Origin of the sequence: Pseudomonas sp. MF6394 (assembly GCF_002018845.1) — a bacterium.
Taxonomy (GTDB): domain Bacteria; phylum Pseudomonadota; class Gammaproteobacteria; order Pseudomonadales; family Pseudomonadaceae; genus Aquipseudomonas; species Aquipseudomonas lactis.
On sequence record NZ_MVOJ01000016.1, the window covers coordinates 1 to 115,343 of the forward strand.

97 protein-coding genes and 1 tRNA gene (1 of these 98 running past the window's edge) are annotated in these 115,343 nt (G+C 60.0%); 37 read left to right on the forward strand and 61 right to left on the reverse strand.

Features of this window, described 5'->3' with window-relative positions; translation table 11 throughout:
* Window positions 1–292 precede the first annotated feature (292 nt).
* A complete protein-coding gene (locus tag MF6394_RS17430) occupies window positions 293–1,606 on the reverse strand; it encodes an ATP-binding protein (protein WP_003187671.1) in 1,314 nt (437 codons plus the stop codon).
* Between the two features lie 117 nt (window positions 1,607–1,723).
* A complete protein-coding gene (gene ompR, locus MF6394_RS17435; protein WP_003187669.1) occupies window positions 1,724–2,464 on the reverse strand; it encodes an osmolarity response regulator transcription factor OmpR in 741 nt (246 codons plus the stop codon).
* A 356-nt stretch (window positions 2,465–2,820) separates the two neighbouring features.
* On the opposite strand from ompR, the gene MF6394_RS17440 reads away from it, so the two are divergent.
* From MF6394_RS17440 to tauD, 7 genes are all read left to right on the forward strand, one after another.
* Window positions 2,821–5,145, forward strand: coding sequence for a Tex family protein (locus MF6394_RS17440; protein ID WP_014716472.1), 2,325 nt, complete (start codon window positions 2,821–2,823; stop codon window positions 5,143–5,145).
* Entirely contained in the window at window positions 5,145–5,528 is a 384-nt protein-coding gene (locus tag MF6394_RS17445) for a PaaI family thioesterase (RefSeq protein ID WP_044270474.1), read from the forward strand. The genes MF6394_RS17440 and MF6394_RS17445 overlap by 1 nt, the downstream gene beginning before the upstream one ends.
* Before the next feature lie 214 nt (window positions 5,529–5,742).
* Window positions 5,743–7,326, forward strand: a complete 1,584-nt coding sequence (gene gshA, locus MF6394_RS17450) for a glutamate--cysteine ligase (RefSeq protein ID WP_044270472.1) — start codon at window positions 5,743–5,745, stop codon at window positions 7,324–7,326.
* 258 nt (window positions 7,327–7,584) lie between these two features.
* Window positions 7,585–8,562 (forward strand): taurine ABC transporter substrate-binding protein, encoded by a 978-nt coding sequence (tauA, locus tag MF6394_RS17455; RefSeq protein ID WP_078467143.1) that lies wholly within the window; start codon window positions 7,585–7,587, stop codon window positions 8,560–8,562.
* An 18-nt stretch (window positions 8,563–8,580) separates the two neighbouring features.
* Entirely contained in the window at window positions 8,581–9,360 is a 780-nt protein-coding gene (gene tauB / locus MF6394_RS17460) for a taurine ABC transporter ATP-binding subunit (RefSeq protein WP_003187659.1), read from the forward strand.
* A complete protein-coding gene (gene tauC / locus MF6394_RS17465; protein WP_078467144.1) occupies window positions 9,357–10,193 on the forward strand; it encodes a taurine ABC transporter permease TauC in 837 nt (278 codons plus the stop codon). The genes tauB and tauC overlap by 4 nt, the downstream gene beginning before the upstream one ends.
* A gap of 14 nt (window positions 10,194–10,207) precedes the next feature.
* Window positions 10,208–11,044, forward strand: coding sequence for a taurine dioxygenase (tauD, locus tag MF6394_RS17470; RefSeq protein ID WP_056782608.1), 837 nt, complete (start codon window positions 10,208–10,210; stop codon window positions 11,042–11,044).
* Window positions 11,045–11,190: 146 nt separating this feature from the next.
* Here the strand turns inward: tauD and mgrA are convergent, their stop codons facing one another.
* The 3 genes from mgrA to epsC all read right to left on the reverse strand — a co-directional run bounded on the left by mgrA (window position 11,191) and on the right by epsC (window position 15,642).
* Complete coding sequence (gene mgrA / locus MF6394_RS17475; protein WP_044270464.1) at window positions 11,191–12,228, reverse strand: L-glyceraldehyde 3-phosphate reductase; 1,038 nt, start codon at window positions 12,226–12,228, stop codon at window positions 11,191–11,193.
* Between the two features lie 127 nt (window positions 12,229–12,355).
* Window positions 12,356–14,317 carry a choline transporter BetT gene (gene betT, locus MF6394_RS17480; RefSeq protein ID WP_169856569.1) on the reverse strand — a complete coding sequence of 654 codons (1,962 nt, stop codon included), beginning with the start codon at window positions 14,315–14,317 and terminating at the stop codon, window positions 12,356–12,358.
* Between the two features lie 398 nt (window positions 14,318–14,715).
* Window positions 14,716–15,642, reverse strand: coding sequence for a serine O-acetyltransferase EpsC (epsC, locus tag MF6394_RS17485; RefSeq protein ID WP_014716464.1), 927 nt, complete (start codon window positions 15,640–15,642; stop codon window positions 14,716–14,718).
* 166 nt (window positions 15,643–15,808) lie between these two features.
* Between epsC and MF6394_RS17490 the strand changes: the two genes are divergently transcribed.
* The 11 genes from MF6394_RS17490 (at window position 15,809) to MF6394_RS17540 (ending at window position 27,037) form a co-directional block, all read left to right on the forward strand.
* Entirely contained in the window at window positions 15,809–16,804 is a 996-nt protein-coding gene (locus MF6394_RS17490) for a D-cysteine desulfhydrase (protein ID WP_044270460.1), read from the forward strand.
* A 172-nt stretch (window positions 16,805–16,976) separates the two neighbouring features.
* Window positions 16,977–17,771, forward strand: a complete 795-nt coding sequence (gene tcyJ, locus MF6394_RS17495; protein WP_044270458.1) for a cystine ABC transporter substrate-binding protein — start codon at window positions 16,977–16,979, stop codon at window positions 17,769–17,771.
* Window positions 17,771–18,436 (forward strand): cystine ABC transporter permease, encoded by a 666-nt coding sequence (tcyL, locus tag MF6394_RS17500; RefSeq protein WP_003187646.1) that lies wholly within the window; start codon window positions 17,771–17,773, stop codon window positions 18,434–18,436. Before tcyJ ends, tcyL begins: the two co-directional genes overlap by 1 nt.
* Window positions 18,437–18,439: 3 nt before the next feature.
* Entirely contained in the window at window positions 18,440–19,186 is a 747-nt protein-coding gene (gene tcyN, locus MF6394_RS17505) for an L-cystine ABC transporter ATP-binding protein TcyN (protein WP_014716461.1), read from the forward strand.
* A gap of 370 nt (window positions 19,187–19,556) precedes the next feature.
* Entirely contained in the window at window positions 19,557–20,345 is a 789-nt protein-coding gene (locus MF6394_RS17510) for a hypothetical protein (RefSeq protein ID WP_069558050.1), read from the forward strand.
* A gap of 185 nt (window positions 20,346–20,530) precedes the next feature.
* Window positions 20,531–21,772 carry an SfnB family sulfur acquisition oxidoreductase gene (locus MF6394_RS17515; protein WP_047712332.1) on the forward strand — a complete coding sequence of 414 codons (1,242 nt, stop codon included), beginning with the start codon at window positions 20,531–20,533 and terminating at the stop codon, window positions 21,770–21,772.
* Window positions 21,773–21,812: 40 nt separating this feature from the next.
* Complete coding sequence (locus MF6394_RS17520; RefSeq protein ID WP_047712331.1) at window positions 21,813–23,006, forward strand: SfnB family sulfur acquisition oxidoreductase; 1,194 nt, start codon at window positions 21,813–21,815, stop codon at window positions 23,004–23,006.
* Window positions 23,006–24,367 (forward strand): LLM class flavin-dependent oxidoreductase, encoded by a 1,362-nt coding sequence (locus MF6394_RS17525; RefSeq protein WP_078467146.1) that lies wholly within the window; start codon window positions 23,006–23,008, stop codon window positions 24,365–24,367. Before MF6394_RS17520 ends, MF6394_RS17525 begins: the two co-directional genes overlap by 1 nt.
* Window positions 24,368–24,475: 108 nt before the next feature.
* Complete coding sequence (locus tag MF6394_RS17530) at window positions 24,476–25,291, forward strand: MetQ/NlpA family ABC transporter substrate-binding protein (RefSeq protein ID WP_044270449.1); 816 nt, start codon at window positions 24,476–24,478, stop codon at window positions 25,289–25,291.
* Entirely contained in the window at window positions 25,288–26,403 is a 1,116-nt protein-coding gene (locus MF6394_RS17535) for a methionine ABC transporter ATP-binding protein (RefSeq protein WP_078467147.1), read from the forward strand. The genes MF6394_RS17530 and MF6394_RS17535 overlap by 4 nt, the downstream gene beginning before the upstream one ends.
* Window positions 26,393–27,037 (forward strand): methionine ABC transporter permease, encoded by a 645-nt coding sequence (locus MF6394_RS17540; protein ID WP_078467148.1) that lies wholly within the window; start codon window positions 26,393–26,395, stop codon window positions 27,035–27,037. Before MF6394_RS17535 ends, MF6394_RS17540 begins: the two co-directional genes overlap by 11 nt.
* Window positions 27,038–27,039: 2 nt before the next feature.
* On the opposite strand, the gene MF6394_RS17545 is transcribed toward MF6394_RS17540, so the two are convergent.
* Entirely contained in the window at window positions 27,040–28,143 is a 1,104-nt protein-coding gene (locus MF6394_RS17545; RefSeq protein WP_078467149.1) for a hypothetical protein, read from the reverse strand.
* A gap of 176 nt (window positions 28,144–28,319) precedes the next feature.
* Here MF6394_RS17545 and MF6394_RS17550 point away from each other — a divergent pair, with 176 nt between their 5' ends.
* Complete coding sequence (locus MF6394_RS17550; protein WP_078467150.1) at window positions 28,320–28,946, forward strand: class I SAM-dependent methyltransferase; 627 nt, start codon at window positions 28,320–28,322, stop codon at window positions 28,944–28,946.
* Between the two features lie 108 nt (window positions 28,947–29,054).
* Here the strand turns inward: MF6394_RS17550 and MF6394_RS17555 are convergent, their stop codons facing one another.
* From MF6394_RS17555 to MF6394_RS17570, 4 genes are all read right to left on the reverse strand, one after another.
* Window positions 29,055–31,244: a glycoside hydrolase gene (locus tag MF6394_RS17555; RefSeq protein WP_078467151.1), complete on the reverse strand. Its 2,190-nt coding sequence runs from the start codon at window positions 31,242–31,244 to the stop codon at window positions 29,055–29,057.
* Between the two features lie 242 nt (window positions 31,245–31,486).
* The gene (locus MF6394_RS17560; protein ID WP_078467152.1) at window positions 31,487–34,552 is read right to left on the reverse strand and encodes an efflux RND transporter permease subunit; all 3,066 of its coding nucleotides are present in this window, start codon (window positions 34,550–34,552) and stop codon (window positions 31,487–31,489) included.
* Window positions 34,549–35,619, reverse strand: coding sequence for an efflux RND transporter periplasmic adaptor subunit (locus tag MF6394_RS17565; RefSeq protein ID WP_078467153.1), 1,071 nt, complete (start codon window positions 35,617–35,619; stop codon window positions 34,549–34,551). Before MF6394_RS17565 ends, MF6394_RS17560 begins: the two co-directional genes overlap by 4 nt.
* Window positions 35,616–36,698: an efflux RND transporter periplasmic adaptor subunit gene (locus MF6394_RS17570; protein ID WP_078467154.1), complete on the reverse strand. Its 1,083-nt coding sequence runs from the start codon at window positions 36,696–36,698 to the stop codon at window positions 35,616–35,618. The genes MF6394_RS17565 and MF6394_RS17570 overlap by 4 nt, the downstream gene beginning before the upstream one ends.
* 121 nt (window positions 36,699–36,819) lie before the next feature.
* On the opposite strand from MF6394_RS17570, the gene MF6394_RS17575 reads away from it, so the two are divergent.
* Window positions 36,820–37,983 (forward strand): AAA family ATPase, encoded by a 1,164-nt coding sequence (locus MF6394_RS17575; protein ID WP_003187620.1) that lies wholly within the window; start codon window positions 36,820–36,822, stop codon window positions 37,981–37,983.
* Window positions 37,984–38,102: 119 nt separating this feature from the next.
* On the opposite strand, the gene MF6394_RS17580 is transcribed toward MF6394_RS17575, so the two are convergent.
* The 12 genes from MF6394_RS17580 to MF6394_RS17645 all read right to left on the reverse strand — a co-directional run bounded on the left by MF6394_RS17580 (window position 38,103) and on the right by MF6394_RS17645 (window position 50,659).
* Entirely contained in the window at window positions 38,103–38,951 is an 849-nt protein-coding gene (locus MF6394_RS17580) for a transporter substrate-binding domain-containing protein (RefSeq protein ID WP_003187618.1), read from the reverse strand.
* Entirely contained in the window at window positions 38,948–39,724 is a 777-nt protein-coding gene (locus tag MF6394_RS17585) for an amino acid ABC transporter ATP-binding protein (RefSeq protein WP_044270434.1), read from the reverse strand. Before MF6394_RS17585 ends, MF6394_RS17580 begins: the two co-directional genes overlap by 4 nt.
* A complete protein-coding gene (locus tag MF6394_RS17590; RefSeq protein WP_034125471.1) occupies window positions 39,721–40,380 on the reverse strand; it encodes an amino acid ABC transporter permease in 660 nt (219 codons plus the stop codon). The genes MF6394_RS17585 and MF6394_RS17590 overlap by 4 nt, the downstream gene beginning before the upstream one ends.
* On the reverse strand, window positions 40,361–41,026 hold the full coding sequence (locus MF6394_RS17595; protein WP_003187615.1) for an amino acid ABC transporter permease: 666 nt from the start codon (window positions 41,024–41,026) through the stop codon (window positions 40,361–40,363). Before MF6394_RS17595 ends, MF6394_RS17590 begins: the two co-directional genes overlap by 20 nt.
* An 803-nt stretch (window positions 41,027–41,829) precedes the next feature.
* Complete coding sequence (locus MF6394_RS17610) at window positions 41,830–42,612, reverse strand: MetQ/NlpA family ABC transporter substrate-binding protein (protein ID WP_003187613.1); 783 nt, start codon at window positions 42,610–42,612, stop codon at window positions 41,830–41,832.
* Window positions 42,613–42,718: 106 nt separating this feature from the next.
* Window positions 42,719–43,645 carry a sigma 54-interacting transcriptional regulator gene (locus MF6394_RS17615; RefSeq protein ID WP_078467156.1) on the reverse strand — a complete coding sequence of 309 codons (927 nt, stop codon included), beginning with the start codon at window positions 43,643–43,645 and terminating at the stop codon, window positions 42,719–42,721.
* A gap of 47 nt (window positions 43,646–43,692) precedes the next feature.
* Entirely contained in the window at window positions 43,693–44,274 is a 582-nt protein-coding gene (locus tag MF6394_RS17620) for an alpha/beta hydrolase (protein WP_078467157.1), read from the reverse strand.
* Window positions 44,275–44,512: 238 nt separating this feature from the next.
* The gene (locus MF6394_RS17625; protein WP_078467158.1) at window positions 44,513–47,437 is read right to left on the reverse strand and encodes a glycosyltransferase family 32 protein; all 2,925 of its coding nucleotides are present in this window, start codon (window positions 47,435–47,437) and stop codon (window positions 44,513–44,515) included.
* A gap of 184 nt (window positions 47,438–47,621) precedes the next feature.
* Complete coding sequence (locus MF6394_RS17630; protein ID WP_032894164.1) at window positions 47,622–48,023, reverse strand: ExbD/TolR family protein; 402 nt, start codon at window positions 48,021–48,023, stop codon at window positions 47,622–47,624.
* The gene (locus MF6394_RS17635; protein ID WP_102047798.1) at window positions 48,024–48,746 is read right to left on the reverse strand and encodes a MotA/TolQ/ExbB proton channel family protein; all 723 of its coding nucleotides are present in this window, start codon (window positions 48,744–48,746) and stop codon (window positions 48,024–48,026) included.
* Between the two features lie 25 nt (window positions 48,747–48,771).
* Window positions 48,772–49,575, reverse strand: a complete 804-nt coding sequence (locus tag MF6394_RS17640; RefSeq protein ID WP_047712314.1) for an energy transducer TonB — start codon at window positions 49,573–49,575, stop codon at window positions 48,772–48,774.
* 232 nt (window positions 49,576–49,807) lie between these two features.
* Window positions 49,808–50,659 carry a LysR family transcriptional regulator gene (locus MF6394_RS17645; RefSeq protein ID WP_044274954.1) on the reverse strand — a complete coding sequence of 284 codons (852 nt, stop codon included), beginning with the start codon at window positions 50,657–50,659 and terminating at the stop codon, window positions 49,808–49,810.
* Window positions 50,660–50,769: 110 nt separating this feature from the next.
* Between MF6394_RS17645 and MF6394_RS17650 the strand changes: the two genes are divergently transcribed.
* Window positions 50,770–51,969 carry a CynX/NimT family MFS transporter gene (locus tag MF6394_RS17650; RefSeq protein ID WP_078467159.1) on the forward strand — a complete coding sequence of 400 codons (1,200 nt, stop codon included), beginning with the start codon at window positions 50,770–50,772 and terminating at the stop codon, window positions 51,967–51,969.
* Here MF6394_RS17650 and MF6394_RS17655 read toward each other — a convergent pair.
* The gene (locus tag MF6394_RS17655; RefSeq protein WP_078467160.1) at window positions 51,940–54,255 is read right to left on the reverse strand and encodes a TonB-dependent receptor; all 2,316 of its coding nucleotides are present in this window, start codon (window positions 54,253–54,255) and stop codon (window positions 51,940–51,942) included. The genes MF6394_RS17650 and MF6394_RS17655 overlap by 30 nt on opposite strands.
* A 155-nt stretch (window positions 54,256–54,410) precedes the next feature.
* Between MF6394_RS17655 and MF6394_RS17660 the strand changes: the two genes are divergently transcribed.
* Both MF6394_RS17660 and MF6394_RS17670 read left to right on the forward strand, forming a co-directional pair.
* On the forward strand, window positions 54,411–55,355 hold the full coding sequence (locus MF6394_RS17660; protein WP_078467161.1) for a LysR family transcriptional regulator: 945 nt from the start codon (window positions 54,411–54,413) through the stop codon (window positions 55,353–55,355).
* Between the two features lie 695 nt (window positions 55,356–56,050).
* Window positions 56,051–57,658 (forward strand): alkaline phosphatase family protein, encoded by a 1,608-nt coding sequence (locus MF6394_RS17670; RefSeq protein ID WP_078467162.1) that lies wholly within the window; start codon window positions 56,051–56,053, stop codon window positions 57,656–57,658.
* A gap of 125 nt (window positions 57,659–57,783) precedes the next feature.
* On the opposite strand, the gene MF6394_RS17675 is transcribed toward MF6394_RS17670, so the two are convergent.
* Window positions 57,784–58,689 (reverse strand): TauD/TfdA dioxygenase family protein, encoded by a 906-nt coding sequence (locus MF6394_RS17675; RefSeq protein ID WP_003187589.1) that lies wholly within the window; start codon window positions 58,687–58,689, stop codon window positions 57,784–57,786.
* Between the two features lie 184 nt (window positions 58,690–58,873).
* On the opposite strand from MF6394_RS17675, the gene MF6394_RS17680 reads away from it, so the two are divergent.
* Window positions 58,874–59,794: a LysR family transcriptional regulator gene (locus MF6394_RS17680; protein ID WP_078467163.1), complete on the forward strand. Its 921-nt coding sequence runs from the start codon at window positions 58,874–58,876 to the stop codon at window positions 59,792–59,794.
* A gap of 100 nt (window positions 59,795–59,894) precedes the next feature.
* Here the strand turns inward: MF6394_RS17680 and MF6394_RS17685 are convergent, their stop codons facing one another.
* Complete coding sequence (locus tag MF6394_RS17685) at window positions 59,895–60,896, reverse strand: ABC transporter substrate-binding protein (protein ID WP_014716431.1); 1,002 nt, start codon at window positions 60,894–60,896, stop codon at window positions 59,895–59,897.
* Window positions 60,897–61,175: 279 nt separating this feature from the next.
* Between MF6394_RS17685 and MF6394_RS17690 the strand changes: the two genes are divergently transcribed.
* Together MF6394_RS17690 and MF6394_RS17695 are read left to right on the forward strand one after the other, a co-directional pair.
* Complete coding sequence (locus MF6394_RS17690) at window positions 61,176–62,774, forward strand: ABC transporter permease (protein ID WP_078467164.1); 1,599 nt, start codon at window positions 61,176–61,178, stop codon at window positions 62,772–62,774.
* A complete protein-coding gene (locus MF6394_RS17695) occupies window positions 62,771–63,586 on the forward strand; it encodes an ABC transporter ATP-binding protein (protein WP_047712308.1) in 816 nt (271 codons plus the stop codon). The genes MF6394_RS17690 and MF6394_RS17695 overlap by 4 nt, the downstream gene beginning before the upstream one ends.
* Here MF6394_RS17695 and MF6394_RS17700 read toward each other — a convergent pair.
* A complete protein-coding gene (locus tag MF6394_RS17700; RefSeq protein WP_078467165.1) occupies window positions 63,573–64,646 on the reverse strand; it encodes a fatty acid desaturase in 1,074 nt (357 codons plus the stop codon). The two genes, MF6394_RS17695 and MF6394_RS17700, sit on opposite strands and share 14 nt — an antisense overlap.
* Window positions 64,647–64,747: 101 nt before the next feature.
* Between MF6394_RS17700 and MF6394_RS17705 the strand changes: the two genes are divergently transcribed.
* The 3 genes from MF6394_RS17705 to uraH all read left to right on the forward strand — a co-directional run bounded on the left by MF6394_RS17705 (window position 64,748) and on the right by uraH (window position 67,380).
* Complete coding sequence (locus MF6394_RS17705) at window positions 64,748–65,752, forward strand: AraC family transcriptional regulator (RefSeq protein ID WP_044272447.1); 1,005 nt, start codon at window positions 64,748–64,750, stop codon at window positions 65,750–65,752.
* Between the two features lie 716 nt (window positions 65,753–66,468).
* Window positions 66,469–66,942, forward strand: a complete 474-nt coding sequence (locus MF6394_RS17715) for a GlcG/HbpS family heme-binding protein (RefSeq protein ID WP_044271345.1) — start codon at window positions 66,469–66,471, stop codon at window positions 66,940–66,942.
* 27 nt (window positions 66,943–66,969) lie between these two features.
* Entirely contained in the window at window positions 66,970–67,380 is a 411-nt protein-coding gene (uraH, locus tag MF6394_RS17720) for a hydroxyisourate hydrolase (protein WP_032894191.1), read from the forward strand.
* Here uraH and MF6394_RS17725 read toward each other — a convergent pair.
* Complete coding sequence (locus MF6394_RS17725; RefSeq protein WP_078467167.1) at window positions 67,375–68,061, reverse strand: Crp/Fnr family transcriptional regulator; 687 nt, start codon at window positions 68,059–68,061, stop codon at window positions 67,375–67,377. The genes uraH and MF6394_RS17725 overlap by 6 nt on opposite strands.
* Before the next feature lie 83 nt (window positions 68,062–68,144).
* On the opposite strand from MF6394_RS17725, the gene MF6394_RS17730 reads away from it, so the two are divergent.
* Window positions 68,145–68,672 (forward strand): Mpo1 family 2-hydroxy fatty acid dioxygenase, encoded by a 528-nt coding sequence (locus tag MF6394_RS17730; RefSeq protein ID WP_047712305.1) that lies wholly within the window; start codon window positions 68,145–68,147, stop codon window positions 68,670–68,672.
* A 107-nt stretch (window positions 68,673–68,779) separates the two neighbouring features.
* Here the strand turns inward: MF6394_RS17730 and MF6394_RS17735 are convergent, their stop codons facing one another.
* The 6 genes from MF6394_RS17735 to dibA form a co-directional block, all read right to left on the reverse strand.
* Complete coding sequence (locus MF6394_RS17735) at window positions 68,780–69,748, reverse strand: sulfate/molybdate ABC transporter ATP-binding protein (protein ID WP_032894194.1); 969 nt, start codon at window positions 69,746–69,748, stop codon at window positions 68,780–68,782.
* A 3-nt stretch (window positions 69,749–69,751) separates the two neighbouring features.
* Window positions 69,752–70,624, reverse strand: a complete 873-nt coding sequence (gene cysW, locus MF6394_RS17740) for a sulfate ABC transporter permease subunit CysW (RefSeq protein WP_078467168.1) — start codon at window positions 70,622–70,624, stop codon at window positions 69,752–69,754.
* A 13-nt stretch (window positions 70,625–70,637) separates the two neighbouring features.
* Window positions 70,638–71,456, reverse strand: coding sequence for a sulfate ABC transporter permease subunit CysT (gene cysT, locus MF6394_RS17745; protein WP_032894195.1), 819 nt, complete (start codon window positions 71,454–71,456; stop codon window positions 70,638–70,640).
* A 178-nt stretch (window positions 71,457–71,634) separates the two neighbouring features.
* Window positions 71,635–72,645, reverse strand: coding sequence for a sulfate ABC transporter substrate-binding protein (locus MF6394_RS17755; protein ID WP_003187562.1), 1,011 nt, complete (start codon window positions 72,643–72,645; stop codon window positions 71,635–71,637).
* A gap of 148 nt (window positions 72,646–72,793) precedes the next feature.
* On the reverse strand, window positions 72,794–72,976 hold the full coding sequence (gene oscA / locus MF6394_RS17760) for a sulfur starvation response protein OscA (protein WP_010565387.1): 183 nt from the start codon (window positions 72,974–72,976) through the stop codon (window positions 72,794–72,796).
* Window positions 72,977–73,272: 296 nt separating this feature from the next.
* Complete coding sequence (gene dibA, locus MF6394_RS17765; RefSeq protein ID WP_078467170.1) at window positions 73,273–75,189, reverse strand: phosphodiesterase DibA; 1,917 nt, start codon at window positions 75,187–75,189, stop codon at window positions 73,273–73,275.
* Window positions 75,190–75,355: 166 nt separating this feature from the next.
* On the opposite strand from dibA, the gene desA reads away from it, so the two are divergent.
* Window positions 75,356–76,540, forward strand: coding sequence for a delta-9 fatty acid desaturase DesA (gene desA, locus MF6394_RS17770; RefSeq protein ID WP_032894197.1), 1,185 nt, complete (start codon window positions 75,356–75,358; stop codon window positions 76,538–76,540).
* Between the two features lie 187 nt (window positions 76,541–76,727).
* Complete coding sequence (locus MF6394_RS17775) at window positions 76,728–77,729, forward strand: GGDEF domain-containing protein (RefSeq protein ID WP_034134599.1); 1,002 nt, start codon at window positions 76,728–76,730, stop codon at window positions 77,727–77,729.
* Between the two features lie 127 nt (window positions 77,730–77,856).
* Here the strand turns inward: MF6394_RS17775 and MF6394_RS17780 are convergent, their stop codons facing one another.
* The 11 genes from MF6394_RS17780 to MF6394_RS17830 all read right to left on the reverse strand — a co-directional run bounded on the left by MF6394_RS17780 (window position 77,857) and on the right by MF6394_RS17830 (window position 86,680).
* Window positions 77,857–79,059: an HDOD domain-containing protein gene (locus MF6394_RS17780; RefSeq protein ID WP_003187555.1), complete on the reverse strand. Its 1,203-nt coding sequence runs from the start codon at window positions 79,057–79,059 to the stop codon at window positions 77,857–77,859.
* 214 nt (window positions 79,060–79,273) lie between these two features.
* On the reverse strand, window positions 79,274–80,551 hold the full coding sequence (gene gabT, locus MF6394_RS17785; RefSeq protein ID WP_014716416.1) for a 4-aminobutyrate--2-oxoglutarate transaminase: 1,278 nt from the start codon (window positions 80,549–80,551) through the stop codon (window positions 79,274–79,276).
* A 177-nt stretch (window positions 80,552–80,728) separates the two neighbouring features.
* Entirely contained in the window at window positions 80,729–82,171 is a 1,443-nt protein-coding gene (gene gabD / locus MF6394_RS17790) for an NADP-dependent succinate-semialdehyde dehydrogenase (protein WP_078467171.1), read from the reverse strand.
* Between the two features lie 419 nt (window positions 82,172–82,590).
* Complete coding sequence (locus MF6394_RS17795; RefSeq protein ID WP_003187551.1) at window positions 82,591–82,905, reverse strand: RebB family R body protein; 315 nt, start codon at window positions 82,903–82,905, stop codon at window positions 82,591–82,593.
* A 50-nt stretch (window positions 82,906–82,955) separates the two neighbouring features.
* Entirely contained in the window at window positions 82,956–83,270 is a 315-nt protein-coding gene (locus tag MF6394_RS17800; RefSeq protein ID WP_003187550.1) for a RebB family R body protein, read from the reverse strand.
* A gap of 80 nt (window positions 83,271–83,350) precedes the next feature.
* Window positions 83,351–83,662: a hypothetical protein gene (locus MF6394_RS17805; RefSeq protein ID WP_078467172.1), complete on the reverse strand. Its 312-nt coding sequence runs from the start codon at window positions 83,660–83,662 to the stop codon at window positions 83,351–83,353.
* A gap of 40 nt (window positions 83,663–83,702) precedes the next feature.
* Window positions 83,703–84,329, reverse strand: a complete 627-nt coding sequence (locus tag MF6394_RS17810; RefSeq protein WP_003187547.1) for a hypothetical protein — start codon at window positions 84,327–84,329, stop codon at window positions 83,703–83,705.
* A gap of 82 nt (window positions 84,330–84,411) precedes the next feature.
* A complete protein-coding gene (locus tag MF6394_RS17815) occupies window positions 84,412–84,984 on the reverse strand; it encodes a hypothetical protein (RefSeq protein WP_078467173.1) in 573 nt (190 codons plus the stop codon).
* Between the two features lie 18 nt (window positions 84,985–85,002).
* Complete coding sequence (locus tag MF6394_RS17820; protein ID WP_003187543.1) at window positions 85,003–85,230, reverse strand: RebB family R body protein; 228 nt, start codon at window positions 85,228–85,230, stop codon at window positions 85,003–85,005.
* Between the two features lie 103 nt (window positions 85,231–85,333).
* Complete coding sequence (locus MF6394_RS17825; RefSeq protein ID WP_177345145.1) at window positions 85,334–85,876, reverse strand: RNA polymerase sigma factor; 543 nt, start codon at window positions 85,874–85,876, stop codon at window positions 85,334–85,336.
* A gap of 87 nt (window positions 85,877–85,963) precedes the next feature.
* Entirely contained in the window at window positions 85,964–86,680 is a 717-nt protein-coding gene (locus MF6394_RS17830) for a Crp/Fnr family transcriptional regulator (protein WP_161952168.1), read from the reverse strand.
* A 195-nt stretch (window positions 86,681–86,875) separates the two neighbouring features.
* Here MF6394_RS17830 and MF6394_RS17835 point away from each other — a divergent pair.
* Window positions 86,876–86,952 (forward strand) — tRNA-Arg (locus MF6394_RS17835).
* Window positions 86,953–87,466: 514 nt separating this feature from the next.
* Here the strand turns inward: MF6394_RS17835 and MF6394_RS17840 are convergent.
* Window positions 87,467–88,678: a hypothetical protein gene (locus tag MF6394_RS17840; RefSeq protein WP_153046018.1), complete on the reverse strand. Its 1,212-nt coding sequence runs from the start codon at window positions 88,676–88,678 to the stop codon at window positions 87,467–87,469.
* Between the two features lie 618 nt (window positions 88,679–89,296).
* Between MF6394_RS17840 and MF6394_RS17845 the strand changes: the two genes are divergently transcribed.
* On the forward strand, window positions 89,297–91,009 hold the full coding sequence (locus MF6394_RS17845; protein WP_078467177.1) for an ATP-dependent nuclease: 1,713 nt from the start codon (window positions 89,297–89,299) through the stop codon (window positions 91,007–91,009).
* Window positions 91,006–92,631 carry a UvrD-helicase domain-containing protein gene (locus tag MF6394_RS17850; protein WP_078467178.1) on the forward strand — a complete coding sequence of 542 codons (1,626 nt, stop codon included), beginning with the start codon at window positions 91,006–91,008 and terminating at the stop codon, window positions 92,629–92,631. Before MF6394_RS17845 ends, MF6394_RS17850 begins: the two co-directional genes overlap by 4 nt.
* A gap of 250 nt (window positions 92,632–92,881) precedes the next feature.
* Here the strand turns inward: MF6394_RS17850 and MF6394_RS17855 are convergent, their stop codons facing one another.
* On the reverse strand, window positions 92,882–93,751 hold the full coding sequence (locus MF6394_RS17855) for a LysR family transcriptional regulator (protein WP_078467179.1): 870 nt from the start codon (window positions 93,749–93,751) through the stop codon (window positions 92,882–92,884).
* A gap of 116 nt (window positions 93,752–93,867) precedes the next feature.
* On the opposite strand from MF6394_RS17855, the gene MF6394_RS17860 reads away from it, so the two are divergent.
* Window positions 93,868–94,899: an SDR family oxidoreductase gene (locus MF6394_RS17860; protein WP_078467180.1), complete on the forward strand. Its 1,032-nt coding sequence runs from the start codon at window positions 93,868–93,870 to the stop codon at window positions 94,897–94,899.
* A gap of 49 nt (window positions 94,900–94,948) precedes the next feature.
* On the opposite strand, the gene MF6394_RS17865 is transcribed toward MF6394_RS17860, so the two are convergent.
* The 8 genes from MF6394_RS17865 to MF6394_RS17900 all read right to left on the reverse strand — a co-directional run bounded on the left by MF6394_RS17865 (window position 94,949) and on the right by MF6394_RS17900 (window position 101,377).
* Window positions 94,949–95,536, reverse strand: a complete 588-nt coding sequence (locus tag MF6394_RS17865) for a hypothetical protein (protein ID WP_078467181.1) — start codon at window positions 95,534–95,536, stop codon at window positions 94,949–94,951.
* Window positions 95,533–96,105, reverse strand: coding sequence for an RNA polymerase sigma factor (locus MF6394_RS17870; protein ID WP_078467182.1), 573 nt, complete (start codon window positions 96,103–96,105; stop codon window positions 95,533–95,535). The genes MF6394_RS17865 and MF6394_RS17870 overlap by 4 nt, the downstream gene beginning before the upstream one ends.
* 194 nt (window positions 96,106–96,299) lie before the next feature.
* Window positions 96,300–97,922: a vWA domain-containing protein gene (locus MF6394_RS17875; RefSeq protein ID WP_078467183.1), complete on the reverse strand. Its 1,623-nt coding sequence runs from the start codon at window positions 97,920–97,922 to the stop codon at window positions 96,300–96,302.
* A 201-nt stretch (window positions 97,923–98,123) separates the two neighbouring features.
* Window positions 98,124–98,774 carry a DUF799 domain-containing protein gene (locus MF6394_RS17880; protein ID WP_005783625.1) on the reverse strand — a complete coding sequence of 217 codons (651 nt, stop codon included), beginning with the start codon at window positions 98,772–98,774 and terminating at the stop codon, window positions 98,124–98,126.
* Entirely contained in the window at window positions 98,771–99,133 is a 363-nt protein-coding gene (locus tag MF6394_RS17885; RefSeq protein WP_003187504.1) for a DUF4810 domain-containing protein, read from the reverse strand. The genes MF6394_RS17880 and MF6394_RS17885 overlap by 4 nt, the downstream gene beginning before the upstream one ends.
* Before the next feature lie 29 nt (window positions 99,134–99,162).
* A complete protein-coding gene (locus tag MF6394_RS17890) occupies window positions 99,163–99,843 on the reverse strand; it encodes a CsgG/HfaB family protein (protein WP_005783620.1) in 681 nt (226 codons plus the stop codon).
* A 375-nt stretch (window positions 99,844–100,218) separates the two neighbouring features.
* A complete protein-coding gene (locus MF6394_RS17895) occupies window positions 100,219–100,911 on the reverse strand; it encodes a hypothetical protein (protein ID WP_078467184.1) in 693 nt (230 codons plus the stop codon).
* 73 nt (window positions 100,912–100,984) lie between these two features.
* A complete protein-coding gene (locus MF6394_RS17900; RefSeq protein WP_171905465.1) occupies window positions 100,985–101,377 on the reverse strand; it encodes a DUF2846 domain-containing protein in 393 nt (130 codons plus the stop codon).
* Window positions 101,378–101,843: 466 nt separating this feature from the next.
* Between MF6394_RS17900 and MF6394_RS17905 the strand changes: the two genes are divergently transcribed.
* Window positions 101,844–102,101, forward strand: coding sequence for a hypothetical protein (locus MF6394_RS17905; protein ID WP_078467185.1), 258 nt, complete (start codon window positions 101,844–101,846; stop codon window positions 102,099–102,101).
* Between the two features lie 101 nt (window positions 102,102–102,202).
* Here MF6394_RS17905 and MF6394_RS17910 read toward each other — a convergent pair whose 3' ends face one another.
* The 7 genes from MF6394_RS17910 to pgaC all read right to left on the reverse strand — a co-directional run.
* A complete protein-coding gene (locus MF6394_RS17910; protein WP_177345146.1) occupies window positions 102,203–102,382 on the reverse strand; it encodes a hypothetical protein in 180 nt (59 codons plus the stop codon).
* Window positions 102,383–102,957: 575 nt separating this feature from the next.
* Window positions 102,958–103,389: a hypothetical protein gene (locus tag MF6394_RS17920; RefSeq protein WP_078467187.1), complete on the reverse strand. Its 432-nt coding sequence runs from the start codon at window positions 103,387–103,389 to the stop codon at window positions 102,958–102,960.
* A 228-nt stretch (window positions 103,390–103,617) separates the two neighbouring features.
* Complete coding sequence (locus MF6394_RS17925; protein ID WP_078467188.1) at window positions 103,618–104,004, reverse strand: SCO4402 family protein; 387 nt, start codon at window positions 104,002–104,004, stop codon at window positions 103,618–103,620.
* Window positions 103,977–111,953, reverse strand: coding sequence for a two-partner secretion domain-containing protein (locus MF6394_RS17930; protein WP_238597301.1), 7,977 nt, complete (start codon window positions 111,951–111,953; stop codon window positions 103,977–103,979). The genes MF6394_RS17925 and MF6394_RS17930 overlap by 28 nt, the downstream gene beginning before the upstream one ends.
* A 30-nt stretch (window positions 111,954–111,983) precedes the next feature.
* Window positions 111,984–113,705 carry a ShlB/FhaC/HecB family hemolysin secretion/activation protein gene (locus MF6394_RS17935; protein ID WP_078467189.1) on the reverse strand — a complete coding sequence of 574 codons (1,722 nt, stop codon included), beginning with the start codon at window positions 113,703–113,705 and terminating at the stop codon, window positions 111,984–111,986.
* A 502-nt stretch (window positions 113,706–114,207) separates the two neighbouring features.
* The gene (gene pgaD / locus MF6394_RS17940; protein ID WP_003187480.1) at window positions 114,208–114,684 is read right to left on the reverse strand and encodes a poly-beta-1,6-N-acetyl-D-glucosamine biosynthesis protein PgaD; all 477 of its coding nucleotides are present in this window, start codon (window positions 114,682–114,684) and stop codon (window positions 114,208–114,210) included.
* A 2-nt stretch (window positions 114,685–114,686) separates the two neighbouring features.
* Window positions 114,687–115,343, reverse strand: partial view of a poly-beta-1,6-N-acetyl-D-glucosamine synthase gene (gene pgaC, locus MF6394_RS17945; protein ID WP_014716391.1) — the end only. The gene runs 684 nt beyond the window's last position; the window shows 657 of its 1,341 coding nt (coding positions 685–1,341); its start codon lies off the right edge, out of view — the gene reads right to left on this strand; the stop codon is at window positions 114,687–114,689.

The window sequence follows — 115,343 nt, forward strand, 5'->3', positions numbered from 1 at the left end:
GCGGAAGCATCATTTTCAGCAGCGCAGCTTTACGTTCTTCTGAATAGAAAGGCATGACCATACTCTTGCCGCCCCCGGAATGCTTTTCAAAAAGCGGGGGACACGACAACTACCCTGACACCGGGGGATCAAGAGCGACTCGCTTCGCATCGTAGTTACCGTCGGCTGCTACAACGTACAAAATTGTGTAGATACCTATGCTGCGATAGCGGTAGCTCAGTCAACAACGATGTTGAATGTGCCACCCTCTTCGCCGGCAAGCCAGCTCCCACATTTGCATTCATATTGCTTGTTAGACAGCGTCTCTAGGCAACATCAACCCCAGCGGCAGCCGCACCCGTGCTTCCAACCCACCGCCTTCCCGGTTGCGCAACTCAACATTGCCGCCATGCATCGACGCAATGCGCCGCACAATCGCCAACCCCAACCCGGTGCCCTTGCCACCTCGGGCTCGGTCGCCACGGGTGAAGGGGTTGAAGATACCTTCCAGTTCCGCCGGATCGATTCCTGTGCCACGGTCCATCACACTCAGCACCACGTAAGGGGCGGCACTGTCGCCGGAGACGTACGCGGCTACTTCCACATCGGAACCGGCATGGTGCAAGGCGTTGCCAATCAAGTTGTTCAGCAGGCGCTTCATCGACACCCGGCGTAAGGCGAACGGCTGGATCGGCTCCAGGCGCGTGCGCACCTGCTCACCGTTCTGGTTATAGGGCGCAACCACTTCACGCACGAGGTCGGTGAGGTCGACCTCCTCGACCACCTCATCGCGCCCGTCACGGATGAACGCCAGGAACTGGTCCAGGATGGCGTCCATGTCTTCGATGTCGCGCACCATGTCATCGGTGAGGTCGGTATGGTCACCCATCAGTTCCAGGGACAAACGCAATCGCGTCAGCGGCGTGCGCAAGTCATGGGACACGCCCGCCAGCATCAACTCGCGCTCGCGCCCAGCTTGTTCGACATCTTCTGCCATCTGGTTGAAGGCGCCGTACACCTCGGTCATCTCACTAGGGGTGTCGCTGACCGGCAGGCGCACACTGCGCCCCTGGCCCAGTTGGCGAGCGGCAAACACCAGGCGTTTGAGGGGTTGGTTGAGCTGGCGGACGAAAATCCACGCAGACGCCGTTGAGAGCAAGCCAATGGCCAGGAACCAACCCAACACGTTCCAGATTTTTTGCCCGCGCAGCGGGTGCGGATAAAGCGGAACCTTGATCCACGCATCCCCCAGGCTGGGCGCTCGCACCCACAGCGCAGGCGAAACATGCATACGCAGGCGCACCTCGGTGTCGGCGCCCAATTCGGCCTGCATCTGGCGCTGGTAAATCTCGCTGTAGGGCCAATGTTGCTCGCCTTCAGGCACACCGGCGCCGTCAACCCGAGTCAGGGTCGATGCCTTGGCTACCTTTTCGCGGTTCTCAGGGTCTACCGCCCAATAACCACGCAACGTCAGGGCGACGCCATGGCTGTACTGCCGGTCTACCAGCACGTCTTCGTTCATCAGCAGATAAACCAGCGTGAGTGCCTTGGAAAACAGAACGACAATAAGCACCAGCCAGAGGGTGCGGGAGAAGAAACTTTGTGGGAACCACAGCGGGGTTTTCATAGATGAAAGCTGCACACCTTGCAGGAACGAGCGGTGCTCGCAGAATTGCAGACGCCGGGCATCCCGTCGACCCTCATGGGGTCAAACGCCAGGATACCCGCCCCTGCAAATCATCGGTCACTTGGTTGCGGTGCCATCCGGCACAAACACATAACCCACACCCCACACGGTCTGGATATAGCGCGGCTTGGACGGGTCCGGCTCGATCATCCGGCGCAATCGGGAAATCTGTACGTCAATGGAGCGCTCCAGGGCGTCCCATTCCCGGCCACGGGCCAGGTTCATCAGCTTGTCACGGGTCAGCGGCTGGCGAGCGTTCATCACCAAGGCCTTGAGCACTGCGAATTCACCTGTGGTGAGCATGTGCACTTCTTCACCGCGCTTGAGCTCACGGGTGGCCAGCGACAGTTCGTAGTCGCCAAAGGTGACGCTTTCGTCTTCGCTGCCCGGTGCGCCCGGTACCGCCGGTGCCTGGCGACGCAACACGGCCTTGACCCGCGCCATCAGCTCATCGGGGTTGAACGGTTTGGCCAGGTAGTCATCAGCACCCAGTTCCAGGCCTTTGATACGGCTCAGCTCATCGCCCTTGGCGGTGAGCATGATGATCGGGATCTGGTTGTTCGCACCGCGCAGGCGCTTGCACGCGGTAAGGCCGTCTTCGCCGGGCAGCATCAGGTCGAGTACGACCAGGTTGAAGACTTCACGCCCTAACAGGCGATCCATCTGCTCGGTGTTCGGCACCGCGCGGGCACGATAGCCCTTGGAGTTGAAAAAACGCTCCAGCAGGCTGCTCAGCCCCGGATCGTCATCAACGATGAGAATTTTTTCGCCTTCAGCAGTTTGTGCGGTGCTGCTCATTGGATGCTCCTCTTATCTCGGCGCGCATTATGGCGTAGCTGCCGTTATACGCACCGTGTGCATTGTTAGCAGATTTTTCATCTACTGCCAGCGAACCCACGCCCTACAACCTGCGGCGCAGTAGCCCCCAAGGGCAGAACGCTGGTTATAATGCGGCGCCTGCGTGCAGGGCAACGTCAGATCGTTACCGTTTACTGCCGGGCTTTTTTTACCCGCTTGTCGTGAATTTTTCGATTTCGAGGGTCAATAGCCAGCCTCTTGACCCAGGCAGCGGCGCCAGTCGGGCCGCTCAACCAGCCTCGCCGTGCCTTGTTTAACGGGCCGGCGCGCTGATTTTAAGAATTTCAGGTGGTTTTATGGACAGCATCAACAGCCGCATCGCCGAGGAACTCGGCGTACGCCCACAACAGGTCGAAGCGGCCGTCGCTCTACTGGATGAAGGCTCCACGGTGCCTTTCATCGCCCGTTACCGAAAAGAAGTGACCGGCAGCCTCGACGACACCCAACTGCGTCACCTGGAAGAGCGCCTGCGCTACCTGCGAGAACTCGACGAACGGCGTATCAGCATCCTCGCCAGCATCGAGGAACAGGGCAAGTTGACCCCGCAACTGGAACGCGACATCAAGCTCGCCGACACCAAGACCCGCCTCGAAGACCTTTACCTGCCGTACAAACAGAAACGTCGCACAAAGGGCCAGATCGCCCTGGAAGCCGGCCTGGGTGACTTGGCCGATGGCCTGTTCAACGACCCGTCGCTGACGCCAGAAACCGAAGCCGCACGCTTTATCGATGCTGAAAAAGGCGTCGCCGACGTCAAGGCTGCCCTCGAAGGCGCCAAGTACATCCTGATGGAGCGCTTCGCCGAAAACGCCAGCCTCCTGGAAAAACTGCGCACCTACCTCAAGCAAGAAGCCATCCTCAGCGCCCGCGTCATCGCCGGTAAAGAGGAAGAAGGCGCCAAGTTCCGCGACTATTTCGAACACGACGAGCCGCTCAAAAGCATGCCGTCCCACCGCGCCCTGGCGATTTTCCGCGGCCGCAACGAAGGCATTCTCAGCTCCGCATTGAAAGTCGGTGACGAGCTGCCGGGCACCATGCACCCGTGCGAAGGCATGATCGGTCAACAATTCGGCATCCAGAACCAGAACCGCCCGGCTGACAAGTGGCTTGGCGAAGTGGTGCGCTGGACCTGGAAGGTCAAGCTCTATACCCACCTGGAAACCGACCTGCTCGGCGAGTTGCGCGACGGCGCCGAAACCGAGGCGATCAATGTGTTCGCCCACAACCTGCACGACCTGCTGTTGGCCGCACCGGCCGGCCCACGTGCCACCCTGGGCCTCGACCCGGGCCTGCGCACCGGTTGCAAGGTCGCGGTGGTCGATGCCACCGGCAAGCTGCTGGACCACGCCACCGTGTACCCGCACGTTCCGCACAACAAGTGGGACCAGACCCTGGCTATCCTGGCCGCCCTGTGCGCCAAGCACGCGGTGGACCTGATCGCCATCGGCAACGGCACCGCCAGCCGCGAAACCGACAAGCTGGCCGCCGAGCTGATCAAAAAATACCCAGCCATGAAGATGACCAAGGTCATGGTCTCCGAAGCAGGCGCTTCGGTGTACTCGGCGTCGGAGTTGGCCTCCAAGGAATTCCCAGACCTCGACGTGTCGATCCGTGGCGCGGTGTCCATCGCCCGTCGCCTGCAAGACCCGCTGGCCGAACTGGTGAAGATCGACCCTAAATCCATCGGCGTCGGCCAGTACCAGCACGACGTGTCGCAGCTGAAACTGGCACGCGGCCTGGATGCGGTGGTGGAAGACTGCGTAAACGCCGTGGGCGTGGATGTGAACACCGCATCCGTGGCCCTGCTGGCGCGGATCTCCGGCCTCAACGCCACCCTGGCACAGAACATCGTCAGTCACCGCGACGAAAACGGCGCGTTCAAAACCCGCGCCGCGCTGAAAAAGGTCGCACGCCTGGGTGAAAAAACTTTTGAACAGGCTGCTGGTTTCCTGCGCGTAATGAACGGCGACAACCCGCTGGACGCCTCTGCGGTTCACCCGGAAGCCTACCCGCTGGTGCAACGCATTGCCGCCGAGACCGACCGCGATATCCGTTCGTTGATCGGCGATGCCGCGTTCCTCAAGCGCCTGGACCCGAAGAAGTACACCGACGAAACCTTCGGTGTGCCGACCATCACCGATATCCTGCAAGAGCTGGAGAAACCAGGTCGCGACCCGCGCCCCGAGTTCAAGACCGCCGAGTTCCAGGACGGCGTCGAAGACCTCAAGGACCTGCAACCCGGCATGATCCTCGAAGGCGTTGTAACCAACGTGACCAACTTCGGCGCATTCGTGGACATCGGTGTGCATCAGGACGGTTTGGTGCATATCTCCGCGCTTTCGGAGAAGTTCATCAAGGACCCACGTGAAGCGGTGAAAGCTGGTGACGTGGTCAAGGTCAAGGTCATGGAAGTCGACATCCCGCGTAAACGCGTGGGCCTGTCGATGCGCATGAGCGACACCCCCGGCGAGAAAATCGACGGTGCCCGTGGCGCTCGCCCAGGTTCGGCGCCACGCCAGTCGCAGAACAACGCGCCGCGCAAGGAAACCGCGACTGCCGCGCCGAGCAACAACGCCATGGCGTCGCTGTTTGCCAACGCTAAACAGCTGAAGAAGCGCTGATGCAGATCCCGGCTGGTTTGACCCAGAGCGCCTTCAGCGAACTGATCGGCTGCCGCCTGCAACGCCTGGAAGAGGGCGTTGCCGAGGTGGCCCTGACCCTGGAGCCGCACCTGCGCAACCGCGCAGGCAAACTCCATGGCGGGGCGATTTTCAGCCTGGTGGACATCACCATGGGCCTGGCATGCTCCAGCGCCCATGGTTTTGACCAGCAGAGCGCCACCATCGAATGCAAGATCAACTATATCCGCGCTGTGGAAGACGGTGAGGTGCTGTGCACCAGCCGGGTGATCCACACCGGTCGCCGCACCCTGGTGGTCGAGGCCGAGGTGTACCAAGGCGAAAGACTTGTCGCAAAAGCGCAGGGCACGTTCGCTGTCCTATAGCTCCCCACCCCCGATTTGAGTTAATTTCGGCGCTGCGATAACAGCGTCGGAATTTTCTCGCTGCGCTGTAGCCCAACTCATGGAGTGAAGTCGGCAAATTCAGAGTGGGTCAAATCGACTCAAAACCAGGCGATCACGCCAGTTTCAACTTCACCCTTGTAGACCGTCCTGCCCACCCCCATATTGGGGCGACTGACGCGTGAAGGAATCCAACTTGAGCGAACTTCTCAACCGCCGCCTGGCCCTGCTCGGCAAGCGCGAACACCTCTCCCTGCTAGAGCAATGCTTGCACGGCATCGAGCGCGAATGCCTGCGTGTCACCAACGAAGGTCGCCTGGCGCAAACGCCGCACCCCGAAGCCTTGGGCGCCGCGCTGACCAATGAACAGATCACCACCGACTACTCGGAATCGCTGCTGGAGTTCATCACCCCAGCCCTGCCGAACCCGGCCGATACCCTGAGCAGCCTGGACAAGATCCATCGCTTTGCCTACTCCAAGCTGGGCAGCGAATACCTGTGGAGCCCCTCGATGCCGTGCCCGTTGCCGGCCGAGGAAGATATTCCGATTGCCTACTACGGCACCTCCAATATCGGCCAGCTCAAGTACGTGTACCGCAAGGGCTTGGCCCTGCGTTACGGCAAGACCATGCAGTGCATTGCGGGCATCCACTACAACTTTTCCCTGCCGGAACAGCTGTGGCCGTTGCTCAAGGAAACAGAAGGATTTGTCGGCACCGACCGTGACTATCAGTCCACGGCCTACATCGCGCTGATCCGTAATTTCCGGCGCTACAGCTGGCTGTTGATGTACCTGTTCGGTGCCTCGCCCGCCCTGGACGCCGGTTTCCTGCGCGGGCGCTCGCATCAGCTTGAAGTCCTCGATGCCGACACCCTGTACCTGCCCTACGCCACCAGCCTGCGCATGAGCGACCTGGGTTACCAGAGCAACGCCCAGGCCGGCCTGACGCCGTGCTACAACGATTTGGCCAGCTACACCGACAGCCTGCGCGAAGCGGTGGCAACGCCCTACGCGCCGTACGTTGAAGTCGGCACGCACAAGGATGGCGAGTGGGTGCAACTGAACACCAACATCCTGCAGATCGAAAACGAGTACTACTCCAACATCCGCCCCAAGCGTGTGACCTACACCGGCGAGCGGCCGATCCAGGCGCTGATGGCCCGTGGTATTCAGTACATCGAAGTACGCTGCCTGGACATCAACCCGTTCCTGCCGATGGGTATCGACCTGCCGGAATCACGTTTCCTCGACGCGTTCCTGCTGTACTGCGCACTGAACGACAGCCCGCTGTTCGCCAACAACGAGTGCGGTAACGCCACCTCCAACTTCCTCAGCGTGGTCAAGGAAGGCCGCCGTCCGGGCCTGCAATTGCAGCGTGACGGCCAGCCGGTGGACATGAAAGAGTGGGCGGCCGAGTTGCTGGAGAAGATTGCCCCGCTGGCCGCCCTGCTCGATCAGAGCCATGGCATCACTGAGCACAGCGAGGCACTGGACGCCCAGTTGGCCAAGGTCAAGGACCCGTCCCTGACGCCGTCGGCCCAGGTATTGGCGGCCATGGCCGAGCGCAAGGAAAGCTTTGCGCAGTTCTCCCTGCATCAAAGCGAAGTGCATGCCGAGTACTTTCGCAAGGAGCCTTTGGCGGCTGACGAACAAGCGCGCTTTGAAGAGCTGGCCCGTGTGTCGCTGGCGCAACAGGCGGAGCTGGAGCAGAACGAAGTGGGCGATTTCGACGTGTTTGTCGGCTCGTACCAGGCAAGTATCCTCGCCATCAGCAACTAACCTAAGGCTCGCTCCCCTGGGGAGCTGGCTTGTGTGGGAGCTGGCTTGCCTGCGATAGCGGTGGGTCAGCAACCCACCTGTTGACTGATACACCGCTATCGCAGGCAAGCCAGCTCCCACATTATTCTGCCAGCCTGAAAACAGGCTTCGCCATTTACCCTCATAAGCTAATTCGAAAAAGTTATTTATTTTAGAATTCTTAGATCATTTAGTCTCCTCTCACGCCGACCCTCGGCCGCCTGATTGAGGAGCTTCCCCTTGAAACTGCTGACCCCTCTGCGCCTGTTGGCCGCATTGTCCCTGGCCGGTGCCAGCCTGTTTGCCCAGGCGGCAGATGTGACCATTGCGTACCAGACCACCGTGGACCCGGCCAAAGTCGCCCAAGCCGACGGCGCCTATGAAAAGGCGACCAACGCCAAGATCGACTGGCGCAAATTCGACAATGGCGCCGACATTATCGCCGCCATCGCTTCCAGCGACGTACAGATCGGCTACCTCGGTTCCAGCCCGCTGACCGCCGCAATCACCCGCAAAGTCCCGGTGCAAACCTTCCTCGTCGCCACCCAGATCGGCGGCGCCGAAGCCCTGGTGGCGCGTAACGGTTCGGGCATCAACAGCCCGCAAGACCTGATCGGCAAAAAGATCGCCGTGCCCTTCGTTTCCACCGGCCACTACAGCCTGCTCGCCGCGCTGAAACACTGGAACATCGACCCGGCCAAAGTCACCATCCTCAACCTCGCCCCGCCGGCCATCATCGCCGCCTGGAAGCGCGGTGATATCGACGCCACCTATGTGTGGGACCCGGCTCTGGGCGTGGCCAAGGAAACCGGCAAGGTGCTGATCACCTCCGGGGAGCTGGCCAAGTTCGGCGCGCCGACGTTCGATGCCTGGATCGTGCGCAAGGATTTTGCCGAGAAGCACCCGGAGATCGTTACCGCTTTCGCCAAGGTCACTCTGGATGCCTACGCCGCCTACCGAAAAGACCCACAAGCCTGGCTCGCCCATTCCGGCAACGTCGACAAGCTGGTGAAACTCTCCGGTGCCAAGGCCAGCGATATCCCGTTGCTGCTGCAAGGCAACGTCTACCCGCTCGCTGCCGACCAGGTCACCCTGCTGGGCGCACCGACCACCAAGGCCGTCACCGATACCGCTGCGTTCCTCAAGGAGCAGGGCAAGGTCGATGCCGTGCTGCCGGACTACGCCCCTTACGTCAGCGCCCAGTTCATTACCAACTGACCCCAGGAGTTCACTGCGATGGCCTTGCTACAGCTGGAGCGCATCAGCGCACAGTACCCAGGCGCCCCGGAACCGGTACTGTCCGATATTTCACTGGAACTAGGGCCCCAGCAATTGCTGGTTGCCCTGGGCCCGTCCGGCAGTGGCAAGACGTCGTTGTTGAACCTGATTGCCGGCTTCGTCGAACCCTCTGCCGGGCGTATCACCCTCGATGGCGTGCCGGTCAAAGGCCCCAGCGCCGAACGCGGCGTGGTGTTCCAGGACGACGCCCTGCTGCCCTGGCAGGACGTGTTGGCCAATGTGGCTTTCGGCCTGGAACTGGCCGGCGTACCCAAGGCGCAGCGCGACGTGCGCGCCCGTGAAATGCTCGCACTGGTGGACCTGGCCGGTTTCGACAGCCGCCGCATCTGGCAACTCTCCGGCGGCCAGAAGCAACGCGTCGGCCTGGCGCGTGCGTTGGCGGCCGACCCGCGCGTATTGCTGATGGACGAACCCTTCGGCGCCCTGGATGCCTTCACCCGTGAACAAATGCAGGAGTTGCTGCTGCAAGTGTGGCGGCGCACGGCCAAGCCGGTGTTCCTGATTACCCACGACATCGAAGAGGCGGTGTTTCTCGCCACCGACCTGATCTTGCTCGCGCCCAACCCCGGCCAGATCGTTGAGCGGTTGCAGCTGGACTTCGGTCAACGGTATGCCGCCGGAGAATCGGCCCGCGCCATCAAGTCCGACCCACGCTTTATCGAAACCCGCGAACACGTGCTGGGCAAAGTGTTCTCCCAACGGCAGGTGTACGCATGAGCAGCTACGAACTTCCCGCCACGGCCACCGAGCCTTCGACACATGCCGTGATCCCACTGCGCCGGCGCCTGAGCACGCGCTGGATCAGCCTGCTGACCCTGGTGGCCTTGCTCGCCCTCTGGTGGGCCGTCACCGCCACCGGTTTGATCGAGCCCCTGTTCCTGCCGCCACCGTCGGCCGTGCTGCAAAAAGGCTGGCTGTTGGCGACCACCGGTTATATGGATTCCACCTTGTGGCAGCACCTGGGCGCGAGCCTCAGCCGCATCGGCCTGGGCCTGGGCTTTGCGGTACTGACCGCCGTGCCGGTGGGGATCGCCATCGGTGCCAACCGTATCGCCCGTGGCATTCTCGATCCGCTGATCGAGTTCTACCGGCCGATTCCGCCCCTGGCCTACCTGCCGTTGATCGTGATCTGGTGCGGCATTGGCGAGCTGTCCAAGGTGCTGCTGATCTACCTCGCTATCTTCGCCCCGATTGCCATCGCCACCGCAACGGGCGTGCGCACCGTCGACCCGGCCAAATTGCGCGCGGCGCAGTCGTTGGGCGCCACCCGCGCGCAACTGATTCGCCATGTGATCCTGCCCAGCGCCCTGCCCGATATCCTCACCGGTGTGCGTATCGGCCTGGGTGTGGGCTGGTCGACCCTGGTGGCGGCCGAGTTGATTGCCGCCACCAGCGGCCTGGGCTTCATGGTGCAGTCGGCGGCGCAGTTTCTGGTCACTGATGTGGTGGTGCTGGGCATCCTGGTGATCGCCCTGATCGCCTTCGCCATGGAAATGGGCCTGCGCGCCCTGCAGCGTAAATTAGTGCCCTGGCATGGCCAGGCACACTGAGTGAAGAACCCACAATGAGCAGCCTGACCGTTACCCCATTAAGCACCGCCCTGGGCGCCCAGATCAGTGGCGTCGATATCACCCAGCCGCTGAACCCCGAACAGCGCGACGCGATTGAACAGGCGTTGCTCGACTATTCGGTGTTGTTCTTCCGTGACCAGCCGATCACGCCCCAGCAACAGGCACGATTCGCGGCAAACTTCGGCGACCTGCACATCCACCCGATCTACCCCAACGTGCCGGAACAGCCTGAAGTGCTGATCCTCGACACCGCCGTCACCGACGTGAGAGATAACGCGGTCTGGCATACCGACGTGACCTTCCTGCCCACGCCTGCCCTGGGCGCAGTGCTCAGCGCCAAGCTGCTGCCAGCCTTCGGCGGCGATACCTTGTGGGCCAGTGGGATTGCGGCGTATGAGGCGCTGTCCGAGCCGTTGAAGCGCTTGCTCGATGGGCTCACCGCCACACACGATTTCACCAAGTCGTTCCCGCTGGAACGCTTTGGCAACACCGCCGAAGACCTCGTGCGCTGGGAGGCAACCCGCAAGAAAAACCCGCCGCTATCGCACCCAGTCGTGCGCACGCATCCGGTAAGTGGGCGTAAATCGCTGTTCGTCAGCGACGGTTTCACCACCCGAATCAATGAACTGGAACCGGCCGAAAGCGAGGCGATTCTCAAGCTGCTGTTCGCCCACGCCACCCGCCCGGAATTCACCATCCGCTGGCGCTGGCAGGAGAATGACGTGGCGTTCTGGGATAACCGCGTTACCCAGCATTACGCCGTGGATGACTACCGGCCGCAGCGTCGGGTGATGCACCGGGCGACGATTCTTGGGGATGTGCCGTTCTAACGCCAAGCACGATATATCCATCCATGAAAATAAAAATGTGGGAGCGGGCTTGCTCGCGAATGCGGTGATTCAGTCACCTATTTACTGACTGACACTCCGCTTTCGCGAGCAAGCCCGCTCCCACATTTTGGTCGCTGGGCGGCAGGTTATTCGGCGGTGGACGGCTTCTCCCACAAGTTGATGCCACCTTCCTGCGCAAACCGATCAATCTCCGCCAGCTCTTGCGCACTGAAGCTCAAGTTCTTCAACGCCCCGACGTTCTCGATAATCTGCTCCGGCCGGCTCGCACCGATCAGCGCACTGGTCACCCGTGGGTCGCGCAATGTCCACGCCAGCGCCAACTGGGCCAGGCTCTGGCCACGGCGCTTGGCGATTTCATTCAGGCCGCGTACATGGGCGATGTTAGCCTCGGACAGGTGCTGGGCCTGCAACGAGCCACCACCCGGACGGTTCACCCGCGCATCGGCCGGTACCCCGTTGAGGTATTTATCGGTCAACAAACCCTGGGCCAGCGGCGTGAAGGCGATCACCCCGGCGCCGAGTGCTTCAGTGGTGTCCAGCAGGTCTTTTTCCACCCAACGGTTGAGCAGGTTATAGGCCGGCTGGTGGATCAACAGCGGCACTTTCCACTCGTTGAGCAAGGCTGCGATTTCGCGGGTTTTTACCCCGGAGTAAGACGAGATACCGATGTACAACGCCTTGCCTTGTTGCACGGCGGTGGCCAGGGCGCTGGCGGTCTCTTCCAGGGGCGTGTCGGGGTCGAAGCGGTGGGAATAGAAGATATCCACATAATCGACGCCCAGGCGTTGCAGGCTCTGGTCCAGGCTCGCCAATACGTATTTACGCGAACCGCCACCCTGGCCGTAAGGGCCGGGCCACATGTCCCAACCGGCTTTGCTGGAGATGATCAGTTCGTCGCGATAGTGCTTGAAGTCTTCGCGCAGCAAGCGACCGAAATTGATCTCGGCGCTGCCGTAGGGCGGGCCGTAGTTGTTGGCCAGGTCGAAGTGGTTGATGCCCAGGTCGAACGCCGTGCGCAGCAACGCGCGCTGGGTGTCGATCGGGGTACTGTCGCCAAAGTTGTGCCACAACCCCAGGGACAGTGCTGGCAGCACCAATCCACTGCGGCCTACGCGGCGATAAGGAATAGATTCATAGCGGTTTTCGGCAGCAATGTACGTCATCGAATCCTCTCTTGATCTAGGGCAAATAAGGCCCGGGAATAGCCATATTCCCGGGCCTTATAAGCAGCTGAATCGCTTAAGTCTGCCTCTTCCTTTTACAGCAAAGACCTACTTGAGAGGAACGCTATCAGCGCACCATGTGCAGAAACTGCAGGTGCCGCTCGTACTGGTCGAGGATGTCATTGATGATCTGCTCCTTGGTGTAGCCCACCAGGTCATAGTCCTGGCTGCCCTCACTCAAGTGCACTTCGGCCCGATAGTAGCGGCGGTTGTTAATCTCTTTCTTGCCGATGCCGCCCAGGGCGAACGACGGCGTGAAGTAGCCGCGCATCTGTACCTGGTAGATGAACGGACGTTCTTCACCATGGCCGATCTCCAAGCTGACACTGTCGTTGGAAGGGTCGGGCTGTGTCACCACCGTAAGGCCCTTCTCGACAAACACTGCGGTCACTTCTTCAATTGCCGGGCGCACCGTGGTGTCGAGGAAACGGTAGACCTCATCGCGGGATGGGAAATGCACCGCCTGGCTCAAACGCTGGCGCCAGCCGCCTCGGCCTTTGCGTGAAGCGGAAATCGGCGCCAGGGAATGCAACTGCGCGATCTGCTTTTGCGACTCTAGGTAGAACGCCTTGTGCAGCCCCCACATCATCAATAGCAGGATCAGCGAGAACGGCAGCGAGGTCAGCACCACCGCAGACTTGAGCGAGTCGATACTGCCGGCGAACAGCAAGGCACTGGTGACCAAGGCGGTCATCGCGCCCCAGAACACACGCAGCCACTTCGGCCCGTCTTCGTCAGCATTGCCGCCTTTGGACGAGAGAGTGGACAGCACCACCGTGCCGGAATCCGCCGAGGTCACGAAGAACACAAAGCTGATGAACACCGTGACCGCGATCACGGTCTTGCTCCACGGGTAGGTTTCCAGCAGCAGGTAGAGGCTCATCGATGGGTCATCGATCGCCGACTGGCCCAGTGCGGCCATGCCATGGTTGAGCACCTGGTCGATGGCGCTGTTACCGAAGATCGACATCCACGCCAGGGTGAAGCCCAGCGGAATCAGCAGCACGCCAAACACGAATTCGCGGATGGTGCGGCCACGGGAAATACGCGCGATAAACAGGCCCACAAACGGCGACCATGCAATCCACCAGGCCCAATAGAACACCGTCCAGCCGCCCAGCCAGTCGCTCGGCTCGTTGTAGGCGTACACATCAAAACTCTTGGTGGGCAACGCCCCCAAATAGTCACCGATGTTCTGGATCAAGGTGTTGAGCAGGTGCTGGGTAGGCCCGGCGAACAACACGAACAGCAGCAGCGCACAGGCCAGCAGCATGTTGATGTCGGACATCACCCGCACGCCCTTGTCGACGCCGGCCACGGCCACGATGATCGCCGCGCCCATCATCAGGGTGATCAGGCCCACCTGGATCCACTGGGTATGGGCAATGCCAAACAGGTAGTCCAGGCCAGAATTGAGGTGCAGTACGCCAAAGCCCATGTCGGCGCCAAGGCCGAACACCGTGGCAATGATGCCAAAGCCATCCACGGCGTAACCGATAGGGCCATTGATGCGCTTGCCGATCAGCGGGTACAGCGCCGAGCGCAACGCCAGCGGCAGGTTATGCCGATAGGCGAAATACGCCAGAGCCATGCCGACAAACGCGAACACGCCCCAGCCATGCAGGCCCCAGTGCAGGAACAGCACCTGCATGGCCTGGCGCGCCGCATCGGCGTTCATTGCTTCGCCCTGGGGCGGCTGCACCAAGTGCGTCAGCGGCTCCGAGACACAAAAGAAAAACAGCGTGATGCTGATCCCGGCGGCGAACAACATGCCGGCCCAGGACAGGTAACTGAATTCGGGCTCGTCGTGGTCGGCACCGAGTTTTATCTTGCCGTAGCCCGATAGCGCGGTGACCACCACGAAGACCAGATACAGGGTCATCGCCAGCATGTAGTACCAGCCGACCGTGTTGGCCGCCCAGTTTTGCGCCGCCAGCAGCCAGGCACCGGCCTGTTGCGGGATAGCGATGACCGTGATGCCAAACAGCAGGATGACGGTGGCGGCAAAGTAGAAAACGGGCGCATTCATGCGCACCAGGCCGCTGGATGAGGTAGACGATGCACTCATGAACGATGCACCTCAAGGTTGCGGGATATGGCTGTAAAAAACGGACTCAGCAAAGGTAAGCCTCCTGTTGTGAGCGGGCAGCGAACCACCGGTTTAACTTGAACGAACGTTCAAGTTAAACATGAATAGGCGGTCTTGGACTAATCGCAGGGCCGAGTGGTAGGTGTTTCCTACACTAGCTCAGGGATTGGTATGACGGATGAAGGAGGCAAATCGTTCAGCGATATAACTTTGAAATGGGGATAAAAAATGTGGGAGCGGGCTTGCCCGCGAAGGCGGTGTGTCAGCCAACACATGCTTGAACTGACACGCAGCCTTCGCGAGCAAGCCCGCTCCCACAGGGGGTGTGCGACCTTCGGCTACTTCTGCGCCCCATCATCATGCTGCAAGTTCGCCTGGGTGATATTCGCCCCGGCCGGCACGCTGCGGGTCAGCCACACATTGCCGCCAATGGTCGAACCCTGGCCAATGGTGATCCGCCCCAGAATCGTCGCCCCGGCGTAAATCACCACATCATCTTCAACAATGGGGTGACGCGGGTGGCCTTTCTGCAATTGCCCATCTTCATCCGCCGGAAAGCGTTTGGCCCCCAGCGTCACGGCCTGGTAGATGCGCACCCGCTCGCCGATGATCGCGGTCTCGCCAATCACCACGCCCGTGCCGTGGTCGATAAAGAAACTCGGGCCGATCTGCGCGCCGGGGTGGATATCAATGCCGGTGGCCGAGTGGGCGATTTCCGCACTGATCCGCGCCAACAGCGGCAGGCCGGCGCGGTACAGGTGGTGGGCCAGGCGATGATGGATCACCGCCAGGATGCCCGGGTAGCACAGCAGCACCTCATCCACACTGCGGGCGGCCGGATCGCCGTGGTAGGCGGCCAGTACATCGGTGTCCAGCAGGCTGCGCAAAGATGGCAGCGCCAGGGCGAAATCCTGGATCAGGCGAATGGCGTGGGCGTTGACCTCACTGTCATCCTCACCGCTCTGGCGTGCGGCATAGCGCAGCTCCAGGCGCGCCTGGGCGAGCAGGGCGTTGAGCGCAACGTCGAGGGTATGGCCCACGTAGAAGTCTTCGCTTTCTTCGCGCAGGTCCGCCGGGCCCAGACGCATCGGAAACAGGGCGCCGCACAAGGCCTCAAGAATCTGCGCCACTGCCTCGCGGGACGGCAATTCGCGGCCACCATGCTCGCCACTCAAGCGCCCATTGCGCGTTCGCCACTGGTCGCGGGCGCCGCGCAGCTGGCTGACGATGGTCTGCAATTGCCAATGACTGGAACGCTCACTCACGGTATTCACTCCTGACGAAATGGCCCTCACTTTACGGTATGCACCCGGGCAGCTCTTAAGAACCAATGGTGCGAGCCTAAGAACCTTTCGTCATAAGCGATTGACGGTTGCCCGATGAAAAGTGCCTGCCTATAGTCCCCCCATCACTCAGCCACCGTGCGTAACCATGATCAAACAACAGCTCGACCGTTTTGACCGCCTGGACCTACTGGGCAATGCCACCGCCCTGGAAAAACTCGAGCGGCTGTCGGCCTGGCTGGGCAGGGACGTCTACGTCAAACGCGATGACACCACGCCGCTGGCCATGGGCGGCAACAAGCTGCGCAAACTTGAATACCTGGCTGCCGACGCGCTTGCCCAGGGCGCCGACACCTTGGTCACCGCTGGCGCGATCCAGTCCAACCATGTGCGCCAGACCGCCGCGCTGGCCGCCAAACTCGGCCTGGGCTGTGTGGCCCTGCTGGAAAATCCCACCGGTACTGAAGACCCCAACTACCTCGGCAACGGCAATCGCCTGCTGCTGGAGCTGTTCGACGCCAAAGTGGAATTGGTGGAAAACCTCGACAACGTCGACGACCAACTCAACGCCCTCGCCGACCGCCTGCGCAGTAACGGCAAGAAGCCGTACCTGGTGCCTATCGGCGGCTCCAACGCCCTCGGCGCATTGGGTTACGTGCGCGCCGGGCTGGAGTTGGCCGCGCAGATTGAAGACAGCGGCATTGAATTCGCCGCCGTGGTGCTCGCCTCTGGCAGCGCCGGCACCCACAGCGGCTTGGCCCTGGCCTTGAGCGAAGCATTGCCGCAGTTGCCGGTGATCGGCATCACGGTGTCGCGCACCGAGCAAGCGCAATTGCCCAAGGTGCAGGGCTTGGCCGAACGCACTGCCGAGTTGCTCGGTGTGGCTATTCCCGACGCCTTCAAAGTCACCCTGTGGGACGAGTATTTCGGGCCGCGTTATGGCGAGCCAAACGCTGGCACGCTCTCGGCGATCAAACTTTTGGCCAGCCAGGAAGGTCTGTTGCTGGACCCGGTGTATACCGGCAAGGCCATGGCCGGTTTGCTCGATGGTATCGGGCGCCAGCGCTTTGAAGAGGGGCCGATCATTTTCCTGCATACCGGCGGGGCGCCGGCGTTGTTTGCCTATGACTCAGTATTCAACTGATTGAATAGGGCCATATTCAAAAATAGAATATGAAATTGTATTTTTATTATTTTCAAGACTTAAAAACCCACCTTATCATCGCGCCGAAGGCGAAGACGCGCTTCGCACTTTAGGGCAGGATACGACTACCGCGTCACCTGCTTCGCTCACCATAAAAACACAGGGGCTCTCCATGACTATTTCTGCATTTCGTCGCACGCTGCTGGTTGGCACATTGGGCCTGGCGCTTGGCGCTGGCTGGCTGGGCCAGGCCGTTGCCGGCGAGCAGTTGAACACCATCAAGAAGGCCGGCGAGATCAAGATCGGCCTGGAAGGCACCTACCCGCCGTTCAGCTTCGTCGATGAAAGCGGCAAGCTCAGCGGTTTCGAAGTGGAACTGTCCGAGGCACTGGCCAAGGAGCTGGGCGTCAAGGTCAAGCTGCAAGCCACGCCATGGGACGGCATCCTCGCCGCGCTGGAATCCAAGCGCCTGGACGCCGTGGTCAACCAGGTAACCATCTCCGAAGAGCGTAAGAAAAAATACGATTTCTCCACGCCTTACACCGTGTCCGGCATCCAGGCCCTGGTCCTGAAGAAGAACGTCGACTCGATTAAGAAAGCCGACGACCTGGCCGGCAAGAAAGTCGGTGTAGGCCTGGGCACCAACTACGAACAATGGCTCAAGGACAACCAACCCAAAGCCATTATCAAGACCTACAACGACGACCCAACCAAATTCCAGGACCTGCGCATCGGCCGTATCGACGCCATCCTGATCGACCGCCTGGCCGCCCTGGAATACGCCAAGAAAGCCCCCGACACCGCCGCTGCCGGCGACGCCTTCTCCCGTCAGGAATCCGGTATCGCCCTGCGCAAAGGCGAGCCTGAATTGCTCGACGCGGTGAACAAGGCTCTGGACAAACTGCGCGCCGACGGCACCTTGAAGACGCTGTCCGAGAAGTACTTCAACGCTGACGTCACGCAATAATGGAAGCAGGTTTCCAACTCGCGCTGGACTCCGCGCCCTTTCTGCTCAAGGGCGCGTATTACACGGTAATCCTCAGTCTGGGCGGGATGTTTTTCGGCCTGCTGCTGGGCTTCGGCCTGGCCTTGATGCGCCTGTCGCGCTTCAAGCTCTTGAGCTGGACGGCCCGGGTCTACGTGTCGTTCTTTCGCGGCACGCCGTTGCTGGTGCAGCTGTTCCTGATCTACTACGGCTTGCCGCAAGTGGGCATCGAGCTGGACCCGATCCCGGCCGCCATGATCGGCTTTTCGCTGAACATGGCCGCCTATGCCTGTGAAATCCTGCGGGCCGCCATCGCCTCCATCGAGCGTGGCCAGTGGGAAGCCGCTGCCAGTATCGGTATGACCCGAGCGCAAACGTTGCGCCGGGCCATCCTGCCCCAGGCGATGCGCACGGCGTTGCCACCTTTGGGCAACAGCTTTATTTCGCTGGTCAAGGACACGGCGCTGGCCGCCACCATCCAAGTGCCCGAGCTGTTCCGCCAGGCCCAACTGGTGTCGGCACGTACCTTCGAAATCTTCACCATGTATCTGTCCGCAGCCCTGATCTACTGGATCCTGGCGAGCATCCTGGCGCATCTGCAAAATCGTCTGGAAGACCGGGTCAACCGGCATGACCTGGAGTCTTGAAGCATGATCGTGGTTGAAAAACTGACCAAACAATTCAACGGTCAAGTGGTGCTCAACGGCATCGACCTTGAGGTCAAGGAAGGCGAAGTGGTCGCCATCATCGGCCCCAGCGGTTCGGGCAAGACCACCTTCCTGCGCTGCCTGAACTTCCTCGAAGAGCCCACCAGCGGCCGTATCAAGGTGGGTGACATCGAGATCGACAGCAGCAGGCCGCTCAACCAGCAACAGGGCCTGGTGCGGCGCCTGCGCCAGCATGTGGGCTTTGTGTTCCAGAACTTCAACCTGTTCCCCCACCGCACCGCGCTGGAAAACGTCATCGAAGGCCCGATTGTGGTCAAGAAGATGCCACGGGAAGCGGCGGCCGAACTGGGGCGCAAGCTGTTGGCCAGGGTGGGCCTGGCGGGCAAGGAAGCGTCCTACCCAAGGCGGTTGTCCGGCGGCCAGCAACAGCGTGTGGCGATTGCCCGCGCATTGGCCATGGAGCCGGAGGTGATCCTGTTCGACGAACCCACCTCGGCCCTCGACCCGGAACTGGTGGGCGAAGTTCTGGCAACCATCCGCAGCCTGGCCGAAGAAAACCGCACCATGGTCATTGTCACCCACGAGATGAGCTTTGCGCGGGACGTGGCCAACCGGGTGATCTTTTTCGACAAGGGCGTGATCGTCGAACAGGGCGAAGCCAAGGCGCTGTTTGCCAACCCCAGGGAAGAACGCACCAAGCAGTTCCTGAGCAAATTCCTCGCCCACTGACACCTCCCGATGTAGGAGCGAGCTTGCTCGCGAAGAACGTTAACGATAACGCGGTGAATCAGATTGACCGAGTTGCCTGGACGTTCTTCGCGAGCAAGCTCGCTCCTACAACGGGTTGCAGGTTGAGCGTGTAAAAGCCCCCCTCGCAAGCGCCTTAAAATCCCCCTCCCCGTCAGACCCTTCTGAATCTCTCCAAACCCGCCGTTTAGCCCTTTGCCTCCATTGACGCTCCCCGGCCAACCCTCTTATCTAGCGCCTTGAGGATTGGATCCTATCCCGGCTACTGACTGAATCGTGTCTTTCGACCCCCTTGCGCCTGTGCGTCGAGGTTTCGGAACGATTGCTGCTGGCTGCATCAAGGAGATTACTTATGACACACACTCAAACCCCGGCCACGCTCCGTGCCCCAAGGCTGCCCCAAGCTATTGGAAACGGCATCAGCGCCCTGGCTTCCGCCCATTTGCAGGTCGACATTTCACCCTACCCGAGCATGGAGGAAGGCGACCTGATTGAACTGTTCTGGAACAACTGCTTTGCTGCCTCGCGCAAGGTGACGGCGTGCAAGATCGGCACGTATACCCACCTGTGCGTCCCGGAGAGCTTTGTGCAGGATGGCCCGGCACGCGTCCATTACCAGGTCTTGCAGATCGGCCATGGCCCGATGCGCTCGGCGGTGACCCTGGTGCGGGTCAAGACCAACTACCCCGGCGGTCAGCCTTTGCCGCGCCTGAACCCTGAAGGCGGCGACGAAAACCAGAACCTGGCGCCCGTGAACCTGCCCGAGACGATCCGCCGCCATGGCGTCAACAGCAGCCAGGTAAGGCGCGGCATTCCACTGACCATCGAGCCTTACCTGAACATGAGCACGGGCGACGCCATCACCTTGCGCTGGGGCGATGTACGCCTGGACCTGCCCCGCATCCAGGCCCAGGGCGTCGGCCTGGCGGTGCAGGTGTGGGTGCCGCCCCACGTGATTATCGAAGCAGGCGACGACTGCCGATTGGAGGTCACCTACTGCATTCTCGACCGCGTGGGTAACAACTCCCGCTGGGCGCCCGCCCGTACGCTGCGCATCGCCGCCTGCACACCGCCCTGCCCAGCCTCGTCCGCGCCGGGCTATCAACCGCGTCGCTTCGGATCACCCTGTGAACCGGGGTGACAGCCCTTCTATGCATATTCCTAAAAGTTAGTTTATTTAAATAATTAACACGCTTAGGGTATATGCACCGGACCACCGGACATTCCTGATTTTTCTGTTTATTTCATTGAATGCGAGGTCGGTATGGTCAGAATTACCCCGGTGCACAACGCCAGGGCATTGCGTGCAGCCAAGGAGCGGCGCTGATGTCTAACTTGGCTCTAACATCCCCCCAGAGTGATCTGGACGTAGCCCCCCTGCTGTTGCCCGCCACGGTGCTGCGCAACGACGCCCAGGCGCTGAGCGCCGCCCACGAACTGGCCCAGGCTGCGCGCGCGCAGGCCGCCCAGCGCGACCAGCAGCGCAAACTGCCCTGGGCGCAGCTCGAACAGTTCACCCGCAGCGGCTTGGGCAGTATTTCCATTCCCCGTGAATACGGCGGGCCCCAGGTGTCGTTTGTGACCCTGGCCGAAGTCTTCGCGATCATCAGCGCGGCCGACCCAGCCCTCGGGCAGATCCCGCAAAACCATTTCGGCATCCTGCATGTGTTGCAGGGCACCGCCACCGAGCGCCAGAAAAAGCAGCTGTTCCAGAGCGTGCTCGACGGCTGGCGCATCGGCAACGGCGGCCCCGAACGCGGCACCAAAAACACCCTGGAGCTCAAGGCGCGCCTCACGGCCGAAGGCGACGGGTTCGTGGTCAGCGGGCAAAAGTTCTACTCCACTGGAGCCTTGTTTGCCCACTGGGTGGCAATCAAGGCCCTGAACGATGACGGCAAGCAGGTCATGGCTTTTGTACGTCGCGGTAGCGAAGGGCTGCGCATCGTTGATGACTGGTCCGGCTTTGGCCAACGCACCACCGCCAGCGGCACCGTCTTGCTTGACCGCGTGGCCGTGGAGCCGGAACTGGTCATCGACAACTGGCGCCTGGGCGAAACCCCGAATATCCAGGGGGCCGTGTCGCAGTTGATTCAGGCCGCCATCGACGCCGGCATCGCCCGCGGCGCCCTCGACGATGCCATTGCTTTCGTGCGTGAACGTTCACGCCCGTGGATCGACGCCAAGGTCGAGCGAGCCAGCGACGACCTGTATGTAATCGCCGATATCGGCAAGTTGAAGATCGAACTGCACGCCGCCGAAGCCCTGCTGCGTAAGGCCGGCCAGGTGCTCGACCAGGTCAGCGCCGCGCCGATCACCGCGCAGTCCGCCGCCCACGCCTCGATTGCCGTGGCCGAGGCCAAGGTGCTGACCACCGAAGTGGCGCTGCAGGTCACCGAGAAGCTCTTCGAACTGGCGGGCAGCCGCGCCACCCTGGCCGAATTCAACCTTGACCGTCACTGGCGCAACGCCCGGGTGCACACCCTGCACGACCCGGTGCGCTGGAAGTACCACGCCATCGGCGCCTATCGACTCAACGGCACCTTGCCGGCTCGTCATTCCTGGATTTAACCAACCAGAACACTTTTTCCACGAGCTTCTGGAGAAACTCATGACCCTTTCTCACCCCGTCGCAGTCATCACCAGCGACGAACAAGCGCTTATCGTCGCCAGCGACCTTGCTGAAGACTTGCGCCGCGACAGCGCTCAACGCGACCGCGAACGCCGCCTGCCATTGCCCGAGCTGGACGTGTTTTCCCGCTCTGGCCTGTGGGGCATCAGCGTGCCCAAGGCCTACGGCGGCGCGGGCGTGTCCAACGTCACCCTGGCCAAGGTCATCACACTGATCGCCCAGGCCGATGGCTCGTTGGGCCAGATTCCGCAAAACCATTTCTATGCCCTCGAAGTACTGCGCGTGAACGGCAGCCCCGAGCAGCAGCAACGCCTGTACGCCGAGGTATTGGCCGGCCAACGCTTTGGCAACGCCTTGGCGGAACTGGGCACCAAGACCGCCCATGACCGCATCACCAGCCTCACTCGCGACGGCGATGGTTTTCGCATCAGCGGGCGCAAGTTCTACGCCACCGGGGCGATCTACGCCCAGCGCATCCCCACCTCGGTGGTGGATGCACACGGCGTGCAGCAACTGGCCTTCGTGCCGCGTGACAGCGCGGGCCTGACGGTGATCGACGACTGGAGCGGCTTCGGCCAGCGCACCACCGGCAGCGGCTCGGTGGTGTTCGACAACGTGTGGGTGGCAGCGCAAGACGTGGTGCCGTTCCAGAGCGCCTTCGAACGCCCGACTACCGTTGGCCCGCTGGCGCAGATCCTCCATGCGGCCATCGACACCGGCATCGCCCGTGCGGCCTTTGAGGACGCCTTGCATTTTGTGCGCACCAAGACCCGCCCGTGGATCGACGCCGGCAACGACAAGGCCACCGAAGACCCGCTGACTCTCAAGAGCTTCGGCCACTTGAGCAGCCGCCTGCACGCCGCCGAAGCCTTGCTGGAGCGCGCAGGGGAATTCCTCGACCGCGCCCAGGCCGACAGCAATGCCCAAACGGTTGCTGCTGCCTCCATCGCCGTCGCCGAAGTGCGCGCCCTGAGCACCGAGATCTCCCTGGCGGCCGGCAGCACCCTGTTCGAACTGGCCGGCAGCCAGGCGACCCTGGCCGAGCATGGCCTGGACCGCCACTGGCGCAACGCCCGGGTGCACACCCTGCACGACCCAGTCCGCTGGAAATACCATGCGGTCGGCAACTACTACCTCAACGATGAAAACCCGCCGCTGCGGGGGACCATCTGATGAGCAAAAAAAAGATCCTGCTCAATGCCTTCAACATGAACTGCATCGGGCACATCAACCACGGTTTGTGGACCCACCCACGGGACACGTCCACCCACTACAACACCCTCGAATACTGGACTGAACTGGCGCAAATCCTGGAGCGCGGGCTGTTCGACGGTTTGTTCATCGCCGATATCGTCGGTGTGTATGACGTGTACCAGGACTCCATCGACGTGCCGCTCAAGGAGTCGATCCAGTTACCGGTCAACGACCCTCTGCTGCTGGTGTCGGCCATGGCCGCTGTCACCAAGCACTTGGGCTTCGGCCTTACCGCCAACCTCACCTATGAGCCGCCGTACCTGTTCGCCCGGCGCATGTCGACGCTGGATCACCTGACCCGTGGCCGGGTGGGTTGGAACATTGTCACCGGCTACCTCGACAGCGCCGCCAAGGCCATGGGCCTCACCGAACAGGTCGAGCATGACCGGCGCTACGACCAGGCCGATGAATACCTGCAGGTGTTGTACAAGCTCTGGGAAGGCAGTTGGGAAGACGACGCGGTGCGCAACGATCGCCAAGCGCGGGTGTATGCGCAACCGGGCAAGGTGCACAAGGTTGCGCACCACGGCGAGTTTTATCAGGTGGAGGGTTACCACCTGTGCGAGCCATCGCCGCAGCGTACGCCCGTGCTGTTCCAGGCCGGAAGTTCCGAGCGTGGCTTGCTGTTCGCCGGGCAGCATGCCGAGTGCGTGTTTATCAGCGGGCAGAACAAACCCGCGACCAAGCGCCAGGTGGACAAGGTGCGCGCCAGCGCGGTGGAGGCTGGGCGCAACCCGGATGACATCAAGGTGTTCATGGGCCTTAACGTGATCGTGGGCGCCACCGAAGAGCTGGCGTGGGCCAAGCACGCCGAGTACCTCAGCTACGCCAGCGCGGAAGCCGGCGTGGCGCATTTCTCGGCCTCGACCGGGATTGATTTTGCCCAATACGGGCTGGACGAACCGATCCAGTACGTCAAGAGCAACGCGATCCAGTCCGCGACCCAGAACCTGCAGAACAACGACTGGACCCGGCGCAAATTGCTCGACCAGCACGCCCTGGGCGGGCGCTATATCACCTTGGTGGGCTCGCCTGAACAGGTGGCCGATGAGCTGGAATCCTGGATCAGCGAAACGGGGCTGGATGGTTTCAACCTGACGCGCATTGTGACGCCGGAGAGCTATGTGGATTTCATTGAGCTGGTGATACCGGAGTTACAACGACGGGGCTCGTACAAGACCGAATATGCGCCGGGAACGCTGCGGGAAAAAGTCTTCCACGACACGGCCCGCTTACCCAAGCAACACACCGGCTCTACCTACCGCCACCACGCCCTGTAGGAGCGAGCTTGCTCGCGAAGACCGTCAACGATAACGCGGGCCGCCTGGTATGCCGAGGCGCCCTCCAGTTTTTCGCGAGCAAGCTCGCTCCTACAATGGAAATCGACTATGAAAAAGACATTGCTCAACAACCCAGTCAAAGCACTGGCTCTGGCCCTTGGCTTATTCAGCTCGGCGGTATTTGCCGCCGACGCCCCGCTGAAAATCGGCACCACCGCCGCCTTCGCCATTCCGCTGGAAGCCGCCGTACAAGAAGCCGGCAAGCAGGGCCTGAAGGTCGAACTGGTGGAGTTCACCGACTGGATCGCGCCCAACGTCAGCCTCGCCGCCGGCGATATCGACGTGAACTACTTCCAGCACATCCCCTTCCTGGAAAACGCCAAGGCCGCCGCCGGGTTTGACCTGGTGCCGTACGCGCCGGGCATCATCAACAACGTCGGGCTGTATTCGAAAAAATACAAAAGCGTTAACGAGCTGCCCGAAGGCGCCAGCGTGGCGATTGCCAACGACCCGATCAACAGCGGTCGCGGCCTGCAACTGCTGGCCAAGGCCGGGCTGATCACCCTCAAGCCGGGCGTGGGCTACAAGGCCACCGAAGAAGACATCGTCGCCAACCCGAAAAACATCAAGATCCTGCAAGTGGAAGCGGTGCAACTGGTGCGCGCCTATGACGACGCCGATCTGGTGCAGGGCTACCCCGCGTATATCCGCCTGTCCAAGACCTTCGATGCCGAGTCGGCGCTGCTGTTCGACGGCCTCGACCACCCGGAATACGTGATTCAGTTCGTGATCCAGCCCAAGAGCAAAACCGACCCACGGGTGATCAAGTTCGTCGATATCTACCAGCACTCGCCGGTAGTGCGTGCGGCCTTGGACAAGTCCCTCGGCAAGCTCTACCAGGTCGGCTGGGAAGCTAAACCATGAGTGCCGCCAACGCCCGCTTGCGCGACCTGGAGCACGCGCCCAGCCACGCCGAACAGACTGAACTGCACCCGGACTTGAACCACGCCCACGTGCGGTTCATCAACCTGGGCAAAACCTATGACGGCACGGTGCATGCGCTGCAAGGCATTGACCTGGCGATCCAGCGTGGCGAAGTGTTCGGCATCATCGGCCGCAGCGGCGCCGGCAAGTCGTCGCTGATCCGCACCATCAACCGTCTGGAACAACCCAGCAGCGGACGCGTGCTGATCGACCAGGTAGACATCGGCGGCTTCGATGAGGACCACTTGGTGGCGCTGCGCCGACGCATCGGCATGATCTTCCAGCACTTCAACCTGATGTCGGCCAAGACCGTGTGGCAGAACGTCGAGTTGCCGCTCAAGGTCGCCGGCGTGCCCCAGGCACAACGCGCGCGAAAGGTGCATGAACTGCTGGAACTGGTAGGCCTGCAAGACAAACACAAGGCATACCCGGCGCAGCTGTCCGGCGGGCAGAAACAACGCGTCGGCATCGCCCGCGCGCTGGTGCACGACCCCGAGATTCTGCTGTGCGACGAAGCCACTTCGGCCCTCGACCCGGAAACCACCCAGTCGATCCTCAGCCTGCTGCGCGAGATCAACCAGCGCCTGGGCCTGACCATCGTGCTGATCACCCACGAGATGGCGGTGATCCGCGACATCTGCGAGCGCGTGGTGGTACTCGAACACGGGCGTATCGTCGAGCAAGGCCCGGTGTGGCAGGTGTTTGGCGATCCGCAACATGAGGTCAGCAAGACCCTGCTCGCCCCCCTGCAACACGGCTTGCCGCCAGAGTTGCAAAGCCGCCTGCAACCCACGCCCGCCTCGGCCGACGCCGCACTGGTGCTGCGCTTGCAGTTCACCGGCAGCGACAGCCTGGAGCCAGACCTCGCGGCGCTGTTCAGCGCCCTCGGTGGCCGCGTGCGCTTGCTGCAAGGCGGCGTGGAACGCATCCAGGGGCATGCCTTGGGGCAACTGCTGCTGGCAGTGAATGCATCGCCGCACAACGGCGAAGAACTGCGCAAACGCGCGGCCAATTGGGCACAACAGGTGGAGGTGCTGGGCTATGTGGCTTGATCGTTTAGTGCAGGGCGCCATCGACACCTTGTTGATGGTGGGGGTGTCGTCGCTGATCGCGTTGCTGGTGGGTATTCCGCTGGCAGTGTTCCTGGTCACCAGTGACAAGGGCGGCATCTACCAGGCACCGGCCCTTAACCGCGTGCTGGGAGCGTTCGTGAATCTGTTCCGCTCCATTCCGTTCCTGATCCTGATGGTGGCGCTGATCCCGTTCACGCGCCTGATCGTCGGCACCACCTATGGCGTCTGGGCGGCAGTTGTACCGCTGACCATCGCCGCCACGCCGTTCTTTGCACGCATCGCCGAAGTGAGCCTACGCGAAGTCGACCATGGCCTGATCGAAGCCGCGCAGGCCATGGGTTGCCGCCGCTGGCACATCATCTGGCATGTGCTGCTGCCCGAGGCGCTGCCCGGCATCGTCGGCGGCTTCACCATCACCCTGGTGACCATGATCAACTCATCGGCCATGGCCGGGGCGATCGGCGCCGGTGGCCTGGGCGATATTGCCTACCGCTATGGCTACCAGCGCTTCGACACGCAGATCATGCTCACGGTGATTGTGCTGCTGGTGGCGCTGGTGGCGGTGATCCAACTGAGCGGAGACCGCTTGGCGCGGGTATTGAACAAGCGCTGACGTCACGGGCACTCATCCAGTTGGGCTACGCTGGCGCGGGGCACGAAGGTGATGGTTTTGTCCTTGGCCTGCCAGGGCCGCACGATGTAGCTGCCATCCGAGTCGGCCATCACCCGCAGTTTCACGCTGCGCTTGGGGCTGTCGGCGTCTACCAGCACGCTGGGGACCTTGGCCTCTGCCGCCCAGGTCATCAACGTACAAACGCGCCCTCCCGAGGCGGAGCCTTGCAGCGGCAGGCCGCCCAACTTGGCCCCACTCGCCGGGATCAGCCCGAGTAAAACGATGAGAGCAAAGGCCACCAATGAGGCGAACGCCACCGGGTTTTTCTGAACGCGCATGCGCACCACCAGGCAGGCGGCGCTCCCCTGAATCAGAAACAGCACGGCCATTTCGGCGGCCATGAACGGCGCAAAGAACACGGCGCTGTCGGAGTACTCGCTGAAGGCGCGGGAGACCGGCACCGTCACCATCAAAATGACCACCATTTGAACCACCCCGGCACCAGCACTGGCCAGCCAGAACTCGCCGGACAACTCACGCAGGGCAACATGGGCGGGCCGGGCGCGAATGATGATGCCGACATAGGCCACTACCGCCGCCATGATCGCCACGATCCAACTGAGCGTCAGCAACAGCCCACTTTCGGCGTTCACGGACAGGTACACGGCGGACATCCAGAATACAAACATCACCAACAGGCTGGCCGCCCAATGCCCCAGTAACCGCCGGTGCTGGGCCGTCTCTTGCGGCGACTGCGGGCTGAGATTGAGTTGATCACTCAGGCGCACACCGGTGCCGTTCAGGCGCGTGAACAAGATGAACGTCGGCACCAGGATCGACGCGCCCATCATGCCAATCACAAATACCAACATGGCGAACATCGCCGGCAATGCGGTGAACGCCGATGCCGACAAGATACTCAGCGGCACCTTTTCCATCTGGATGTACTGGTACAGGTACAGGCCGGCCACCGAGAGAATCCCCACCGTCAGCGGCCAGGCACGCTCATTGAGCCAGAGCAAGCCATTGCTCAATCTCGTGGCGTATTGGTCGACCTTGTTCGGTGCGGTGTCGTTGCCAACGGGTGAACGTTTTCCCTCTTCCATGGATGTATAACCCTCTGCAAATGAGGGCCGAATCTTACCCACAATTTCCCGTGGCGGTCTGTCGGATGCGCGCACTGCGACCGCCGTGAAGCGCCCTACAGCGGATACACGGTTTTCAACTCACGAGTGGGCCGGGGTATAGTCCCCCTACCTCAGCCGCAGCCGTGCGCCATGCCATGAAACTTGCTCCCGACGACCTCAACCAGATCACCGCCGCCACCCTGGGCCATTACAACAAGGTGGCCGAAGACTTTCGTGAAGGCACCCGCGATCACGATGTGAGCCAGAACATCGACGCGCTGCTGCGGCATATCCAGGGCACGCCGCCGTTTACCGTGCTGGATTTCGGCTGTGGGCCGGGGCGGGATTTGCAGACGTTTACGCGCATGGGGCATATCGCCGTGGGCCTGGATGGCTCCCAGCGTTTTGCGCAGATGGCCCGCGAAGACAGCGGCTGTGAAGTGTTGCAGCAGGACTTTCTCAAGCTGGACCTGCCCGCCGAACGCTTCGATGGAGTGTTTGCCAATGCGGTGCTGTTTCATATTCCCAAGCAGGAACTGCCACGAGTGCTCAAAGAGCTGCACGGCGCGTTGAAGCCTGGGGGCGTGCTGTTCAGCTCCAACCCTCGGGGCGAGAACCAAGAGGGCTGGAATGGGCCGCGGTATGGGTCTTATCACGACCTGCAGGCGTGGCAGGCCTTGCTGACTGCGGCTGGGTTTGAAGAGCTGGAGCATTACTACCGGCCGGCCGGGTTACCGCGGGAACAGCAGCCTTGGTTGGCGAGTGTGTGGCGTAAACTTTAGTGCTGCATCGCCTCTACCTGCCTCATCGCAGGCAAGCCAGCTCCCACCTTTGGAATGCATTCCCCTGTGGGAGCGGGCTTGCCCGCGATGGCGCCGTAACGGGCAGCGTTATTTCACCTGATACACCACCGGCTCCTCCCCCTCCGCCAGTACCGTGATACTGCGCCCGGCATACCCCTGTTTTTCCTCCGCCGAGAAATTCGCCACCAACCGCGTCCCGTCAGCAAAGGTTGTTTGCTGCACCTGCTTGTCTGCGCTCAGCCAGCGAAAATCAGTCATCGCCTGGGTCGCCAAGCGCTGGTGCAACGGCCGGAAAAAACGGTCCTGACGCTGAATAATCGGCAGCCGCGCCTTGAGCGTCGCCGCACTGAGGTGATACAGCGGCGGCACGTTGTAGAGCAGTTGGGTCAGTTCATTGTCGCCCCGCACATTGCTCAGCTTGAGGCTGTCGAACAGCCAATGATGGGTGGTGATCACCGAGCCATGGAACACCGCCTGGTATAACGGCAGGCGCATCGTCGGCTCGAAATACACCGTGCGAAACGGCTCCTTCAACGGCACTGATTTGAAGAACACCGCCGGTTGCTCGGTTGGGTACCAGTTGCCGACGAAGTACGGCGACTGCGGGTCCTGGGTCATCTCGCGGTCGCCCCAGCCGATCACCGGGGTCTGCATGCCGTGGGCGAACAGGATGCCCTGGGCGGTGATGGCGTTGCCGTCTTCGGAGCCTGTGACCAGCTTCGGCACGGTGTTGATCCAGCGAGAGGCATCAATATTGCCCTCGGCGTTTTGCGCCTGGGTCATGCTGGCGTCGCTGCGGTAGCTGTCGAACAGCATGCTGGTGGCGTAGGCATCGAGAAACCAAGCATTGAAGCCAGCCTTGGCGTGTACCGCCTTCACCCGCGCCTCCAGCAGCGGCCGCACACAACGCGGGTCGGTGTAGTGGCCGGACTTCTGGAAGCCGGTTTTCAGCTTGCCGTCTTTCAGCACGATCGCGCAGTCACGATAGGCCTTGGCGCCTAGGTGGGCAGTGGTCCAATCGGGATTTTCGGTGGCGGACAGGGCCGTTTCATAGGAGTCGTAAGGCGCCATCAGAAAGCCGGCTTCCACCCCGGCGCGAATCGCCTCGGGATGCCACAGGCCACCCTCCCAACCTTCGCCCAAGGTCAGCAGCAAACGCTGCAGCCCAGCGTCGCGCAGGGTTTGAATGGCGCTACTGCCCCAGGTTTGCGGGCTGTCACTCAAGGCCCCCGCAAAGTCGACGGCCAGTTCACTGCGCAGCTCGCCATAGCGGGCGGCAAGGCGGGTCATGTCTGGCTCTTGCACTTGCCAGGCCTGCCGGGCCTTGGTGTTGATCGCCGCATTGAGGCCGCGCAGCAGCACGGTTTGCTCATAGAGATTCAATGCAGTGGGCTTCGCCAGCAGCTGTGCGCTCTCTTTGTCCATCAGCGTCTTGAGTTCATGGCTGCGCAGCCGTTTGATCAATGTTGGCCAATCACGCACATCGCCCAAACCCAACAGGCCGTTGTCCCAGAGGTACACATGGCTGGCGCCCAGCAGTTTCTGGGCGTCGGGTGTTGGCCGCAGCTTGTCCGCCAACGGTTCATAGCGGCCCTGCTCCACCAGCCACTGGCGGTAGCGCTTGGCGCCGGCCAACGGGTCGGCATCGCCCAGGTACAGGCGCAGCGTCATCGGCGCGTCAGGCGCCAGCGGGGTGAACTCATGGGACGCGGAGAGGGCCAGGCCGTTGCCGTCGGCGTGCCATTGCAAGCGGTTGTTGTAGGGGTTGGTCAATAACCAGTTCAACGTGAAGCCAGCGTGATCCAAGCCCCACAGCGGCAGGCTCAGGTCCTGGGTGGTATTGAGCTCATCGCGCTCCAGCAGAAACGCCTTCCAGAGGGCATTGCCGGCAGGCACGTAATGCCCCTCGGCCAAGGGCCAGATCAACCCTCGCCCCATGGCCTCGGCGGGCTGGCGCAGCAGGGCCAACTCACCGGGCTCGCGGGCGTTGATGGTCAGGGCCAGGTCGCGCTGTTGCAGGCGGGCGCTCAGGCGATAGGCGCCGTTGTCCCATTGCCAAGTGGCCTGGTCGGGGGTGTTCTGCAATTGGCTGACGGCATGCGCCGCCACACCGCTGGAGGCCTGCACCGAGGCCTGGCCTGCGGGTGTCACGCGCAGCGCCAGGGTGGCGGGGTCTAGTTCGACGCGCCATAAGGCGTTTTCCAGTACGGTGGCGGCGAAAGCAGGCGATGCAAGGAGCAACGCGCAAAACAGCAAGGTGAAACGCAGGCACTGCATGAGGATCGACCTGGGTCTGGAATGAGGACCAGAGGGTACAGCATGCAGTAGTGAGCCAGGACGACATGGGGATTTTTCAGAAGCTTCACACAGCCTCAACCAGAATGAAGATCCAAGTGTGGGAGCTGGCTTGCCTGCGAAAGCGACAGTTCAGTCACAGATGCTGCGACTGACGCACCGCCTTCGCGGGCAAGCCCGCTCCCACAGGGGATCTGCGCTTAACTGACAGTCCTCTCTCAGAATTAATCCTGTTGTGGCTGATGCTCCTGTTTCGGCTCGCGGATCTTGTACCAGGCCACATACAGCGCCGGCAGAAACAGCAACGTCAGCAACGTCGCAATGATGATCCCGCCAATCATCGCGTAGGCCATCGGCCCCCAGAACACTTCCCGCGCAATCGGGATCATGCCCAGGCTCGCGGCGGCGGCCGTCAGCAGGATCGGCCGGCGCCGGTGCTCGGTGGCTTCCACCACTGCATCCCACGGCGTGTAGCCGGCCTCTTCGTACTCGTGGATCTGTGTGACCAGAATCACCGAGTTGCGAATGATGATGCCGATCAGCGCCAGGATCCCCAGGATCGCCACAAAGCCCATGGGCGTGCCCGTGGGGATCAACGCCAGCACCACGCCGATCAGCCCCAGCGGCGCGACACTGGCCACCAGGAACATCTTCTGCACGCTGTGCAACTGGATCATCAGGAAGGTGGCCATCAGGAACAGCATCAACGGCACCACCTTGGCGATAGGCCCCTGGGCCTTGCCACTTTCTTCGACGGTACCGCCGGTGGCGACTTTGTAGCCCACCGGCAAGCCCTCGCTGAATTTCTCGATGGTCGGTGCCACCTGCTTGACCAGGTCGGTCGGCTGCATCTCATCGCGCACGGCGGCCTTGATAGTGATGGTCGGCTTGCGGTCACGGCGCCACACCAGCGGCTGCTCCAGCTCGTAACGCACGGTGGCAAACGCCAGCAGTGGAATCGAGGTGCCGTTGGGCGTGACGATCTGCAGGTTCTGCAAGGTTTCCGGGGTGCCCCGCTCGGCATCTTCGGCGCGGCCGACCACGTTGATCAGGTAGATATCGTCGTGCACCTGGGTCACCGCCGCGCCGCTGACCACGCTGTTCATCAACTGCGCCACGTCTTCCGACGACAGCCCCAATTGCCGCGCCTTGTCCTGGGCTATGTCCACCCGCAGCACTTTGCCCGGCTCGTTCCAGTCGTAGATGATCTCGCCCAGGTGGGTGTTCTGATCCAGCAAGGTCGCCAGTTCAATGGCGTGCTTGCGCACCTGGTCGATGTCTTTGCCGGACACGCGGTACTGGATCGGCCGCCCGACCGGCGGGCCCATTTCCAGCGGCTGCACATAGCTGCCGATGCCGACAAAATCATCGCGCAGACGCTGTTGCAGGCGGGCGATCAGGGCGCCACGCTCTTCCAGGCCTTTGCTCACAATCACCAGTTGCGCGTAGTAGGGATTTTCCAGCTGCTGGTCCAGCGGCAGGTAGAAACGAATCGCGCCCTGGCCGATGTAGGTGCTCCAACGGGCGATGTCCGGGTCGTCCTTGATGATCGCTTCGAGGCGGTCAACGGCCTTGCGCGTCTCGTTGATCGAGGCGTTTTGCGGCAGGTTCAGGTCGACGAGAATTTCCGGACGGTCCGACGACGGGAAGAACTGGTTCTGCACAAATTGCATGGAGAACACCGAGGCCACGAACAGCGCCACGGTGATGCCAATCGCCCACCAACGGTTGCGCATGGCCCACAGCATGCCGCCATTGAAGGCACGGCCAATGCGCCCCGGCTCGGCGTTGTGCGGTTTCACATTGGCGCTGAGGATATGCACGCCGATCACCGGCGCAAACAGCACCGCCACCACCCACGACACCAGCATCGCCACGGCAATCACCGCGAACAGGGTAAAGGTGTACTCGCCCGCCGAACTGGCGTTGAGGCCAATCGGCACGAAGCCGGCCACGGTCACCAGGGTGCCAGTGAGCATCGGGAACGCCGTGGAGGTATAGGCGTAAGTCGCCGCCTGCTCCTTGGTTTCGCCTTTTTCCAGGCGCGTGATCATCATCTCCACGGTGATCATCGCGTCATCCACCAGCAGGCCGAGGGCGATGATCAACGCGCCCAGCGACACGCGTTGCATGGTGATGCCGCTGTATTCCATGAACACGAATACCAGCGCCAGCACCAACGGGATCGAGCACGCCACCACCAACCCGGCGCGCATGCCGAGGCTGATAAAGCTCACCACCAGCACGATGATCACCGCCTCGAACAATGCGCTGGTGAAGCCGCCGACAGCCTCTTCCACCACTTCGGCCTGGTCGGAGACCTTGTGCACGCCGACGCCCACCGGCAGGTCGGCGGTCAGCTCGTCCATGCGCCCGTGCAGGGCCTTGCCGAACGACTGGATATTGCCGCCCTTCTGCATGGCGATGGCCAAGCCAATCGCCGGTTTGCCATTGAAGCGGAACATCGGCCGCGCCGGGTCCACATAGCCACGGCTGATGTCGGCAATATCCGCCAGCCGATAGAAACGGTCATTGAGGCGCAGATTGACGTTGGCCAGGTCTTTCTCCGAGGCGAACTGCCCGGAGGTGCGCACGGAGATGCGTTCGGGCCCCGCCTCGATCACCCCGGCGGGGGTCACGGCGTTTTGCGATTGCAGGCTTTGCACGACCTGGCGCTGGTCAATCCCCAATGCCGCGAGTTTGCGCGTGGAGAAATTCAGGTAAATCACTTCGTCTTGCTGGCCGATCATCTCGACCTTGCCCAGCCCCGGCACCGAGCGGATCTCGGCGCGCACTTGCTCTACGTAGTCACGCAGCTGGCGCATCGACAGGCCATCGCCGGTAAAGGCATACACCGAGCCGAACACGTCACCGAATTCATCGTTGAACGACGGCCCCTGCAAGCCCTGGGGGAAGGTGCCGCGAATGTCATCGATCTTCTTGCGAACCTGGTACCAGATTTCCGGAATGGCCTTGGCGCTGGTGGTGTCCTTGAGGAACACGAACACCGTGGACTCGCCCGGCCGGGTGTAGCTTTTCACATAGTCGAGGGAGTCGAGTTCCTCGAGTTTTTTCTCGATGCGGTCGGTGACCTGCTTGAGGGTTTCTTCCTGGGTCGCACCCGGCCAGCGGGTCTGGATCACCATGGTCTTGATGGTGAACGAGGGGTCTTCTTCACGGCCCAGGTTCATGTACGAGAACACGCCCATCAGCAGCGCGACGAACATCAGGTACCAGACGAAGGACTGATGCTTGAGGGCCCAGTCGGATAAGTTGAAGCTCCCTTTCATCGCGGGCTGTCCTCGTCGATTTTGACTTTTTGCCCGGGTTTCAGGCTGTTCACGCCGGCAGTGACAATGCGCTCGCCGGGTTTGACGCTGCCATTGAGCAAGGCGCTGTGGGCATCACGGCTGATGACCGTGACCTCACGCGGTTGCACGGTCTGGCTCTGGGTGTCGAGCAGCCAGATGCGGGTCTTGCCATCGACTTCCTGCAAGGCGCTCAGGGGCAGTTCGATGCGCGGGGCGATGGCGGTGCTCAACGTCACGCTGATTGCCGTGCCCAGGCGGAACGCGGGCGGCGTTTCGGCCAGGCTCAGGCGTGCGCGACGGGTGCGCGTGGCGCTTTGGGCCTGAGGCTCGATCTCACGCACCACGGCGGTGGTGTGCACGCTGGGGTCCAGTTGGCCGGCGACCAGGAACACCACATCGGCAGGCAGACGTTCAGCCAGGCCGGCGGGCAGGTCGATCACGGCTTCCTTGATGTCCGGACGGGCCAGGGTCACCACTTGCTGGCCGGCGCTGACCACCTGGCCGGCCTCGGCATTCCAGGCAGTGACGATGCCGGCGTGGTCGGTGCGCAGTTCGGCGTAGTTGAGCTGGTCCTTGGCTTGATTGACCGAGGCGCGGGCCTGGTCGAGGGTCGCCTGGGTGGTTTTCAGGTCGGTCTGGGCCACATCCAATTGAGCCTGTGCGCCGACGCCACGGTTGAACAGTTCCTGTTGCCGCCGAGCGTTGGCCTGGGCGTTGATGAACTGCGCCTGTACCCGCGCCAGATCGCCCTGGGCAGCGCGTAATTGGTTCTGCTGGTCGGTGGGGTCAAGCACGGCGAGCAAGGCGCCCTTCTCCACTTCGGCACCGACATCCACGGCGCGGCGGGCGATGCGGCCAGGCACGCGGAAACCCAGGTTGCTTTCATAGCGGGCCTGGATGGTGCCGGCGAAACGACCGAGGCTTTCCTGATCTTCAGCCTTCACTTCCATGGACAGCACCGGGCGTATGGGTTCGGGCGGCGCCTCTTCCTTGGAGCAGGCCACCAGCAACAGGCTGGCGGCGACAATGAGCGTCAGTTGTTTCATGGCTGCGCTCCGGGTTGGGCGATTTCGACGACCATGCCGGGGTGCAGCAATTGCCCACCGGCTATCACGACTTTTTCACCGCCGTTGAGGCCCTCGCCGATGATCACCTTGCCGGTGAGGTAGCGCGCCACGATGACCTTGTGCAACTGCGCCTTGCCTTCACCGTCCACCAACCACACGGCTGGCTCGTTGAGGTCTTTGGTCAGCGCCGACCAGGGCAGCTCGATGCTCGCCTTGGCCGGGCCATTGGCGGTGGCGCTGACCACCGAGCCCAGCTCCATGCCCTTGGGCAGGCTTTGCAGGGCGATCTTCACTTGCACGGTGCCGGTATTGGCGGCCACGGCGGGCGTGACTTCGCGGACTTTGCCCACGGCCTTGATGCTCGGGTTGTCCAGCAGGCTGACGGTAATCGGCGCGTCGGGCGGCGGCTCCACCAGCAAGGACTCATACACGTTGAACACGGCGTCACGCTCGCCATCGCGGGCCAGGCTGAAGATCGGCACGGTAGCTTGTACCACTTGGCCGACTTCGGCCTGGCGCGCCGTGATGATCCCCGGTGCATCGGCGATCAACGCGGTGTAGCCCAATTGTTCGCGGGCATTGGCCAACTGCGCCTGGGCAGCGGCCAGGGCACTTTGACTGCTGCGCAGCGCGGCCTGGGCGGCGTCGTATTCGCTGCGGCTGGTATAACCTTTGGGCAAGAGTTTTTCCTGGCGCACGAAGGCGGCGGCGGTCTGCTTGACCCGCGCCTGTTCAGCCACAACCTGAGCCTGGGCGGAATCGACATTGGTTTGCAGGTCCTTGGGGTCGAGCTTGGCCAGCACTTGCCTGGCCGTTACTCGGTCGCCCACGTCGACCATGCGCTGGATGATCTTGCCTCCCACGCGAAAGGACAGATCGGTTTGCACCCGCGCCTGGATATCACCGGTCAACGTGACCGCCGCGGCAAAATCCGCCGACTGCACCGTTTGCACGAACACCCGTGAATGCTGCTTGGGCTCGGCCTTGTCTTGGCCACAGCCACTGAGCAGCGCCAGGAGGCCAAGGCTGAAAATAAATGTCGAGGTGCGACCGCCCATGCAGGCTCCTTTTGCGTGATGCCGACGTTCAAGTGTGTATGCGACTGTGAGCTTAGATCAGGGTTCCTTATCTGCATGGAGGATCCCATACTCCAATGGTTCCCATGCTGACTAAATACACATGCTTAAAACCCTCGCGGTGGCCAATTACCGCTCGATCAACAAATTGGTGGTGCCCCTGGACCGGCTGAACCTGGTGACCGGGCCCAATGGCAGCGGCAAGTCCAACCTGTATCGCGCCCTGCGCCTGTTGGCCGAAACCGCCCAGGGCGGGGTGATCAATGCGCTGGCCCGTGAAGGCGGGCTGGATTCCACATTCTGGGCCGGGCCGGAAAACATCAGCCGGCGCATGCGCAATGGCGAAGTACCGGTGGAGGCCGTGGTTGCCCAAGGCGTCAAACGCTTGCGCCTGGGCTTTGCCGGGGAGGACTTCAGCTACGCCATCTCCCTGGGCATGCCCATCCCGGTTCCCGGCAGCGAGTTCAAACTGGACCCGGAAATTAAAAAGGAATGTATCTGGGCCGGCCCCCTCTACCGCCCGGCCAGCCTGTTGGTGCAGCGTTCGGGGCCGATGGTACGCGCCCGTGATGGCCGCGCCTGGGACGTATTGGCCCAGCACACGCCCAACTATCACAGCCTGTTCGATCAGGTCGGCAGCCTGCGCGGTTCGCCGGAAGTGTTGCTGCTGCGGGAAAGCATCCGTGGCTGGCGTTTTTATGATCACTTTCGCAGCGATGTGGATGCGCCGGTACGCCAGCCGCAATTAGGCACGCGCACGCCGGTGCTGCATCACGACGGTCGGGACTTGGCGGCCGCGTTACAGACGATTCGCGAAGTGGGCGATGTCGAGGCGTTGCAGCACGCGGTCAGTGATGCCTTCCCCGGCGCACGGTTGCATATCGAACCCTTGCAGGGCGGACGCTTTGCCATTGAGTTCTATCAGGAAGGTTTGCTGCGCCCGTTGTCGGCGGCGGAACTGTCGGACGGCACCCTGCGCTACCTGCTGCTGATCGCCGCGCTGCTGACGCCAAGGCCGCCGACCATGATGGTGCTGAACGAGCCGGAGACCAGCCTGCACCCGGACTTGTTACCGGCACTGGCGCGCTTGATTATCCAGGCCTCGAAGCAGTGCCAGGTATGGGTGGTGAGCCATGCCAGCCGATTGATTGCGGCGTTGCAGCAGGATGAAGAATGTAATTCGATTGTGTTGGAGAAGGTGATGGGGGAAACGCGGATTGTGGGGCAGGGCATTTTGGATGCGCCGGCGTGGCATTGGCCGGAGTAGGCGGTGACTGTACTGGCCTCTTCGCGAGCAAGCCCGCTCCCACAGGTTGGAATGCATTCCAAATGTGGGAGCGGGCGTGCTCGCGAAAGCGGTAGATCAGGCAACACACAAACCTGGAATCAGCCCTGCCACTTACCGCCTTCAACAATCACACTCTCAGGCTTGGTGTCGTCGCTCAGCTCTTTACGCACATATTGGTCATAAAGCTTGAGCAGAAACTTCTCCTCGCCCAACTTCGCCAGCTCGGCATTCACCCAGTCACGCAGCTCGGTATTGCCCTTCTTCACCGCCGGGGCAATCGGCGCTTCATCCCCCAGCTTCTCTTCCAGCACGCGGTAGCCTGGGTTCTGCTTGGCCCAGCTGAACAACACCAGATTATCCTGCGCATACGCATCACCACGGCCCGCCGACAGCGCCTGCAGCGACTCGGAGTTCTTCTCGAACTTGAGCAGTTTCCAGTCCGGGTGGTTCTTGGTCAGCCAGATATCCGCCGTGGTGCCGGTGGTGACGATGGTGGTGCGGGTTGCCAGGTCGTCCAGGCTTTTCACCGCACTGTCATTCGGCACCAAGGCCTGCACCGCGACTTTCAGGTTGGGGTTGGTGAAGTCCACCGCTTCCTTGCGTTCAGGCGTCACGGTCATGTTGGCGAGAATCAGATCGACCTTGTCGCTTTGCAGGAAGGGAATGCGGCTGGCCGGTTCCACGGCGACAAATTCCACCTTGTTTTCGTCGCCCAACAGGTCCTTGGCGAATTGCCGGCCAATGTCGGTATCGAAGCCGACATAGCGACCGGCTTCGTCCACAAAACCGAACGGCGGCTTGTCGGTAAACACGCCGACAATCAGCTTGTCCCGCGCTTTGATTTTGTCGATGTAGCTCACAGCCGCGGGTTTTACCGGCTCTTCGGCCTTTTTATCGCAGCCGGCCAGCAAGGCGACGGCAAACAGTGGCAGCAGTAACTTTTTCATATCAGCTCCAGTTCCTTGATCTTTTTGGGCAGTGTTGAAACAAAGGAGAACTTCTCCAGGAACTGCTGCGCGCGTGCGGTCTGCGGGTTCGTAAAGAATGCCTCGGGGGTGTTGTGTTCGAGGATGCGACCAGCCTCCATAAACACCACGCGGTCGGCGACGGCGCGGGCGAAGGCCATTTCGTGGGTGACGATCAGCAGGGTCATGCCATCGCGGGCCAGGTCCTGGATCACTTCCAGCACTTCCTTGACCATCTCCGGGTCGAGGGCCGCGGTGACTTCGTCAAACAGCATGACCTGGGGGTTCATGCACAACGAGCGCACGATAGCGATGCGTTGTTGCTGGCCGCCGGAAAGCTGGCGTGGGAAGGCGTCGCGCTTGTCGGCCAGGCCCACGCGCTCCAGCAGTTTTTGCGCCTGCTCACGGGCCTCGCGGGGGTCGCGCTTTTGCACTTTCAGCGGGCCGAGCAGGATGTTGTCGAGCACGCTCATGTGCGGGAACAGGTGGTAGCTCTGGAACACCATGCCGATGGCCTGGCGTACCTGGCGCCAGTCGGTGGTTTTATCCAGCAGCTCAAGGCCTGCAAACCGCAGACTGCCGCTGTGTGCCACTTCCAACCCGTTCAAACAACGCAGCAAAGTGCTTTTGCCACAACCGCTGGGGCCGAGGATCACCACTACCTCGCCGCTTTGCACGCTCAGGTCGATGCCCTTGAGTACCTGCGTCTCGCCGAAGAATTTGTTGAAACCCTGGAACTCGATCAATGCGCTCATGCTTGGGCCCAGCGCCGTTCCAGCACCTTGGAGGCGGCTGACAACGGGTAGCAGATAAAGAAGAAAAACAGGAACAGCGCGCCGTAGATCAATACCGACTCATAGGTACGCTCGATGATTTGCTGGCCGACCTTGATCACATCCACCACGCCGATCAGCACCGCCAGGGAGCTGGTCTTGATGATGCGCGTGTACACGTTGATGGTCGGCGGCGTCATGCGCTTGAGGGCCTGGGGCAGCAGTACATAGCCGTACAACTGTGGGCCGGACAGGCCAATCGACAGGCCCGCTTCGCGCTGGCCACGGGGCAACGAATGCAGCGCGCCACGCACCACTTCGCCCACCTCGCTGGCACCCCACAACGACAGCACCAGCACCGCGCACCAGAAACTCGGGATGCTCAGGCCGAAGAAGATCGGCACACCAAAAAACAGCAGGTACAACCACACCAGCACCGGAATGGCGCGGAACAGTTCCAGGTAGACCCGCAGCACGCCGTTGATCGCCTTGTTATTCAAGGTGCGCAGCACGCCGTAGAGCACGCCGCCCACCGTACTGAAGGCGATGCTCAAAAACGAAATCGACAGGGTTTGCGCAGCGCCCTTGCCCAGTTGCGGCAACGACACCCAAAGCAACTCAAGACCCGAACTGGCCATGCTGGAGCCTCCTTTCCAGGCGGCTGAGCAACAGCGACAACGGCAGGAACAACAGCACGCAAATCAGCGTCAGCACGGCGAGCATTTCGTAGGTCTTGTAGTAGAGAGCGATGTAGCTCTTGGTGGTGTAGAGAATCTCCGGCACCGCCACGGCGGAAACCACCGTGGTTTCCTTGAGCAGAAAAATGAAATTGGCGAACAACGCCGGCAAGCTGAGGATGCCGGCCTGAGGCAGAATCACATGGCGCAGCAGCTGCCAGTCGGACAGGCCAATGGACTTGCCCGACTCGATCTGCGCCAGCGGCACCGCTTCCACACCGGCGCGCAGCACCTCGGTGAGGTAGGCGCCGCCCAGAAAGGTCATGGTGATAATCGCCGCCCAGAACCCGGAAATATTGAACCCCAGGGCCGGCAGCGCGAAGTAGACGAAGAACAGTTGGATCAACAGCGGCGTGTTACGCGCCAGCTCCACATACAGCGCTACCAGACGCGACAGGTACGGCGTGCGAAACACCAGCAGCGCGGCGTTGATCAGCGCCACCAGCAAAGACGTGGCAATAGCGATCAAGCCGACTTGCAGCGTCACACCCACGGCCTTGAGAAACGCCGGCAAGGTGCTGAGGATAAAAGCGAAATCGAAGGTCATGTGCAGTCCATATCGCCGCATGGGTAATGCCGCGAGCGCAGTCCGTGCCGACGTGGATAACGTCAGCTAGCGCGAACTTTAAAGGTATAAAAATCAAATTTTAAATACCAAAATAGCATATTGATATCACTCAAAAACCTAACCTCTGTGGAAGCTGGCTTGCCTGCGATGGTCATAGGTATCTACACAACTGTGCAGTTCGCCGCACCCACCGGTAACCACGATGCGAAGCGAGTCGCTCTTGATCTTGATCTGCTTGTGATCTTGATCTCAGGCGCCCCGTTAAACCACGCTGGCCGGAATTCGACAGGGATTTGGGGGGTAAACCGGCAGGGATGCCGGTTTAGCCGCCCCGCGCCATGGATGGCGCGTGGCGGCGGCCCCCCAAATCACTGGCGGATTACGGGCACACCGAGCCTAAGCGAGGTGCCGAGTGGTGGGGCAAGAGCGTTTTGCTTACTTTTGCGCTTCTCAAAAGTGAGCCGCCGTCAGGGCGGAACCCCAAGTGGCCGTTACCGCAGCAATGGATATGTACACAATCCAACCGTGTTGACTGTCAGGCCGCCTTCGCGAGCAAGCCCGCTCCCACAGTTGGATCGTGGGGTGTCTGGTAGATAAGCGTTGCCGCTATCGCAGGCAAGCCAGCTCCCACATTTGGACTGCGGCGCGTCAGGTAGATAAGCGTCGGCTGTCAGGCCGTCACGGGAGCAAGTCCCCACAGTTTCGAATGTACTCTCAGATAAAAAAACGCCGACGCTGTAGTAGCCGTCGGCGTTGAAACCTTGAAGGGGTTTTGGCTTACATCAGAACGCTGGCACCACCGCGCCGTTGTACTTCTTCTCGATGAAAGCTTTGACTTCCGGGCTGGTCAGGGCCTTGGCCAACTTCTGGATAGCATCGCTGTCCTTGTTGTCCGGGCGCGCCACCAGGAAGTTCACGTATGGCGACTTCGCGTCTTCAATGATCAGCGCGTCCTTGGCCGGGTTCAGGCCAGCTTCCAGGGCGTAGTTGGTGTTGATCAGGTCGAGGTCAACCTGATCCAGCACCCGTGGCAACAGGGCCGACTCCAGCTCTTTGAACTTCAGGTTCTTCGGGTTGCTGGCGATGTCTTTCGGCGTAGCCAAGGCGTTGGTCGGGTCTTTAAGGGTGATCACACCGGCCTTTTGCAGCAGCAACAAGGCGCGGCCGCTGTTGGAGCCCTCGTTCGGAATCGCCACGGTGGCACCGTCTTTCAGATCTTCGATTTTCTTGATCTTTTTCGAGTAGCCGCCGAAGGGCTCAACGTGCACGCCCACCACGGTAATCAGGTTGGTGCCCTTGCCCTTGTTGAAGTTTTCCAGGTACGGCAGGGTCTGGAAATAGTTGGCGTCCAGACGTTTCTCAGCGACTTGCACGTTCGGCTGCACGTAGTCAGTAAAGACTTTGATCTGCAGGTCCACACCTTCCTTGGCCAGGGTCGGCTTGATCAGCTCGAGGATTTCGGCGTGCGGGATCGGCGTAGCGGCCACCACCAGTTTCTCGTTGGCCTGGGCGAAGCCGGCAGTCAGGGCAGCCGCCAGAGCGGTAAACAACAGAACCTTTTTCATGGAATGTCCTTCTAACGACCGTTTTTATGTGAGGTGCCAGCGAAGTGCTATCGCGGCGTGGGAAGGACAATACCTAGATTTTTTATTCCCGAACAATATCTTTTATTCACGTTGATATTCCATTTTGCTCATACAGGAATTTACGCACCGATTCCTGCTCGGCTGGGCTGGCGCTGGCAAAAATTCGTCGCACTTGCTCCAGCGGTGAACCCGCCGTCGGCAAGTTCAAATGCTCGGGCAAGATTTCATCGCCACTGCTCACCAACAAGGCAAAGTGAATGACGTTTTCCAGTTCGCGTGTATTGCCCGGCCACGTGTGGCGTTCCAGCACCTGCTGGGCGGCGTCGCTGATCAGTGGCACCGGCAGGTCCAGGCGCTGGCTGTAGATGCCGAGGAAATACTCGGCCAGGGACAAGATATCCCCCACCCGCTCGCGCAACGCCGGCAGGTCCAACCGACCCTCACTCAAATAACGGAACAGACGCTCGTGGAACTTACCCACGGCGACGGCCTGCGCCAGATCGATGCTGGTGGCGGCCACCAGGCGCACATCCACCGGGCTCGGCTGATGGGCACCGACACGGGTGACTTCGTGGTTTTCCAGGGCCGCGAGCAATTTCACCTGGATCGGCAGCGGCAAGTCGCCAATCTCATCCAGGTACAAGGTGCCGCCATTGGCCGAGCCGAACCAGCCCGCCCGGCTGCTCGCCGCGCCACTGTGGCTACCGGCGGCATAGCCGAACAACTCGGCATCGGCATAGGTGGGGCTGATGGCGCCACAGTTGACCGAGACAAACAGGCCAGTGCGGTCACTGCCACGGTGGATGTGCCGCGCCAGCAATTCTTTACCGCTGCCTGTTTCACCGCGAATCAGTACGGGTAAGGCGCGCGGCGCAAGGCTTTCCAACTCTTCACGCAGTTGGCGTGAGCGTGGGTCAACGAACACCAGCGCCTTGGCGCGGATGCTCAACGGGCTTTTTTCAGCATCGGGAAAGGTCAGCAGCGGCTGGCCGAAGGTTTCATGCAGACTCATGGCAGGCTCCCGCCCCAATCCACACAGGGACGGGGCGTTGAAAAATATTAGGCGCTGCGCCTAGCGTGGTGCTCGAGGCGATGTTGCAGGCGGTAGAGGTAAGCAAACCCTTGCTCCCAGCGCCGGTGGCCGGACTTCACATTGATATGCCCGGCACCCGAGAGGATGCCGGCTTCGGCACCCCACTGGCGCGCCAGTTCCAGAGCCCTGTGGGCGCTCACGGCACTGTCGTTGTCGGAGCTGACCACCTGGCTGGGGAATGGCAACAAATCGGTGGGAATCGGTGCGAAGTTACGCAGGGCGGGCGCACATGCAGGGCGCTCGACATCCGCAGGGGCTACCAGCAATGCGCCGCGCACCTGCCGCAAGACCTGCACGGGAGCGGTAGCGGCCCAGTGGGCCACGGTGATGCAACCCAGGCTGTGGGCGATCAGGATGACCGGCGTACTATCGGCGGCGATGGCCTCAGCCAGCGCGGCGACCCAGTCCTCGCGACGGGGCGTCAGCCAATCGGCTTGCTCCACCCGCGCGCTGTTGGGCAAGCTGTTCTGCCAATGGGTTTGCCAATGATCTTCTGGCGATCCTTGCCAGCCCGGCACGATCAGATAACGAATCGACTCGCTGTGCATGGGTGTGCCCTCCTGCAGCGTTTAACGTTGCTGACCAGTATAGGGGCCGCTCAACAACCAAATAAGGAATAAAAAGGAATTTATTAATAACCATATGGAATTTATATTTTCCGAAATCTGTCAATGCTCAACCATCGCCCCCTCTTCACCCAGGTGCCAGGGGCGATAGCGACAGCGCAGACTGTCAGCCGGTGGATTCACGCAAGCCACTGCTAGTGGCTCGCCACGCTTTGCCGACTCAACGCGAATGATGCATGGAGTGCTCTGCGCCGATGGTGACGCCAAATTTATTACTCATTGGCATATAAAAATCGTGAACCTTCATGTAGTGTTTTGCATAATCCTGAGGCAATAAAAGACGCGCACTCATGAGTTCTGTAAGCTCATTAATGATCGGAAACATCCCATATTCTTCTTGCTCCAATACATCACCAAACATTCTCGGCCCGGTGACCTCGAATATCTTCGTTTCATACGCCTTATAAGCCTGCTGTTCTGCGGCGGTCGCCCCCTCCTCAAGGAAAGGTCGATGATTGGTAAACCAAGATTCGTTGGCTTTATACCGCTGATATGACTCCTCTAAAATCTTATCAAATAACGGATTGCCCGGATGACTTGCAAAATTGCTGGTATTAAACCCTTCAAAGTCTGTGGCTGCATAAGTCACTGGCGAGTTCAACAGAATATCATTGGCCGTGGCTTTCAGCGTGACCTCTCCCACGTTAAACTCTAATGTATCGTCCGTATCCAGGTAAATGCCACCGTATTTCTTCATCAAGGCCACGCGCATCACGTCCGATGATGCAGATAAATTCTGCCCTTGCCCTGAACGAAAATACTGATACATCTCCCCATACTTTCCAGCATTCAGCGCTTGAAAGGCTTCATCTTCCTTCAAGTTATGCACTTCAAGCCCACCGACTTTGTGATCCAGCGCCGCCTTTATTTTCTGGAACGTATCTGCATCATTGGCATCCACATGAACGATTGACTTATAACCAGGACTTTTTCTGGAATTTTCCACGATATTTTCGAGCAAGTGCTCTGGTATTTCATTACCGGCCCAAAAATAGTGGATCACCTTGGGCACTTCTGTCGCACCCGACGGCAGCGACGGCAACCGCGGTAGCTTGAGGGTCTTAGTTATGATGGAAGCCGGGGTGTTTTTGCTTCCGACAACCGCTTCGGCCTTTGAACCCGCTTGCCATGCTCCTCGACCGTCACGCCAATAAAACAGGTCATTGACTTGACCATTTTCTCTAAGCCCGCGCCAAAGGCCTGCCTGTATGTCATACGTGACTTTCGTGCCGTATTGACCCACATAAACCATGTAGTCTTTAGAGAACATTTGATGGACACCGTCCATGGGAACCGTGAATTCGTCAAGGATCGCCGGTGTCGAAACGGGACTCATCGGGTACCCAATATGCCCGTTCACATGTCGTGGCGGGTTGAAGAACGGGCGGCCTTGTTTATTCACTTGAGCGGGCGCCTGGGCGGCGGCATCCACCTCTGTTGCCAGGCCACCGCCGGCCATCCGCCCGGTCACTTTCGCAAGCGGCGCCGCAGCATGTGTGGCTAATGGCGGTACAGCGTTCAACACCCCAAAAACGATACGGTCAGAGGCTGTCGCTTTACCTTTGACGGCATCGTCAATGCCGATACCTGCCTGGGTGGCGCCGGCAGCCAGGAAGAAAACATCCAGGGCTATTGCTACCTCCGGCATCACCAATGCCAGCGGCGTCATGAACATGGCGACCTTCGTGGCTTCCTCAACAAGCTGCAGGGCCTTGTTCTTGTTGTAGTCACCGTCACTGACAATCGCATTTTGCGCATCCGAATACGACCGCGCCTTTTGTCGAACCTTGATGGCTTCAAAAGGGTCGTTGCTTATCGGATCAACCGAAACGTAGCGCTCCGGCACCCAGCCGTTGAGCGTGCCAAGGATAGACCTCCCGGCCGCCTGATGATCAGACCAGGTGCCCATCCCCACCAAGGTTTGACGTACACCGTCCGAAAAAATCCTTTCGGCCTGGTCCTCCAGCGAAAAGTGCGACAATAAGGATTCGCGCTTTGCCGGATCACTGGCTTGCTTAGCCAGCCAATTGCTTATTTGTTGCGGGTTATCGAAACGATGTATGGGCGAGGAGTTGCCCGGGATGTAAAGCAATGTCAACTGAGTTTTCCGGTCGGTCACGCACATCAAGTCGGTCGACTCAAACCCATTGATGCTCAGCAAGCCGATGTCCAGGTCCGGGTCCTTCACGGCAGCCTCTTTAAAGTCCTGGACCGTCAGCTCGGACCAATCCTTTTGCGCCACAGGCCCCAACGCACGCTGGGCGAGTGCCGTCTCGGCAGGGCCAAGGGTCCCTTCCAGGCGCTGCAGATTGATGGCTTTGACAAAGGAGATTTTACTCAATGCCGCATAAGAGTCGGTGTGTTTGTCCCAAAACCCATCCAGGGTTTTTTTATACATGCTGGTCCGGTCTGTATCCCAGACTAATGACTTGAAGCCATCTACCGGTATGGACATGCGAGTGTCGGCATTATACGGCGCATCGCCCGGCACACTGGGTTCCCGATAAATACCTTGGCGACTGTTTGCTTCCTGCACCCAGCCGTCGATCTTGTTGTACACATACACCACTGGCGAAAAGTATTTGCCAATTTTTACAAACCAGTTTTCATTATCTTCAATCGTTACATCTTGCCTGTTTTTCAATGCCGCTTGTGTCAGGGTGATTTTTTCCACTACTTCCTTTTCATCTTCACTGTCACTTTTAAATGTCACCAGATAGGTCTTATCAGGGTCAACATCCACGCCCCATTGCTGTTTTATCTTTTCAGTTAAAATGCTGGAAATTTCTTTTTCTGGCGTTACAAAGTCGGAGGAATGCTTGCTGATATAAGTTTCCAAATCCGTATTTTTCTTCAATACCGAACTGACGCCGCCTGGCGCAGGATTTGCTTGAGCACCCTGCAATACACTATTTTTTCTCTTATAATCAGCCAGCGAGGGCAAGATACAGGCCGATGGATGTTTGAGACCCGGCGCTCGATAGTTTGAAGATGCCATTACGGGAGGCTTTTCTTCAGGCTTTTCAACCTCTACAGGCGGATTAACGAACGTGCTCACCACTTGAACAGGAAACCGTATAGACATGTATTACTCCATTAATTAAATCACTCCATGCGCCGACCAGCATAAGCATGCTCCCGAAAATTGCACGCTCGCAAACATGTAAATTCTTTACCTATGCAACATCTGTAAAAACGTAGCCCTTAAATAAAAAAAGGCCGCACCCTGCCAAGGAAAGCGGCCCAAAAACTGTCGAATTCTTTTGAAACTAACGCGCGGTGATCACCGACAACTTGGTAATCCCTGCGCGCTCGATCGAGGCCATGGCGCGCGCCACTTCGCCATAATTCACCCCGTCGTCCGCCTGCAGTTGCACCCGCACATCGGGGTCCTTGGCCTTGGCCGCCTGCAGGTTGAATTCCAGCAGGTCCGGCTCGATGGCGTCCTTGTTGATAAACACTTTGCCTGCGCCGTCAATGCTCACCACCAGCGGGTCTTTCTGCTCAACCGGCGCCACGGCCTGGGTCTTGGGCAGGTTGATCGGGATGGAGTTGGTCAACAGCGGCGCGGTGACGATGAACACCACCAGCAGCACCAGCATCACGTCCACCAGCGGCGTGACGTTGATCTCGCTCAGCACCTCATCGCTGTCTTGCGTGGAGAAGGCCATTCAGGACGCCTCCTTTACTTTCTGCGGGCTGCCGGCGCTGGCCTTGGCCAACGTCGGATGCAGCAGCACGCGGAACGCGTTTTTCTGCGCCAGGCTGTAGAAGTCGTGGGCAAAGTCATCCAGGTCTGCCGCCGTCAGCTTCAGGCGACGCAGGAAATAGTTGTAGACCAGCACCGCAGGCACCGCGACGGCGATCCCCACGCCGGTCGCGACCAACGCCGCCCCGATCGGGCCTGCTACGGTTTCCAGGCTGGCGGACCCGGCGGCGCTGATCCCCTTCAGCGCTTCCATGATGCCCCACACGGTGCCAAACAGGCCGATAAACGGCGAGGTGCTGCCGATGCTGGCGACCACGGCCAGGCCGGTTTCCAGGGAGCGACGCTCACGCACGATCTGCTGGCGCAGGGCACGTTCGAGGCGATCTTGATGGTTGATTGCCTGGCTCAAATCCGCAGCATGGCTGGCGTCACCCACCTGGATCGCCGCGTAACCGGCCTGGGCCACACGCGCAGCGGCGCCGGGCTGGGTTTCGGCGAGTTCTGCGGCAGCATCGAGGCTCGATGCCGCCCAGAACTGTTTGTGGAACTTGCGATCCTGGGCCTTGAGGCGACCGAACTGCACGCCCTTGAGCAAGGCCAGGCCCCAGGTAGCGACTGAAAAGGCCACCAGCAGCCAGATCACCGCGCTTTCGATGGATTCAAGTGGAGATGCCAATGCCATGATGTTTTCCCTCTGCGCCGCTGAATAATTAATGAATCTTGAAATCGATGGGCACGCTGACCCAGCCGTTCTGGGCCACATCGCCCTGCTTGGCCGGCACGAAACTCCAGCGTTTCACCGCCGCCAATGCCGCGTCATCCAACTGCTGGCGACCGCTGCTTTTTTGCACCTGGATCTCACCCGGTTTACCGCTGGCCAGCACCTGCACGCGCAGCAACACCGTGCCTTCCCAACCGCGACGCTGAGCCAGTGACGGGTATTCCGGCGCCGGGTTTTTCAGGTACGCGGCGTTGGCCGACGCGGGTGTCACCGGCGCGGGCGCCACGGGCACTGGCGCAGCGGCGGGTGCTGGCGTCGGTGGTGTTGGCACTGGTGGCGGCTCGACCGCTTTGGGTACAGGCTTGGGCGCAGGTTTAGGCGCGGGCTTGGGTTTGGGAACTGGTTTGGGTGGCGCCGGCTTGGCGGCCAACTCATCCACCACCGGCGGTGGTGGTGGCTCGACCACGGGCGGCGGTGCTGGCGGTGGCGGCTCAACCAGCGGCGGTGCCGGCTGGGAAAACTCGATGGTCATCGGCGGAATTTCCGGCGGCACAATCGGCAGCACCGGCGTGGGCTTCTGACTTACCCAATAGATCACCGCGCCATGCAAGGCCAACACCAGCAGCCCCAGCAGAATGCCTTCGCGGCGGCTGGAGAAACGCTTCGGAGTCTTTTGCAGACGCAATTGCCCCAACGGCGCGCGGTGCGGCCGGCCAAGGTCGACCAACTCACCACTCGGTGCCTGGCGCCACAGCGCCTCGTGTGCACTGGCGGCGGTCTGGACATTGCCCATTGATTCACTCCCTGCGGTTTTGAAAACCGACGGCCTGTATGCAGGGCCGTCTAGGGCTGAATCATCGGGGCCACACACTTATCTCTTAAAGTAATCTTTAAAGTTATACATAGATCAAAATTGAATAATCAGGACGACCATCCGGCGCCAGCCCGCGTCCGTCGTGGCCTGGCGCCCAGCGGCCATTTTTCGATGCTTTCAAGGCATGCAAAATATTCGGCAAAGGTATCGGTCAGTGCGGGTTTCCAGCGCATAACGCGAGCAATTCACTCAGCAATGTCTGCCCTGCCGCACCGAGGCCACTGCGGCCATACAAGGCCAGTCGCACGCCGTGTACCGGCGGTAGGCCACTTTCCGGGCCGAGTATGCGATGGCCGGGTTGCAACACCCGCTCCGGCAATAAACTGATGCCCAAGCCTGCCGCCACCGCCGAACACACACTGGCCAGGCTGGCGCTGCAATAGCCGATGCGCCAACGCCAACCAGCACGCTCAAGATGGTGCAGCATGTCGTTGCGATACAGGCCACCTACCGGAAAGGCCACCAGCGGCAGCGGGTCACGGCCCAGCGCCGGCGTGCTGAGGCTGTCGACCCAATACAAGGGCTCGGGCCACGACGCCACACAGTCGTCGCTGTCGCCCATCTGCTTGACCAGCAACACGTCAAACTCACCGCCCCGATACTGACGCTGCAATTCGGGGCCCAGCCCGCTGGTGACTTCCAATCGAACCCGTGGATAAGCCACGACGAACGCCGAGAGCAAAGGCATCAGGCGCTCGGCAGCAAAATCCTCCGGCACGCCAAGGCGCAATACGCCGTCGCTTTGCTGGTTGATCAGCACATCAGCGGCTTCTTCATGCAGCGCCAGGATGCGCCGGGCATAGGCGAGCAGACGTTCACCCTCAGTGGTGGGCACCACACGGCGCTGGTCGCGATCGAGCAACTGGCACGTCACCACGTCTTCCAGGCGGCGGATCTGCTGGCTGACGGTAGACTGGGTCAAATGCAGGCGCTCGGCGGCGCGGGTGAAATTGCCGCAGTCCACCACGGCGACAAAGCTGCGCAACAACACGGGATCGAACACACTCATCACCATTGCGTTTGCCACTGGTTGGCATGGTTATATTTAATTTCAGCATACCTTGGCGCCTCGCCATACTCATCCCCCCTTTGCCCACGCGGACCCTGCCTTCCATGACGCTGAACACGACACTCGCCGGACGACTTGCCGGCTGGGGCCTGCTGGTGGTGCTTGGCCTGAACCTGCGCCCCATCCTCAGCTCCATCAGCCCCTTGCTCGGTGAGATTCGCCAGGCCACCGGCTTGAGCTTTCAGAGCAGTGCCTTGCTCACCAGCCTGCCGGTGATCTGCATGGGGTTGGTGGCACTGGTGGGCGTGCGCGTGGAGGCTCGCCTGGGCGAACGGCGCGGCATCGCCCTGGGCTTGTTGATGATTCTACTGGCGTGCCTGGCGCGCTGGCTGATGGGCCAGGCTTCGGCGCTGCTGGTCACTGCGCTGCTCGGCGGCGCGGGCGTGGCGCTGATCCAGGCGCTGGTGCCGGCGATGATCAAGCGCGAATTCCATCACCGTGTGCCGGTGGCAATGGGGGTGTACTCGGCCTCACTGATGGCCGGCGGTGGGCTGGCGGCGCTGCTCAGCCCGGTGGTGGCCACGCACTTTCAGCAATGGCAGGCGGGATTGGGTGTGTGGCTCCTGCCGGCGCTGGGGGCGTTGCTGCTATGGGCCTGGCTGCCGCTGGGCGCGGCGCGAAACCCACAGCAGGCGCCTGCGTTCAAGGGCTTGCGCAACCGCCGCGCCTGGCTGCTGGCGCTGTATTTCGGCCTGGTCAATTGCGGCTATATGAGCATGGTCGCGTGGCTGCCCGCCTACTATCAGCAACTGGGCTGGGGCGTGCTGCCCAGCGGTTCATTGCTGGCGTTCATGACGATTTTTCAGGTGACTGCCGCCCTGCTGATGCCGGTGCTGGCGCAACGCGGTATCGACCGTCGTCCATTGCTCAGCATCAGCCTGTTGGCGCAAACCATTGGCTACCTGGGCCTGATCATTGCGCCGCAGGAATATCCTCACCTATGGGTGGCCTTGTGCGGCTTCGGGTTAGGGGCGTGCTTTGCCCTGAGCCTGCTGCTGACCCTCGACCACCATCGCGACCCCCGCCAAGCCGGGCAACTGGCTGCGTTCGTGCAAGGCGTGGGCTTTTTGATCAATGCGATTTCGCCATGGCTGACCGGCTGGTTGCGCGATCTTACCGGCCACTTTGTCAGTGCCTGGGTGGTGCTGACGGTGACGGCGGTGGCGATGCTGCTGGTGACGCGGGTGTTCAGCCCGGCCACCTATCGCACTGATCTAGAAGTCGTAGCGCCCAGTCACGCCTAGGGTACGCGGCGTGCCCAGCAGGCCCTCGTAACCGCCGTTACCGCCGGTCCACAGGGTGGTGTAGTAGGTTTTGTCGAAGGCGTTTTTCAGCCACAGCGACACATCCCACTGCCCTTGGTCATAGTCGCCGCGCAAACCGGTCGACAGGTTGACCACCGCATACGCCGGGATCTGCCCGTAGTCGGAATCTTCCACCGTGCCCACCGCCTTGGAACGGAACGCGTAGCTGGCGGTGACGTAGGGTTCGAAGCCGTTCGCCAGGTTCCACTTGTACTCGCCGTGGGCGTTGGCGATCCACTTGGAGGCGCCCACTACCTGATGGCCGCTCAAGTCGCAGGACGCCGGCGCACCGGGACGCAGGCTGGTTTCCGGCGGGCATGGCGCATCCTTGTAAGACAGGTACGTCACGTCATTGAAGGAGCCGTTGATGTTCAGGGTCAGGCCATTGATCGGCACCAGGGTGCTTTCCACTTCCACGCCCCGCGAGCGCACCGAGCCGGCGTTGGTCAGGTACTGCACGCGGTTGTCCTGGTCGTAGGCGTTGGTCTGGTAGCCGTTGACCTGGGTCCAAAAGAGGTTGGCATTGAGCTGCAGGCGCCGGTCCCACAACGTGCTCTTGAAGCCCAGCTCGGCGTTGTTGGCGCGCTCGGTGCCGATCAGCAACGAGTCGGCTCCGGCTGTTGGCGCAGACCCCACCGCCAGGTTCACACCACCGGACTTCTCGCCATGGGACAGCGTCGCGTAGCCCAGCAGGTTTTCATTGAAGTGATAACTGAGGTTGAGCAGCCCCGACGGCGTGGCGCTGTATTGCGACAGGTCGCCCGAATCATAGGCCCCGGTACGCCCACGCCGCGCCGTGGCGGCAGCCCCGCTGACCGCCGCGCCACCGACCGGCGCATTGCGCGTGACCCAGGCGCTTTTCTCTTCGTAGGTGCCGCGCACACCGGCGGTGAAATCCAGGCGCTCGGTCAGGTGCCAGGTGCCTTGGGCGAACAACGCGAAGCTGTCAGTGCGGATGTGCCCGTTGCCCACACTGCTCACATTGCTCAACGCACCGGCGGGCGTGCCGTTCCAGATATCAGCCTTGGGCCCGTAGTAGGCAAAGGATTTGTTATCCAGGTCAGAGCCGAAGTAGTAAGCGCCGAGTACGTAATCGAAGAAACCACCGCTGGGCGACGCCAGGCGAAACTCCTGGGACCACTGCTTATCTTCCACCGAAACCCCGGCGTTATACGACGCTGGTACGTTGAGGCCGTCATCGTTGCGCGGGGTGAAATTCCACCAGCGGTACGAACTCACCGAGGTCAGGGTGAAGTCGCTGGGCAGCGTCCAGTTGGCTTCCAGCGAGGTACCGCCCTGGAACACCGTGACATGCTGGTCGTTGTCCAGGTTGACCTTGCGATGAGTGCCGTCCACCAAAGTTGCGCCCGCCGCGTTGGCGCGGGATTCATACAGGTTGGTGCCATTAATGGTCGGCCCGGTGCTGTACAGCACGCGGGTGCCGGCGCTGGAGTCTTCTTCGTTGTAGTCGCCGATCCAGCGCAGGTTGAAGGCTTCGTTGGGCTTGTACAACAGTTGCCCACGAAAGCCCTGGCGTGAGCCGCCGTTCAAATCATGGCCGTCGTGTTCATTCTTGATGTCGCCGTCGCTGCGCGTGCGATAGGCCGAGAAACGCCCTGCCAGCTCATCGGTCAGGGGGCCGGAAATCGTACCCTTGGTCTGGAAATAACCGTCCTCGCCCAGGGAGGTTTCGATGCTGCGCTCTGGGGTAAAACTCGGCGCGCGGGTGCTGATATTGATCACGCCAGCGGTGGTGTTCTTGCCGAACAACGTGCCCTGGGGACCGCGCAAAACCTCAAGCTGCTCGATGTCCATCAGGTCGAACACCGCCATGCCCGGGCGCCCCAGGTAGACGTTGTCGATATACAGCCCCACGCTGCCTTCCAGGCCATCGCTGGCCGGGTTGTTGCCCAGGCCACGGATCGACACGCTGGACTGGCGCGCATGCATATAGGCGACGTTGACGCTGGGCACCAGTTGCTGCAAATCCTGGATGCGGTACACCCGCTGGGTTTCCAGGGCCTGGCCGCCGACCACGCTCATGGGCGTCGGCACCGCCTGGGCACTTTCGGTCCGCCGCCGGGCAGTCACCGTGACAGTTTCCAGTTGGCCACTGGCGCTTTCGCCCTTGCCGGCAGGCGCGGGGTTTTCAGCGGCCTGGGCCGGCGACCAACTGGTACTGCCGGCCACCAACATCGCCAGGGGCAAGGACTTGAACAGACTCATAAGCGGCTCCAGAACCCCGGAATACTCGTCGCCTCATATTCCTAAAGGTTATTTATTTATGTTTTTTCGAACATTTACTGCATAAGAGATAGCCTTTATAAGGAGTCGACGTAATGCATAGCCAATGCATTTCCCGGATATTTTTGATGTGAAAAATGCATATCGACTTGCGCCAGCTTCGCCACTTCATCGCCCTCGCCGAACAGCGCAGTTTCGTCGCGGCAGCCGCGGCGGTGAACCTGTCGCAGTCGGCGTTCAGCCGCCGCATCCAGGCCCTGGAACACAGTGCCGGCTGCCAACTGGTGGACCGTGGCCGCAAAGACCTGGCGCCCACCAAGCAAGGCCAGGTGCTGCTCGAGCACGCACGGCGCCTGGTCAGCGGCGCACAACAACTGGCCAACGAAATCAGCCAGTTCAACGGCCTGGAAGCCGGTGAACTGCGCTTCGGTTGCGGCCCGGCGCCGGCAGCTGGGTTAGTCCCACGTGCCATCGGCAGTTTTATCGGGCGCTATCCCAAGGCCCGCGTGCAGTTCCAGGTGGACGACTGGCAAAGCCTGAGCAAGCGCCTGCTCAGCGAAGAGTTCGAATTCTTCGTCGCCGACACCCGCCACTTCGAAGCCAACCCCGACTACCACACCCACCGCCTGCGCCCGCGCCGTTGGCACTTCTGCTGCCGCGCCGGCCACCCCTTGGCAGCGCACAACAGCGTCAGCGCCGCCGAGCTGATGAGCTACCCGCTGGCAGTGACCATCCGCCCGCCGAACCTGCGCAAAGTCATCGTCGACCTTAGCGGCCGGCCGGATTACCAGCCCAATGTGGAATGCGAAAACGGCTACAGCCTCATGGGCGTGGTACTGCGCTCGGACGCCATCGGCATCGTCAGCGCCAACAGCGACGTGCTGCACATGGCGCGCGGCGAACTGGTGTGTTTGCAGATTGAGGGATTGGACGAAAACCTGGAGGAGCGCTACACCCGCTACGGGATCGTCAGCCGCGCGGGGTATCGGTTGTCGCCGCTGGCGCAGGCGATGATTGAGCAGATCAAGGAGATTGATGAGTTGGATGAGGAAGTGTGCGCACTGGAAAATGTTGCCATCTGATGAAGCGTCATCACGGCATTGCTATTTACACAACCTGTGGGCTGCAGCAGCAAGGTAACCACGATGCGAAGCGAGTCGCTCTTGATCTGCTCTTGATCTGCTTTTGATCTGCTTTTGATTTTGATCTCAGGCGCCCCGTTAAACCACGCTGGCCGGAATTCGACAGGGATTTGGGGGGTAAACCGGCAGGGATGCCAGTTTAGCCGCCCCGCGCCATGGATGGCGCGTGGCGGCGGCCCCCCAAATCACTGGCGGATTACGGGCACACCGAGCCCAAGCGAGGTGCCGAGTGGTGGGGCAAGAGCCCTTTGGTTACTTTGGGCTGGGCCGGCATTCCGGCTTTTCCAAAGTGACCCGCCGTCAGGGCGGAACCCTAAGTGGCCGTTACCTAAATAACGGATAGGTACTCGGTCTGATCCAACATCCCGGTCGGCTGTCAGGCCGCCTTCGCGAGCAAGCCCGCTCCCACAGGTTGATCGTGGGGCGTCAGGTAGATGAGTGTCGGCTGGCTGGCCGTCATCGCAGGCAAGCCAGCTCCCACAGTTGGATCGCGGAGTGTCAGGCTGGCTGGCCTGCGATGACGCCAGCCGCCACACCCATGCATTCCCTGCATAAAATCCAGACCTTAAATGCACTTGCCAGCCCCCCCTGCGAACGGCGAAAAAACGCTTCTGTCCTCCGTCCGGTAAACCCCCATGTCTGAACCAAAACCCGTGCGCAACGTGCTCTACATCATGTGCGACCAACTGCGCCGCGACTACCTGTCCTGCTACGGCCATGCCCATCTGCACACGCCGAATATCGACCGCCTGGCCGCCGCCGGTGTGCGTTTCAGCCGTGCCTACACCCAGGGCACGATTTGCGGCCCATCGCGCATGTCGGCCTACACCGGTCGCTATGTCAGCAGCCATCAGGTGGCCTGGAATGCAGTGCCACTGCCGCTCGAAGAGCTGACGATCGGCGACTACCTGCGCCCCCACGGCATCCGCACCGCCCTGGTGGGCAAGACCCACGCCACGCCAAATATTGAGGCCTTGCAGCGCCTGCAGATAGACCCCGACAGTGCCCAGGCCGAGCCGCTCAATGAGGTCGGTTTCGACGCGTACCTGCGTCACGACGGCATCTATCCCGACAGCCCGCTGTTCGAGGATAAGCGCGAATCCGCGCCCTACACCCAATACTTGCGTGATCACGGCTACCACGGCAGCAACCCTTGGCACGAATGGGCCAACGCCGCCGAAGGTGAGAACGGCGAAGTGCTCAGCGGCTGGCATATGCGCAACGCCGGCAAACCCGCACGGGTGGCCGAAGAACATTCGGAGACCGTCTACACCACCGACCGCGCCATCGATTTTATCGAAGAACAAGGTGAACAGCCCTGGTGCCTGCACCTGTCGTATATCAAGCCGCACTGGCCCTACATCGCGCCGGCGCCTTATCACGCGCTGTACGGCGCCGAGCATGTGCAGGCGCCGATTCAACCGGAACACACCAGCGACCATCCGGTGTACCAGGCATTCCGCCAACACCAGGAGAGCGTGAACTTTTCCCGTGACGAGGTGCGCCTCACGGTGGTGCCCACCTACATGGGGCTGATCAAACAGATCGATGATCAACTCGGGCGGCTGTTTGATTTTCTGCAAGGCACTGGCCGCTGGGACGACACGCTGATCGTGTTTACCAGCGACCACGGCGACTTCCTCGGCGATCATTTCCTCGGTGAAAAAGAATTCTTGCTGGAGCCTGCGGTGGGTATTCCGTTGATCGTACGCGACCCGCGTGCCAGCGCCGATATCAGCCGCGGCACCGTGGACGAGCGCCTGGTGGAAACCATCGATGCCCTGCCCACCTTCCTCGACGCCTTGGGCTTGCCCGCCGCCGACCATCGCCTGGAAGGCCGCTCACTGATTCCATTGCTGCAGGGCGCGCAACCCACCTGGCGCCGCTACGCCATTGCCGAATACGACTACGCCTTCCAGGCCCCCGCTCGCGAGCGCCTGGAGCAACCCATCGACCGTTGCCGCATGACCATGGTGCGCAGCGAGCGCTGGAAGTACCTGGCGTACGACGGCTTTCGCCCGCAACTGTTCGACCTGGAAAACGACCCGCAGGAACTGCACGACCTGGGCAGCGATCCTGCCTATGCCGAGGTGCGCGAGACGCACCTGGGTTATCTGTTCGACTGGCTGCGTGGGTTGAAGCGGCGCACCACCATCAGCCACACGGAGGTTGAGGTGCGCGGGCAGTGGTTTCGTTATGGTGAGCCAGAGGCAGAGAAAGTGGTGAAGATCGGAGTCTGGTAAACACCACAAATCCAAATGTGGGAGCGGGCTTGCTCGCGAATGCAATCGGTCAGTTGATGAATACGTCGACTGACACTGCGCATTCGCGAGCAAGCCCGCTCCCACATTTTTAATCTTCACCCGGCTTAGAGACCTTTAGTGGTTTTGCTTGATTGCCCCTGCACCCCCACCGGCACATCCCCTTTGAGCGTGACCCGGCGCACGATGCGTTCCTGGGTGCCGTAGTCGTCCACCGCGTAATGCTGGGTGGCGCGGTTATCCCAGATCGCCACATCACCGGTGTTCCAGCGCCAGCGTACGGTGTTTTCCAGGCGGGTGACGTGGCCTTGCAGCAGGTTGAACAACTGCGCCGACTCTGCCTGAGAGTAGCCTTTCAGGCGTTTGACGAAGTGCCCCAACAACAGGGTTTTCTCACCGCTGACCGGGTGCACGCGCACCACCGGGTGTTCGGTTTCGTACACCGTGGAGGTGAACACTTTGCGGTACTCCTCAAGCTTCTCCACCGCCACGTCCGGCTTGCGGGCGGCATAGTCGTATTCGTTGCTGTGCACCGCCCAGAGGTGGTCAGCCAATGCTCGCAGCTCCACGCTGAGGTCGTTGTAGGCAGCGGCGGTGTTGGCCCATACGGTGTCGCCGCCGGAAGCAGGCGCCAGCACCGAACGCAGGATCGAGGCCTTTGGGTACGCATCGACGAAGGTCACGTCGGTGTGCCAGGAATTGGCGCGCTGGCCACGGGTGCCATCCAACTCCATCAGGAACCGCGTGCCGTCTCGCACCGGCACCGTTGGGTGGGCGATTGGCTCGCCGAGCAGGTGAGCAAAGGCTTCCTGGCTCTGGTCATCGAGATGGGTTTGTTCGCGAAAGAAAATCACCTTGTACTGCACCAGCGCCTGCTGGATGGCCTCGACGGTGGCGGCATCCAGCTCACCGGACAGTTTGATGCCACGGATTTCGGCGCCGATCCGCCCGGCTACCGGGTGAATATCGAGTGCGTGGGCGATGGGTTGAACGGCTAATGCGGCGTTGCTCATTGTGATGACCCTCATGTGCCTGCGAAACGGTGGGGGGACGCTTCCAGCAACGCTCTATTCATATGCGATTTAGGTCTAGCAAATGAATGAATGCTTCGTTGACGGAATAAGAGCTTGCATTTAAAACCTCAGCTTGCTCGGTCGCAAATGCCTTCGACCTATTTTTAAAATGCCGGGAAAGCATATGGATCTTCGCCAACTGCGCTACTTCATCGCCCTCAACGAACACCGCAGTTTCGTGCGCGCTGCGGACGCCATGGGCATCACCCAACCGGCGTTCAGCCGCAGCATCCAGGGGCTGGAACAGGAGTTCGGTTGCGTGCTCGTAGACCGTGGCCACAAGGACTTGCGCCCCACGCCGGAAGGCCAGGTGGTGTTGCAGCACGCCCTGAGCCTGGTGCATGGCGCAGCGCTGCTGAGCAGTGAAGTGACGCGCATGACCAAGCTCGACGCCGGCGACCTGCGCTTCGGCTGCGGCCCGGCGCCAGCGGTGAAACTGGTGCCGGATGCGGTGGCGCGGTTTATCAACGCCCACCCGAAAATCCGCACCACGTTTCAAGTGGATAACTGGGAAACCCTCAGCCGCCGCCTGAGCCGTGAAGAGATCGAATTCTTTATCGCTGACATCCGCCAGTTCGAGGCCGACCCGAATTTCCAGACCCGCGCACTCACCCCCAAACGCGGGGTGTTTTTCTGCCGTCCTGGGCACCCGTTGTTGTCCAAGGACAGCCTGTCCACCAACGACATGTTCGACTACCCGCTGGCGGCGCCGCTCATCTCCCAGGGCATTCGCAAGCTGTTGGCGAACCTGAGTGGGCGTATGGATTTTTCACCGAGTATCCAGACCGAGCACTTCCCGGCACTGGTGAGCATCGTGCTGCAAACCAATGCCATCGGCGTCGGCACTGAAGAGGCCTTTGCCGAGGACATTGCCAAGGGAGCGCTGGTGCTGCTGCACTGGCGCAACTTGCCGCAGCACATGGAGACAATGAGTGCGCGCTGCGGGATTGTCAGCCGCACCGGGTCGCGGTTGTCGCCGGCGGCGAAGGCCATGATTGAGATGTTGGTGGAGGTGGATAGTCAGCCGGTGAGTGTGGCGGTTTGACGGGCCCCTTCGCGAGCAAGCCCGCTCCCACAGGTTGGAATGCATTCCAAATGTGGGAGCGGGCTTGCTCGCGAAGACGGCAGTACAGGCAACAACAAAATCAGAGCCCCGCCGCCACCAACCCCGGCGCCACCCAATCACTCACCTGAAACGACTTGCGAATCAACTTCTCCCTGGACGCCAAGTCCACCGCATCCTGCAATTTGCCCAGGAACACCGGGTCCAGCGTGGAGGGGAAAACTTCGCTGAGTTTCTGGTCCTTTAAATCATTGGTGAGGATCACCGGCGGGTAACTGGCCAGCCCGGACACCAGCGCGATGTAGGCCTGTTTGTTGTTGTCATCGGTCAACCACTGCACCGCTTGCTGCTGAGCCTTGAGCAACGTGGCCACGGCGTCTGGGTGTTCATCGACAAATTTGGCGCTGCCCACCAGCACGGCCTGGATGCTGCCGGCATCGCCCAGGTCCTTGGTGGTCAACGGTATCTCTGCCAAGCCTTTGGCCTGCAACGCCGTCAGGGTGGAACCGCCCCAGGTGGCATCAATCTGCTTGGCGGCCAGGGCGGCAGCGGCCGCGTTGAAGTCCAGGTTGATCACCTTCAGGTCCTTCTCGCTCAAGCCCTGGCTGGCCAATGCGCTGTCGAACGACAACTGGCTGGCCGTGCCACGGAACACCGCCACGCGCTTGCCCTTGAGGTCTTGCAAGGTCTTGATGCCGGAGCCCGGCACCACGCCGAGGTAGTGTTTCACTCCCCGTGCGGAGGCGCTGAGCAGCCGCGTATCCAGGCCATTGGAGCGGCCGATGATCGCCGCCAGGTCGCCCAGATAAGCCAGGTCCACCTGGCCGTTGGCGAAGGCCTCGTTGATCACAGGGCCAGCGCCCTTGAAGTAATTCCACTGGATCTTGATGCCTTGGTCGGCAAAGGCTTTTTCGAAGATCTGCTGTTCACGCAACACGTCGGTGATGCCACCGCCACTGTGTTGGCTGCCGGCACTGAGGTCGGGCACGGCGATGCGGATTTCCTTGAGGTCGGCGGCATGCACCAACCCGGCCAGGGCGGTGCCGGCGAACAGGCTGATCAAACGTTTAAAGGGCAGTTTCATAAGCGCAGCTCCTGGTGGGCGACGGTCGCCTGGGGAGCAAAAAGTAGGCACAAGCTGAACAAAACTTTAAATACTATAAATTCACAATTTAATAGCTTTTAGGACTATGCGAGCTAGCACGCAGCCTCCAGAAGGATATGCACAAACAGCATCGAAAATATTCTTCGAATGCATTGGATGCGTGGCGGCCTGAGGCTTTAAATGACTTTTCTTATCTCGCAATCATCTTGATCCCGCTTTTGTAAGATCGAAATCACATAACGCATTCGGAGGTCTTCCATGGCCCGGATTTCACTTCTGAGCCTGCCGCTGGCGGTCCCGTCCAAAGGCGTCGCGCCGCGCTGGCCGCAGCTGGGCCAGCGGTTATTGCCGTGGCTGCTGCCGCTCACGCTGTTTGCCTTATGGTGGCTGGCCAGCCGCAATCATTGGATGAGCGAGCAGATTCTGCCTACCCCCGCCCTGGTGTGGAGCAGCGCGGTGGAGTTGGCCGGTGGCGAGCTATGGAGCCATCTGGCGATCAGCTTGCAGCGCTTGTTCTGGGGCCTGCTGGCCGGTATCAGTGCCGGCGCGATACTGGGTGCGTTCCTGGGTTTCAGTGCGCGCGCCGAGCGCTTGGTATTCCCGACGTTCAGCGCACTGGCGCAAGTGCCGACCCTGGCCTGGATCCCGCTGTTCATGGTGTTTTTCGGCATTGGCGAAACCTTGAAACTGGTGGTGCTGGTCAAGGCCATCGTGGTGCCCGTCACCCTGCATACCCTGGTGGGCGTGCGCGATGCCCAACCCAACTTGCGCGAAGCCGCCCGGGTGCTGCGCCTGCCTGGCCACTTGTTGGTCCGCCGTCTGATCCTGCCCGCCGCATTGCCGGCGTTCATGGCCGGCGTGCGCCTGGCCCTGGCGGCCGGCTGGACCTCCCTGCTGGCCGTGGAGTTGCTGGCCTCCAGCGAAGGCATCGGCTACCTGATGGTGTGGGCGCGCCAGTTGTTCATGCTCGATATCGTCTTCGTGTGCATCGTGGTCATTGGCGTGCTGGGGGTGGTGATGGACCGCGGCATCGGCTGGCTGGATCGCAAGTGGGTGCACTGGCCGCACCCCGCCACCGCGCAGATCCGCCGCGGGCCACGCTATGAAGGCTGGCAACGCCTGCAGCCCTGGTTGTTACCCTTGCTGTTGTTGGCGCTGTGGCAGGCAGCGACGCAACAGGGCTGGGTAGACCCGAACATTCTGGTCAGCCCCTGGACCGTGCTGCAAACCACCCTGGCCGGCGCGCTGGATGGCAGCCTCACCACCGCCCTAGGCAAAAGCCTGGGCCGAGCCGTGGGCGGCTTGCTGCTCGGCGGCAGCCTGGGCTTTGCCTTGGGCCTGTGGCTGGGGTTGTCGCGGCGCAGTGAGCGACTGTTCGGCCCAACCTTGTCCGCGCTGCGCCAGATTGCGATTTTTGCCTGGGTGCCGCTGCTGACCGCCTGGTTCGGCCTGGGTGAGTTGGCCAAGTGGGTGTTTATCGCCCTCGCCGCCTTCTTCCCGTTGTTTATCGCCACCCAGCGCAGCGTGCTCAACCTGTCGCCCCAGCTGCGCGAAGCCGCGCAGGTGCTGCGCCTGAACCTCTGGCAACGCCTGCGCCGCTTGGTGCTGCCGGGCGCCGCGTCGGGGATTTTCGCCGGCCTGCGCCTGAGCCTGATCTACGCCTGGATGGGCACCCTCGGCGCCGAATATTTCATGCCCTCCAATGGCGGCATCGGCAGCCTGATGATCGGCGCCCAACAGTTGCTGCGCATGGACCTGATCATGAGCGGCATGCTGCTGGTCGGCCTCACCGGCGCCACGCTCAACCTGCTCGGCCAACGCCTCGAAACCCGCGCCACTCGCTGGAGACACGCATGAACGCACCGATTGTCAGCTTCAACCATGTGGGCAAGTCCTTCGACGTCGATGGCTTCGAACTGGAAGCCATCCGCGAATTCAACCTGGAGGTGGCCGAAGGGGAATTTGTCGCGATTGTCGGCGCCAGCGGTTGCGGCAAGTCCACCCTGCTGCGCCTGCTGGTGGGGCTCGATACGCAGTATCGCGGCGAGATCCGGGTGGATGGCAACGCCGTCAGCGGCATCGGCGGCGAACGCGGCATTGTGTTCCAGGAGCACCGTCTGTTTCCGTGGCTGACCGTGGCGCAAAACATCGGCCTGGGCTTGGTCAACGAGCCGCTGAGCGAGGCCGAGCGCACGCGGCGCATCAACGATTTTATCGAGCTGGTGGGCCTCACCGACTTCACCCGCGCCTACCCGCACCAACTCTCCGGCGGCATGGCGCAACGGGTGGCGATTGCCCGTGGCCTGGTGGCCAGCCCGCGCATCCTGTTGCTGGACGAACCCTTCGGCGCCCTCGACGCGCTGACCCGCCAGCAGATGCAGGACGAGCTGTTGGCAATTCGCGCCCGCGCCAGGATCACCACAGTGCTAGTGACCCATGATGTGGAAGAGGCGATTTTCCTCGCCGACCGTGTGGTGGTGATGGAGCCCAGGCCCGGGCGCATCAAGCAAATAGTCGACATCGCCCTGCCCCATCCACGCCAGCGCAGCAGCTTTGAATTCCACCAACTGCGCGAAGAACTGCTGCACGAACTGATCAGCGATGACCACTACCAACCGCCCGTGCGCGAACAGATTCGCGATTTGCCCCTGGCGTTTATTGCCTGCTGAGGTGAGCTAAATCGCTGTGTGCCTGCTCACGTCGCTCGAAGCGGTTGGCGCGGGCAAAGGTGCCCAGATCATTGAAGCGCACCCCCATCTCGGCCATGACCTTATGCGCCACCTTGGTGGTCATCTGGCGGATGTAGAACGGCTCTTTCACCACAAAGTGATGGATGCCATGGGTGCTGCCGAAGTTGAAGCAGAACGCCTGCAACGGCCACAGCCACCAGGGGTTCAGCACTTGGGTTTGCTGGATCACATTGCCCAGCTCCACATCGCCGTAGTAGTGCATGTTGGAGCTGACAAAGTGCAGGCAGAAGGTGCGCAACACATTCGGGCCGATGATCACCACCGCCGCGATATCGATCACCTGCATCACCTGCAAGGTATCGGCTGACCATTGAATGGGCGCGCCCATCAGGCTGGCAATCCCATTGGCGGCATGAAAGCCCAGGAAGACGTACCACGCGCCCCAATGCAGCAAGGCCAGCGGTGCGTACACCAGCAGCACGCGCTTGAGGATGCTGACCCTGTGCGGCCAGGTCTTGGCGCGCAACAGGCGGATCAAGGCCGACATCATGTTGTCCCCCACCATCAACAACCGCGCGATACCCCAGGGTTCGCCGTTGGTGATCGCGCGCTCTTCCATATCGGCCTCGGTGCCCGAAACCTTGTGATGGTTGAGGTGCAGATGCCTACGTATCCACGGGTTGATGGTGCTCGGGCGCGCCAGCCACACCAGGCCCATCATCACATTGTGGGGCACGCGCTGTTTGCGAAAGTACATGCTGTGGATCAGGTCGTGTTCCAGCTCGTGGGTGAGCGAGGCGAAGAAAGCATTGAGCAGCAGACACACCCACCAGGCCATATGACCGCTGATATAGAGCGCCGCCGAGCCGAGCATGCCCAGCAGGGCAAAGGCCAGAATGCCCGCGCCCAGCGCATCCTGATGCAACAACCAGGGGTGCCGCTGGCGCAGGCGCACGCCTTCGGCCATCACGACCTCGCGGATGTGCGCTGAACGCTGTTGTGCGTTCAACGACTGGGGGCTTGCAGAAGTACCGTCCATGCTTCCATTCTCTTGTGAAGTGATGCCTGAATCCTGCACCTAACCCTAGCGCAGGACGCTAGCCGCGCACGCCAATCTGTTGACCACAAGCGCCAATTGCCATGACCGAACCCACGTCCCTCGCCAGCTGGACCCGCGCCCTGCGCAAGCAGCTCGACGCCCTGGGCCTCGACAGCGCCGCGCTGTGCGCCGAGGCCGGGCTCGACCCGCAGCAGATGGACGACCCCAACGCCCGCTACCGGTTGTCGGCCACCACGCGCTTATGGGCGCTGGCGGTACAGGCCAGTGGCGACCCGGCGATTGGGCTGCGGGTGTCGCGGTTTGTCAGCCCCACCACCTTTCATGCGCTGGGTTACGCATTGGTGGCCAGCGGCAGCTTGCGCGAGGTATTCGAGCGCATCGTGCGCTATCACCAGGTGGTCAGTGATGCCTTGGACTTGGAGCTGAGCCGCCACGGCGACATCTACCGTTTTCGCCTGCTCCAACCCCCAGGTAGCCCCGCGCCTGCGCCGGAAGCGATCGATGCCTTTGCGGCGATCTACGTACGCACCTGCCGCAACCGCCTGGGGCGCGACTATGCGCCATTGGCCGTTTACCTGCGGCGCCCGGAACCCACCGACCCCAAGCCGTGGCACACGGTATTTCGCTCGCCAGTATTCTTTGCCGCCGACGAAGACCGCCTGGAATTCGCCGCCAACGACTTCGACAGCCACCTGGACGACGCCAACCCGGAGCTGGCCGAACACAACGAAACCGTGCTCAAGCGCACCCTCGCCCAACTGCAACCGCTGACCTGGGAACGCAAAGTGCGCGCCGCCATCGAGGCGCAATTGCCGGACGGCGAGCCAAGCGCCGAACGCATCGCCCAAGCGCTGCACTTGAGCTTGCGCAGCCTGCAAAGGCACCTGGCCGATGAAGGGTGTCGGTTTGACGCCTTGCTGAACGAGTGCAGGCAAAACCTGGCGTTATTGCACCTGCGCGACCCGCAGTGCTCATTGGCCGAGATCAGCCATTTGCTGGGGTTTGCCGACACCAGCAGTTTCAATCGTGCGTTCAAGCGCTGGACAGGGATGACGCCGGGGCAGTTTCGCGACGGGTTGCAGTAGCAAGGGCCTCATCGCAGGCAAGCCAGCTCCCACAGGGGAATGGGTTCACATCCTGTGGGAGGTGGCTTGCCTGCGATGAGCATAGATATCTACATAACTTTGTAGGCTGTAGCAGCAGACGGTAACCACGATGCGAAGCGAGCCGCTCTTGATCTGCTTTTGATTTTGATCTTAAGCGCCCCGTCAAACCACGCTGGCCGGAATTCGACAGTGATTTGGGGGGTAAACCGGCAGGGATGCCGGTTTAGCCGCCCCGCGCCATGGATGGCGCGTGGCGGCGGCCCCCCAAATCACTGGCGGATTACGGGCACACCGAGCCTAAGCGAGGTGCCGAGTGGTGGGGCAAGAGCGTTTTGCTTACTTTTGCGCTGTTCAAAAGTGAGCCGCCGTCAGGGCGGAACCCCAAGTGGCCGTTACCGCAGCAATGGATCCACACACAATCCAACTGTGTTGACTGTCAGCCCGCCTTCGCGAGCAAGCCCGCTCCCACAGTTGGATTGTGGGGTGCCTGGTAGATAGGCGTCAGCTGAAAGGTCGCCATCGCAGGCAAGCCCGCTCCCACAGGGGAATGCGTTCACATGTGTGGGCTTGCCTGCGATGAGGCCGGTACAACCACCACACATCCCTGGGTTTGATTACAAACCTGTCATCCAATTGTGCGGCTTTTGTCCGCATCCGCTGGTTACCGTGACGGCCTGCTTTCTGGAGCCCTCACTATGTACCGCACTGCCTTGTTCCTGAGCCTCGCCGTGGCCACCGCCGCCCAGGCGGCGCCACAATTGCCCCGCCACGCCGAGCTGGATTTGCACACCGCTCGCCAACTGGCCGATGCCAGCCTGGCCCACTGCAGCGCAGCGCTGACCGTCCTCGACCGCGGTGGCAACCTGTTGCTGGGCCTGCGCGCTGACGGTGTCGGCCCGCACAACAGCCTCGCCAGCCAACGCAAGGCGTACACGGCGCTGTCGACAAAAACCCCAACCCGGCTGTTTGCCGAACGGGCGCGCAATAACCCCGAGGCCGCCAACCTCAACAGCTTGCCCGAGCTGCTGTTGCTCGGCGGCGGCGTGCCGCTGTTTGCCGACGCCGAACTCGTCGGTGCGCTGGGCATCGCCGGTGCCGGTGGCGCCGCGCAGGATGAAGCCTGCGCCGTGCAGGCCGCCGAGCAACTGGGTTTGAAAATCACCCCTTGATTCCACTTCCCTCAAAAGGACTTCGCGATGAAAACCTTGAGCATGACCCTTGCCGCACTGAGCCTGAGCGGCCTGTGCAACCTGGCCCTGGCCGACGGCAATCCCCTGAGCGTGCACGTACTCAACCTGGAAAACGGCCTGCCAAGCGCCGGTGTCAATGTCACCCTGGAACAGCACGTGGGCGATAAATGGCAGTCGCTGTCTGAAGGTGTGACCAACCAGCAAGGCCGCATCGCCGAGCTGTTCCCGGCCAACCGCAGCCTGCAGCCGGGCGAATACCGTGTGGTGTTCAAGACCGGCGATTACTACAAGAAGGCTAACCGCGAGACGTTTTTTCCCGAGGTGCCGGTGATTTTCCAGGTCAAGCAGGCCGACCAGCACTACCACATCCCGCTGCTGCTCAGCCCTTACGGCTTCTCCACCTATCGCGGTTCATAGGCCCGCGGCCAGCTGCAGCCCATTGAGGTCGCGTATCTCGATGGCGCCGTAACTCAAGCCGATAATGCCCTGTTGCTCCAGCGCCTTGAGCAGACTGTTGATGGTCTGGCGCGACAGGCCCAGCATTGCCGCCAGATCCTCCTGGGGCAGCTGCAGCACGCGGCGCGCCTGCTCCACTTCGCCGTAGCCTTGGGCAATCATCAGCAACCGATGGGCCAGCCGCTCTGAGGCGGGCATCAGGCTTATCTGTTCGATAGTGATCAACGACAGCCGCAGTTTATGGCTCATCAACAGGGCCATCTCCCGCCAGAACACCGGACGCTGTTCGAGGATGCCGAGCATCGCCGCCTGCGGCACCTGCAACAACTTGCATGCGCCGGTGGCCAGGGCATCGTGGGTGCGCGGCAGGTTGTCGAACAGGCAGATCTCGCCGAACCAGTAGGGCGTTTCCACCAGGCTCAGCACCGCTTCCTTGCCTTGGGCACTCACCGCGCTGATGCGCACCGTGCCTTCCAGCACCGCATACACGCCGCACGGCGGGTCACCGCGCTTGAACAGGTACTGCCCCGCCGTCAGCACACGCAACCGCGCCGCCGCCAGCAGGCTACGCTGCAAGTCAGGTGGCAAATGGCTGAACCACTGACCGCGAGCCAATTGCGCGTGCCATATCCCTGTGTCCATGCGAACTCCGAAGATTGTCGCCCAGTTGACAGTTAGGCACCGACTGAAAGGGCATGATCAAACATCCTACAGGAGGAACAACAATGAAAAGCCTCGTCGACCACCTCAGTCAATACGCCGCGTACCACCGCGACCCACGCAACATTGCCAGCCACTTCATCGGTATTCCGTTGATCGTGGTGGCGGTGGCCGTGCTGCTGTCGCGCCCCGAATGGTCGGTGGGCGGGCTTTGGCTATCACCTGCGGTGCTGTTGGCGCTGTTTTCGGCGTGGTTTTACCTGCGCCTGGAACTGGCCCTGGGCGTGTTGATGACGGTGCTGATGGGTTTGTCGGTGTGGGCCGGGCATGTGCTGGCGGCGCAAAGCACGGCGGTGTGGCTGAGCAGCGGCGTGGGCCTGTTTGTGGTGGGCTGGGTGATTCAGTTCGTCGGGCACTACTACGAAGGCAGGAAGCCTGCGTTTGTGGACGATGTGTCGGGGCTGATCGTGGGGCCGTTGTTTGTGGTGGCGGAGTTGGCGTTTTTGCTGGGGTTGCGGCATGAGCTCAAGCGGCAGATTGAAGAGCGTTCGGGGCCGGTGGCTCGCCGCGATCTTAAGCCAAGCGAGGTCTAAATGTGGGAGCGGGCTTGCTCGCGAATGCGGTGGGTCAGTGATGAATGTATCAACTGACACTGCGCATTCGCGAGCAAGCCCGCTCCCACAAGGGTTTTGTGTTGGGCTCAGGTTTTGGGTTTGAAGAACAGGGTCTCGCCACGGGCCAGGCCGGTGAGGCTGTCGTGGTCTTTCACCACTTCGGCCTCGATCAGTTCGCTTTGGCCTTCAACCTTGAGCGTAACCCGCGTCGTGGCACCCAACGGCCGGATATCCCGCACTTGCGCCGCATGGTGATCCTCCAGCTCATGGCGCGACAGCGACACTTCGTGGGGGCGGAACAGCAGGTGCTTGTCTTCGCCCAAATGCAGGCGGTTGGAGTCACCCAGGAAGTGATAAACAAAGTCACTGGCCGGGTTTTCGTAGACGTCGCCCGGTGAACCGATCTGCTCGATCACGCCCTTGTTCATCACCACGATACGGTCGGCGACTTCCATGGCCTCTTCCTGGTCATGGGTCACGAAGACCGAGGTCAGGTTGATATCCTCGTGCAGGCGCGCCAGCCAGCGGCGCAGTTCTTTACGCACCTTGGCGTCGAGGGCGCCGAAGGGTTCGTCGAGCAGCAACACCTTGGGCTCCACCGCCAGGGCGCGGGCCAGGGCGATACGCTGGCGCTGGCCACCGGAGAGTTGTTCGGGGTAACGGTCGGACAACCAATCCAGCTGCACCATGTTCAGCAGCTCATGAACCTTGCTCGCGATCTGGCTTTCGCTGGGGCGTTGGTTTTTCGGCTTCATGCGCAGGCCGAAGGCGACGTTATCGAACACAGTCATGTGGCGGAACAGCGCGTAGTGCTGGAACACAAAGCCGACGTTGCGATCACGTACATCGTGGCCGGAGACGTCTTCGCCGTGGAAAACGATGCTGCCGGCGTCCGGGGTTTCCAGGCCGGCGATGATGCGCAGCAAGGTGGTCTTGCCGCAGCCGGACGGGCCCAGCAACGCCACCAGCTCGCCACTCTGGATATCCAGGTTGATGCTGTCCAGGGCCTTGAAGGCGTTGAAGTTCTTGCTGACATTACGGACTTCGATCGACATGACTTATTCCTCACCCGCGCTGTTGCGCAGGCGGTTGATTCGGTTCTCGCTCCACTGCTTGAGCAGCAGGATGAAGAGCGCCAGGATCAGCAACAGGCTGGCCACCGCAAACGCGGCAACGTGGTTGTATTCGTTGTAGAGAATCTCGACATGCAGCGGCAGCGTGTTGGTAACGCCGCGAATGTGGCCGGACACCACCGACACCGCGCCGAACTCACCCATGGCCCGCGCGGTACACAGCACCACGCCGTAGATCAGGCCCCACTTGATGTTCGGCACGGTGACATGCCAGAACATCTGCCAGCCATTAGCGCCCAGCAGGCGTGCGGCTTCTTCTTCCTGGGTGCCCTGCTCCTGCATCAGCGGGATCAGCTCACGGGCCACGAACGGCACGGTGACGAAGATGGTCGCCAGCACGATGCCCGGCAGGGCGAATACGATCTGGATGTCGTGGTCTTGCAGCCACGGCCCGAAGAAGCCCTGGGCGCCGAACATCAACACGTACACCAGGCCTGCGATCACCGGCGAAACCGAGAACGGCAGGTCGATCAGCGTGACCAGGATGCTCTTGCCACGGAACGAGTACTTGCTCACGCACCAGGCGGCGCTGACGCCGAACACCAGGTTGAGCGGCACCGAAATCAGCACGGCGATCACCGTGAGTTTCAGCGCCGACAGCGCGTCGGGTTCAAGGATTGCGCTGAAGAACGTGCCGAGGCCGTTCTTCAAGCCCTGGGACACCACCACCAGCAATGGCAGCAGCAGAAACAGCACGAATACCAGCCAGCCAAGGCCGATCAGGATACGTCGCGAGGTCGCGCTGCCACGGCGGGCGGCGTTGGCCGAGGACGCGGCGCAAATAGACGATTGGGACATGTTCCGCGCCTCCTTATGGACGTTCGATGCGCCGCTGCAACAAGTTGATCAGCAGCAGCAAGACAAAGGACACCACCAGCATCAGCACACCAATGGAGGTGGCGCCGCGGTAGTCGTATTGGTCGAGCTTGACCATGATCAGCAAGGGCAGGATTTCGGTTTTCATCGGCATGTTGCCGGCGATGAAGATCACCGAACCGTACTCACCCACGCCTCGGGCAAACGCCAGGGCGAAGCCGGTCAGCCAGGCGGGCAACAATGCCGGCACGAGGATGTAGCGGAACACTTGCAACGGCTTGGCGCCGAGGCAAGCGGCGGCCTCTTCGATTTCCCGGGGGATATCGGCCAGTACCGGCTGCACGGTGCGCACCACAAAAGGCAACGTGACGAAGGTCAGCGCGAGGGTGATACCCAGGGGGGTGTAGGCGATCTTGAAACCCAGGTCGGTGGCAAACTGGCCGACCAGGCCGTTGGGTGCGTACAACGCCGTGAGCGCGATACCGGCGACGGCAGTGGGCAGAGCGAACGGCAGGTCGATCATCGCATCAATGACCTTGCGCCCGGGGAAGGTGTAGCGCACCAGCACCCAGGCGAGCAGCGTGCCGATCACACCGTTGATCAGCGCGGCGTACAGCGCAGTGCTGAAGCTCAGCTTCAAGGCCGCCAATACGCGAGGTGCGGAAATGATGTTCCAGAACTGATCCCAGGTGAGTTGAGCGGCGTGTACAAACATCGCCGCCAGGGGGATGAGTACGATCAGGCTGAGGTACACCACGGTGTAGCCCAGCGTCAGCCCGAAGCCGGGTATGACGGGGGAGATACGACGCGACATAAGAGTCCTTGGTTAGCGGAACGGATATGCAAAATCCGCAAATGAATGCGGGCTCTCCTGACCCCTGTAGGAGCGAGCTTGCTCGCGAAGATCGTCAACGATAACGCGGGCAGTCTGTTTGCACGCGGTGCCTTGAAGTTTTTCGCGAGCAAGCTCGCTCCTACAGTGATCGGTGTAGTTATTGCGCCGTGTAGATCTGGTCGAACACACCACCATCATTGAAGAATTTCGGCTGGGCAGTTTTCCAGCCGCCGAAGTCTTTGTCGATAGTCACCAGGTCCAGTTTCGGGAACTGCTGGGCGTATTTGGCGGCGACTTTTTCATCCCGTGGACGGTAGAAGTTCTTCGCCGCAATCTCCTGGCCCGCCGGGCTGTACAGGTGGTTGAGGTACGCGGTGGCGATCTCGGTGTTGCCCTTTTTCTCGGCGTTCTTGTCCACCACCGCCACCGGCGGTTCCGCCAGGATCGACAGGGACGGCACGACGATGTCGAATTTGTCGGCGCCGCCGTCTTCCTTCAAGGCCAGGAACGCCTCGTTTTCCCACGCCAGCAGCACGTCACCCTGGCCATTGTTGACGAAGGTAATGGTAGAACCGCGCGCGCCGGTGTCCAGTATCGGGACATGCTTGAACAGCTCTTTGACGTATTCCTGGGCCTTGGCTTCACTGCCGCCGGCCTTGAGGCCGTAGGCCCAGGCGGCGAGGAAGTTCCAGCGCGCACCACCGGAGGTTTTCGGGTTGGGCGTGATCACCGACACGTCTTTCTTGATCAGGTCGCCCCAGTCCTTGATGCCTTTGGGGTTGCCCTTGCGCACCAGGAACACAATGGTGGAGGTGTACGGCGTGCTGGCGTCCGGCAGGCGGGTCTGCCAGTTCTCTGGCAGGGTCTTGCCCAGCTTGGCGATTTCGTCGATGTCACCGGCCAGGGCCAGGGTGACGACGTCGGCGCGCAGACCATCGATCACCGCCCGGCCTTGTTTGCCCGAGCCACCGTGGGACTGCTGGATCTTGACGTTGTCGCCGGGGTGGGACTGCTTCCAGAAGCTGGTGAACTCAGCGTTGTAGTCCTGGTACAGCTCACGGGTGGGGTCGTACGAAACGTTGAGCAACTCGTAGTCCTTGGCAACGGCGGAACCGGCAAACACGGCACTGGCCAATGCGGCCAAGGCATAACGGCGAATCGACGACATAGAAGCTCCTGAAATTCTTGTTTGTTGGCGCAACCCTGTAGGAGCGAGCTTGCTCGCGAAAAACCCAAGAGCACCGCGTTAAAACTGATGCGCTGCGTTATCGTTGGCGTTTTTCGCGAGCAAGCTCGCTCCTACTGGTGACGTGTTCTTAGGCGGGTTTGTTACCCGGGTTCTGCAGACGGAATTTTTCCTTGCGTTCGATCTGTACCACTTGGGCGTTGTGCACGGTGATTTCCACCGCGCCAAACCGCAGGTCGCGCAGGGCGCTCTGGATTTCACGCAAAATGGCTGCTTCGTCCTGGCCGTCAACGCTACGTAGAGATGCGCTCATGGTCTCGCTCCTGAAATGAGTAGTGCCTGGCAGTGGCGGCACTGCTTGCGGCGTGAGGGCGATAGTAGATAAGCGCGGATATTCTTAAAAATACTATTTAAGAATGTTTATATAACCAGAAAGAATTTTCTGATATGGCATGGGGTTGCAAGGCGTTCGGCAGAAAAAACGCACACACACAGGCGCCGCAGAACCTCTGTGGGAGCTGGCTTGCCTGCGAACGCGGTGGTGCAGTAACACCTGCAGTGACTGACACACCGCCTTCGCGGGCAAGCCCGGCTCCCACATTGACCGAGTCAGTCTTGGCGGATCAGAGGGGCCCGCGTCCAATCAATCTCCTGGGCCGGCATCGGCCGTCCAAACCAATACCCTTGGCCCATGTCGCATTCCTGATCCAGCAGGAACCGCGCCTGTTCCACCTGCTCGATGCCTTCGGCGTGTACCTGCATGCCCATGCTTTTGGCCAGGGCGATCACCACGCGCACAATCGCCGCGTCGTCTTCGTCCCATGGCAAGCCCGCCACAAAGCCCTGGTCGATCTTGAGCTTCTGCACCGGCAGGCGTTTGAGGCGCAGCAACGAGGAATAACCGGTGCCAAAGTCGTCGATGGCCAGGCGCAGGCCCAGTTCGCGCAAGCGGTGCAGTTGCTCCAGGGCGACTTCAGGGTCGTCCATCACGGCGCTCTCGGTGACTTCCAGCTCCAGGAAGGCCGGATCCAGCCCCGTGGCGTGCAGCACTTGGGCCACTTGCTCATACAGCTCGCGCCGGGCAAACAGGCGGCTGGAGACATTGATTGCGATAAAGCTCAGCGGCGCGCCGTCGGCCAACCATTGGCACATCTGGCGGCAGGCCTGGTCCATCACCCATGCATCGATGTCGGCAATCAGCCCGGTGCGCTCGGCGATGGGGATGAACTCGCCCGGCGGGACCAGGCCGCGTTCCGGGTGCTGCCAGCGCACCAGTGCTTCAACGCCGACCAAACGGCTGTCGTGCAGGTCGTGCACCGGCTGGTAATACACGCGCAGCTCATGTTGGTCGAGGGCGCGGCGCAGCTCGCCGGCGATTTCCACTCGGTGTTGGGCGTGGGCGGTCAGCTCTTCGGTATACAACGCGTAGCCTTCGCGCCCGGCGCTCTTGGCCTTGAACAAGGCGGAATCGGCGTTGCGCAGCAATTGCTCGGCGCTGAGGGCGTCACTGGGGAACAGGCTGATACCGATACTGGCGCTGATAAACAGCTGGTTGCCGTCAAAAATGAACGGTTCCTTCATGGCGTTGAGCATGCGCTGCGCCAAGGCCGCCGCTTGCACCACCTGCGGGCAGCTTTCGGCCAGCACGGCAAATTCGTCACCCCCCAGGCGCGCCAGGGTCACCCCCGGCCCAAACAGGCCGCTCAGGCGTTCGGCCACCAGCTTGAGCAATTGATCGCCGACGTTATGGCCCAGGCTGTCGTTGATGATCTTGAAGTGGTCCAGGTCCATCAACAGCAGGGCGCAGCCACGCTTATGCACCTGCGCAGAGGCCAGGGCCTGCTCGGCGCGATCGGTAAACAACAGGCGGTTGGGCAGGTCGGTGAGCGGGTCGTGATGGGCCAGGTGCGCCAATTCGTGCTCAGAGTTCTTCATGGCGCTGATGTCCGAGAACACCGCGACGTAGTGGCTGACCTTGCCCTGGTCGTCGTGAATCACGCGGATGGTTTGCCACTGGGGGTAAACCTCGCCGCTTTTACGTCGGTTCCAGATTTCGCCGCTCCATTCGCCGGTGCTTTCCAGGGCCTGGAACATTTGCTGGTAGAAATGCGCCGAGTGGCGCCCGGACTTGAACAGGCTTGGCCGCTGGCCCATGACGTCTTCGCGCTGGTAGCCGGTGATCTCCATGAACGCGCGGTTGACGTGCACGATCAGCCCCTGAGTATCGGTGACCAGCACCCCTTCGCGGGTGCAATCGAACACCGCAGCGGCCTGGCGCAGGCGCTCGCGATTCTCTTTCAGGGGTTGTTGCAACGCGTGGGCGCGGGCAAAACGCCGGCCTATCCAGTAAATGAGCAACGCGCTGAGGCTGACCCCCACGTATCCACGCGCCTGCAGCCAGTGCCCCAGCTCCATGGGTTCATCGATAAAGTTGATTAATAGGTAATTGCTGAGCTGGAGCCAAACGATAGAAACCAGCAGGTATACCAACCCCGCACGTAGGGCACCTCGGTATGAAAACAGCATATGCTTAGTAATCCTTACTAAATAACCAGAATCGCCCTACAAAGAATCCGGATTATAGAGTAGGAAACACTTTGTAAGTCTTATCTGAAACGGTGACTGGTTTTATCTGCAAAGGAAGTGATAATGCGGGTGCTGTTTTTTACTTTATCTGAGGGCCATACAGCCTATGTGGTACAACGGTTTTCTTGATCTGTCCGCCTGGCAACTGGTGGCAGTCACGCTGTTGATGACCCACGTGACCATTATTGGGGTCACTGTCTATCTGCACCGTTATTCGGCCCATCGCTCGCTCGAGCTCAATGCCGGCCTTAAACACTTCTTCCGCTTCTGGCTGTGGCTGACCACGGCGCAGAACACCCGCGAGTGGACCGCCATCCACCGCAAACACCACGCCAAGTGCGAAACCGTCGATGACCCGCACAGCCCGGTGATCAAGGGCTTGTCCACCGTGCTGCGCAAAGGTGCCGAGCTGTACCGCGCCGAGGCGGAAAACCCCGAGACCCTGCGCATCTACGGCAAAAACTGCCCGGACGACTGGATCGAACGCAAGCTCTACACGCGCTACCCGCTGTTGGGTGTGGCGCTCATGGGCGTGATCGACCTGCTGCTGTTCGGCACCATCGGTATCACCATCTGGGCGATCCAGATGATGTGGATCCCATTCTGGGCCGCCGGCGTGATCAATGGCCTGGGGCATGCCGTGGGCTATCGCAACTTCGAATGCCGTGACGCCGCCACCAACCTGGTGCCGTGGGGCATCATCGTCGGCGGCGAAGAGCTGCACAACAACCACCACACCTACCCCAACTCGGCGAAGCTGTCGGTGAAGAAGTGGGAATTCGACCTGGGTTGGGCCTGGATCAAAGTGTTCAGCTTCCTGCGCCTGGCCAAGGTGCAGCGTGTAGCGCCCATCGCCCACCGCGTCGAAGGCAAGGGCAGCCTGGACATGGACACCGCCATGGCGATCCTCAACAACCGCTTCCAGATCATGGCCCAATACCGCAAGTTGGTGATTGGCCCACTGGTCAAGCAGGAGCTGGAGAAAGTCGATCATTCAGTGCGCCACCAGTTCCACCGCGCCAAGCGCCTGTTGTCGCGGGAAACCAGCTTGCTGGAAGACCGCCACCACCTGCGCATCCAGAGCATGCTGGAACACAGCCATGCCCTGACCGTGATCTACGAAAAGCGCCTGGCGCTGCAGCAGATCTGGCTCAAGACCAGTTCCAACGGCCACGACATGCTGGCTGCGATCAAGGAATGGGTGCATGAGGCCGAGGCCAGCGGCATCCAATCCCTGCGCGATTTTGCCCACCAGTTGAAGACTTACTCGCTGCGTCCTACAGCGGCGTGAGGGCGCCGTGGGAGGGTTCGCCCTCCCACGCACTGGCTTTTTGGCGCCATTTTCCGGGCACCGTCAATCCACGCCGTTCACGGAACTTCACCGCAATTCCCCTCTCTCAAAGAACACTTCGCCATCATGGTGACCCCTTGTAGTGACCGCTTTTGCACCTGCGGCGCGCCCAGAGAGAGTTGTACCGATGGTTCACGAAAAGCCCAGCCTGCCCGATGTGCCCACCGCAGAGCCGCCGCGCCCGGCCGCGGCGGCGACCCTGTTGGCGCTTATGCATGCTCAAGGTGAAGTCGAGCGGCTGAGTGAGCGCGAGCAACTGCTCAGCTCCCTGCTGGTCAGCGTGAACGCCGTGCTGTGGGCCATCGATTGGGAAACACGCCGCGTGCTGTATGTGAGCCCGGCCTACGAGCGCCTGTTTGGCCGCTCCGCCGGCCTGCTGCTGGCCGACCACCGTGAATGGCGCAACAGCGTCCACCCCGAAGACCTCGACTACGCCGAGCACAGCCTGGCCCGGGTGCTGGAACAGGGTGCCGTGGAGGACCGCGAGTACCGCATCATCACCGCTGACGGGCAGATCCGCTGGTTGAGCGACAAGTGCTACATCAATCAGCAGGTGGTGCCCGGTGAAGCGCTGATCGTGGTGGGCATCGCCGAAGACATCACCGAAAAGAAGCAACTTGAGCTGGAACTGCATCGCCTCGCCACCACCGACGTACTGACCCAAAGCAGCAACCGCCGACACTTCTTCGAACTCGCCAACCAGGCGTTCGACAATGCCTGCGCGCAGGGCACGCCGCTGGCGTTCCTGTTGCTGGACATCGATGACTTCAAAGACATCAACGACACCTACGGCCACCTGGAAGGCGACCAGGTGCTGCGGCGCATCGCCGAGAGCGGTCGCGGGGTATTGCGCCGTGGCGACCTGTTCGGGCGCGTTGGCGGCGAAGAATTTGCTGCTGTGCTGCCGGGTTGCCCACCGGAGATGGCCCTGCAGGTGGCCGAGCGGTTGGGCAAGGAAATCCAGGCATTGGTGTTCAGCTACGAAGGGCATGAATTCAATGTGACCGTCAGCCAAGGCCTGGCCGGCCTGCGCGAAGATGACTCCACCCTCGACGGCCTGTTTGCGCGAGCGGATGCGGCGATGTACGAGGCCAAGCGCCAAGGCAAGAACCGCGTTATCGCCGGTTAACACACCCTTTTGTAGGAGCGAGCTTGCTCGCGAAAAACGTCAACGATAACGCAGGCTTCCTGGATAAACAGGGTGCCTGTGAGTTTTTCGCGAGCAAGCTCGCTCCTACAGTTGTTCGGTGTGTGTTTCAGGTTTTGCGCACTCGGGTGAGTTCCGGCAAGCCGACCTTGAGCAGCCGTGCGGTCTTGCTGCCTGCCAGTTCTTCGAGCCCTTCGTGCTCGGTCAGCCGCGCCATTTGCACCGCCAGGTTCACCACCAGGGCTTCGCGCGAATACACCCCGCCTTCAAGTGAATAGATCCCCGCGATCAACTGCCGCAACTCCAGCGGCAAGCGCCAACGTGTGCGTAATGCCGAACCGTAGGCGGCGCCAAAGGCGTCGAGGGATTCGCCGATGGTTTGGTCATCCAGGGCGCCGCCGCCCTGGCGCCAGTCTTCCAGGCAGCGCAACAAGGCCAGGTCGCCCAAGCGGTGCAGGATGCAGGCGCTGTAGCAACGCTCGTGATCGAGCTCCAGCATGCGCGCCAGGCGCCGGGCGTAGTCGGCGCTGTCCTGGGACAGTTGCCAGTGCCGCTCGGCGTAGGCCACCAGCCCAGGGTCACCCAACACTACGTTGTGCTTGAGCGCCAGGCCGAGGATGAGGTTCATGCTCTGGCCGGGCACCAACTTATGCAGGGCTTCTGGCAGGGTCTGCACCGGCGTGCCGTGGTAGCCGGCGCTGTTGGCGGCGGCGATCAGTACGGCGGTGATTTGCGGGTCGCTGTGTACCTGGTCTTCCAACTGCTTGAGGTCCAGGCCTTCGGGGCCGAGGCTGTGTTGCACGGCCGCTTTCACATCCACGCGCAGTGGCGCCCCATCGCAGACCTCACGGCGCCGCTCCAGGAAGGCGGGCAGGGTCATGCCCGGCGCCAGCGGTGGGATCTCGCAGTACACGCTTTCGCCTTCGTTGAGCAGCAGGTCTTGCAGGCGCTGGGTCAGGCTTTCCATGTTCAGTGGGCGGGTGAGGTAGGCGGTGGGCGCCAGGGGCAAGGCTTCGCGCACGCTGGCGCTGTCGTTGCGACTGCTCAGCAAGATAAACGGCAGCGAGCGACGCTTCTGGCGCACGCTGCGCAGCAGGCTCAGGCCATCCACGCCCGGCAGCTCCCAATCTGCCAGGATCAGGTCATAGGTTTTTTCGCCCAACAGCGTGGCGGCGTGCTGCCCATCGGCGCACACATCCAGCCGTGCGTCACAGCGCACATTCAACAGCACTTGCTTGAGCAGGTCCCGCGACCAAGGGTCTGCTTCGGCGATTAACACTCGGGGTACAGCGGGTAAATCAACAGCAGTCATCCAGCACGCTCCATCGGCAATGCTTGCACCTTAGACAATGCAGGCGCGTGCGTACAATGAAGCAGGCACAAAAAAACCGCCGAAGCGGTTTTTTTGCTTTTTCTTTTTGTAGGAGCGAGCTTGCTCGCGAAGGTCGTCAACGAAAACGCGGGCAGCCTTTGAAACGCGGTGCCTGGGGGTTTTTCGCGAGCAAGCTCGCTCCTACAGGGGCGTGTCAGAGTTCGGAGAAGCACTCTTCGATGATCGCCAGGCCTTTGTCCAACTGCTCGTCCGGCGAGGTCAGGGGCACCAGTACGCGCAATACGTTGCCGTAGGTACCGCAGGACAGCAGGATCAGGCCCTTGTCACGCGCCTTGGCCACCACGGAGGCAACAGCGGCAGCGTTTGGCTTGTGGGTGTCGCCGTCTTCGAACAGCTCGACCGCGATCATCGCGCCCAGGGCCCGCACTTCGCCGATCACCGGGTACTTGGCCTGGATGGCCTTGAGGCCGGTCACCAGGCGCTCGCCCACGGCCTTGCAGCGGTCCAGCAGGTGCTCTTCTTCGAACACTTCCATCACGGCCAGGGCCGCGGCGCAGGCGATCGGGCTACCGGCATAGGTGCCGCCCAGGCCACCCGGGGCGATGGCGTCCATGTATTCGGCCTTGCCGCACACACCGGCCAGCGGGAAGCCGCCCGCGATGGATTTGGCGAAGGTGGTCAGGTCGGCGGCAACGCCCATCTGTTCCATGGCGAAGAAAGTACCGGTACGGCCGGCACCGGTTTGCACTTCGTCGGCAATCAGCAGGATGCCGTGCTTGTCGCACAGTTCGCGCAGGCGCTTCATGAAGGCTTTTGGCGCGACGTAGAAACCGCCTTCGCCCTGCACCGGCTCGATGATGATGGCGGCGATATCACGCGGCTCGGCATCGTTCTTGAAAATGCGCTCGATGCTGGCGATGGAGTCGTCGACGCTCACACCGTGCAGTTCGTTAGGGTACAGCGCACGGAACACGCCACCTGGCATCAGGCCCATGCCGGCCGAGTAAGGCACCACCTTACCGGTGAGGCCCAGGGTCATCATGGTACGGCCGTGGTAAGCACCGGTGAAGGCGATTACACCGGCACGGCCCGTGGCGGCGCGGGCGATTTTCACGGCGTTTTCTACCGCTTCGGAACCGGTGGTGACCAGCAGGGTTTTCTTGGCGAAATCACCTGGCACCTTGGCGGCGACTTTCTCGCACACTTCTACGTAGGGCTCGTAGGCCAATACCTGGAAGCAGGTGTGGGTCAGCTTGTTGAGTTGCTCGGTCACGGCCGCGATGATTTTGGGGTGCACGTGGCCGGTGTTCAGCACGGCGATACCACCGGCGAAGTCGATGAACTCACGACCTTCAACGTCGGTCACGGTGGCGTTCTTCGCGGAGTCGGCGAAGATCGGGTGAATCTGGCCAACACCGCGCGGTACAGCGGCTTCGCGGCGTTTCATCAGGGATGCGTTGGTCTTGCTCATAAAGTCCTCATTCGCCGCTCATCGGGCGGCGTGGCTCAAGGATAGGTGGCGGGGAGGCAACTACGGCAGCATGCGATGATCGACTGCCACAGCTTTCCCGGCCACTGCGAATAACCATGTGAAACACGCAAAGGGGCAGCGCTCTCGTGCCCTCTGCGTTTACTGCAACCCCGTGCCTTAGATGCCCAGGCAGAGGTATTTGATTTCCAGGTAGTCCTCGATCCCGTACTTGGAGCCTTCACGGCCCAGGCCCGAGGCCTTGATGCCGCCGAACGGCGCCACTTCGTTGGAGATCAACCCGGTGTTGACGCCGACCATACCGTATTCCAGGGCCTCCGCCACACGGAACACCCGGCCCAGGTCGCGGGCGTAGAAGTAGGAGGCCAGGCCGAACTCGGTGTCGTTGGACATGGCGATCACTTCGGCTTCGTCTTTGAAGCGGAACAGCGGCGCCAGCGGGCCGAAGGTTTCTTCCTTGGCGACGGCGGCGTTTTTCGGCACGTCGACCAGGATGGTCGGTTCGAAGAAGTTGCCTTCCATCACCTTGCCACCGGCCAACAGCTTGGCGCCTTTGCTCAGGGCATCAGCGATATGTTCCTGCACCTTGGCCACGGCTTTTTCGTCGATCAGCGGGCCGGTGGTGGTGCCGTCTTCCAGGCCGTTACCGATCTTCAGTTTGGTCACCGCCACCTTGAGCTTTTCAGCGAAGGCGTCGTACACCGAATCCTGAATGTACAGGCGGTTGGCGCAGACGCAGGTCTGGCCGTTGTTGCGGTACTTGGAGATGATCGCGCCTTCGACGGCCTTATCCAGGTCGGCGTCGTCGAACACGATGAACGGTGCGTTACCGCCCAGCTCCAGGGAAACTTTCTTGATGTCCTTGGCGCATTCGGCCATCAGCTGGCGACCAATTTCGGTCGAGCCGGTGAAGGACAATTTACGCACGATGGGGTTGCTGGTCAGCTCGCCGCCGATGTCGCCAGCGCTGCCGGTGACTACGCTGAGCACGCCTTTAGGGATACCGGCGCGGTGCGCCAGCTCAACCAGGGCCAGGGCCGAGAACGGAGTTTGCGAGGCGGGCTTGATCACCATGGTGCAACCGGCGGCCAGGGCCGGGCCGGCTTTGCGGGTGATCATCGCCGCAGGGAAGTTCCACGGAGTGATGGCTGCGGTCACGCCGATAGGCTGCTTGATCACGATCAGGCGCTTGTCGGGCTGGTGGCCGGGGATCACGTCACCGTAGATGCGCTTGGCTTCTTCGGCAAACCACTCGATGAAGGACGCGGCGTAGACGATTTCGCCCTTGGCTTCGGCCAGCGGCTTGCCTTGTTCGAGGGTCATCAGGCGGCGGAGGTCGTCCTGGTTTTCGATCAGTAGCTCAAACCAGCGGCGCAGCTTGTTGGCGCGCTCCTTGGCGGTGAGTGCGCGCCAGGCTGGCAGGGCCCTGTCGGCGGCTTCGATGGCGCGGCGGGTTTCCGCGGCGCCCATCTTCGGCACGGTGCCAAGAATCTCGCCCGTGGCTGGGTTGTTGACCTTGATGGTTTGACCATTGTCCGCATCGACCCAAGCGCCATCAATGAAGGCTTGCTGGCGGAACAACTGGGTGTCTTTAAGCTGCATGTCGGCTTTCCTTAACAGCACCGCGCGCACGCGGAGCGAATTAGAGTTGTTGAAAGGCGCCTTGTGGGCGATGTCTTTGTAGGAGCGAGCTTGCTGGCGAAAAATTCAAAGGCGGCGCGTAAAACCAGAAGCGCGACGTCATCGTTAACGATTTTCGCGAGCAAGCTCGCTCCTACACGACATCAACCTGGGCTGCCGTCAGGGAAATCAGTCCAGCACGCCAGGATAGGTGAAAAGCGCACGGGAGACAGAGCGTTTGAAATCTCAAACGAATCCTAGGATCAATGGGGGTGCAGGGCAATAGTCTGTTCGAAAAAAAGAACGATTATGGCGCATCGGGCTCATCTTTCGGATCAAACGCACACACGGCAACAGCCCCGGAGCCTTGTGGGCGCCGGGGCTGTTGGGGGCTTTGCAGCTTAAGGTTGGAACGACTTGAGCACGGCCAGCAGGCTGGTCAAGTTGTCGGCCACGCCGCCCTGGGCGACTTTTTCGGTGGCGGCGGCGCCAGCGGTGGTATCGACGCTGTAGATCTGCATCACGCCCTGGTTGGTGGCGGCCTGGGCCAGGGTGTTTTGTTGCTGTTGGGCCGAGACCGAGTTCTGGAACAGAATCGCCGTGGCCTGGCCCATGGATTGGTAGATGGTGCTCATGGCCATTGCGGGTGATTCGGCAACCACCTTGACGTTGGTCTGGGTGACGGCATCGGTGATTTGCGGGCTGACTGTACTCATGGTTGAAACTCCTGGGTTGAGAAAGAACAACATCCGTTATTGCTCAGTGCTTAAGGCTGAAACGACTTGAGCACGGTCAACAGGCTGGTGAGGTTATCCGACACGCCGCCCTGGGCGACTTTCTCGGTAGCCGCCGCACCTGCGGTGGTATCGACGCTGTAGATCTGCATCACGCCCTGGTTGGTGGCCGCCTGGGCCAGGGTGTTTTGCTGCTGCTGGGCCGACACCGCGTTCTGGAACAGAATCGCCGTGGCCTGCGCCATGGATTGATAGATAGTGCTCATCGCCATCGCAGGCGATTCGGCCACCACTTTGACGTTGGTCTGGGTGACCGCGTCGGTAATTTGCTCGTTGACTAATGGCATGATCAATTTCCTTATTTAGTACACGGTGCATTCCGTGTTCATCAATGAACGTTGCGAAACAGGCGCTGTGAAACCTTGGTTTAGGGTTTCGCTGCGGGACCCAACGCCGCTTCAATCTGGGCGATCAACCCTTGGATCAGTGCCTGCACTTCCTTGCGTTGCGCGTCCTGGTCGGGAGCTGCGCCGTCCAACACCTGTCGCAGGGCCGCTTCACGTTGCTGGGCAGCGGTCTTGAGCGCTTGTTCGTTGGCCTTCGATTGCTCAAGCACCTGGGTGGCGCGCTTGAGGGTTTCGTCGACGATGGCCTGGGGCGTTCCGGCGAAAATCTGCGGGTTGCGCAGAATCGCTTCGAGCCGTTGGCGGTCGTCGGTGGACAGGACCGAGGGTTGCATATCGAGCTCCTTAGGGGCTGCCTTGGCGGCGACACGCCCGCTAAAGCCGCACCTCAACGTTGTCCTGCCAGAAACCGGCAAAGTAAAAGTGCGGCGAGGAATCACAGAAGGTCGCCAACTCCGCAGGCGTTATGGCGCTGGGCTGGTTGGGAAAAATGGCCGGCGGAGGCGGCAGCAGATTGGCCTCGTTGTAGAGGTTGCCGACCTCATAGCAGTTGGCCGCGAACTGCGAACAAAAGGACCCGCTGCCGATGTCGATGGACTCGTTGATCCGCGTCACCAGGCTGGTATCGGAAGTCCAGCGCCGGAAAGCCGAAATCATCGCGTTCCACACGCTGTAGCGGCCCCGGATATCACCGCCGATCTTGTCGAAGTAGAACTGCTTGGCAGCCACCGTCGCCGCCTCGCCCAACTCGGTATCCACGCAGGAAAACACCATCGCCGAGCGCGGCGGTTTTTCCAGGCTCAGGTCGGTCAGGGCCAGGCCGCTGCCGACACTTTCGATCACCATGGTGTCGCTCACCGCAATCGCTGGGTGAACCACATTCAAGTAGGTCGTGTCCTGCGAGAACACCTTGGCCTTGACCAGTTGACCGGCTTTGATAAACGCCCGCGTTGCGCTGTCGTCATCTTGTTTGACGGAAAAAATAATATCTCCAGGCTGCATGATGTCGCTCCTCACTCAAGAAAAGTTGCTTTCAAGTTGCTGTTGCACCGCCCCAGCAGAACGCTGGAGCGCTGTGCTCGGTTCAAGCCGCTGGCGCGGCCCGGTTGGCCAGGGTGCTCGCGTACTTGGCGATGCTCTGGTCGATCTTGTCGATGGCCACGCTGGCGGCTTCGGCTTCCATCGCTCCGGCAGCGGCAGCCACGGCGGCAGCGGCGCCCACCAGCAGGTCGGTGGCCAGGGCGCCCAGGGCGTCTTCGGCAGCGGCCGGCAGGTTGTCCTTGACGATGTTCTCGGTCATTTGCTGGAGCAGCACGGCCTGGGCCGCCAACGCGATCTTGCTGACCCCGTCGAAGTACCCCGCCGCCGCTTGCGCCACCAGCCCGGCTGCCTGGCTGATCATCATGTCGGCCGGCACCGCGATCTGCGCCGGGGCGTAGGCAAAGTTCTGCGAATTGGTGAACTGCACCGCCTGCACGATCTGGCTATTGAGCGCTGCCGTGCTGTCGGATGACGGCGTGCTCACCTGGTTGAGCAGGTGCTCGTTCATGCGCGCCATGATCGAGCGCGAGGCCGGTGCAGGGGGCGCTGTCGCCGGAGGGTCGGCGGCGGGCGTTGCTTGGGAGGCAGCGGGTTTCTTTCTGCTGAACCACGACATAATCGATCTCCCGAGGGCTCAGCCCTTCTCGCCAATCTGCATGATCAGCGCCACGGCCTTGGAGATCACCGCGTTGGAAATCTGATTCATCGCCTGCTGGCTGTTGACCGCATTCTGCAACGACAGGCCCGCCGCGCTACTGGCCACCTGGTACAGCGACGCGATGGCCTGGGCCGGCGCCTCGGCTACCACCTTGACGTTGGTTTGAGTGACCGCGTCGGTGATCTGGCTGTTGACCTCTGTCATACATCTCTCCTTGATGGCATTCACCCAGGTTTGGGTGTGGATAGCGGCGGCGTGCTGCGCTCATACCACTAGAACGCCCCACGCCAGCATGTGTGAATCACCTTCAGCGCAACGCATCGCGCAGCAGTTGCACACGCTTGCGCACCAGCGGCAGCTTCACATGCAGCTCGGCGGCGATTTGCGGGTAAGGCAGGTCGTCGACAAAACGCATCTCGAACAAGCGCTGCTGCAACAGCGGTAACCGTGCGACATGCGCCTCGAGCTGCTCCAGGCGCTCATAACACTCCACCCGCTCCAGCACCGAAGCGCAGGGCGCGGCGAGCGCGGCCAGGTGATCGTGCTCAAGGTCCACCGAATCATCGAACAACCGCCCCTCGCGCTTGCTGCGCCGCACGCTGTCGAGAAACACATGATCGAGCACTAAAAACAGAAACCCCTGAGGGTCACGAATGCGCTCCGGCGAGCGCCGAAAAAACAACAGGGCCTTGATCGCCGTGGCCGCCAACCACTCCTGGCCCTGATCCAGATTGCCCTTGGCCCGCCGCAACGCCCGGCGCCTGAGCTCACCCTGCACGGCGCGCCAACTCGCTTCGAACAAACGGTCATCGGCGGCCCATTGATCCTTGAACTGAACAGTCATCCCCATCGCCAGCACTCCTGTGCATCCTTGATGAAGGGCCAGTCTGCGAGGGCTCGACGGGGGTACGCTGTTACCTGGGGAACACCACCACAACTAATTCAGCGCAAAAGCCTTGCGCCGCAACTGCTCGACATCGTTGATCACCATGCGCTCCAGATCGCCGCTGATCACCCCACTGCGCCGCCACACTTGCAGCTGCACATTCAACTTGGGGCGGCTGGTGTTCAGCATCGACGCCAACACCCCTTGGCTCGCGGGCAACGACACACTGGGCAAAGCCAACGCCAGGTCGATCTCACCCAGGTTGGCCAACAAAAACCGCGCCAACCGCGACTCCAGCCGATGAAGACACACCAACTCCAGCAACTCGATGGCCTGCAACAAACGCAGCATCATCAGCATCAACAGGCGCCGCAGAAACACCGGCTCCTCAAACAACACAGCAAAATGCCGACTACCCAACTGCAACAACCGCGTGGGGCCACTGGCAAAAGTGGAAGACTCGCGCCCATGATCCTTGATCAACGCCGTCTCCCCCACCACCTGCCCTGCCCCGGTACTGCCGATAATCTGCTCGCGCCCATCCGGCCCATGCACCACCGAATAAATCCGGCCCTCGACCACCAGCGCAATGAACTCGAGGGTGTCGTCCTTGAAATACAACAGCTCACGATCATCCAGCGTGCGCTCCACCATATGGGTGGCGACGTAGCGCAAGAGATGCTCCGGCATACCTCGAAACAAATCGGAGCGAGCCAGCAGGGTTTGTCTGAGCGGGAGATCGAGCATCACGGTTCCTTTGGAATGCATGCGTTCACCTGAGGAATTGCGGCGTGGAAGCGGTTTAAAGCCACAAGAGCAAAGCAAACAAAGGGACGCGCGGCGCGGGGAGTTGTGAATGAGGGTGGCGATTAGCCATCTTTTGTCGGAAATGGACGACAGGGGACGGGGGAAATGCCGGAATGGACGCATCAGGTCGACATGGGTATGATGTCGCCCGCACAAGCATCCGTAGCTCAGCTGGATAGAGTACTGCCCTCCGAAGGCAGGGGTCGTGGGTTCGAATCCCGCCGGGTGCACCAGATGTGGAATGGAAAAGCCTCAGGTTGAGAGACCTGGGGCTTTTTTGTGGGTGGCGATTCAGTGCTTATGCAACACCTCAAACCGCGCTGATGAGACCTCGCTCGGAAAGCGCTTATGCAGCACCAGAAACGTCTCATCGGCCGACGAGGTGATTCCCTCCTTACGCGGCTTCACGACGGGTTGAAAATAAATCTGTCCCCTTTTTGGTCATGACTTCACCATTGGCGAGCACGAGTTGAAGAATCTTATTTATCGAACACGCCGACGTTCGGAGCTGAATGCAGCGATTGAGAAACACGCGCAAATCCATACTTCCTTAACGCGTGACCGCTTCGATCCGAAAAGCCGCCTCAGTGCGGCTTTTTCACTCCGATGAGAATGCCTGACTCGCTCAACAGAAAGCATGGGACATAGAATCTTCCTCTGCTCAACCTCTCGCATTCGAATTGACCAGTACACCCTGATATCTCGGAACGGAAAAACGCAGCTAAGAGCAGCCGCTCGGTTATTCGTTCAGATCCTTGGCTCGACTCTCTTTCTTGACAGGTCTTTGCGGCTCGCCTGATCGAGCTTTTCTATGAACACTCTTGGTGTCCAGCCTTTCATCACGCCATCCAAGAGGTACTCATCCAGTAAGTCGAGTCCGATGTCGGCAACGCCTTCGATGATCTTGCCTCCCGCCGCACCAGCAATGGCGGCGGCTGGTCCACCAATTAAAGCTCCTATACCCAATCCAACACCGGCCATGGAAAGAGTCTTGGCCATTTTTCCAGGCCCGGTTTGCAGAAAGCCCTGCGGCTTCAAAACGGCCTCGTAGTAGGCCTTGATAACTTCCTGTGAGTCCAGGTCACTATCAATGCCGTTCAGCCAAGACCTAAATTTCTTTGCGTAACCTTTATTACGCATCCTGAGAAGTTTATCAAAAGGTTGCGTGCAGTTGTGATACATGGACTTCAGATCGGGAATACCTTCAACATCTAAAATGTGACAGTAATTGCTTAAAGCAACATTAGCCGACTTAAGTCTACTATTCGAAGTTAACAAAAACTCGTGATACTCAGCCTTTGAAACCGAGCTTAATTCATTTTCCAATAGATATACATACTCAAGAATATTTTCAGCGTGTTTGGCCAACCCTTTATAGAGTTCATTAGGCAAATCTCGATAGGCTACATTCTTCGAGTCAAATCCGTAAATATCAAGCCGCGAACTGTTGTAAGCTGACACTGCCAGCTCTACAGCACGATGGGGAAGATGATCCTCCGTTACTTCGTATTTATCTCGCAATTTTTTAATTAGTGATCTGCGTTTCTGACGTCTCATCGGTGTTTTTAGCCATTGCAATCCCAACTCTAAGGATTCCTCAGGATCAGAATGCGCGGGGCTTGATGTATTTCCAGAAGCTAGAGGATCAATACCGGAGATCGGATCCACCATAAAAGTGATCATCGGTTTCCATAGCACAAACCCTAGAGCATCCTGCTCAACAAGCTCTTCGAATGCTTTTTCACCCATGATGCCTATTAAATAGGCCAAGGGAATGTTTTCGCCGTACACCTTAAACATTGTCTTGTCAAACAGCATTAGGTTTTCGAAAGTCGAGGCGTCAACACTTTTTTGTCTTGGTTTGAAAGCGGCCAAATCTTGCTTAGAAACTGGTGTGTTTCCTACTAAATATGTTCGGCAAAATTCGTTGAGATCACAATAAAATGCATTAATGGACATAAATCAAACTCGCAGCACGAGCCTCCGACCAGCCAAAACCACATCATAGCGACTTTTCAGCATACTGTTCTGATCGATACTGCTAGATCGTAATGGCACCTTAGGTCCGCTAGACTTCTGCAAGCACAGAATTTAGCTGGCTGCTTCGATCGGTTGTCGTCGTCGGCTTCTTAGTAGATACGCCCTTCTGAATGGTGCCAGCTATCGGCGCTTACTCAAATGACTGGTCAGTGACAATTCAATCGTAGGCACCTTAGACGCGATGGCGTAACTGGTCCCACTGACAGCAATCGATGACTGGCGCTCTACGCGGCGCGCGTAGTTGTCCCCCCACCACACCTGGGGTCTAAACAGGTTGCTTTTTCCGCATCGATGCATCACCTGACGCCCAAGCTAAATGGGCCTCAGGGCTATGTCAGACACTGAATCAGCCACCTGCGATTCCCTGCACATCTGGGCCTATAGGCAGATATTTTGGGGTCACACGCCCGTGGTAGTAACGCCAGATAGCTTTATGCCATGCTCTAGCAAGCTTTAGGAGGCTTGGTGAGTCCTAAAACGCGGAAAACGGAATACGTTTCACTCTTCAGCCAATGCAGTACAGAAAGGAATCAACGCATGGAAATTGAAAAGGTCATTATTACGGGCTTTAGGAATTATGCTAAAGCAACTGTCAACCTTCAAAGCAAAACATTGCTCATTGGCGCGAATGACTCTGGCAAGACCAACTTTGTATATGCTCTCAGACTATTATTGGACAAATCTCTATCCGAAAGCGATCTAGAGCCTTCCGAATCAGATTTCCACATAAGCAAAAAAGGGCTTCAAAACGAAGAACTATCGATTGAAGTTCACTTCAAAGAAATAACGGAAGATGCAGTTTTATCTGTACTCAAAGGCAACGTATCCAGCGAAGGAAAATCAGTACTGCGGTATGAGGCAGATAGAAAAACTCTAGACTACACACTTAAATCAGGCACTGATGAGAAGCACCTATCTACAATTAACAGCAGATTCTACCTGAAGTACCTAAATCTTAAATATGTAAAATCTAGTCGAGATCTAGAAAAATTCGTCAACCTAGAGAAGAGACACCTTCTCAAGCTATCGCAAGAGCTTAGATCAACAGAAGAGGTTGAAGCAGATCAAAAGCAACTGGAAACAATTGAAGAAAATCTTGACACCATAAACGGATTAGTAAGCAAGCTTCACTACGTAAACAATGCGACCAATGCTGTAAACGAAGAACTATTGAAGCTTTCACACGACCTTACAAACTATTCAGTACACCTAGATTCTGGCGCAATTCAAACACAACAATTCATTGATAACTTAAGACTCGGTGCAAGTACAGCCGGCTCAAAAATATCTCTAGGAGGCGATGGAAGAAATAATCAGATTCTAATGGCTTTATGGAAGGCAAAAAGCCAAAGAGAGTATGACCCTGAAAGTGAGGTTATTTTCTACTGCGTTGAGGAACCTGAGGCTCACCTCCACCCCCACCAGCAAAGGAAACTTGCAGACTATTTAATTAAAGATTTACCCGGCCAGACAATCATTACTAGTCACTCACCTCAAATTACTGCACGCTATTCACCTCACGCAATCGTACACATCTTAAACTCGATAAATGGCAGCTATGCGGCTAGCGAAGGGTGTTCTGACTGCATAAGCAGCGAATGGGATAAACTTGGCTATCGAATGAGTATCTTGCCAGCGGAGGCTTTCTTTTCCAAATGCGTATTTTTAGTTGAAGGTCCTTCAGAGCTACTGTTTTACAACGAGTTAGCAAAACAAATTGGCATAGATCTAGACTATTACAACATCTCGATACTTAATGTAGAGGGAATACAATTCAAAGTTTATACACAGATTTTGGATGCCATGGAGATCCCATGGGTTATCCGCACTGATAATGATATTTCAGCAATAACTGTTCAAAAAACTGAACTACGGAACCCTGCCGGTATAAATAGATGCCTGTCACTTGCAAGAAAGGAAAAAATGGCTTACATGCCGATAGACGCAACCCAACAGAGCGTCTACGAATCAGGAATCTGGACTAAGGTAAATGAAGTAGTAAACCCCCACGGTATATATTTAGCCAAGATAGATCTAGAAACAGACTTATGTGAGGAGTTTCCGACCCAACTACAAACCTTTAGCAATACCACTGATCTGGCAACTGCCATTAATTTCCTCCAAGGCAAAAAAGCTATCCGCATGAGGGCCTTCTTGAGCCAACATTGCTCCGCTCTAGCTTCAGCAGAGCTAGGTTTATTAGCAAAGCCACTGCATCACTGCGTTGCGAAAGTGGAAGGCTTAATATGATCAACTACACTGAAGAGCAAATAGAAGCCATCAAACCTCAAGGCTCATTGGTGATTACGGCGTGCCCAGGCAGTGGCAAAACCGCAGTTATTGCTGAGAAAATAAGAAATGAACTAGCCGAGCTAAAATCCTACCAAGGAATCATCGCTATAACTTTCACCCGTAAAGCGAGCAAAGAATTAGAGGGGCGCTGCCGAGTAAACGGGGCAGACACTAAGTGCAGTTTCTTTGGAACCATCGATTCGTTTTGCCTCTCAGAAATAATATATCCATTCTTGAACCAAATATTTGATGGAAACACAGCAGACTTAGAACCAAAATACGAATCAGACTTAACTCTCGCTGAAACTTCAATTTCCGCTCAACTGAATGACATTGACAAAGTCGAAGCAGAAGAACTAGAACTCATTAGAAAGTTATATCTAAGTGACACAATTTACTTTCCAACCATACCAGCCCTCGCGATGTACATCCATGAAAACTGCGCAGCTTGCAGAACCTACATCAAGGCAAAATACACAAGCATATACATAGACGAATACCAAGATTCTTCGAAAGCCCAACACAATCTTTTCTTGAGTATTGTTGACTCCGGATTGACCGGCATTGCCGTTGGCGACTTACAGCAGTCAATATATGGATGGAGACGGTGCAGCCCCGAATACCTTAAAGAACTGATCAGGCGACATGACTTCACACACCGAACTGTTTCCTACAATCATAGATGTCACGCATCAATCTCAAACTATTCCAATCGCTTATTCAATCCTCAATTCGAACTAACGCCAACTGACTCAATACAAGTATGGCAGTGTCAATTTACTGGTACACAGCGTGATGCGGCATCTCACCTTAATACTATTATCCCTTCGATACTAGACAAGAATAAAACAATCAAGGCTTCTGATATTGCAGTTCTTGTAAGAAACAATCGTAGTTTAGGATATTTGAGAGATCACCTCACGATACCTTGCAGAATATTTGCAGACGACCCTATAGATGAGCTGCAAAGCAGAACAGGTTTTTTGTGGTCGGCGTTATTGAAGTACCGCTTCGATACAAGCACGAACCCTGATCAAATTATAGAAATACTACCTGAGCACTCAAACACATCCAGAGCAAAGCTAATAGATATCCGAAGAACCATTAGAAAAGCAAGGAGTGTAGATCAACCCTTTCTTGAAAGTTATCTTGCATCGACTTCAAAAAAACTATTAAACATCGAACCAAAAGACTCAGAACTAGCCGCACTAAAAATAGTCGCATCTGATATTGACTCATTAAAGCAATACACCATTACTACCACGGATGAAATCCAATGCATGACTATTCACAAGGCTAAAGGATTAGAATTCGAAATAGTAATTCACCTCGATCTTAACGAGTGGCTATTCCCTTACAGGGTAATGGGTGAAAGTTTTTCGGATAAATTATATCCAAGCTGGGAACAGGACTTGAATTTGCACTTTGTTGGCGTAACTCGAGCCAAAACAATGTGCCTACTGGTGCATACCACTCAACGGTTGAATGCTAAGGATGAAACCAAAAGTGGAGAGCCATCAGCCTTTCTGCGACTACCTGGCGTGCAAACGCTTTACAAAACCTACAGCTCTCCAAAATGAATAATTCTCCCCTGTATCCCAATCTGTATCCAACCACATACGGATTTTATATAATGTATATTTTTCAATAGCTTAGCATTCAAGTTATAAGCCCGCCAGGCACCAGATATGAATGAAAAAGCCCCAGATCGAGAGATCTAGGGCTTTTTTGTAGGCCAAAGGCACGCGCAATTTCAGTTGCTACGAACAGCTGAGCGTCTATATCTCGATGGGTTGGATATCAAGAAAACCTCGATGAGCTCCTAAAATGCTACTTTTCCAAGCTCGATACTTCGTCGCACAACACCCCCTCCAACACCCCAAAAAACCCCTGAATATGCCCCTGCTTCAACGCCTGTGGCCGCGTCACCAAATAAACCTCCATCGCCGGCAGTTCTATCTCCTGGAAAACTTCACTCAACCCCGTCGCCAAAATACGCGGCAGCACCGCCACACCCATCCCGCGCTTCACCGATTCAAGCTGCACCGCAAACGAACTCACCCTAATCGGCGCATGGTCCAGCCCCGCAGCTTTCGCGGCGCGCATTTGCGGTAGCAGGTCCAGCGGTGGCAGCAAGGCAATACTGGCGGCAGTGGCGGGAGTTAGCGCAGGAAACCGTTGCAGGTATTCGGCGGTAGCAAAGACCCCGTAGTCCAGTTTGCCGAGCCCTCGGTAGATCAGGGAAGGTTCGCCCAGGTGTACGGTGCGTATGGCAATGTCGGCCACGCCTCGTACGATTTTGTGAAAGTCGGTGGTGACCTGTAGTTCTACGGAGCAGCCTGGGTGCTGCGCTGTGAAGCGGCTGGCGGCTTCGAGCACGCTGGCAGAAAAGCCTTCGCCGGCGCTCACCAGCACGGTGCCGCTGAGGGCTGCTGGCGTGCCGTCGACGGCGGCCTGGCGTCGCAGGCCGGATTCAGCCTCCAGGGCGACGTCCACCAGGGCTTGGCCTCGGGAGGTGAGCCGGCAGCCTTCCACGCCTCGTTCCACCAGTGGCTCGCCCAGGGCGGTTTCCAGTTGGGTGAGGCGGCGGGAGACGGTAGAGGCCGCGATACCGAGTAATTGGCCTGCCTGTAAAAAGCTGCCGCGCCGTGAGACTGCCAGCAGCAGTCGAAGATCATCCCAATTTGCCTGCAATGCCATATCTCCGCGCTTCCCTGGTGTGCAGATGTGCAAAGCCATTATGCCGCAGGCGCTGTTTTTACGGCGCGGGCTCGCGGGTATATCTACTGGCCTTCTCAACAAATGGAATGGCCTGTATGAACACGAACCCCAATCGCTTGCACAGCACCTTTGTGACCGGTGCCACCGGCTTGCTGGGCAATAACCTGGTACGGGAGCTGGTCGCACGGGGTTATGCGGTGAAGGCGCTGGTGCGCTCGGCGGTCAAGGGTGCGCAGCAGTTCGGCGATGTGCCGGGCGTGGAGCAGGTGGTGGGAGACATGGCAGATGTGGATGCCTTCGCGGCGGCGTTGCAAGGCTGCGATACGGTGTTTCACTGCGCGGCGTTTTTTCGGGATAACTACAAGGGCGGCAGCCATTGGGAGGCACTGGAAAAGATCAATGTCGTCGGTACGCGAGCCCTGCTGCAACAGGCGTATGACGCCGGTGTGCGACGGTTTGTGCATACCTCGTCGATTGCCGTGCTCGACGGTGCCCCCGGTACGCCGATCGACGAGACGTGCCTGCGGGCCGAAGCCGATGCGGACGACTACTATCGCAGCAAGATCCTGGCTGAGCGGGAGGTGCTGAGGTTTCTTGAAAGCCATCCGCAGATGCACGCTTGCATGGTGTTGCCCGGTTGGATGTGGGGGCCGGGTGACCGTGGGCCGACGTCTTCGGGGCAGTTGGTGAGGGACGTTATCAACGGCAAGTTGCCGGGGCTGATTCCGGGCACCTTTTCGCTGGTCGATGCCCGCGATGTGGCCTGGGCGCACATTGCTGCCGCCCAGAGCGGGCGTCGGGGCGAGCGTTATCTCGCGGCCGGTCGCAACTTGACCATGCGCCAGCTGATGCCTGTGCTGGGGCGTATTGCCGAGGTCAAGGTGCCCTCCCGCCAGCTGCCGCTGCCCGCGCTGTACCTGTTGGCAGCGGTGCAAGAGGCCTACGCGTACCTGACCGGCAAGCCTATCTTGCTGAGCATGGCAACGTTACGGCTGTTGATACGCGAGGAGCACCGTACCCGCTTTGACCACCGTAAAAGTGAAGAGGAACTGGGGCTGAGCTTTCGCGGGTTGGAGCAGACCCTAGCGGACACGGTGGGCTGGTACCGAGCCTACGGCGGGTTGTAATAAAAAGCCCCAGGTCGACAGGCCTGGAGCTTTTTTCGTGGCGGCAGATTTAACGCGTTTGCAGTGCTTCTAACCGTGCCGGCAAATCCTCCTGCGGGAAGCGTTGGTAAAGCGCCAGCAGTTTCTCGTCCGCCGCCTTGGTTTCCCCCGCTCGACGCAGGTTCACAATCTCCTGCAGGCCTTCTTCCAACGTAGGCAGTGTCCGTTTGCTGAGTTTCAGCGCTGGCTGATCCGCCAATGCGCTTTCGGCTTGATCAGGAGCGCTTTCAACCCTAGGCGCTACGGCCATGCGGGCCATTGGCGCGGGTGCGGAAAACGCTTGCGGCGCCGGGTGAGCAGCTTCTTCGTGGTGCAGCGCGGAGAATGTCGCGGTGGAGATTTCAGGTTGCGGCACGGGGGAGCGCATGACCACGCCGATCATCAGTGCCAACCCGGCGACGGTGGCGAATGCCATTTGCCAGCGCGGGCGTTGGCAGGCTTGCATCCAGCGTTGCCACAGGCTGGGTTGCGGCTGCGGGGCTTCGCGGCGGGCGGCGTTGAGGATGAAGGCGTCGAGGGACGCGGGCGGTTCGCCCGTGCTGTGTTGACGAAAGTGCTGGAGCAGCGCGTCGTCTGGGGTGTGTCGGGGGTCAGTCATACAGGTACCTCCTCGGCCAGCAGGCGCCGCAATTTTTGCAGGGCGTAGCGCAGGCGGCTTTTTACGGTTTCCAGCGGGGCGCCGGTGAGGGTGGCGATTTGCGGTACTTCGAGCTCGCCGTGCAGGCGTAACAAAAACACCTCGCGCTGGTCTTCGGGCAGTTCTTGCAGGGCGGCGTCGAGGCGCGCCTGGTCGCGGCTGAGGGTCAGTTGCTGCTCGGGGCCGTCGCTGTCGTCGGCCTGGGCGTGCAGCTGTTCATCGTAGCTGTCATGCAGGGGGTTGTGGATGCCGTGCTTGCGCCAATGGTCGATCAGGCGGTTGCGGGCGATCTGGAACAACCAGGTGCGAAAACTCGCCCGGCCTTGTGGCTGGGTGGTGCTGCGGATCAGGCTGAGCCAGGTGTCCTGGTAGATTTCTTCGGCCAGTTCGGCTTTGTTGCACAGGGACACGAGGAAGCGGTACAGGCCCTGGCGGTGGCGGCTGTACAAGGCTTCGAAGGCGCCAGCGTCACCGGTTCGGTAGCGGGCCAGCAGCGATTCGTCGCTGGGTGAGTCGTCTGGAACGGCCATGTAATGGGCGAACTCCTTTTGGTCAGCCGAAGCAGGATTACTGTAGGAGCGAGCTTGCTCGCGAAGAACGTCAACGATAACGCGTGCTTCCTGGATAAACGCGGTGCCTGTGAGTTTTTCGCGAGCAAGCTCGCTCCTACAAAAAGCTTTAGCAGCAAGCCCTCTCCCACATTTGATCTCGGTTGTGAGCGAGATCAGGGTTTGAGGCTTTGGGCCAGCTCCACCAGTTGCACGAATTCGTTGCGCAGCCCGAAGGGGTCATCGCCCCGGGCCGAGCGTGCCAATCTGGCGGTGTCTTGTACACTCATGGTGCCAGTGTAGCGGCCATCGCCCTTGAGCTGTTGGGCGAAGGCAGCCACGGCAGACGCGAAGCGCAGATCATCGCTGGCCGGGGTGGTTTGGTTGGCGATGGGGCGTTCGATCAATTGGCTATTGCCGCCCGCAGCGGGCTTGTAGCGCACCCGTAGCATCGCCAGCTCATCGGACTTGCCTTCGGTCGCAGGCGCAGCGGCATAGCGCAGAGGCTCCAACCAGCCCTTCTCGCCCTTGGGCACGATTTCATACAACGCCGTCACTGTGTGCCCTGCGCCAATCTCGCCGGCATCGACCTTGTCGTTGTTGAAATCCTCACGCTTCAGGGCGCGGTTTTCATAACCCAGCAGGCGGTATTCGCTGACCTGCGCCGGGTTGAATTCCACCTGCAGTTTCACATCCCGCGCCACCACGGCCAGGGTCGAACTGAGTTGCTCTACCAGCACCTTGCGCGCTTCACGCAGGTTGTCGATGTAGGCGTAGTTGCCGTCGCCCGCGTCGGCCAGTTGTTCCATCAGATGCTCGTTGTAGTTATCCACACCAAAGCCGAGGGTGGTCAGCGATACGCCGCTTTTGCGCTGGGCCACGGCCATTTGCTTGAGGCTGTCGAAGTCGCTGATGCCCACGTTGAAGTCGCCGTCGGTGGCCAGCAGTATGCGGTTGATGCCCTGGTCGATAAAGCCTTCGCGGGCCATCTGGTAGGCCAGTTCGATGCCGGATGCGCCTGCGGTGGAGCCGCCGGCGGTGAGTTGCTCGATAGCGTTGCGGATCTTGGCTTTTTCACTGCCCGAGGTGGGCTTGAGCACCACGCGGGATTCACCGGCGTAGACCACCAGTGATACGCGGTCCTGATCACGCAGTTGATCCACCAGTAATTTCAGCGTGCTTTTGACCAGCGGCAAGCCTTCGCGGCGGTCCATGGAACCGGACACATCCACCAGGAACACCAGGTTGGCGGGTGCCAGTTCTGCCACGGTTTTATCGGAGGCCTTGATGCCGATGCGCAGCAGTTTTGTGCGCGGGTTCCACGGGGTAGCGGCCAGCTCGGTGGTCACGCCAAAGGGGGAGCCATCGGTGGGCAGTGCGTAGTGGTAGGGGAAGTAGTTGACCATTTCCTCCAATCGCACCGCGCCTTCGGGCGGCAGGCGGCCTTGGTTGAGGAAGCGCCGTACGTTGGCGTAGCTGCCCGTGTCGACATCCACGCTGAAGGTGGAGACCGGAGTTTCGGCGACGCGGTGCACAGGGTTGTCGGGCAGGTTGGCGTATTGCTCGCGGGGTTCGCTGCGGTCATTCATCATCGCCATTTCACGCACCGCCATCGGTGCCGGCATGGCCATACGTTTGGCCATCGCGCCCTCAACTGGCGCGCTGTGCAGCTCGGCGACGGGCGGTGTCGGTTTGGCCACCTCGGGTGAGGAAGACAGCCCACACCCGGCCAGCGCTACCAGCAGGGTAACGGTGAAGCCTTGGGCAGCGGGACGCAGGTAAAGCAGAGGGCGGGACATGGGGCTGAGCCTCGTGAATGAATGAGCCGTTCACAAGGTCAGACGCGAGATAGGTTGGGTTCGGGTTAAACCCTTGAAATTCACCCCGATCAATGTGGGAGCTGGCTTGCCTGCGATAGCGGTGGGCCAGTGCTGGAAAGGCTGCCTGACACACCGCTATCGCAGGCAAGCCAGCTCCCACAGTTGAATGGCGTTGTTCTTTTAGTCCGTGCCGTATTTGGGGTTACGCGGGCCGTACAAGATGCCGGTGCGTTGCCCTGCCGACAGCAGCCGCGCACTGGTGATACCGGCAATCGGGTGTGCCGCATCGGTGGAGCTGTTGATCACCTGCTTGACCGCCGCCGTGATCAACATGCCCACCAGGCCGCCACCGTTGTTGTTGCCCTCCTCGCTCGACGCGCGCGCCGAACCGGTCCACAGGGTGGTGCCGGTGCGCAGGTCCACCAGTTTGGCCGAGGCCGTCACCGAGGTGTCGCTGGAGATCAGCATGTACTGGGTGCCGTACTCGCTGATGGTGATGTACAGCGCCGCGTCCGCACCAAAGATGTCATGCAGCTTGGCCGGTTGTACGGCCTGGATATCGTTGGCGGTGGTGAGGCCGTTCTGGCGGAAGGTTTCGTCCACCAGGGCAATCGGCAACACGTAGTAGCCGGCTTCGGCCAGCGGGTAGGTGACTTGCGACACCAGGCTGTAGGACGCCTGCACTTCCGGCGACTCATTGATCGGCGGCAGTACCAGGATCGACTTGGGCCGCGCCTGTTTGTACGCCGAATAATCAACCGTCTTGGGTGCGGCGCAACCGCCGAGCAACGCCAGGGCCAGCAAGGCGCCGGTGAGTTTTAACAGGCTCATTTAGTGGCGACTCCGGCTTTGGCGTTTTTCAACAGAAAGTCCATGTACGCAGCAGACTCAGGGAATAGCGCCTTCTCGGTGCGAAACTCCTGCACCATCTGGTCATCCTTGCCCATGTTCATGTACAGCATGCCCAGGTGCGCGTGGTAACCCGGCGGCGCCTTGCGGCCACTGGCGTTGATCTTCTGCAGATCGCGCTCCAGTGCTTCCACCTGCGCTTCCTTGGGCTCGCCCTTAAAGTACTCGTAAACCTGCGGCTGGTAGCTCTCCCATTGATACAGGGGCTGGGGCGCCGTCTGGCACCCGGCTACCGTCGCGACTGCTGCCAACGTCAGCGCCAATTTCACTGCCTTGCTCATCCGTGTACTGCTCCTTGTGGTGTGGCTGATCAGTTACGCGGGTTCCAGGCGCCGGCATTGATGCCGTCGACCAGGCGGTTGATCGCTTCGCGCATGGCCAGGTCCAGCACCTTGCCATTGAGGGTGGAGTCATAGCTGGCGGTGCCGCCGAAGCCGATCACTTCACGGTTGGACAGCGCGTACTCACCGGCGCCCTGGGTGGAATACACCACTTCGGAGGTGTTGATGTTGACGATATTCAACGCGACTTTGGCGTAGGCCACTTGGGTCTTGCCACGGCCGAGAATGCCGAACAACTGGCGGTCGCCGGTTTCTTTGCGGCCGAACTCGGTCACATCGCCAGTCACCACATAGTCAGCGCCCTTGAGCTTCTGCACGGTGCCTTTGATTTTGGCTTCCTGGGAGATCTCGCCCATGTTGTCGCGGTCCAGCACGCTGAAGCGGTTGGTCTGCTGCAAGTGGGTGATGAGGATGGTCTTGGCCTGGCCGCCGAGACGGTCAACGCCATCGGAGAAGATGCCGCGCATGTAGCTGGAGCGGTTATCGAACTTGCCCACGGCAATCGGCACACGCACGCCGGAATAGGCCACGTGGGCGCTGGCGACTTGCTCCACCGGCATCGCGCGGTTGCTCTCGGTGGCGCAACCGGCCACGGTCAACAGCGCCGCGGCGGTGAGGCCCGACAGCAGGATTTTGGACAGTGTCTTCACAGGGTGCTCCTTGGGTGAGGAAATCAGCGTTGCTGGGTTTTCCAAGGAGAAAGGCAGCCTGAAAACGCGCTGGCCTGGATTCTTCCCTGAAAGACGGTGATGCAACGGCTGCGGCATTTTACGGGGTTGAGAGCGGTTCTCAAGTTGTTTCGGCCATAGGTGGGGGGGCTTACCCTACTGCCGACCGCAATACTCAAAGCAACGAAGATCCAATGTGGGAGCTGGCTTGCCTGCGAAAGCGATAGTGCAGCAACAGATGCAGCGACTGACACACCGCCTTCGCGGGCAAGCCCGCTCCCACAGGGGAACTGCGTTTAACCCTGACTGGTATTAGTCCAAGCCCGCCCACCAACAGCAGCCAGCCTTCGCACAGCCCTACTTGAGCTCCTTCACCAGGTACTGCGCAGAAATCTGCGTAATCCCGGTCAACGCCCGGCGCAAAGCTTCCGGGTCCGTGCGGTAGGTTAACGGTGTATAGCCATAAACGTTCTGACCATTAAACGGCGTGACCGCTTCAAAGGTGCGCCAGATCATCTCATCGCCGCGATCCATCTGCGCTAACACGTTAAGGGTCGGATAAATCACACTGCTGAAACCCTGGGTCAGGCGAAAGCCCCACTCGGACACGGTCAGCTGAATCTGCGCATCGGCGGGCTCATCATCGCCGACCACCTTGAGCGTCGAAGTCTTACCCAACTCATCGACAAAGCCCTGCTTGAGCAACACGCCAACATCGAGTTTTTCCGCCTCCATCACCGTCAGAATAGCCACCGGCGTCGGCATCTCGGCCAACTGCCCAAGCTTCATGCCGCCGGCAAACCCGGCACCACTCAACGCCGCAGTACCCACCTTGGACGCCCCGCTGGCCATGCCAACACCCGCGCCAACCCCGGCACCCAGGGCCGCGCCCCAGGCCTGTTCGCGGCCGAAGTACACCATGTTCTTTTCCCACTTCACGGGCAGGACTTTGACGGTCTTGATCTGCGCGCGGTTTTCGGGAGTGAGGGGGTGGCTGACGCAGCCGCCGAGGATGAGGGTGGTGAGGAGAATGAAAAGGAGGTTTTTCACATCAGTCCTTTAATGTTTGCAGTGAATACGAGAAGTCGGCAGAGCCTGGACCCTGCCGACACACTGGCTCAACTCATTTGCTTTCTTTGGCAATGGTGCCCAAGGACGCATCCTTGACCAGGTAACGGCCTTCGACTTCGCTCAGCGCTTTGAGGCTGTTACGCGCCACGGCGAAGCCCATTTCGACTTCCTGCTTGAGGTAAACCACCTCACCCGCTTTGACATCAATCGGCATGTCCGCCCAGTTTTCAGCCTTGGAGCTGATCACGTGTTTGCCCGGCGTCACGAAAAAATAGATGTACTGGTTACCACGGTTGTAACCCATCTCCGAGTCGGCTTCCTTGTCATCCAGGAACACATTGAACCGCACCATCATCCCGACATTGCTAGGGCGCACGACGTACACCAAACCTTTATCGGCCACGGCAGCCTTGGGCAGCGAATAGTTCGCCACGTCAGCCTGCATCTTCTCCACCGACGGCGTCGAGGAACAGCCAAACAGCGTGGCAAGGGACAGAACGACAGCGGCTTTGCAGAACAACTTGATCATGTATTTCTTCCTTGTGGGTAACGGTGGAGCGGTTTTGAGAGTGCCGATGATGGCGGGATCTCATTTTTATGGCATGGCCCGAAGCATTGTGCCATTGCTGTGATGCCTTGCGCGGTTTTGGGTGAGGGGCTTATAGTCCGGCCGTCGCCCAACAGGGCGATCGGATTTGGCGATCCGTTGACCGTATGCGAAAGCTTTCTGCTTGCTTGCAGGGGCTTCCGTACCCGCATTGCTGCTTTATGGCAGCTGTGCGCGGGAGACCTTCGGGTCTGCCGGAACTCGGTCCCGGTTCGCCAACCTGCGTACAGCTGTCACCCATTCGTTTGGCGACGACAGGTGACAGTCTCACTTACTGACCGAGGTTGTACCCATGAATAGATACATGCCCCTAACCGGCCACGACTGCACCATCCCAGCGCTGACCATCGACACCCAGGCACCCCTCGACGTCCTTCACGACGCCGCCGTGCACCGCATTCGGGCCGTCACCCAACTGCTGGAAAACCTGGCCTTCCGCGAACAACTCAGCAGCGATGCCGTAGTGCTTTCAGACTTCGCCCACTTGCTGGCCATTCCGCTGCGCGATGGGTGTGATTTGCTGGACGTCATCAGTCGCAGGCTCAATGCCGATCCGTCCTGAGTGAAAATCGGGCGGCCTTTGTGTCGCCCGCTTTGTGCGTGATCAGCGCAAACTAAATAAATCCGTCCCTTTTTAATCTCATCTCCCCACCTGACAGCGTCTTATTGCTCCGCGCGCCAATCGACATAACCTTTCACCACAATCAGCTGATTACGGATGAAGCTTGAAAAGTTATCGGCCAACACCGCCACCTCATCGATTTCCGAATCGATCTCTACTATCGACCAATTATTACCTACATCAAAAGCATAAAGCACACCACTGGAAGTAGCCGCAAACACATACATCCGGCTATGAACAAAAGGGGACGAACAAAAGGGGACAGATTTATTTAATACGCCTTCCAACTCCAGCCTAAATAAATCCGCCCCTTTTCTCTCTATATATATCACCCTAAAACAAATAGCAACTCTCTAAATTATTAGTCTCATACTTCCATGAAACTATCCTACTTTCCGGAGACACAAGCACCGAATAGCGGCAATTCCTAATCCAGGTTATGTAGTAGCGCGTCCCGCTGCTTTCTTTTACTACCCTATCGAACGTTTTTTCTTTGTTAGCGGGGGACCAAAATGGCTCAGTACATGTATGGGGCGTGCGCGAGCAAATGCTGTATACGTGAGATTCAAAGGTGGTACCTACCCATCCATCTTTACTGGATAGCCACGCAGACCGTGACGGCGCGCAACCCGCAATCAGAAATACAACCACCATTATTACGCTAATTTTTTTCACGTTTTCTCTCCGTGAAAATGTGAAAAACGGGACAGATTTATTTAATACGCTTTTCAACTCTAATTCTAAATAAATCTTTCCCTTTTCTCACTTTTTTATTCTTCTCCGCTCTGGCACCAACTCAACTTTTTCCATTTATATGATTTCGCCACGGCACGAGCAGTCCCTCCAACAAGACTCGATCAACAACACCATCATCAATGGCGCCGACAAAAGTTGTATCCAACAGAAACTCAAAGGAAATATTTTCCTTTTCCGATAACTTTTTAACGGCACAGACTATTTCTTCTACTTCATCTAGATTTTTTGAATCCATATCAACAGACAGTATATTCGGTTGCAGTGCTGAATAAATTTCCAACATTCCACCCACCACTTCCGCGCCCCCTTCGTCTATCGCGTCAATAAAGGTTGGCGGGGCAATGCTCCATATTCTTGACGCAGCGAGCTCATTCACGAGCTGCTGCACATTAGATCTAATAGACTGATCTAAGTCTTGAGCCACGTAGAAAATCAACTTTTGCTTCTCATGTTCTAGCGGTACGGAATGCATTATTCAGCTCTTTTTTTTGGAGGGTATGCCGGGAGAACCGACCCTGGCCCCCCTTTTCTACTGATATTTTGCTCATTCAGGATATCTATTGCCCTATCGAACAAAAGGGCGAATAAAAGAACAAAAGGGGACAGATTTATTTAATGCGCTTTTAAACTCTAATTTAAATAAATCTGTCCCCTTTTCTCGTCTCCTTTTCTCTCTCCTCGTTATCCGTCCGACTCTCTTCTATTTTGAAAGCAGAATACTTAGAGCGTCCTTAGATGCACTAACCACCCACAACCACTCTTTTTTCTCTAAATATTCTTTGTCAGAAAGTTCTGTACCATACTTATCAAAAATCACATCAAGCGCACTTACTACATTTGCAACGGACCTTGCTTCTTTTTCATCCTTCAAGACCAAACCTATCCAATCGGAAGCGTTTTCAGCTAACCCCGTATCATCGTATAAAAAATGTACTGTGTAATTTAACTCGTCATAATCTAAACCCGGCGATGACCGTTCTACCCAAGCCCGGTACTGATAGTCAAGGTCTGACAGCCCACTCAAGTATGAGATAAGCTCCTCTCTCATACTAGGGAATTTTAGTTCGGAGAGTTCCAGCTTTTCCATTTTTTATATTCGCTCAGAGGTATATGGACTTGTTCCGCATGTTCCTTAATCGATCCACTAACAGGCTTTCCGTCCCTACCTATCACTCGACCATTGGACCTCACAATAACATGATCCACTTGCTGAGTAGGTTGGCTGATATCAGGTTCGCCCTTGTCTATCCGTACGCCATTGCCTTGATTTTTCGGATCTTGCCATCTAAACCCTACTCCTTTTTTATTGGGCGTTACTGCCCAAGTATCTGGAAACTTGGCAATTGTAGTGTCTGGAACGTCCCAAATTTTCGGCAATTCGCTCTGCGTTGGTTCAGAGTCTGTCTTCGCACTCGTAGGGTTATGATTTTTCGTCGGAGCACTTTTCCCTGCACTAGCTACCGCACGTTTGTACGCCAAGGCACCAGCAGCTGTACCTAAGCCAACGGCAAGAGCGACTTTCAAGTCGTTAGTGATCTCTTGCGCCTGCGCGTCACTAAGGTTCCATTTCGCTTTAAGCGTATCGACCATAGCTCCTACAGTGTGCTCAGTCGTCGCTGTTGCTAGCATCTCCTGGAATTCAAAGTTTGAGTTAATGAGGTTCTGTACTGCTTCTCGAGCCTTCGGCGAGCCATATTCCACAATATCTTTGATGGGGTTCAGGTCTGCCATGGTATTGGCGACTTCTCTCGACCGTGCCGCACAAGTCGAAGGATCAGCCTTACAGCCCGCTATCGCTTCAATATCCTGCTGAAGACTTAACTCTTTAAATTTACGAGTGGTGTCTTCAATGCAGGAGGTATCCGTGCATGCGGCTATTTTCTTGGCGGCTCTTTCAAGTTGATTGTGATTTAGATAGTTGTATTGCGTTCCGTTCTGAGCGACCCAACTGCCCTTCTCAAGCTTGGACGCATCGACATCCCCTTGTGCTGCTGCAGCTAGCACACCGACGATTTGCGAACTCATCGTAAGCAAGTCATCGTCGCCTTTGACCAAGGAGTCCAGATGAGTGACTAGAGCCTCGCTCGCACCTGCTGCCAATGCTCCGGTTTTGAAGTCTCCACCAGTGGCCTCCGCTAACAGCCCACCTACCATGGCATGAATCGCGACCTTTGGTGCCGAACCATCTGCGAACACATTTTTCGTGTAATTACCCAACAAATTGAAACTGGCAGCCGCCAAAGTGTTAAACAACGCATTTTTAAGCGCATCGCTGGCACTGCCACCTTGCCCGAGCGCTTTGCTCAACAACATGGAAGTGCCACTTTGCAGCGTTTGGTTAGCCGCAAATTGGCCGACACCCCGCCAGCTATTCAGTATTCCTGGCGTTGTGATTTTCCCTGTTGCCGTATTTGTCTCGGTTCCAGTCCAATCACCAAAATATTCCGCCGTCAGACCTGCTGTAGCACCGGCAATGACATACCCCTTCATAGCATCCGAAGAAGTAACATCCTTGAGCACAGCGCCTAGGTTGCCCCGATTGTTGACTACGCTGACAGTCGCGTTCGTAGACGCGCCCGCCGCTACAGCACCAGCGACAGCGCCCACAGTGCCACCACCTGCCGCGACTGCCGCCAGCGGCCCAACCACTGCCGCCATCACAATTGCAATAATGATCTGCGAAGCAGGCCCCAGGCCCGAGTTGCTGTACTTGAAGCTGTCGTGGATCTCCTTGACCTGCCTCCAGTCCACATCGCCACGCTTCTCAGCATCCTTGATCCAAGCCAACTGTGGATCGGCTTTAACCATCGCATCAATGGACTGGCTGACTGTCTCTTGGTTGACCTGGTTAATGTCGATCTTCAACCCGGCGACAGCTTTGATTGCCACATTGCCTTCGGCGATTAGCTGACTCTGGCGGACGGTCTCGTCGGTGTTGCCCTTACCCTTGGAAGAAACCCAAAACGCGTTGTTATTGCTCTTCTCATGGCTCTCCTGATGCAGGTCTTTGACCGCTTCAAAAGTAATCGCGCCACCACTGTCCAGAGTGATGTCCTTGCCGCTTTGAAGCTTGGCAAGTTGATAGGTCTGATCTCCTTCACTCTTGAGTATCAGGTCGCCGCCGGTCTTGATTTCAGTACCGACGTTGGTAATACGAGTGACCTCGTCGCGCTGGGTTTTCTTGGAACCCCAGCCGCTGTTTTTCTTCATGTCATACAACGTATGCGTACTGTTCTCAGCCGCCAACAAACTCAACTTATCCCCGCTATACAGATAAGCCTCATTCCCCGCGCTGATCCTGCTCGCCACAATCGTGGTATCACGCCCAGCCTGGCTGACAAAATCCCCACCCGCCGTCAGCACGCTCGCCACTTGAGTGGTCTGGTCGTCCGAGGTCTTGATGCGTTTTTTGCCGTCCTTTTCCTTGCCCTCAACGTTGTGCATGTCGCTGACGGAGGCGACGTTGAGGTCGCGGCCGGCGGCGATGTTGAGGTCTTTGCCGGCGGTGGCATTGCTGCCGATGATGTTGACGTCTTGCCCGGCCTGCATGTTGAGGTTGCCGCCCGCCGTGACGCTGGCGGCGAGGTTTTTGACGTCGGTGGTGATGGTGGATTTCTCGCCGCCGTCGCGGGTTTCGTGTTTGACGCTGGTGTCGCTGGCGGCGATGAGGTTGAGGTCGCGGCCGGCGGTTAAGTTAGCGTCGTTGCCCGCTACCAGGGCGCCTCGGTTGGTGAGGTCGCGGCCGGCGTCGATCGCGAGGTTTTCGCGGGCGACGATGGTGCCGGCGCTGGTGTCGGTGAGGGTGCGCATGCCGGCGCCGTCACGCACCTGGATGGCGGTGGTGTCGTTGGTGATGTCGCCTTTGAGCGCCGTGAGGCTGACTTGTTTGCCGCGGATTTCGCCGGCCATGGCGTTGCGGATGCTGTCCTGGGCCAGCAGGTTGAGGTTGTTGCCGGCTTCGACCAGGCCGCCGGTGTAGATACTGCCGCTGCTGATGGCGGAGAGGTTGTTGCTGGCGCGCAAGGTGCCGACGTTGATCAGGTCACCGCCGGTGACCAGGTTGAGGTCGCGGCCCTGGATGAGGCTGTTGCCGCGCACGTTGCGCGAGTCGGCCTGGGCCAGGTACAGCACCGGCACGAGCACGGTCTGGCCGTCGATGACGCGGTTTTCCATCCACACGATGTCGTGGGTCAGGGCGCCGACTTGCTGGTCGGTGAGGGCCACGCCCAGGCTCAGGCGCAGGGCGTCTTTGCTGGCGAGGCCGTTGTCCATCAGGTAGCGGAACTGGTCGGCGTCGCTGTACAGGCCGCCGGCGAGGAAGCGTTGGCCGGTTTGCGCGAGGACGGCGTCGCGGATCAAGCGGGTTTCGTACTGGCCGTCACCGAGGCGGCGCCAGGCGTTGTCGGCGGTGAAACCGAGTTTGCCGAGCATGTAGTCGGAGCTGAAGAAGCCCGACACCGAGGTGAACTCGGGGTTGGTTTCGATCAGGTAGTGGCTGGTAGGGTCGGCGTTTTTGACGAACAGGCCGTACTCGCCCTTAGGCAGTTGGAAGGTGGGCGAGGTGGTGGGGTCGACCGGGGCAAACGCGGTGCCGGTGTAGTCCACGGGCACGAAGCCGCCACCGGGGGCCACGCCTACCACGGGCAATACGCTGCCGGGCGCCTGGGCGCTCGGGTCGTTGGCGTGTTTGCTCAGGTTGATGTTGATGCCGCCGACGGGGATGCCGGTCTGGTCGTCGCCGAGGGTGCCGGTCAACTGGGCCAGGGTGTTGTTGTGCAGCGTGCCGTTTTGCAGGGTGCGGGCGACATTGAGGCTGACCGTGCCGCCCGCTTGCAGGGTGGCGTCGTAGCCGGGGCCGCTGTTGTTGGTCCAGGTGGTGACGTCACTTGCGTAGGCGAACGGCAGGCTATTGGGTGAGCGGCTTTTAAGTTCTTCGAAGCGCGCCTTGTCGAAATTCCCAGCCGCCGTGGCCGCATTGAACGCGGGCACGTCGACATATTGCATGCGTTCAAACAAATCGTCGGAGACGTGACCTGGCGTGCCGATGACAAGCTTGCGCTGGCCCGTGCGCGTGGCGGCGCCCTGGTTGAGCAGGTCACCGGCAGTGATGCTCAGGTCGCCATTGGCGGCCATCAGGCTGTAGCGGTTCTGCACGTTGTCGCCTTGCAGCAGCATGTTTTTGCCTGCCACCAGGCGTGCCGCTACCGAGTCCTTGGTCGCCGCCTCGAGGTACGTTTCGTAGATGGTGATCTCGCCACGTTCCCAGTTGTCGCTCTCGCCGCAGTGCTGGCCACAGATCCAACTCAAACTGCCGGTGGTCAGCGTTTGCCCGAGTTCGAATGCGTCTTTGGCGTTTTCGATAAAGCCTGCATTGATGCCGATCGAGCCTTCGCTTTCCACGGTGCCGGAGCGGTTGCTGAACAGCACGGCACGCCCGCCATCGCGGGCGGCGAAGCTCAGGTTGCCTTTGCTGTAGACATCGCCATAGCTGTTGCTGAAGCCATTGCTGCGCAAGGTCATGTCGCCGCCGCTGAACAGCAGCGTGTTGGCGGCATTGGTGATGCCGTTGACTGCGGTGAGGTTCACCGCGCCCTGGGCACCGAGAGTGCCACGGTTGTTGATTTGCGCGGCGGCGATGTCCAGTTGCTGGCGGGCGGTGAGGAAACCGAGGTTGTCCAGGGTGCCGCCCAGGGTCAGGCGCGCATTGGTGGCCGCCAGGCGGCCGCCGTTCTGGCTGAGGTTGTTGGCGGCGACGGTGAGTGTTTGCAGGGCCGAGACGCGGCCGCTGTTGGTGATATCGCCGGTGGTGATGCTGATGTCGCCGTCGCTGAGCAGTTCGCCGCCGTTATCCAGGCTGGCCACGTTGAGGATCAAGCCCTTGGCGCTGGCCAAGCGGTCACCGGCCTTGAGGGCCAGCCCTTGGTCGCTCTTGTAGGTGAGCACGTCGTTGAGTTGCACACGGCCCAGGCCGTCGACTTTACCGAATGCCCAGTCGGCGCTGCCCATGCCCTGGATATTGCCCTGGCTGCCTGCGAGGCTGGCGGTGTTGAGGTGGAACAGGCCGGTGCCGGCGTGTTGCAACATGCCGTTCTGGTTGTTGAGGCTGGCGGCGTCAAGGCTGAAGGCCTGGCTGCCGAATTCGAGGGTGCCGTTCTGGTTGTTCAGCGCGCCGCTGAGGTTGAGTTTGCTGCTGGCGCCGCCCAATGCACGCAGTTGCCCGCTGACGCTGTTATCCAGGTTGCCGCCGGTGAGGGCCAGGCCCTGGTTGGCTTCGATCAGGCCGCCCTGGTTGGTGAGCGTGTTGCGTGAGGTCAGGTTGATCTGATTGCCGCTGACCTGGCCGCCCGCGCTGTTGTCGAGGCTGGCGCCGCTGACGGTCACTTGTTCTTTGCCGAACAGCTTGCCGCCACGGTTGGCCAGGGCTTCTACGGTGAGTTGCAGGTTGCCGACCAGGCTGGCCATCAGGCCGCCGCTGGCGTTGTCGACGCTGTTGGCGGTGACGCTCAGGCTGTCGCCCTGCACGGTGCCGCCCTGGTTATCCAGGCGGGTGATGTTCAGTTCGGTGAGGGCGCCGCCACTGAGGATCAGGCCCTTGCGGTTGCTCACATCCTGGCCGCTGGAGCTCAGGCCTTCGGCGCCGGCCAGCAGTTGGCCGTTGTCGTTGTTCAGGTGCTGCGCGGCGATGTCCAGGCGCTTGCCGCGCAGGGTGCCGCCGTCGTTATTGAGGGTGGTGAGTTGCTTGACCAGCACGCTGCGCTCGCCCGCGTCGATCTGGCCGCCGACGTTGGTGAGCAGGTCGCTGACCTTGAGCACCACATCACCGCCATCGCTGACCAGCACGCCTTTGTTGCTGTTGTTGAAGGTCTGCGCGGTGACGTCGACGGTCTGCCCCAGCAGGATGCCGGCGCTGTTGTCCAAGCGCTCGCCTTGCAGTTGCAGCAGGCCCTCGCTCTGGATGCGGCCCTGGGCGTTGAGCAACTGGCCAGGGCCTTTGAGCAGCAGGCTTACGCCCTGGGCACCACCGGCCAGCAGGCCGGCGTTGCGGTTGTCCAGGCCCGAGGCGCGCACGTCGAGGTGGTCACCCAACACGCGCCCGGCGCGGTTGTCGATGTCGCCGCCAGCCACGTCGAGCAGCAGTTGCTTGCCGACGATGGTGCCGCCCTGGTTATCCAGGTTAGCGGCGTGCAGTTCGATATCGCCCTGCCCGGCCTGCAAACGGCCCTGGGCGTTGTTGAGCTGTTGCGCGGCGGTGAGGGTGAGCTTGCCGGTGTCGGCGCTCAGTACGCCGCCTGCGTTGCTGCTGAGGGTGCCGGCCTTAACGTTCAGATCGGTGTTGGCCTGGGTAAAACCCTGATTGTTGTTGAAGGTGTTGGACACGGCGAGGTTGAGCGCGCCACCGTCAGACTGGATCAAACCCTTGAGGCTGTTGTCGAGGTTGCTGGCAGTGACGGTCGCGGTCTTGGCCACCAGCACGCCGTTCTGGCTGTTCAGGTTGCCGGCGTTGACGGTCAGGTCGTTGGCGATGACTTGCCCGCCGCTGTTGTTCAGGTCGGCACTGGTGAGCACCAGGCTGCCACCGGCCATTTCGATACGGCCTTGGCGGTTGTCCAGGGAGGCGCTGTTGAGCGTGGCGGCCTGGCCTTCGCCGAGGCGGATCAAGCCGCCGAGGTTGACGATGGCCGGCGAGTTGATCGCCAGGCTCTGCTCGCCAAACAGGCGAGCGCTGGCGCCCTGGTTGGTGAGTTTGGCGCTGCTGACCTCGACGGTCTTGGCCTGGATGATCGCGCCCTGGTTGGTCAGCGCTTGCGCGGCAGTGATCGCCAGGGCGCGGCTGGCCAACAGGTTGCCGCTGGTGGTGACGGTTTGCGCGTTCACCACCAGGTCGCCCGTGGTGTTGCGGCTGTTATCGGCGGCGACGCCGGCTTCGATGATGCCGGGGTTGTTCACGCTGGCCGCGTTGATCTCGATGCGCTGGCCGGCGGCGATGCTCTTGCGGTTGACCAAAGCCTGGGCGCTGGTGACCTGCACGTTGCCGTTGGCGTAGACCTTGTCGGTGAGGTCGACGTTTTGCGCGGTGACCTTGACGTTACCGGTGGCCGCCGCCTGCGCCATGCTCAGGCGCCCGTTGGCGTCGAGCTGAATATCGCCGCCACTGGCGGCCAGGGTGCCGTCGAGCTTCACGCCCACGCCGGCCTCGGTGCCCACCAGTTTGATTGCGCCGGCATACATGCCGCCCAAGGCCGAGGAGTCGATTGCCAACTCGGGCTTGGCGCTGCCGTCATCGGCGCGGGCGGTGGTTTTCAGGCTTTGCGCATCGACGTCGTTGCGCCCGGCGATCACATTGAGTTCGCGGGCGTTGATTTGTGCGTTGATCTTGGCCGAGCGGGTGATGATGTCGAAGCGTTCGACATTGCTGGCGTTCAAGCCTTCGCCGTCGATGGTCACGGCGCCGCCGTCCACTTCATAGCGCTGTAACTGGCCGCTTGCGTCGAGCACCGGTTTACCGGTGGTGAGGGTGACGTTGGGGGTGTTGATAAAGCCGCAACCGCTGCACGTCACGCCGTACGGGTTGGCCACGATGACCTTGGCCGACTGCCCCGCCACTTCGGTGTAGCCGCGCAACTGGCTGGGGCTGCCGCCGTTGACTTCGTTGAGGATGACGTTGGCCGCGCCGCCCTTGAGGTTGGGGTTGCCGACGATGATCCCGCCCAGTTGGGTGTTGACCATGGCGCCGTTGCCATTGTTGAGGATCACGCCGTTGGGGCCGACGTTGTAGTCCTTGAACTGGTTATGGGACAGGCCCGCGCCATTGGGGGTAGCGATGTTCACCACCGGCACGCCATTGCCCGCCGCGCCTACGGTGGTGCCCGGCGCACTGACCACAATGCCCTCGGCCTGGGCCAGCAGCGGCTGCCAGAACAGTGCGTTGGCAAGGATCAAGGCCAGCCCGCGCTTGGGCAGGCCGAAGAACGCGTCCCGGCGCTTCAGGGCGGCAGAAGGTTGGCGGGCCAGGAAGGCGAATTGGCGAACATCCATTGTCAGGCTCTCATGCAGCGGGGCGTTGAATTACAGGAAAAAATCCATGCGGAAATAGATCGGCGCTTCGCGCTCGGTCACCACACCGGGTCTTTCTAAGGAATGGGCAAAGGTCACGCTGGTGCTGACATGTTTGCCACGGGCGAACAGCTCCAGGGAGTTGCTGGACACCCGGCCATGAACGTTGTCGTTGTAGCGGTCGTTGCGGATCACGCCTTGGTCGTAGCCGACACTGGCGCCGTACTCGGCGAAGGCCGGGCGCATCCAGTTGAGGGTCACCGGGCGCGCCCAGCGCACTTCGTTGCGCCAGTAGCCGCCGCTGTCGCCGGTCAGCAATTGGTCCTTGAAGCCACGCACCGAGGCCGAGCCGCCAAGGCTCATGCGCTGCGGCGAAAACAGCGGGTCTTCGCTGCGTTGGCCGGTGGCCAAACTGCTGAAGCTGAACGACTCGCCCCACAGGCTGAAGGGTTGCAGGTAGCTGACGGTGGCGGTGTATTTGCGGTAGCGCGAGTTCGGCTGGCGACGGCCTGCTGGGTCACGCTCGTCTTGGGCCTGGGCGTCGAGCAGGCCGATGCCGCTTTGCATGCCCAGGTCCAGGTTGACGAAGGCACTGCCGATGCGCCGACCGTGGTTGACGCCCAGTTGCAGTTCGCTGAGGCGGTTGCTGCTGGGCGCGGTGCGCACGTCGAGGATGTAGTTGTTGGTGCGCAGGTGCGCCAGGCCGACGTTGACCGAGGTTTTGCTGACGTCATCGCGGTGGATCACCCGCTCGGCGCGCAGTTGGTGGTTCTGGTTGTCGCCGTCCTGCTTGTATTTGAAGCCGTCGGTCACGCCGTAGGTGCGGTAGTCGCTTTCGCTGTAGGTGTAGCTGAAGTTCCACCAGCCCCAGGGCAGGTTGTAGTAAAGCATGGTGTTTTTCGAGGTTTTCTGGTGGTCGCTGATGGCGTCGTGGCCGCCGCGCAGCATCAGTTGGTCACCCAGGCCCAGCGGGCTGTCCCACTCAAGGCCAGCGCCCCATTGCTGTTCGCCAGTGCTTTTCTGCCCGTCGTTGTTGCGCGACAGGCTGGCGCGCCAGGGCTTTTGCGCGGTGTTCTTGACCACCACGTCGCTGCCGCCGATTTGCTTGCCGGGGGTGAGTTCCATCTGCGCTTGTTTGGACGGCAGGCGGTTGAGCTGGTCCACCAGTTGCTCGATCTCGCGCAGGTTCAGTGCTTCACCGACTTTGCCGGGAAAGGCCATGGCCAGTTCGCGGTCGGTCACCGTGCTGCCTTCGGCGCTGCGCAACGCTTCGAGTTTGCCTTCCACCACCAGCACTTGCAGATGGCCGGTGGAGAGGTCTTGCTGTGGCAGGTAGGCACGACTGGTAACGCGGCCTTTGCCCAAGTAGTAGTCGGTGATGACCTTGAGCAGCTCGTTGAGCTGGGACACGCCCAGACATTGGCCGATATAGGGCTTGAGCAGGCGCTCGCGGTCGGGCGCCGGCAGGCTGTCGGCGCCTTTGAGTTCGATGGTTTTGATGGGGAAGCAACGGGTGTCAGCCGGGGTTGCCGGGGCTTGAGGCTTGTCCGCTTTGCCGGGCAGGTCCTGAAGCTCCTGGAGGCGCCGCTGCTGCTCTTCGAGCAGGCGGTTCTGCCGGTCGCGGATCAAGTCCTGATCGCCAGGCGTGGGGGCGGCGGATGCACTGTTCAGGCCCACGCAGGTGAGCAGGAAGGTGCAGAGCAATAACCGGGTCCATGGCAATAACGAAGACATGTTCGATCCATCGAAAATCAAGGGCCGCGAAACTAACATCGAACTTCCAGCTCGCCTAGAAACGGGCGAAGTGGGGCCGTTCGACTGATTAGTTTTCTAACCTGTTGATTATTAATAATAATTTTTCATCAAAAGAGTTTAAGTCGGGCACTTACAGTGATTATTCCGACAAGCGGCAACTGTTTTGATGGCGATTCGACGAATGACTTTCCGACTGCCATTACTTAGCCATCAGGTGTTCGTCGAGTTAGGTTAGTACCGGAGAAGGGGGAAAAGTTCGCGGGGGTTTTGTGAATTGGATCCCATTTATCGGAATTCCAACAAGAGGAGTGAACCACTGCACGCTATGGGTGGAAATACTACCTGTGGGAGCGGGCTTGCCCGCGAAGGCGGTGTGTCAGTCACTGCAACTGTTACTGCACTATCGCTTTCGCAGGCAAGCCAGCTCCGACATTGGATCTTCATTGCTTTGGGCATTGCGTTCGCTGAACTGAGCTGGAGTCTAGCCAATGCCCTTGTCTTTGTCGGGTACCAGGGTCAGGCCGGGGCGTTCGACGTCGCGGGAGACGTGGGATTTCACTTCTTCGACGCCGCCTTCTTCGTCGTTGTGGATCACCAGCACGCCGGGGCGGCGCAGTTGTTCGAGGTCGCCATCGCCCAAGTTGAAACTTTCACTCAGGTGCTGGTCGCTCAGTGCATTGGCTTCGGCGCGGCGCTGGGCGAATTTGCGCCCGCGATGCTGCTGATAGCGCGCCCAACTGATCAGGATCACCGCATTGAACAGCGCGATCCACAGGTAAACCTGCAGGGTGTTGAGCGCGGCAAAGATCGGCGCCTCAATGCGTGGGCCGCCATGGGTTTCAAGCATGGCGCTGATGCCTCGCGCCAGCAGCCAAATCAACCCACCCCAGGCCAGCAGGGTCAGCAGCACATCGACGATCCACATCAGTGTGTTTTGGCGAGTTCTGACCAGTTTCATAGTCACGCCTCCTCTTGTGCAGGTTTGATACCGCGGTCCGGGCTGACCCAGCGGGCGCGTTTCTGGTGTTGGTTGAACAACACCTTGGGAAAGCTGACCAGGGTGGTGAGCAGGCTCACCAGCCAGAACACCATCGGGTACCACACGGTCCAGAACAGGGTTTTCCACAGGTCTTTTTCGTAGCGCCGGTCGATCAGGATGCTCACCGCAAACTGCAGCAGGCACACCATCGCCAGCACCAGGCCGGTGAACGCGGGCGGCACCAACGAGCTCACGGTGATCGCCGCCGGCAGCGTGACGAATTTACCCACGGCCCAGAAGATCACCGACAGCAGGAAGGTGAAGGCCCAGCCGGTGGACAGGCAGTATTCGAACAACAGCGGCCACAGGTAGCGGTGGCGCCATTGCCAGATGCCACGGATGTTCTTGAACAGCACTTCGGCGCCGCCCTGGGCCCAACGCAGGCGTTGCTTCCACAGGCCGCCGACGGTTTCGGGCATGAGGATCCAGCACAGCGCGCGCGGCTCGTAGAAGATCGCCCAGTGATCGAGTTGCAGCTTCCAACTGACATCGATGTCCTCGGTGATCATGTCGGTGCTCCAGTAGTCGATGCGGTCCAGGGCCTTCTTGCGAAACGCCACCACCACACCGGAGACCGT

Excerpts from the sequence above, each read along its gene's own strand:
- MF6394_RS17430 (WP_003187671.1), bottom strand. The coding sequence starts at position 1,606 with ATGAAAACCCCGCTGTGGTTCCCACAAAGTTTCTTCTCCCGCACCCTC.
- ompR (WP_003187669.1), bottom strand. The coding sequence starts at position 2,464 with ATGAGCAGCACCGCACAAACTGCTGAAGGCGAAAAAATTCTCATCGTT.
- MF6394_RS17440 (WP_014716472.1), top strand. The coding sequence starts at position 2,821 with ATGGACAGCATCAACAGCCGCATCGCCGAGGAACTCGGCGTACGCCCA.
- MF6394_RS17445 (WP_044270474.1), top strand. The coding sequence starts at position 5,145 with ATGCAGATCCCGGCTGGTTTGACCCAGAGCGCCTTCAGCGAACTGATC.
- tauB (WP_003187659.1), top strand. The coding sequence starts at position 8,581 with ATGGCCTTGCTACAGCTGGAGCGCATCAGCGCACAGTACCCAGGCGCC.
- tauC (WP_078467144.1), top strand. The coding sequence starts at position 9,357 with ATGAGCAGCTACGAACTTCCCGCCACGGCCACCGAGCCTTCGACACAT.
- tauD (WP_056782608.1), top strand. The coding sequence starts at position 10,208 with ATGAGCAGCCTGACCGTTACCCCATTAAGCACCGCCCTGGGCGCCCAG.
- mgrA (WP_044270464.1), bottom strand. The coding sequence starts at position 12,228 with ATGACGTACATTGCTGCCGAAAACCGCTATGAATCTATTCCTTATCGC.
- betT (WP_169856569.1), bottom strand. The coding sequence starts at position 14,317 with ATGAATGCGCCCGTTTTCTACTTTGCCGCCACCGTCATCCTGCTGTTT.
- MF6394_RS17490 (WP_044270460.1), top strand. The coding sequence starts at position 15,809 with ATGATCAAACAACAGCTCGACCGTTTTGACCGCCTGGACCTACTGGGC.
- tcyJ (WP_044270458.1), top strand. The coding sequence starts at position 16,977 with ATGACTATTTCTGCATTTCGTCGCACGCTGCTGGTTGGCACATTGGGC.
- tcyL (WP_003187646.1), top strand. The coding sequence starts at position 17,771 with ATGGAAGCAGGTTTCCAACTCGCGCTGGACTCCGCGCCCTTTCTGCTC.
- tcyN (WP_014716461.1), top strand. The coding sequence starts at position 18,440 with ATGATCGTGGTTGAAAAACTGACCAAACAATTCAACGGTCAAGTGGTG.
- MF6394_RS17510 (WP_069558050.1), top strand. The coding sequence starts at position 19,557 with ATGACACACACTCAAACCCCGGCCACGCTCCGTGCCCCAAGGCTGCCC.
- MF6394_RS17515 (WP_047712332.1), top strand. The coding sequence starts at position 20,531 with ATGTCTAACTTGGCTCTAACATCCCCCCAGAGTGATCTGGACGTAGCC.
- MF6394_RS17520 (WP_047712331.1), top strand. The coding sequence starts at position 21,813 with ATGACCCTTTCTCACCCCGTCGCAGTCATCACCAGCGACGAACAAGCG.
- MF6394_RS17525 (WP_078467146.1), top strand. The coding sequence starts at position 23,006 with ATGAGCAAAAAAAAGATCCTGCTCAATGCCTTCAACATGAACTGCATC.
- MF6394_RS17530 (WP_044270449.1), top strand. The coding sequence starts at position 24,476 with ATGAAAAAGACATTGCTCAACAACCCAGTCAAAGCACTGGCTCTGGCC.
- MF6394_RS17535 (WP_078467147.1), top strand. The coding sequence starts at position 25,288 with ATGAGTGCCGCCAACGCCCGCTTGCGCGACCTGGAGCACGCGCCCAGC.
- MF6394_RS17540 (WP_078467148.1), top strand. The coding sequence starts at position 26,393 with ATGTGGCTTGATCGTTTAGTGCAGGGCGCCATCGACACCTTGTTGATG.
- MF6394_RS17545 (WP_078467149.1), bottom strand. The coding sequence starts at position 28,143 with ATGGAAGAGGGAAAACGTTCACCCGTTGGCAACGACACCGCACCGAAC.
- MF6394_RS17550 (WP_078467150.1), top strand. The coding sequence starts at position 28,320 with ATGAAACTTGCTCCCGACGACCTCAACCAGATCACCGCCGCCACCCTG.
- MF6394_RS17555 (WP_078467151.1), bottom strand. The coding sequence starts at position 31,244 with ATGCAGTGCCTGCGTTTCACCTTGCTGTTTTGCGCGTTGCTCCTTGCA.
- MF6394_RS17560 (WP_078467152.1), bottom strand. The coding sequence starts at position 34,552 with ATGAAAGGGAGCTTCAACTTATCCGACTGGGCCCTCAAGCATCAGTCC.
- MF6394_RS17565 (WP_078467153.1), bottom strand. The coding sequence starts at position 35,619 with ATGAAACAACTGACGCTCATTGTCGCCGCCAGCCTGTTGCTGGTGGCC.
- MF6394_RS17570 (WP_078467154.1), bottom strand. The coding sequence starts at position 36,698 with ATGGGCGGTCGCACCTCGACATTTATTTTCAGCCTTGGCCTCCTGGCG.
- MF6394_RS17575 (WP_003187620.1), top strand. The coding sequence starts at position 36,820 with ATGCTTAAAACCCTCGCGGTGGCCAATTACCGCTCGATCAACAAATTG.
- MF6394_RS17580 (WP_003187618.1), bottom strand. The coding sequence starts at position 38,951 with ATGAAAAAGTTACTGCTGCCACTGTTTGCCGTCGCCTTGCTGGCCGGC.
- MF6394_RS17585 (WP_044270434.1), bottom strand. The coding sequence starts at position 39,724 with ATGAGCGCATTGATCGAGTTCCAGGGTTTCAACAAATTCTTCGGCGAG.
- MF6394_RS17590 (WP_034125471.1), bottom strand. The coding sequence starts at position 40,380 with ATGGCCAGTTCGGGTCTTGAGTTGCTTTGGGTGTCGTTGCCGCAACTG.
- MF6394_RS17595 (WP_003187615.1), bottom strand. The coding sequence starts at position 41,026 with ATGACCTTCGATTTCGCTTTTATCCTCAGCACCTTGCCGGCGTTTCTC.
- MF6394_RS17610 (WP_003187613.1), bottom strand. The coding sequence starts at position 42,612 with ATGAAAAAGGTTCTGTTGTTTACCGCTCTGGCGGCTGCCCTGACTGCC.
- MF6394_RS17615 (WP_078467156.1), bottom strand. The coding sequence starts at position 43,645 with ATGAGTCTGCATGAAACCTTCGGCCAGCCGCTGCTGACCTTTCCCGAT.
- MF6394_RS17620 (WP_078467157.1), bottom strand. The coding sequence starts at position 44,274 with ATGCACAGCGAGTCGATTCGTTATCTGATCGTGCCGGGCTGGCAAGGA.
- MF6394_RS17625 (WP_078467158.1), bottom strand. The coding sequence starts at position 47,437 with ATGTCTATACGGTTTCCTGTTCAAGTGGTGAGCACGTTCGTTAATCCG.
- MF6394_RS17630 (WP_032894164.1), bottom strand. The coding sequence starts at position 48,023 with ATGGCCTTCTCCACGCAAGACAGCGATGAGGTGCTGAGCGAGATCAAC.
- MF6394_RS17640 (WP_047712314.1), bottom strand. The coding sequence starts at position 49,575 with ATGGGCAATGTCCAGACCGCCGCCAGTGCACACGAGGCGCTGTGGCGC.
- MF6394_RS17650 (WP_078467159.1), top strand. The coding sequence starts at position 50,770 with ATGACGCTGAACACGACACTCGCCGGACGACTTGCCGGCTGGGGCCTG.
- MF6394_RS17655 (WP_078467160.1), bottom strand. The coding sequence starts at position 54,255 with ATGAGTCTGTTCAAGTCCTTGCCCCTGGCGATGTTGGTGGCCGGCAGT.
- MF6394_RS17660 (WP_078467161.1), top strand. The coding sequence starts at position 54,411 with ATGCATATCGACTTGCGCCAGCTTCGCCACTTCATCGCCCTCGCCGAA.
- MF6394_RS17670 (WP_078467162.1), top strand. The coding sequence starts at position 56,051 with ATGTCTGAACCAAAACCCGTGCGCAACGTGCTCTACATCATGTGCGAC.
- MF6394_RS17675 (WP_003187589.1), bottom strand. The coding sequence starts at position 58,689 with ATGAGCAACGCCGCATTAGCCGTTCAACCCATCGCCCACGCACTCGAT.
- MF6394_RS17680 (WP_078467163.1), top strand. The coding sequence starts at position 58,874 with ATGGATCTTCGCCAACTGCGCTACTTCATCGCCCTCAACGAACACCGC.
- MF6394_RS17685 (WP_014716431.1), bottom strand. The coding sequence starts at position 60,896 with ATGAAACTGCCCTTTAAACGTTTGATCAGCCTGTTCGCCGGCACCGCC.
- MF6394_RS17690 (WP_078467164.1), top strand. The coding sequence starts at position 61,176 with ATGGCCCGGATTTCACTTCTGAGCCTGCCGCTGGCGGTCCCGTCCAAA.
- MF6394_RS17695 (WP_047712308.1), top strand. The coding sequence starts at position 62,771 with ATGAACGCACCGATTGTCAGCTTCAACCATGTGGGCAAGTCCTTCGAC.
- MF6394_RS17700 (WP_078467165.1), bottom strand. The coding sequence starts at position 64,646 with ATGGACGGTACTTCTGCAAGCCCCCAGTCGTTGAACGCACAACAGCGT.
- MF6394_RS17705 (WP_044272447.1), top strand. The coding sequence starts at position 64,748 with ATGACCGAACCCACGTCCCTCGCCAGCTGGACCCGCGCCCTGCGCAAG.
- MF6394_RS17715 (WP_044271345.1), top strand. The coding sequence starts at position 66,469 with ATGTACCGCACTGCCTTGTTCCTGAGCCTCGCCGTGGCCACCGCCGCC.
- uraH (WP_032894191.1), top strand. The coding sequence starts at position 66,970 with ATGAAAACCTTGAGCATGACCCTTGCCGCACTGAGCCTGAGCGGCCTG.
- MF6394_RS17725 (WP_078467167.1), bottom strand. The coding sequence starts at position 68,061 with ATGGACACAGGGATATGGCACGCGCAATTGGCTCGCGGTCAGTGGTTC.
- MF6394_RS17730 (WP_047712305.1), top strand. The coding sequence starts at position 68,145 with ATGAAAAGCCTCGTCGACCACCTCAGTCAATACGCCGCGTACCACCGC.
- MF6394_RS17735 (WP_032894194.1), bottom strand. The coding sequence starts at position 69,748 with ATGTCGATCGAAGTCCGTAATGTCAGCAAGAACTTCAACGCCTTCAAG.
- cysW (WP_078467168.1), bottom strand. The coding sequence starts at position 70,624 with ATGTCCCAATCGTCTATTTGCGCCGCGTCCTCGGCCAACGCCGCCCGC.
- cysT (WP_032894195.1), bottom strand. The coding sequence starts at position 71,456 with ATGTCGCGTCGTATCTCCCCCGTCATACCCGGCTTCGGGCTGACGCTG.
- MF6394_RS17755 (WP_003187562.1), bottom strand. The coding sequence starts at position 72,645 with ATGTCGTCGATTCGCCGTTATGCCTTGGCCGCATTGGCCAGTGCCGTG.
- oscA (WP_010565387.1), bottom strand. The coding sequence starts at position 72,976 with ATGAGCGCATCTCTACGTAGCGTTGACGGCCAGGACGAAGCAGCCATT.
- dibA (WP_078467170.1), bottom strand. The coding sequence starts at position 75,189 with ATGCTGTTTTCATACCGAGGTGCCCTACGTGCGGGGTTGGTATACCTG.
- desA (WP_032894197.1), top strand. The coding sequence starts at position 75,356 with ATGTGGTACAACGGTTTTCTTGATCTGTCCGCCTGGCAACTGGTGGCA.
- MF6394_RS17775 (WP_034134599.1), top strand. The coding sequence starts at position 76,728 with ATGGTTCACGAAAAGCCCAGCCTGCCCGATGTGCCCACCGCAGAGCCG.
- MF6394_RS17780 (WP_003187555.1), bottom strand. The coding sequence starts at position 79,059 with ATGACTGCTGTTGATTTACCCGCTGTACCCCGAGTGTTAATCGCCGAA.
- gabT (WP_014716416.1), bottom strand. The coding sequence starts at position 80,551 with ATGAGCAAGACCAACGCATCCCTGATGAAACGCCGCGAAGCCGCTGTA.
- gabD (WP_078467171.1), bottom strand. The coding sequence starts at position 82,171 with ATGCAGCTTAAAGACACCCAGTTGTTCCGCCAGCAAGCCTTCATTGAT.
- MF6394_RS17795 (WP_003187551.1), bottom strand. The coding sequence starts at position 82,905 with ATGAGTACAGTCAGCCCGCAAATCACCGATGCCGTCACCCAGACCAAC.
- MF6394_RS17800 (WP_003187550.1), bottom strand. The coding sequence starts at position 83,270 with ATGCCATTAGTCAACGAGCAAATTACCGACGCGGTCACCCAGACCAAC.
- MF6394_RS17805 (WP_078467172.1), bottom strand. The coding sequence starts at position 83,662 with ATGCAACCCTCGGTCCTGTCCACCGACGACCGCCAACGGCTCGAAGCG.
- MF6394_RS17810 (WP_003187547.1), bottom strand. The coding sequence starts at position 84,329 with ATGCAGCCTGGAGATATTATTTTTTCCGTCAAACAAGATGACGACAGC.
- MF6394_RS17815 (WP_078467173.1), bottom strand. The coding sequence starts at position 84,984 with ATGTCGTGGTTCAGCAGAAAGAAACCCGCTGCCTCCCAAGCAACGCCC.
- MF6394_RS17820 (WP_003187543.1), bottom strand. The coding sequence starts at position 85,230 with ATGACAGAGGTCAACAGCCAGATCACCGACGCGGTCACTCAAACCAAC.
- MF6394_RS17825 (WP_177345145.1), bottom strand. The coding sequence starts at position 85,876 with ATGGGGATGACTGTTCAGTTCAAGGATCAATGGGCCGCCGATGACCGT.
- MF6394_RS17830 (WP_161952168.1), bottom strand. The coding sequence starts at position 86,680 with ATGCATTCCAAAGGAACCGTGATGCTCGATCTCCCGCTCAGACAAACC.
- MF6394_RS17840 (WP_153046018.1), bottom strand. The coding sequence starts at position 88,678 with ATGTCCATTAATGCATTTTATTGTGATCTCAACGAATTTTGCCGAACA.
- MF6394_RS17845 (WP_078467177.1), top strand. The coding sequence starts at position 89,297 with ATGGAAATTGAAAAGGTCATTATTACGGGCTTTAGGAATTATGCTAAA.
- MF6394_RS17850 (WP_078467178.1), top strand. The coding sequence starts at position 91,006 with ATGATCAACTACACTGAAGAGCAAATAGAAGCCATCAAACCTCAAGGC.
- MF6394_RS17855 (WP_078467179.1), bottom strand. The coding sequence starts at position 93,751 with ATGGCATTGCAGGCAAATTGGGATGATCTTCGACTGCTGCTGGCAGTC.
- MF6394_RS17860 (WP_078467180.1), top strand. The coding sequence starts at position 93,868 with ATGAACACGAACCCCAATCGCTTGCACAGCACCTTTGTGACCGGTGCC.
- MF6394_RS17865 (WP_078467181.1), bottom strand. The coding sequence starts at position 95,536 with ATGACTGACCCCCGACACACCCCAGACGACGCGCTGCTCCAGCACTTT.
- MF6394_RS17870 (WP_078467182.1), bottom strand. The coding sequence starts at position 96,105 with ATGGCCGTTCCAGACGACTCACCCAGCGACGAATCGCTGCTGGCCCGC.
- MF6394_RS17875 (WP_078467183.1), bottom strand. The coding sequence starts at position 97,922 with ATGTCCCGCCCTCTGCTTTACCTGCGTCCCGCTGCCCAAGGCTTCACC.
- MF6394_RS17880 (WP_005783625.1), bottom strand. The coding sequence starts at position 98,774 with ATGAGCCTGTTAAAACTCACCGGCGCCTTGCTGGCCCTGGCGTTGCTC.
- MF6394_RS17885 (WP_003187504.1), bottom strand. The coding sequence starts at position 99,133 with ATGAGCAAGGCAGTGAAATTGGCGCTGACGTTGGCAGCAGTCGCGACG.
- MF6394_RS17900 (WP_171905465.1), bottom strand. The coding sequence starts at position 101,377 with ATGCAGGCTGACGTGGCGAACTATTCGCTGCCCAAGGCTGCCGTGGCC.
- MF6394_RS17905 (WP_078467185.1), top strand. The coding sequence starts at position 101,844 with ATGCCCCTAACCGGCCACGACTGCACCATCCCAGCGCTGACCATCGAC.
- MF6394_RS17920 (WP_078467187.1), bottom strand. The coding sequence starts at position 103,389 with ATGCATTCCGTACCGCTAGAACATGAGAAGCAAAAGTTGATTTTCTAC.
- MF6394_RS17925 (WP_078467188.1), bottom strand. The coding sequence starts at position 104,004 with ATGGAAAAGCTGGAACTCTCCGAACTAAAATTCCCTAGTATGAGAGAG.
- MF6394_RS17930 (WP_238597301.1), bottom strand. The coding sequence starts at position 111,953 with ATGGATGTTCGCCAATTCGCCTTCCTGGCCCGCCAACCTTCTGCCGCC.
- MF6394_RS17935 (WP_078467189.1), bottom strand. The coding sequence starts at position 113,705 with ATGTCTTCGTTATTGCCATGGACCCGGTTATTGCTCTGCACCTTCCTG.
- pgaD (WP_003187480.1), bottom strand. The coding sequence starts at position 114,684 with ATGAAACTGGTCAGAACTCGCCAAAACACACTGATGTGGATCGTCGAT.